Genomic DNA, 113,944 nt, shown 5'->3' with positions numbered 1-113,944 from the left:
CGCGTATCCGCGCACCTGGCGCGGTCGTACGGCGGGCTGGACCAGGGCGCGTTTACGGCGCCAGGCGGGCCCCTCCGAGGTGACGACGCCCTCGCCGAGAACGAGCTTGAACGCCCAGCCGAGTTCGGGGTGGCGGAACTCGGTCTCGATACCGGTGAGCAACTCCCCGATGTCCTCGGGGCGGGAGAGGAACAGGGCGCGCTGCGGCCCGAGCCGCCACTCGACGAGATCTCCGCGTTCACGCAGCCGGGTGAAGAAGGCGAGCGGATCACGGGAGAAGGCCGGCAGATTCCCCAGCAGCGGCAGCCGGCGGGGACCGGGTACGGGAACGGTCGTCATGGCGGGGCTCCTCGGCGGTCGGAGGCCGCCGGAGGGACACCGGCAGCGGGGGGAGAGAGACGAGCGGAGGGAGGAAACGCGGGAGGTCGGGAGCGAAAAACGCGGGAGTTCGGGAGCGAAAGGGGGACCCACCCAGGAAAGCGTCCGACGGCGGCTCGTGCCAGAGGGCCTCGGACCGGTGCGGGCGCTGTCCGCGAGGCCGGCCCCGGGCACGGCGGCCTCGGCCACCAGCCGCTCCCGCTTCTTCTCCCTCTCCCTCTCTCCGGCTCCGGCTCCGCATCCCGGTCCCGCATATCCCGGCCGTGGATTCTTCGCTTCACAACACACCCATCTCATTCACGGCAACTCCCGTCAGGCCGCCGAACGTCGGTGCCGCGGGTCATGAGCGACGGTGATGCGGTGCCATCGGGAGACCCAGCCCAAGCCAGCCAAAGAGCATCAATTCGCCTTGCGTATAAACCAGTTCACATGCGACCTCCAAGGGTTCATCATGTGACGCGCGGCACATCTCAGGATGAGAGTGCTGGGCTATTCTTCATCGGCACTGTGAACTGACTGACAATCAGCGGTGCGAGGGGGGCCGGGTTCCGGGGGAGACAAGGTCTGGGGCTTTGGTGTCTTCGCGCACCGCCCGGAAAGGACCCTCTCGGTGATATCTCGTGTTCGCCGGCGTCTGTTCGCCGGTCTCATCGGCACTCTCGTCTCCCTGGCGGGGGTGTCCACCCTCGCCTTCGCCGGGGGCGCCCCGTCCTCGGCTCCCACCAGCGGCGCAGCCGGGGACAGCCCCCCGTTCGCGGTCGAAGATTACAACTATCCGAACGCCGAGCGAATTCTCGCCGACAAGGGCATCCTTTTGAAGAAGGGTGACGGCCACATCGTGCTGGCCGAGTGCGGCCAGACGGCGAACCAGATCAAGGTGCTGACCGTCGAGGACGAATCGGCGGGCCGGGACGGCACATACTGTTTCCGGGCCACCACCACAACCGGTTTTCTCACGCTGGAACTTCCCCGGGTATTCGCCCTGGAGACCGCGGACCACCCCATCAGCGCGGACCTGACCGCCAATGGTGAGACCACCACGGTGGCGGTACCCAAGGACGGTTTCGAATCGGTCGGTGAAGGCACCGTCGGTGGCGCCCGGTCCGTCCTGGTCGAGATTCGTGTCACCGGCTGACGCAATGGCTCTCCGCATCCAAACGCAGCGCCCGAATTCGACCTCTCGTGGACCGGCGCTTCCTGGCCGCCAGGTCCACTCGATCGCGCCCCAAGGAAATGGTCATGCCCAGACCCCGTAACGCCCGCTTCTCCGCGATCGCCGCGTTCGCCGCGGCTCTGATCGCCGTCCCGATGATGGTGTCCGCCACCCCCGCCCAAGCCGTCGCTGGCACTTCCGCGTCCGACAACACCTACGCCTTCACCGCGCGGCTGGACATCGGTAACGGCCAACGGGCCTGCTCCGGCACACTGGTGTTCTCGGACTGGCTGCTCACCGCCGCGAGCTGCTTCGCCGACGACCCGGCCGTGAGCCTTGAGGTGCCCGCGGGCGCGCCCGCGCTCAGGACGACCGCCACCATCGGCCGCACCGATCTGACCACCACGACCGGACAGGTGCGCGACGTCGTCGACCTCGTTCCCCACCCCGACCAGGACCTGGTGCTCGCGAAGCTCGCCAGCCCTGTCACCGGCATCACCCCGGTCGCCCTCAGCGCGACCGCACCCGTAGCGGGGGAGGAGCTACGGGTCGCCGGATACGGCCGTACCAAGGACGAATGGGCCCCGCTGCGTCTGCACACCGGGACCTTCGCCGTGGACACGGCGAGCGCCACCGAGGTCGCCATCACCGGCAAGAACGGCGCCGCGGTCTGCAAGGGCGACACCGGAGGTCCCGCCTTCCGTGAGGCCGGCGGATCGGTGCAACTCGTCGGTATCAACAGCCGTTCCTGGCAGGGCGGTTGTCTTGGCGCCGAGGCCGAGACCCGCACCGGCGCCGTCAGCACCCGTATCGACAAGGCGCTCACCTGGATCAACGCCAACGTCGGGCCGACCTGCACCCCCAGCGGTGTCCTCTACTCCGTCACCACGGCCGGGAGCCTGCTGCGCCGCGATGTGATCGACCCGGCGGGCGGCACGTCCGCCGTTCCCGAGGCATCCACCATCGACACCGGCTGGAACCAGTATCCCCGGGTGCTGGCGGGCAACGCCGCGACGTTCTACGGGATCAAGACGGAGGGGATGTACGTCAGTCACCGCGTCAGCTCCACCGGTCAGTGGGACATCCACCATCGGCTGATCAACACCGGGCTGGCGTCGTACCGTCTGCCGGAGAACCGTAACAAGATCAGTGTCGACCGAGGCGGTCATATCTGGCACATCGACGGTGGCGGTGATGTGCGGTGGGTGCAGTACTCCACGGGCACGGACAGCTGGAACCCCGACGGCAACAAGAAGATCGACTCGGGTTGGGGCCGGTTCAGCCATATCGTCGCCACGGACGACGGGGTGGTCTACGGGATAGACACGGCGACCGGTCATCTGCTGCGTTCCCGTTACGACTTCGAGAGCCAGCGCTGGCTCCAGCGCCAGGTCACGGTGAGCACGGCCGACTGGCGGGACTCCAAGGCGATCACCTCCTTCGGCGGTGATGTGATCATGCGGGTCAAGGCCAACGGCGAGGTGCGTCACTACCGTTACCACGAGCCGGCCGGCACGTTCGTCAGCTACAACGCGCTCATCGGTTCCGGCAGTCACTGGGCCGGCTACACCAGTGTGTCCGGCGCCCCGGACTCCTGCCGTCTGCGGGCCGACTACACGCCCGAGTCGCCCAGGATCGGCGTCGACCCCTCCAGTCCGGGCAGCGTCATGCAGGCGTCCACCGGTGAGATCGAGTACGCCTACACCGACGGCAACGGCCGTCTCGTCAACGGCCGGCAGACCGACCCGGCCGACTTCGCCGGCGTCCAGTGGACGGTGAGCCCGGAGACCGAGACCTTCTCCGGGAGGCCGCAGCTCGCCGAGCAGCCCGACGGCAAGGTGGCGTTGACCGTCCAGAGCGTCAACGGCGAGACCTGGTGGCGCCGTCACAACGCGAGCACCGCCGGGTGGAGCGCGTGGATCGATCTGGCCGGTGCGATGAAGGAGCATCCGGTCACCGCCACCACGCCTGACGACGTGCTGGTCCAGTTCGCCGTCGATGCCGACGGAAAGCCGTGGTACCGCGCCCAGCAGCGGCCCAACGTCGACTTCATGGGCTGGATCCGGCTCGGCGGCGAGGGCTTCACGGGGCCGCTGACGGCGGTGACCGTCCGCGACGGCATTCAGCTCTTCGGCACCGACCCGTCCGGCCAGATACGTACCGCGACCTTCAGGGACGGCGCGGTCGGCTCCTGGACCGACCTCGGCGACCGGAAGATCACCCACACCCCGTCCGTGGTGGTCTACCCCGGCTACCGGCTCGGTGTCTTCGCCCGGAGCGCGAACGGCAAGATCGTCTCCCTGATCCAGTCAGCCGAAGGCGCGGCCTTCCCCGCGACATGGACCCAGGTCGGCGACCTCACGGCGGCCGGCGCCCCCTCCGCCGTCATCGACCCGGCCACCGGCTACACCGCGGTCGTCGCGCGGGGCGAGGACGGCACGGTCCACCACACCCGCGAGGAGGTCCAGGGCTCCTTCGGTACGTGGCGCGCCTGGCAGCAGGCCGGTACCGAGCCGTCGGCCACCGACCCCACGGCCTTCACCTACACCGGCTCGGCGGGCTCCACCTGGGCCTACTTCTACCGCACCGGCTCCGGTGAGGCGCGCGTCAGCCAGGTCCAGCCCGGCACCCTGAAGGGCGGGTTCACCGCACACGACCTGCCCGCACGACCGAAGGGCTAGGACCTTCCGTAGCGCACATCGGCACACGGCCGGGGCCCCGAGCGGGGTCCCGGCCGTGTGCGTGTGCCGTGGCACGGAGTCCTTCCGCCGGTGAACGGTGAACGGTGAACGGCGGGTGGTGTCACACGATCCACTCCGGGACGGTCTGTCTCGGGCGGTCCGGTGACCCTGGGGCCTGTTCTGATCCGGTCCTGCCCTGATCCGGTCCTGTCCTGATCCGGCCGGACAGGCCCTACTCGCTCGCCGGGGAGAGCGCGTCGAAGCTCAGCGACGTGAACCGGGCCGTGAAGCCCTTGCCGTCGGGAGAGGCGCACATCGGTCCCGCCTGCGCGGCCACATCCGGGGGAAAGTAGGCGAGCCGCAGCATGGTCGAGGGGGAACCGTCGATGCCGTAGTGGATCGTGACGGTGTCGCCCTCGCGCCGCATCTCGACCGTCACGGGCACCGGGCTGTCGGTGAGATGGGCGAGCGGTACGACGTTCCAGTCGGAGACCTCGCGGGTGACGACGGCGCTGAGCTGCTGCCGCCCGTCGACGTACTCGATACCCGTCTTGATCCAGTTCTTCTCGTCGGCCCGGAGCAACAGCCCCGCCTGGTCGTACTGTTCGCGGTAGTCCCCCGTGAACGTGGCACGCAGTACGAAGTTCCCGGGTACCGGCCGCAGCAGGGCGTGTCCCGTGTCCCGCACGAAGCCGTAGTGGGTGGTCACCCAGAAGTCCGTGTCCTGGGACGTGGTGACATCCAGGGCGTCGTCGTACGGGGCCCAGTGGGCGGGCGGGTTGAGCCAGCTCCAGTCGGTGAAGCCAAGGCACGACTCCGTACCGGTGGCGCGCTCGCCCATGTTCTCTCCTCGTGTCGGCGGTCGTCGGCGGACAGGAGACAGACTCGCACGACGTCACACCGGACGTCTTCCGGCCCCCGCGGACCGGGCGGCTCTCCCCCGCGCGCTCACGGTCGGCTCCTGTCCGGTGTGATCACCTGATGTGACGGTAGGAGAGGGGGGAGGGGCCGGCGGATGAGTACGGCTACTCAACTGCCGTCGGGCGTCCGAGATAGGTCAGGGGACCGGGGTCCGGTACGGCGATCTCATGGAAGCCGAGACGGTCGTAGAACGCGCGGGCACCCGTGTTGGCGGTGACCATCGAGAGATGGACCGCGGCCACTCCCTTCCGGTGCAGGGCGCGGAGGAACGTGTGCATCAGGGCGCGGCCGTGCCCCTGCCCCTGGTGGCTGGGCAGGAGATCGATATGCAGATGGGCGGGATAACCGGCCAGCTCGGGCAGGACCATCCGCTCGGGCCGGTGCAGCAGACCGGTCATCTCGTCGGTCGGAGTACGGACCGGACCGACTGGTTCCGGATAGCGGCCGGCCAGGGACGGGAGCCAGACGTCCCGGAACGCCTTCACGAAGGCGGGGGTGTCGGCGGTGCCGAGAACGTAGCCGACGGCCCGGCCCCGGCCGTCGTCGAGCACGAAGGTCAGCTCCGGCTCCAGGGCGGCGTAGGGCGCGGCGAAGATGCTCGGCAGCAGCTCCGGATCCGGATAGAGATGCCGGGAGTCCCCGCCCTCATGGGCGGTGCGTACGCAGATGTCGTACAGCGCGGGGGAGTCGTCGGGGCGGTATGCGCGGACGGCGGGGGGCGGCGGTGAGGCGGACAGCGATGACATACCAGACATGCTGCCCGTGGCGGGAGCGCTCCCACAAGCCTTTCCCCGGTACGGTCCCGGGGTCTGTCCGGCGTACGGTCCCGGGGTGCGCCCGGGACCGTACCGAAGAGACGCCGACGGGGCCGTACTGACGGGGCCCCGTCTGCCGCCGCTGCCTCAGGCGGCGGTGGGCAGCCGGTCCAGGAAGCCGTAGACGCCGGCGATCCGGCCGTCCTCGGCGAGGGTGATCACATCGGAGCCCGCGACGGGCGCCGAGCCGTCGGCGGCGGAGACCAGCTCCCAGCGGAACCGGGCGGTGTCGTGATGCCCGTCCACCTCGCCGGTCAGTGTGAAGGTGAACCCGGGGAACTGCTCCCGCGCTCCCGCGATGACGGCCGCGAGCGCCTCATGGCCGGTGACCTCCGCCAGCGGGTCGGTGTAGCCGCCGTTCTCGCTCCACGCGGCGGCGACGGCCTTGGCCCGCTCCTCGGCGGAGGTGGCGTTCCATGCCTCGAAGTAGCGGGTGACGGCGGTCTCGTAACGGTGTGCGGACATGGTGATCAGCCTCCATGGAGGGTTGTGTGCGGTGTCGTGTGTGGTGCCGTGCCCACCGGAGGTGGGGCCGGGACTCGGCCGGAGTGCGCCGCCCGAGTCCCGGTGACCACAACGATGCCGCGTGTCCGCGAAGGGGTCGATTACGTCGGAGGTAATGAGGACGGGCGTGATCCCGACTCGTGCCACGCGACCTGCGCGAACTGGGCGACCCGCGCGACCCGTCAGACGGGACGGAAGGCCCGGAGATGGTCCGCCGCCCAGGAACGGTACGTACCGGCGGGCCGGCCGAGGAGTGTCTCCACCGTCGGTTCCACCCGGGCCTTGGCGCCGGACCGCTGCCGTACGGCGCCCTCCATCAGCGCGTCCGCCACCGGGACCGGATACCGGGCGCGCAGTGCCTCGTACGCCTGGTCCCGTGTCACCTCCACAAACCTCAGTGGACGTTCGAGCACCTCGGACAGCACGGCGACCTGCTCTACGGGGCTGATCGCGGCCGGACCGGTCAGGGCGTAGGCCCGGCCCGTATGTCCGGAACCGCTGTCGCTGCCTGCGCCCGTGCCACTGCCGCTGCCTGCCCCCGTGCCGGTGAGGGACAGTACGGCCGCGTCCGCGATGTCCCGGGGATCGACGGTGGCGTTGGGCGAGGTGCCGTTCATCCCCCGCACCACACCCTCGTCCCGGACGGAGCGCGCCCAGCCGAGGGTGTTGGACATGAAGGCCCGGGGCCGCAGAAAGGTCCACCCGAGGCCCGAGGCGCGGATGAGGTCCTCGCTGTCCCGCTGCCACCGCGTGATCAGATCCGTCGCGTCCGGTTCCGCCACCGCCTGCGCGGAGAGCTTGACGAGATGCCGTACGCCCGCCGACCGGGCCGCCGCGACGAACTGCTCGTCATGGGCGGGGGAGAGCGGGTCGGCCGTCACCAGCAGCGCGGTCCTGACCCCTTTCAGCGCCACGGCCAGACTGCCCGGGTCGGCGAAGTCGCCGCCCACGACCTCCGTCCGGGGGCCGGCGAGCGCGGCGATACGGCGGGGGTCGCGCGACAGCAGCCGGACGGGTTCCTCGGAGGTGGCGGCGGGAGGAGTGCGAAAACGTTCCGCCACCAACCGCCCCACGGTGCCGGTGACTCCGGTGAGCAGGATCATCCGGTCAGCCCGCGAGGTCCGCCGCCGTCACACGCGCCCCTCGGTCGGGCGCGGTGTCGATACTGGGCATCAGTCCGGGTACCGCGATGCTCGGCAGTATATGACCCCACAACAGGGAGACCCGGCGTCCGAGATCCTCGCGCTGGGTGAGCGCACGGGACATCAGCTGGATCCCGGCGAAGGCGCCCACCAGCAGCTCCACCGTGTCCCGCGGCTGCACATTGGGGAGCAACTCGCCCTGGTCACGGGCCTGTTCCATCAGCACGATCAAGTGCTCCGGCCACTGGCGGAAGGGGCCGCTGTGATCGACACCGGGCGGGGCGCCCTGATCCACCGTCAGCCGGACACTCCCCCTGAGCAGAGCGTTCTCCAGGAGCCGGTGGGCGACGGCGAACGTGATGTCGATGACTTCCTGTAACTTGCAGGCCTGCGGCGGAACGGCCCCGAGCTGTACCTGCTCGTCCAGAACGGCTTGTGCGAGCGCCTCCTTGGACTGGAAGTGGAAATAGAGAGCGCCCTTGGTGACGCGGGCCCGCTGAAGAACCATCGTGAGCGTGGTCGACGCGTACCCGTACTCGTCGAAGACCGCTCCGGCCGCCTCCAGGATCGCCGTGCGCGTCCTGATGGCGCGCTCCTGTGTTGCCATGAAATGCCTCTCCACGGACCGGCAAGCGGACATCGGCGTCCGAAAACAAACCGCCCACCCCGTACTATAGTGCTCAACCGGATGTGGAATATATCCTGTACGCCATAACAATTGGGGACGGACACGGAGACTCGTGGACCCACGTCTCCGGAGATGGCCGATACCCACCCGTATTCCGGCAGCGACCGCCCTCGTTCCTGTCGAATACAGGGCAGTCGGTTTGCTTGTCCCGAAGTCGGCCCGGCCAACGGATGCCACCAGCCACGTCACCGACCGGCGAGCCCACCGGCGATACCTCCGCCGACGCCTCCCGCCGACGCCTCCCGTCGGCGGACCGGATCGGCCGGCCGGCCTTCCCCGCGACCCGGCGGCCGAGCTCCCTCACCTCCGGCGGCGGCCGACCGGTGGCCATGGAGCCGGAGCCCCCTGAATGGCCCAATCGGCCCGCTCCTTCCCTACGTTCCGTAGCCGGTACGCGCAACCCGGACGGTGCCTCGTATCCCGCGCCGGTCCTTCCTTCACGGCCGTCCCCGCACGCCCTCTCCCCTGCTTGTCCCGGGTTGCGTGGCGCTGGACCACCCGTGAGTGTGGGCCGCAGTTCACTGCGAACCCGAATGAAGGAGAGCGCTCGTGGCGACCCTGTGCAAACCCGCCGTCTCGGTTCCCGAGCACGTGATCACCATGGAAGACACACTCGCTCTCGCACGTTCCCTGCACTCGGACCATCCGCAACTGCCTCTGGCGCTGAGACTGATCCAGAACACCGGGGTGGCCAAACGCCATATCGTCCAGCCCATCGAGGAGACCATCCGGCACCCCGGCTTCGAGCACCGGAACATGCTGTACGAGACGGAGGCGAAGGCCCGTGTGCCCGCGGTGATCGATACCGCCCTCGACCACGCGCGGCTGCGCCCCGCCGACATCGACCTCATCGTCTATGTCTCGTGCACGGGGTTCATGATGCCGTCGCTCACGGCCTGGCTGATCAACACCATGGACTTCCCCCAGCACACCAGACAGCTCCCCATCGCCCAACTGGGCTGTGCGGCGGGCGGCGCGGCCATCAACCGGGCACATGACTTCTGCCGGGCGTACCCCGGAGCCAATGTGCTCATCGTCGCCTGCGAGTTCTGCTCGCTCTGCTACCAGCCCACCGACCTCGGCGTCGGCTCGCTGCTCTCCAACGGACTGTTCGGGGACGCGGTCGCCGCGGCCGTCGTACGGGGTGAGGGCGGCACCGGTATCGCGCTGGAGCGCAACGGCTCGCACCTGGTGCCCGACACCACCGACTGGATCGCCTACAGCGTCCGGGCCACCGGCTTCCACTTCCTGCTGGACAAACGTGTGCCCACCACCATGGAGCCGCTGGCCCCCGCCCTGCGGACGATCGCGGAACAGCACGGCTGGGACGCCACCGGCCTCGACTTCTACATCATCCACGCGGGCGGCCCGCGCATCCTGGACGACCTGAGCCACTTCCTGGACGTGGCGCCCGAGGCGTTCCGGTTCAGCCGGGGCACCCTCACCGAGTACGGGAACATCGCCAGCGCCGTCGTCCTCGACGCGGTGCGAAGACTCTTCGACGAGGGCGGACGGGCCTCCGGCGAGCGGGGCATCATCGCCGGCTTCGGGCCCGGTATCACCGCCGAGATGGCCCTGGGCCGGTGGACCACCGGCGGAGCCGGACCCGCGTCCGACATGAGGGAACGCCATGTCTTCGGAACCCGGGGCCGCAGCGCCCATCCCTCGCCCGCGACCGAACCGGTGAGCTGACGCCCGTGACCGGCTCCCCACCGCACCCCACCGTCCTGGAGCACCGCATGACCGAGCTGACGAAGGCCGAGGGGCTGATCGTCCCCCCGGGCGGGGGGACCGTCATCCACACCGCGGCCCAGCAGGTGACCTTCAAGGTCACCGGGGAGCACTCACGGGTCTCCTCCACCTTCGAGGTCGTCGTGCCGCCCGGCTTCGACGTCGGCGCCCATCGGCACACCCGCAGCGAGGAGCTCTTCTACATCCTCGACGGCGAGCTGGACGTGCTGGCCTTCGAGCCGCGCGTGCTGAGCGAGGACTGGCGGCACTGGGAGTCCGCGTCGGGGCTGCGGTCGGTACGGGCCACACCCGGCACGGTCGTCGTCGTACCGCCCGGCTGCCCCCACGCGTTCGCCAACCGGACCGGCCGGGACGCCAAGATGTTCTTCCAGTCGTCCCCGCCGTCCGACCACGAGCGGTACTTCGAGGAACTGCTCGACATCCTCAAGGAGGGCGGCACCCCCGACCCGGTGGCGATCGCCGAGCTCCGGGTCCGGTACGACATCGAGCAGCTCACCCCGCTGCGCCACGACGTCTAGGCCGCCCGACGTATGGATACCGCTGCGGTCACCCGGCGCCAGCCCCGCCGGCTGGCCCGCCCCCGCCACTGGGCCGTCCTCGCGGTCCTGCTCGTCATGGCCGCCCTTACGGCGGGCTGGCCGCTCATCGACCGTGCCATCGCCGACGGCGAGCCCGTGCCGGCCGGCGCGGTGCTGGAGCTGGGGCCGGACGGCAGCATGGCCCTGCTGCGGGTGGCGGGCGCGGGCTGGGAGCTGAGCAAGTCGCGCAGCGATCCGGGCTCCTCGTACGCGCTGTCCCGGGACGGCGTCGACCTGGTCGCCGGATATGTCGACCTCTCCTCGGGCCGCGGTGACGCCGGGCAGCTCTGGACGGGTCTGCGCAAGGTCGTGTCCGTCGCGGACGGCGCCGCCCGGCTGGGCGGCCCGCGGCCCGTCACCAGCGCGGCGGGCGCGCGCGGTCTGACCGGGCCGCTGACACGGCCGGGGCGCGTCGGTACCGCCACCGTCTGGGTGCCGCCGGGCGAGGACTACGCCGTGGAGATCACCGTACTGGCCCGGTCGGGCACCGCGCCGGGCACGGTGGCCGACGCCACGGCGGTGGCCCACAGCGTCGCCTTTCCACGGGAGGCATCATGACCACGGCCGCGCCGTCGTCGGCGTACGCCTCGGTGCGCGGATCACTGCGACGGCGGCCGGTGGGCTGGCTCTGCGCCGTTCTCTGTCTCCTCGGCGCCGCCCTGATCGTCCTCGACTTCGGCGCGGTCGTCCGGGTCTTCCCCGCCTCCGCGCTGCTCGCCTTCGTGCTGCTCGTGATCACGGTGGGGATCGGGGCGGCGGTCCTTCAGCGGGTACGGCCCTTCCGCGCGGCGCCGCGCGCCTGGGCCTGGAGCGGGGTCGTCTGGGGCGCCACCGCGGCGACCGGCTGTGCCATCGTGGCCAACACCGGTCTCCAGGGCATCTGGTTCAAGACCGCCGGCATCGACTTCGGCTCCCGGTGGGCCGCGGCCCTCACCGCGCCGCTCAACGAGGAACTGCTCAAACTCTCCGGTGTGGCGCTGATCGCCCTGGGAGCCCGGCAGTTGGTCCGCGGTCCGCTCGACGGATTCTTCCTCGGCGCGTTCACCGGTCTCGGCTTCCAGGTGGTGGAGAACTGGACGTACGCCATGAACTCCATCCTCAACAGCGGCGGGGTCAACGGCGGTGTCGACGTCGTCCAGTCCTTCGCCACCCGGGTCGTGCTGACGGGTCTCGGCTCGCACTGGGCGATGACCGGGGTGGCCGGGGCCGGGATCGGCTTCCTGCTCGCGCACGACGCCCGGCCGGCGCGCCGGCGGATCGTGCCGGCCGTTCTCTGTCTGCTGACCGCCATGGCCATGCACTGGTTCTTCGACGCGCCCCTGCTCAGCTCGGTCGGGGGCGTCGTCCTCAAGATGGCGGTCAACTTCCTGATCGCGGTGGGCTTCTATCTCACACTGCGGCACCGGTCGCGGCGGCGGGCACGCGCCTTTCTGCGCTCACCGCGCACCCCGCTCTCCGCCGATCTGCTCACCCGCGGCTCCCGGCGGCGGGCCCTGCGGAGGGTTCCGCCGGCCCTGCGTCCCGCCGCCGAGTCGCGGGCCTCCGCCTATCTCACCGTGGTCGAGGAACACGCCGCCAACAGCACCGGATCCGGGCCGGGTTCGGACATCGGCCCTGGACAGGCCTATTAATCGGTTGTTCAGCTTGGAAAAACCCCAAGAGTGCTCCACACCGGGCCGCCCCCTGGCACACTCCGGCCATGTCGACCAACTCACAGATGCTGACCGGCAAGTCCGCCCTCATCACGGGAGCGAGCAGTGGCGTGGGCGCGTGCGCCGCTCGTGTGTTCGCGCGTGAGGGGGCCTCGGTGGTGCTGATGGCACGCCGGGAGGAGCGGCTCGCCGCCGTCGCCGAGGATGTGCGCCGTGCGGGCGGAAGAGCCGAGTACGTGGTGGGCGATGTGGCCAGCGCCAGCGATATGGCCCGTGCGGTCGAGACGGCGGTGGAGTGCTTCGGCGGACTGGACGTGGCCTTCAACAACGCGGGTGTGGGGGCCCATCAGACACCGCTGCATCTCACGAGGCAGGACGAGTACGACGAGATCATGGACACCAATGTCCGAGGAGTGTGGAACGGACTGAGTCACCAGGTCCCGGCCATGCTCCGCAGCGGCGGGGGCTCCGTCGTCAACAACAGCAGTGTCGCCGGACTGGTGGCCACCCCCGTCTCCGCGGCCTTCATCGCGGCGAAGCACGCGGTGATCGGACTGACCAGGGCCGCCGCGGCGGAGTACGGGGCCCAGGGGATACGGATCAACGCCATCGCCCCCGGCATAGCGGGCAGCGAGGTCGTCCAGGAGTGGTTCAGCAGACACCCCGAGGCGGAGAAGCTGCTCCACCGGTCGACCCCGCAGCCGCGTACACCGGAGCCGGAGGAGGTGGCGGAGGCGGCGGCCTGGCTCTGCAGCGACCGGGCCTCCTTCGTCACCGGGGTGGTCCTGCCGGTGGACGGCGGCTTCACCGTGCTCTGAGCGGAAGCCGGGGGACAGGATCCCAGGGGACAGGAGACCTGGGGACAGAAGGCCTGGGGACAGAAGGCCCGGAGACCGGGGGACCCGGGGCCGGGCCGGGAACGTACCGGTGCGGGCCGGGGCCCGCCCCGGGCGTTCAGAGGCCGGATAGGTGCGGGCCTGACGTGTGCGGGCCCGGTGCCGGGGAGCCGGGCGGGGGAGCGCTCACCACACAGGTGAAGACCGGTTCGTCCTCCTGGCTCCCGGTCACCAGGACCGACGACATCCCGTGGAACCGCTCCGGCAGCGGGCGTATCTCGATCCGGCACTCCGCGTCCAGCTCCGCGAAGCGCGGGAACTCGGCGGTGAAGCCGGTCAGTACGCGGGCGCCGCCCGGCAGCACCGAGTTGGCCGCCTGACGGGCCGCTTCGAGCAGGACCATGCCCGGGATGTGATCGACCGGGTGGTCGAAGAGCACCGGATGCCCGGTGTCGACCCGCAGCAGCCAGACCCGCTCCTCGCCGGTCGGGGAGAGCACCACGTCGTACGCGGTGGACCGGCCGACGCTGCCCGGCGGTACGGGCGCGGTCAGGGGCGGCCGTCGAACGTCGGAGCGGGAGGCGCGTTCGCCGCGCAGCCGGCGGTAGACGGCGGGCGCGGCGCAGACGAAGGAGGCACCGCCGGTGGCGACGGTCCGTCCGTCGCGGCGGACGACCGCCTCGTAGCGCAGACCCGAGAGTTCACCGCCGCGTGTGCGGATCTGCGGACAGAAGACTTCGAGCTCCAGACAGGCCGGGACACCGCCGATCGCGAGATGCCGGGGCTCTACGGTGAGGGACAGATCCCGCAGCAGGAAGTGGTGTCCCAGCGGGGTACCGAACTCGGCGTGCGCCAGTAGAGAACCGACCTGGCGGATTGTTTCCGCGGCGAGCAGCGGATCGTGAAGCCCGTCGACCGCGCTGAAGAAGGGGTGCAGCCGTGGCCACTGTCCCGTCACCGAGAAGCGTGCCTCGTCGATCCTGCGCCAGCCGGTGAGCAGGACCTCCGCCAGCGCGGCACGGTGCACGTACTCTCTCGGCACCGTGGTGGTCAACTGGGGCGCCGACGGACCGGGGGCGCTGGTTCCGCTCGGCGCCACCGGTCTTTCCGTACGTGGGGCGCTGTCCATTCGGACGGTCATTTCTGACATGGAGTCTCCCGTGGAGCACGGACGCTGGACGGAAGCCGCGGAGCGCTCCCGGAGCCGGGGAATATACAGACCACCCGGTTTAGTCGGTAGGCTTGACCGGGACCGGCGGGGGAGCCACCTCAGGGCGTCACGAGGACCCCTGGAACTGCACGACGGGAGCCACCCGCATGGCGCAGCAACAGCGTGCGATCAAAACGCGCGCCGCCATTCTGGAGGCCGCGGCCTCGGTCTTCGACCAGTACGGCTACGACGCGGCCACGATCTCGGAGATTCTCGCACGCTCCGAGGTGACCAAGGGTGCCCTCTACTTCCATTTCCCGTCCAAGGAGGACCTGGCGCGGGGCGTGCTGAGCGATCAGACCAGGAATCTGGTCACCGGGCCGACGGACTCCAAGGTCCAGGAACTGATCGACGTCACGATGGTCGTCGCGCACCGCTCCCTGCACGACATGATCCTCAGGGCCGGCACCCGGCTGGCCGTGGAGCAGGGATCGGTCGACTTCTCCGATGTCAGCCCCTTTCCCGTGTGGTCGTTTCTCAGTGAGGACCTGCTGGTCCAGGCGAAGGAGCGGGGGGAGCTGCTCCCGTACGTCAAACCCAGGGAGACGGCCGAACTGGTCGTCGGCGCCTGGACGGGGATCCATGTCTACTCGCGTGTGGTGGCGGACCGCCGGGACGTGGAGCGCCGGGTCTCGGTGATGTGGGAGCACCTGCTGCCCAGCATGGTGATGCCGCGTCTGCTGCTCGGGCTCGATGTGGCACACGACCGCGGGGCCCGGGTGGAGGCGGCCCGCAGGCTCGCGGACGGGAAGGGATCCGAGCCGGACGCCGAGTGATGACGGACCGTGACCGAATGGTCTCCCCGGTCCCCCCGCCCGGCCGGCGCGGACACACGGACGTGCTCGTGTCCGGGTTCATTCGATCAAGCCGCTCTCCAGGCGCTCTCCATCCGTTCTCCAGGGCGGCTCAAGCGGTTCTTGAGCCATACCGAACGGTGGCGTTTCCGAACAGTTGGAGTGGCGTAAAGCTTGTACAAACCGCGCCGACGGTTTGTTAATGTCGCTACGCACACCGCGCATCGCTTCCGGTCCTCCCGACATCTGGAGCCGTTGATGGTCAAGCAGGAGCGCGCCGCCCGTACGCGACGATCGTTGATCCGGGCCGCCGCGGAGGTGTTCGCGGACGAGGGATACGTTCCTGCGTCGCTCACGATGATCAGTCGCAGGGCCGGGGTGAGCAACGGCGCGCTGCACTTCCACTTCGTCAGCAAGGAAGCCCTGGCCAGGGCGGTCGAGGAGGAGGCGGCGCAGAAGGTGCGGCTGATCACCGAGCGCTGCCGGCTCGCCGGCGCGGTGGGCCTCCAGCTCCTCGTCGACGCCACCCACACGCTGATGCGCAGCCTCGACGACGATGTCATCGTACGGGCGGGCTTCGAGCTGAGCGGGGACATCTCGCGCCCCCGCGGAATCAATCTGCGGCGCGAGTGGCGGCGCTGGGTCGAGGGCGAACTCGAGCGGGTGGCGTCCGACGGCGGGCTGGCGGACGGGGTGGCGCCGGACGATGTGGCGAGCGCCCTGATGGCGGCAACGGTCGGTTTCGAGGTGCTGGGTGCCAGGGACGACAGGGAGTGGATCTCGCGGCGTACGCTAACCCGGTTCTGGGAGCTGATGCTACCCGCGATGGCCCCGCGCCAGGCCATCGGTACCCTGGTGACCTGCGGTTCCTGCCTTTCTCACGGGACTGATGAGGTGGGTGTCGAGGAGCCCGTTTGACGGGAGTACGCTGCCCGTGTCCCGCCCGTATCCCGATCGTTCGGTGACCTGACGGTGACGCTGATGTACGGAGCGTTAACAAAAAACAGTCTGTACGGTTTGGTATTGACAAACCGTCTGTCCTGTTTTTGAATCCATCCGCAGTAATCACCCCGTGAGCGGCCTCGAACGGTACTGACTTCACCTGCAGGGATTGGGGAGACGCGTGGACATCGACGTACTGGGCGCATTGGCTGTGCGGGAGAACGGGAGATCGATCACGCCGACGGCCCCGAAGCCCCGGCAGGTGCTCGCTTTACTGTCGCTCCACGCCGACCAGGTGGTGCCGGTGACCGCGTTGATCGAGGAGCTGTGGGCGGGGGAGCCCCCGCGCAGCGCCAGGACCACCCTCCAGACCTATGTGCTCCAACTGCGGTCCCTGATCGCCGCCGCGCTCAAGCACGGAGCCCAGGAGGGCCAGGAGGGCACGGCGCGCACCGCCAAGGACGTACTGGTCACCCTCCCCGGCGGATACCGCCTCGACAGCGGTGGCGGCACCAGTGACGTCAGGGAGTTCGACCGGCTCGCCGGTCTCGGCTACCGGGCGATGGACGCGGGCGACTACGCGGGCGCGGCCCGCCAGTTGCGGGAGGCGCTCGCGCTGTGGAGCGGCCCCGCCTTCGCCGATGTGCACGGCGGCGCCCAGCTCGACATGGAGATCAAGCGGCTGGAGGAGAGCCGGCTCTGCGCGCTCGACCAGCGCATCGAGGCCGATCTCCGGCTGGGCCGCCACCGTGAGCTGCTCGCCGAGCTGACCGTGCTCGTCAGCCGCTACCGCACCCACGAGAATCTGCACGGCCAGTTCATGCTCGCGCTGCACCGCTCCGGCCGCCGCGGCGAGGCGCTGAACGTATACCACCGGCTGCGCGGCACGCTCGTACGGGAGCTGGGTCTCGAACCGTCCGCCGGGCTGCGCCGGCTCCAGCGCTCGATCCTGATGGCGGGGCCGGAGGCGGCGGCGCCCGTGGAGAATTCCCGCGAGCCCCTCGTCCGGGTGAGCTGACCGTACGGGCGCACCGCATTCCGTTCCGCTTCCGTTTCTGCTTCCGTTCTGGTTCGGGCCGTTCCGGGCCCGCCCGTACGGGCGTGATTTCATTCTCTTTTTCGCCCGTCGTTTCCGCGGATCCATTCCCGAACGCCCTTCTCCGTTCCGCCGATGCCATTCGGGACGGTGGAAATGGTATTCCGTTCGCCGGTCTTGGAGCCGTACTAGACGGGTACTCAAGAATTCAAGAACTAAAGGCTCGGCACGGCTACCGTACTTCGCGTCGGAGAGTTTCGGTTCGATGGGGATTCGACGAGGTACGGAGGGAAACCGTGGAGATTCAGGTTCGGGACCCGCTGAGTGCCGGGGAAATAGGATGAGGGCGCCGAGAAACCCGGTGGCACTGATCACGGGTGCGACGCGGGGAATCGGTCTGGGGGTCGCGCGGGAACTCGCCGGGCGCGGCCACCGTGTGTTCATCTGCGCGCGGACCGGCCAGGAGGTCAAGCAGACCGTCGAGGATCTGCGCGCGGAGGGGTTCGAGGTGGAGGGCACGGTGGCCGACGTACGGGACCGGGCGTCGGTCTCCGCACTGGTGGCCACCGTCGTCGCCCAGTTCGGCCCGGTCAACATCCTGGTGAACAACGCCGGCCGGGGCGGCGGAGGGCCCACGGCCGAGATCGCCGACGAGCTCTGGTACGACGTCATCGACACCAACCTCAACGGTGTGTTCCTGCTGACCCGTGAGGTCCTGCTGCACGGCGGTCTTGTGGAGGCCGGTCATGGCCGGATCATCAACATCGCCTCGACGGCGGGGAAGCAGGGCGTTCTGATGGGCGCCCCCTACTCCGCCTCCAAGCACGGTGTCGTCGGCTTCACCCGGGCGCTCGGCAAGGAACTGGCGCCCGTCGGAGTCACCGTGAACGCGGTCTGCCCCGGCTATGTGGAGACCCCGATGGCCGAGCAGGTCCGGCAGGGGTACGCGGCGGCCTGGAACACCACCGAGGACTTCGTCCAGGAGCAGTTCGAGTCGAAGATCCCGCTGGGCCGCTACTCCACGCCCGAGGAGGTCGCCGGTCTGGTCGGCTACCTCACCACGGAGAGCGCCGCGTCGATCACCGCCCAGGCGATCAACGTCTGCGGCGGTCTGGGCAGTTCCTGAGCCCGTCGGCGGGTTCCGGGAGCGGGGCGTAGACGCATACGTATGGAACTGAGCTTCACAGCTATGTCGCGTCTCAGGCGAATGGACTTGACTGTACTCATGACTCAGACCACGCAGAACGCCCAGACAGAGACGAAGACGACGCTCGTCATCGGCGGCACCGGCAAGACCGGACGCCGCGTCGCCGAACGCCTTGCCGCCCAGGGCCTCCCCGTGCGGATCGGTTCGCGCAACGCCGACCGTCCCTTCGTGTGGGAGGACCCGGCCACCTGGGAGGGCGCGCTGGAGGGCGTCGGAGCCGTCTATGTCACCTACTACCCCGACCTCGCCTTCCCCGGCGCCGCCGAGTCCGTCGGTGAGTTCTCCAAGGTCGCCGTCGCCAACGGCGCGAGCCGCCTGGTGCTGCTCTCCGGCCGTGGCGAGGAGAACGCGCAGGTCGCCGAGGAGAAGCTGAAGGAGTCCGGCGCCGACTGGACCGTCGTACGGTCGAGCTGGTTCGCCCAGAACTTCAACGAGAGCTTCTTCCTGGAGCCCGTCCTCGCCGGCGAGCTGGCGCTGCCGACCGGTCACGCCGTCGAGCCCTTCGTGGACGCCGACGACATCGCCGACGTGGTCGTCGCCGTGCTGGGCGACCCCCAGCACATCGGCAAGACCTACGAGCTGTCGGGTCCCCGTCTGCTCACCTACCAGGACGTGGCCGACGAGCTGTCCAAGGCCACCGGCCGCGAGATCAAGTACATCTCGGTCACCAGCGACGAGTACCGCGCCTTCCTGAAGGAGAACGACCTTCCGGAGGACTTCGTCGAGCTGTTCGCCCTGACCCTCGACGGCCGCAACGCCCACCTGGTGCACGGTGTGGAGGAGGTCCTGGGCCGTAAGCCCCGTGACTTCGCCGACTTCGCCAGGGACGCCGCCGCCACCGGCGTCTGGAACGTCTGATCCACCGCTCCGGCCGGCGGTGCCGGCCGCGGACGACCTCCGCGGCCGGCACCGCCGGGCGGGGGAGCGGCGTACCGACGATCCACGGCGGCGCCGCATTGAGCGACCCGGTACGACGGCGCGCGAGCGACGACGCGTCAGCCACGAGGAGGCGGCCATGAGTACCCCCATGTCGAGCGAGTTCGGACTCGCTTCCCTGCCCGCTCACTTCCACGGGTTCGCGCTGATGCACATCGCGATGCGCCGTGACGCCAGACGACTGCTCGCCGCCGCGCCCCGGCTCACCCAGGCCGGTCTCGGCGCGGCCGGTCTGTGGTGGCAGCAGCTGCGCGACATCATCGACTGGCACCACCGCAGCGAGGACAACGTCCTGTGGCCCGGACTGCTGCGCAGGGCACCCGAGTTCTCCGCCGAGGCCCGTCAGCTCGGTGACGACCATGTGGTGCTCGACCGGGCCATGGAGGCGGTCACGGCCGCGCTGCGGCCGGGCGGCGACCTGCCCGCCCTCGGTCTGGCGGCCACCCGCTTCGACTCCGTCCTGCGCGATCATCTGCGGGACGAGGAGGCGGTGTCCTTCCCCGTCTTCGCCCGGCTCGCGCCGGACGAGTATCTGGCGGTCGAACGCAAGGTGATCGCCAGCGCCCCGTTCAAGGTCATGACGCAGCTCCAGCCCTGGATGTTCGACGGCGCGGACAAGCGGTCGGTGGCACAGGTCGCCGCCACGATTCCGCCCCCCGTGCGGCTGATCGGCAGTACGGTGCTGCGCAGGCGGTACGAGAGGACCCTCGCCGGAGTGACCCGGCCCTTCTGACCGCCACCCCGGCCGGTAGCCGCCTTCGGCGTACCGCGCCCGTTCGCCCGTCGACAACCGGATGAGGAAGCCCGATGGAGACCCTTCCCGCAGCCGCCGGCCCCGTGCTCACCGCCGCCACCATCGGTACCGGGCTGATGGCGGGGCTGTACCTCACCTTCGACGTGGGGGTCATGCCCGCCCTCGCGCGCCGTGACGACCAGTCGTATGTGACCGTCATGCGGCGGATCAACGGAGTCCTCGACAACAGCGCGCTGTTCGGCCTGCTGTTCGTGGGGGTCTTCCTCGCCACGGGCGTCGCGGCGGCCCTCCAGCGCCGTCTGGGACGTCCGGACGCCGCGCGCTGGACCCGGACCGCCTTTGTGCTCTACGGCGTCTCCATCGCCGTCACGATGTGCGTCAACATCCCGCTCAACAGGATGCTGGCCCGCGCCGGTGCCCCGTCGGAGAGCCCCGACTTCGGCGTGCTGCGCGGCCGGTTCGAGCGGCCGTGGACCTCGGCCAACATCGCGCGCACGGTGGCCTGCACGGCGGCGCTCGCCGCTCTCGGCCGCGCGCTGGTCCTGCACAAGAGGGCGGCGACCGCACAGTCCTGATGTCCTGATCCCGCCCCCGGCCCTCTTCCCCGCCCCCGCGCGCGCCCACTTCCCTGCCCTGCCCTGCTCGCGCCCCCAACTCCGAACCGCTCCGAACCGCTCCGGGCCGTCCGGCCCGCCCCGAACTGCGCCCGTCCTCCCACTCGTTCCCCCGCGGGGAGGGCGGGCGCACCCACCTCGATCCCCCGCCCCGCCTGAGACGGATCCGTTGAAACCGGTGACCATTCATACGGGGTCGTCTAAGGTGAGATGTCATGGACACACTTACAGGTCTGCTCGAAGGTCCGAAGGCCCGCGGCGCGTTCCTGCTGAAGTCGGTCTTCAATCCTCCGTGGTCCCTCCGGGTCGAGGACCGGGCACCGATCTCCGTGGTCACCATGGTGCGCGGAGACGCCTGGGTACTCCCCGACAAGGGACATCCCGTACAGCTGCGCCCCGGTGATGTCGCCGTGGTGCGCGGCCCCGACGCGTACACCATCTCCGACCGGCCGGAGACGGACGTACAGATCGTCGTGGGGCCCGAACAGCGCTGCAACACCACCGAGGGCGAGGACGTCACCGAGACGATGGCGCTGGGCGTACGCACCTGGGGCGACGACAGCAGGGCCGGCGCCTCCGTGATGCTCAGCGGCACCTACCAGGCGCCCAGCGAGATCGGCCGGCGGCTGCTCGCGGCCCTGCCGGTGCTGCTGGTGCGGCCCGCCGAGGCGGGCGACAACCCGCTCGTCCAGATCCTCGCCCAGGAGATCAGCAAGGACGAGATCGGCCAGGAGCTGGTCCTCGACCGGCTGCTGGACCTGCTGCTGGTGAGCGTGCTGCGCACCTGGCTCGCGGTACCCGAGTCGGGCGCCCCCGCCTGGTACCGCGCCCAGAGCGACCCGGTGGTCGGCCCCGCGCTGCGGCTGCTCCACGAACAGCCGGGCAAGGCCTGGACGGTGGCCTCGCTCGCGGACACGGTGGGAGTCTCCCGCGCCGGACTGGCCCGCCACTTCACCACGCTCGTCGGTGAGCCGCCGATGGCGTATCTGACGGGCTGGCGTCTCACCCTCGCCGCGGACCTGCTGCGCGAGCCGGACGCGACGGTGGCCACGGTGGCCCGACGGGTCGGCTACAGCGGGGCGTTCGCGCTGAGCGCGGCGTTCAAGCGGGTACGGGGGGTGAGCCCGCAGGAGTTCCGCAAGGGGGGCCAGGGCGAGCCGCTACAGCGCCTGAGCGCGCCGACACAGACGGTGGTACTGGACAGGTAGTTCCTGAGGTGGACGCGCGGGGCCGGAGCGTTTACGCGTCCACAGGGCGGTCCAGGGCGCCTGGGAGCGGGGTGGGGTCCGTCGGCGGGAGGGGAGGCGCCGGCGTGCGTACCGTCGCGACCGATGTCAGCAGCAGGCCCTTCCTGACCAGCCAGCGGCCGTCGAAGCGGGCAGGGGCCCCCGGTGGGGGCTCCGCCGGGTGCAGGCGGGCTGTGAACGTGCCCTCCGGGCTGATCCGTACCGTCGCGTCCGCGAAGCCCAGCCAGCGCTCCACGGACGGGTACCACGCCTTGTAGACGGCCTCCTTGGCCGAGAACAGCAGCCGGTCCCAGCACAGCCCGGGGCGCTCGTCCGCCAGCCGCTCCAGGGCCGCTCGCTCACCGGCCGAGGCGACCAGACCCAGCACACCCCGCGGCAGCGGCTCCGCGGGCTCCGCGTCGATGCCGAGCGCGGCGACCTCGGCCGCCCTGGCCACCACAGCCGCCCGGTAGCCGTCGCAGTGGGTGATGCTGCCCACCACCCCCGCGGGCCACCGGGGGGCGCCTCCGGCGCCCGGCAGCAGGGGGGCCGGCGCCAGGCCCAGTTCGGCCAGGGAGTGCCGCGCGCAGGCGCGCGCGGTGGCGAACTGTGCCCGTCTGCGCGCCCGCCGCCCCGCCATCAGCGCGGCTTCTTCCGGGAACAGCGGAGCGGGCGCCAGATCGTCGAACGCTTCCGACGACCTGACGCCCGGGGGCAGGATCTCCTCGATCACGGCGGGGGCTATGCGCGCGGACGGGCGACGAGCCCCGCGACGGCCCGTACGATCTCGTCCGGCCGCTCCAGCGGGAGCATATGACCGGCGCCGGGAAGCTGCTCGAACCGGGCGTCCGGCAGCGCCTTGGCCACCGCGCTGCCCAGCTCCGGCTTGATGACCTTGTCGTTCTCGCCCGCGAGCACCACGGCCGGTACCTCCACCGTCGCCAGTCCCGCGCGCAGATCCATCCCGCGCGACGAGGCGAAGCAGTCGGCGCGCACCTGCGGCGAGGCCGCCGCGAACATCTGCCGGTTGACTTCCAGCAGGTACGGGTCGACGCCCTTGCCCATCGTCTGCGCCAGCAGCCGCCGGCCGAGCGCGGGACGGCGCAGCGCCCGCGAGAACAGCGCGCTGCCCATCATGCGCACCTCGCTGTCGGGTGTCTCCTGGTCGTGTGCGGCCGTGCCCAGCAGCACCAGACCGCGCAGCCGGCGCGCGGCGGCGGGATCCGACGTGACGTACGACATCGCGGCGAAACCGCCGCCGGAGTGCCCGACCAGCACCGCGTCCCGTGAGCCGGTCTCGCCCAGCACCGCGGCCAGGTCCGCGCCGAGCCGCCGGATGGCGATGGGCTCCTTGCCCAGGCTCGACGCGCCGTGCCCGCGCTGGTCGTACAGCACCACCCGGTACCCGGCGCGGATCAGCCGGTCCGTGACGGTGCCCCAGACCCGGCGGCCCGCGGCCCAGCCGTGCGCGAGGACGACCGTCGTACCGCTGCCGGCACCGGCCTCCAGCGGGGCGAGGACGGTGACCGCGAGCGTGGCGCCGTCGTCGGTGCGCACGGCGGTCTCGTCGGTGCGGGCGCCCGTGCCGGCCGCCGTGTCGGCGCCGCTCATCGCGCGCCTCCGGCCGGTACCGCGCTGAGCTGCCGGCCCAGCGACACGAAGGCCGCCTGCGCCGCCTTCGAGTGCTCGGCGCCGATGTCGGCGACCTTGGCGAGCAGCTTCAGCTTGCCGTGCGGACGCCCCTGGAAGTGCATGGTGATACGGGTGCGGCGCCCCTCGTCCAGCGGCTCCAGAATGAAGTCGGCCGGACCGCGGAAGACCCCGTCGACATACTCGACGGTCATCCTGCGGCCCGGGACGACGGACTCCGTACGGGCGGTGAAGCGGAGCTTGGGGCCCCCGTTGCCGACACCCTTCGTATGGACGGTCACCGCGACCAGACCGCCCACCGCGTCGGGTGCGCCGGAGACCGTCTCAAAGGTGTTGGCCGGGACCCACCAGCGGGCGGCACCTCGGAACTCGGCGACGAGCGCGTCCCAGACGACGTCCGCGGGGGCGTCGACCACCGCCTCGTCGATGATGTCGTAGCCGTTCATGCCAGTCTCCCTGTGTGGGACGGCGGATGGGATCGAAGGAGCGGGGCCCCTGGTACTGGCGGGCCCCGCTTCCGTGCCCGGCGCGCCGGTCCGGGCGGACCGGCACACCGGATCAGGCGAAGAAGCCCTGACCGGGGGTGAGGATGCCCGCCGGGTCGTAACGGCGCTTCGCGTTGCACAGGTCGTCGTAGCGGTTGCCGAAGTGCTTCTTCCAGTCCGCGGGGGTCATCCGCGGGATGGCACCCACCAGATAGCGCTTGGCGCCCAGCGCCACGGCCTTGTCGTACAGCCGCCGGTTCTGCTCCAGCATCCCCTGGATGCCCGGCTCACCGGGGTGGGGGAAGCGCAGCAGGTCGAAGAGGTAGCCGATCGAGTCGTTCGGCTGCACCGCCATCGGACGCTTGAGCTTCGACGTACGGTACGGGTACGTCAGCACGAAGCCGACACCCAGGTCGTTCGCGGTCAGGTCGGCCTCGGCGATCTGGAGGAACTGCTTCACCTTGGCGGCCGGGAGGAACAGGCTCAGCCAGGGCTTGGGCTGGTCCCAGTAGCCGCCCTCCTTGTAACCCTCGACATACGCGTCGAACCGGAAGATGTAGTCACGGAACGACATGTCGTCGACGGTGGCCTCGGAACGGACGTCCCGCAGCCCGGCGATCAGCGGGTCCCGGGCCGGGGCGGTGCCGGTGTAGGTGGCACCCAGCTCCATCCGGTAACGCCAGCCCGAGTCGTCGGGCTTGCGCGCGAGTTCGCCGGCCTGGACCTCGAACTTGCCCGCCGCCATGACCTTCTCGGCGTCGGCGAGATAGGTCGCCACGTCGTTGTAGACGAGGTTGAAGACGACGATCCGCTCCTTGGCGGGGACGATCTTCACCGTGAGGCGGACGATGATGCCCACCTGACCGCCGCCCGCCAGCGCCGCGTTGAACAGGTCGGGGCGGACACTGGGGGAGGCCGTCAGCAGCTGCCCGGCGCCCGTGACGATGTCGATCGACTCGATGGTGTCGACCGCCAGGCCGTACTTGCCGACCGTGCCGCCGATGCCGCCGACACTGACCGTGCCGCCGATCGACAGGTGCATGTAGTCGGGCATGGCCGGGGGCATCTTGCCCTTGACCGCGGCAGCGTCGGTGAGCTGGGCCCAGGTGACACCCGCCTCGACCACGGCGCTGTTCGTACCGACGCTGACGACCTTGCCCAGACCGCGGGAGTCGATCGAGATACCGCCCGGGACCGCCGCCTGGCCGTAGTTGGAGTGCGACTCGAGGTCGTCACCGGTGCCGCTGCGCCCGTTCGCGGCGATCTTCAGATCGTTGGTCCGCGCGAAGTTGACCATCTTGACGATGTCGTTGATCGAGCCGGGCACCAGCACGGCCCACGGGGTGATGTTCGAGACCAGGTTGCCGAAGTCCTTGCTGAACTGCACAAGGTCGGCCGCCGAGGTCTTGAGCGTGCCGTCCAGCGGCGGTACGGGCGTCACCTGACCCCAGCCGCCGCCGCCACCGCCATGGCCGCCACCGCCATGGCCGCCGTGGCCCTGGCCCGCCTCAGCGGCGGTGGCCCAGGTCTGCGTGGCCACGTTCCAGCCCACGACGGTCGCGGCGGTGGCGGCCATTCCGCCCAGGACTCTGCGCCGAGAAGGGGTGTTACTGCTCATCTGGTCCGTTCTCCCGTTCGTCATACGTGGTTGACCGCCGGCCGGCCGGCGCCCACAGTGGTGGCGAGCTGGTACTCGCCCAGGTCGAAGTTCTTGGTGCCGTTACGGAACCGCCAGGTGTACGTGGGCCAGATCGACGGGTTGCGCCCAGCGCTGTCCAGGTACCAGCTCTTGCAGCCGCCGGCGCTCCAGACCGCCCGTGCCTGACGCTTGTCGAGCGTGGCGTTGTACGCCTGCTGCGCCTCGGGACGCACCTCGACACTGGACAGGCCGCGCTTGTCCATCTGCTTGAGCGCGGCCATGACGTAGGCGATCTGGGACTCGATCATCACGGTCTGCGACGAGTGCCCCAGTGTGGTGTTGGGGCCGAGCATCATGAAGAGATTGGGGAACCCGGCGATGGTCGTGCCGCGGTGCGCGGACATCCCCTCGCTCCAGGCCTCCCGGAGCTGGACCCCGCCCTTGCCCCAGATCCGCCGTGCGACCGGACGGTCCGTGGCGAGGAAGCCGGTGCCCATGATGATGGTGTCGACCTCGCGCTCCCGGCCGTCCTTGGTGACGATGGACTTGGCCCGGACATGGTCGATGGAGTCGCTGACGATGTCCACGTTCGGCTGCTGGATCGCCGGGTACCAGGTGTTCGAGAACAGCAGCCGCTTGCACGCCACCACGTAGTCGGGCGTGAGCCGCTCCCGCAGCGCCGGGTCCTGGACGCTCTTCTTGAGATGGTCGGAGGCCATCTTCTGGACCTTCTCGGCGACCTTGGGCCGGGCGAAGGCGAAGGCGAGGACCTCACGGCCCCACATGTTGAAGTTGCGCCGGAAGCGCTGGTAGCCGGGGAAGCTGCGCAGCATCTTCGAGTGGAACGCGCTGTTGACCTTGTCGTTCTTGGGGCCCACCCACGGAGGCGTGCGCTGGTAGAGGTCGAGCTGCCCGACCTCGGGCTGGATCTTCGGCACGAACTGGATGGCCGAGGCGCCCGTACCGATCACGGCGACGCGCCTGCCGGTCAGATCGTGGTCGTGGTCCCAGCGGGCCGAGTGGAAGACCTTCCCCTCGAAGTCCGCCAGCCCCGGCAGCTCGGGGACGGCCGGCTCACTGAGATAGCCGGCGCCCGCGACCAGGACCTGGGCGGTGTACTCGCCACCGGAGGTCTCGATGTGCCAGCACCGGGTGTTCTCGTCCCAGCGGGCCGCGATCAGCTCGTGGTTGAAGCGGATGTGCGGGCGTACCCCGAAGCGGTCGGCGCAGTCCCGCAGATATCCGAACACCTCGTCACGCTTGGCGAAGGTGCTCTTCCACTCCGGGTTGCGGGCGAAGGAGAAGGAGTAGAGATGGGCCTGGACGTCACAGGCGCACCCCGGGTACGTGTTGTCACGCCAGGTGCCGCCCACCTCGTCGGCCCGTTCGAAGACCAGGAAGTCGTCGATCCCCTGCTGGAGCAGCCGGATGGCCGTCCCCAGACCGGAGAAGCCGGTGCCGATGACCGCGACCCGCAGATGACGGGTGGGGCCCCGGCCGGCCGGCTCCTCCGTCCCGTTGCTCACGCCGCCCCCGTGGGCGGGTTCGAGAATGCTCGTCACGGTGGCCTCCTCAGCCCCTGCGCTCGATGGTGACGCGGAAGTTGTTGAAGAACTTGTCCTCAAGGGTGTAGGCGAAGATGTCGAGGTAGCGCTCGAAGCGGGCCACGACCTCCTCACCCTCCAGGGCGACAGCGGTCTCACGGTCCGCGGCCAGCCGCTTCAGCCAGGCGCGGCACGCCATGGCGAAGGACTCCCGCTCGTTGGCGATCTCCACGATGTGGAAGACGCCCTCCGCGGCGGCCGTCAGCTCGTGGAGGTGCGGGATGTGCATCCCCTCGAACTCGGAGCGCTGGAGGAACTTCAGATCGGCGAGCAGCTCACGGTTCATGGGCTGCGCCTCGGCCGTCATCGTGTGCAGGACGAACTTCGCACCCGGGTTCAGGGCCTTGGCGACCTGGTTGAAGAAGAAGCGGTAGCGCTTGGTGCGCTCGCGCGGCGGCAGGTTGGAGGAGACGAAGTGCTCCAGCGCGTTGATGCAGAACGCCGCGTCGTACTTGTCGTCCGTCTCGTGGTCCGCCCAGCTCTCCACCCGCGTGGTGATGCGCGGGTTGTCCAGGCCGGCGATGAACGCCTCCTGCGTGCGGCTCAGCGTCAGACCGACGGCCTGCTCCACCCCGTGGACGGTGGTGAGGCGGTTGAGCATGGTGCCCCAGCCGCAGCCGATGTCCAGGACCCGGCGGGTGCCCGCGGCCCCGGCCAGCTCGGCGAAGGCGTCGAGCTTGCGCTCCTGCGCCTCGTCCAGTGTCGTGACGAGGTCCTCGCCCTGCTCCCAGTAGCCGCCGGAGTACATCATGGTCGGACCCAGCAGGAGCCGGTAGAAATCGTTGCTCACCTCGTAGTGGTGCCTTACCGCGTCGACCTCGGGGTCCACGGATCTGGGGGCGACCGTTGTCATGCTCGACCTCTTTCCTGTGTCGCTGCGCCGCTCGTTCCGACCGTTGATTCGGCCCCGAGCAAACCGTGTCGCTCGCAACAGATGTGCAAGACGCCCATGCTTCGGCGGTGTTGCGCCCGGGTTGCGCGGCCCGCGCTTCCATGCCTCTCGAAACCGGATGCACCGCGAGAGAGGACCGAAGCTCATGACGCTGCCCACCATCGAAGAACTGGCGAGCCAGCTCGAGGCCGTGTCGGGCGCCCAGGAGGTCAGCCCCGATGCACCGCTCCAGCACATCGCCGACGTGGACTCGCTGGACCTGATGGAGTGGCTGTACGGGTTCCAGAACCAGTACCCGGACATCCCGGCCGACGAGTCGCTCTTCGCCGACCTCGACGACACCACCACGCTGCGCCATGTGTACGAGCGGATCCTCGCGCTCGTCCCGCAGCCGGCGCAGGCGTAGCGAGCGCGCCTGTGAACGGCTTCGACATCACCGGGTGGGGCATGGCCGTACCCGAGCGCAAGGTCACCAGCGTGGAGTTGGCGGAGCGTTTCGGCGTCGACGAGAACTGGATCGTCAGCCGCTGCGGTATCCGGGAACGCCGGGCCGTCGGACCGGGCCAGACGACCGCCTCACTGGCTGTCGAGGCCGGCCGTCGCGCGCTGGAGAAGGCGGGCCTGACCGGTGGCGACATCGCACATCTGATCGTCGCCACCGCCACGCCCGAGCAGCCTTCCCCGGCGACGTCCGCCTTCGTCCACCACGATCTGGGGATCGCGGGCGGGGCGCACGACGTCAACTCCGAGTGCGCGGGCTTCATCTACGCGCTGGTATCGGCGATGGCGCTGATCGCCATCGACCCCCGGCCGATCCTGCTGATCGGCTCCGACACGCACACCCTGACGGCCAACCCCGCGGACCGTGATCTGTCCATCCTCGTCGGCGACGGCGCCGGCGCGGTGGTGCTCCAGCCGGGGCCCGAGAACCGGGTCAAGGCATGGAACCTCGGCGCGGACGGCTCCTGCGCCGGCAGTCTCAAGGTGCTGGCGGGCGGCAGCAGGATGCCGACCACCGAGGAGACGGTCCGCCAGGGTCTGCACTACGCGCAGATCAACGGCAACGAGATCTATCTCAACGCCGTGCGCTACACGGTCCGTACGGTCCGGGAGACGCTGGAGAGCGCCAAGGTCGACGCGGCCGACATCGACCATGTCATCCCGCACCAGGCCAATATCCGGATCATCAACTCGATCCTCAGCCACACCGGTCTGCGGAAAGAAGCGCTGATCACCAATCTGGAGCGGTACGGCAACACCGCCTCCGCGTCCGTCCCGATCGCTCTCACCGAGGCGCTCGACGAGGGGCGGATCAAGAACGGTGACAAGGTGCTCCTCGCGGGCTTCGGGGCGGGCATGACCTGGGGCTCGATCCTCATGGAGTGGGGCGGGGTGAGGAAATGAGCGGCAACAAGCCGCAGGGCAGCCGCCCCGAGAAGCCGGTCGCCCTGGTCACAGGGGCGTCCGGCGGACTGGGACAGGCCCTGGCCCTGGAGCTGGACGCGCTCGGCTGCCGGGTGGCGGTCCACTACAACAGCTCCGAGGCACAGGCACGGGCCGTTCAGGAGAAGCTCGCCAACGACTCGGTCGTGGTCACCGGTGATGTCGGCTCCTGGGACGCCGTCACCGAGATGTACGCCCGGATCAGCGACGAACTGGGTCCCGTCGACGTACTCGTCAACAACGGCGCGATCCGCAAGGACGCGCTGATGGCGATGCAGTCGCCGGCGGACTGGCAGCAGGTGATCCAGACCAATCTGGTCGGTTCGTTCCACACCGCCCGGGTGTCCGTGCCGTACATGCTCCGGCAGCGGTGGGGACGGATCATCAATATCGTGTCGCCCTCCGGCCTGATCGCGACCGCGGGCCAGACGGCGTACTCCGCCTCCAAGGCGGGTCTCATCGGCTTCACCCGCACCCTGGCCGCCGAGTGCGGCCGGCGCGGGGTGACCGTGAACGCCCTCTCGCCGGGCTTCATGATCACCGGAATGACGAAGGACCTGCCGGGCCGTGTCATCGAGGGGATGGAGGACAAGGCCCCCATTCCCCGGTTCGTCACGGTGGAGGAGGTGGCCCGCAGCGCCGGGCTCTTCCTGGACCAGGACTGTATGACGGGCCAGGTCATCAGTATCGACAGCGGAGTCTCGATCACCTGAGACCGGCCGGCCCCCGGGCCCCCGGCACGAGACGTCCGTCACCGCCCCGCACGGCCGGTGTGCCCCAGGGCGTGTTTCGAAAGTCCCGCCTGACCCGTGACGCCTGGCACGCACGCTCGCCGCGTTGTCGGAGTCGTCCAAGTACGTCCAGTACGAGGACGATCCTCCGCCTCGCGATCGCACGCACCGGACGCCGCGGGCCCCGCCCTCCGGGCGGACGGCGCTACTTTCGAAACACGCCCTGGACCCTGTCGTCGAAATCCCGCCTGCCCCACGGCGCCCGGCACGCAGCTCGCCGCGTTGTCGGAGTCACCCGCGTACGCCCAGTACGCGGGTGATCCTCCGCCTCGCGATCGCACGCACCGGACGCCGCGGACCCCGCCCTTCGGGCGAACGGCGCCATTTCGACGACAGGGCCTTGGCGCATCCGGCCGTCCGGCATGCCCCGGCCGCGCGGCAGGACACCGTGCCCCGACCGGCCGGCAGGCGAAAAACAGAGGCGGCCCGGCAACTGCCGGGCCGCCCGCGTATGTTCCCCCGCCGTCGGTTATGCCACACGCCGCGCCGGCGCGGACCGCGCCGGACGCACCGGATGTACCGGATGGGTGAGACAGCCGTCCGCCGTCAGTGAGCACGGCCGCGGCGCGGCCGGTCTCGGCGACGGGGCCTCGAACATACCCATCAGCAACGGGTCGAGCCGGGTGACGGCCTTGGGCTCCGGGGCCCGCCGCCGCTCCGGTGTACGGAGCAACTCCAGATACGCCGCCTCGCTCTCGGGCGCCGGATCTATCCCCAGCTCCTCCGCCAGAACCTCCCTGAGCTGCTGATACGTGCGCAGTGCCTCGGCACGGTTGCCCGCCGTACGGTGCGCGGCCATCCGGCAGCGGTAGGCACTCTCCCGGAACGGAGCGCGGCGTACGGCTTCCTCGGCGTACCGCAGCGCGTGATGCTCGTCGCCGAGCGCGGACGAGGCCAGACTCGCGGTCTCCAGCGCGGACAGACGCAGCTCGTCGAGCCGCTCCCGCACGCTGTTGACCCACTCGCCCTCGTGGGCGGGGAGAAATGACCCGCGTAGATTCGACACAGCAGCGGACGCGAGCTGCTGCGCGACGGCGTAGGAGCCCGTCGCGTACGCCTCGGCCGCCTCGGTCAGCGCCGACTCGGCACACTCGACGTCCACCGCCGCGTCGTCGGGCAGCCGCAGCAGATAGCGGCCTCCCTGGGCGACGAGCGGGGTGACACCGGGCTGCTGCCGGGGAAACGTGACGAAGGTACGGACCCGGCTGACGACACTGCGCAGGGCCGAGGCCCAGGTGTCGGGCAGGCCGTCGGGCCAGACGGTGTCCGCCAGTTGGTCGCGGCTGGTACCGCCGGACCGTTCGAGAATGAGCCGGGCGAACGCGACTTGGGCCTGAGCGCTGGACAAGTGCTGTGGAGGAACCCCTTCGGGTTCGATCGTGACGAGACCAGCAAGTCTGATGAGCAAGCTGTACTCCCCGGTGCGGTCGGCTGTCTGCCGGTTCCACCGGCGGCGGTTGCCGCCGGCGACATGGTCGGAATCTCGCCAGGGGGCCCGTCACGATGGTCCTCTTGTGAAGGAGATCGGGACAAGAGGTGCATGCCCCCTGCACAAGATTTGGACGATACCAATCGGCCTTCTCCCCGTGTCAACACTGGCTGGAGAACATTCCCCGGGAATTGGTCGGAGAGCAGGATTCCGCTTGTTGCGCCGTGTCGCGTTCTTGTTGCGTTGTCGGATTTCCGCATTTCACGGTCGTGTTGCGCCCGGCTTGCGCGGCTGTCGTTGAATTGCGTCGCACTTTGAGTCCAAGGTTGAGCGGACTCCGGTAATTGTCCGAAACGTGGATGAGGAGACGCACGTGAACACATCCGGAGGATGGGAACGTCTCGCGCCGAAACTGGACGCGACGCGTCGTCGTGTGCAGTCCCTCGAGTGGGAGCCCGCCCGCCGTAACAGCTTCGTGACGTACACGGTCGAGCGTGACTCCGCGTACGCCGACCTCGACGGCGAACGCCTCCTGATGATGTCGGGCTACAGCTATCTGGGCCTGGCGGGCGACGAGCGCGTGGTCGCGGCGGCCAAGGCCGCGGTGGATCTGTACGGCACCGGCAACCACGGGGTGCGGGCGCTGGCGGGCTCGATCCCGCTGCACGAGGAACTGGAGGCGGAGGTCGCCCGGTTCGCCGGCCGCCAGGAGGCGATGGTCTTCGGCTCCGGCTACGCCGCCAACGTCGGTACGGTCGGCGGTCTGGTCGGTGGCGGTGACACCGTCTTCATCGACAAGTACGACCACGCGAGCATCGTCGACGGCTGCCGGCTCAGCGGTGCCACCGTCACCCGCTTCCGGCACAACGACGTCGACCACCTCGACCGGCGGCTGGCCGCCGCGAGCTCCGACGGGATCAGGCTCGTCATCGTCGACAGCGTCTACTCCATGGACGGCGACATCGCCCCCCTGCCCGAGCTGCGCGCCGTCTGTGACGCGCACGACGCGCTGCTGATGGTCGACGAGGCCCACGCGCTCGGTGTCATCGGCGCCACCGGCAAGGGCATCGAGGAGCACTTCGACTACACGGCGAAGGTCGACATCAAGCTGGGCACCCTGTCCAAGGCCATCCCCTCGATGGGCGGCTGGGTGGCGGGTCCGAGCGAGCTGATCGGCCATCTCAAGTACGCGGCACGCCCGTTCCTCTTCTCCGCGGCCCTCGGCCCGGCCCAGTCCGCCGCGGCCCTGGAGTCGCTGCGCATCCTGGAGCGCGAGCCCGAGCGGGTCAGCCACATCCAGACGGAGTCCGCGCGGTTCCGCCGGATGCTGAACGAGGGCGGAATGCGCACCGGCGACAGCGAGACGGCGGTCGTCCCCGTCATCGCGGGCTCCGACGACGCGGCCTACGACTACGCCACCGCCTGCCGCGCGGCCGGTGTCATCGGACTGCCGGTGGTCACCCCTGCCGTCCCCAACGACCTGGCACGGCTGCGGATCGCCATCACCGCCCGGCACACCAAGGCGGACATCGACTTCGCCGCGGAGGCCTTCCTCAAGGCCGCCCACGAGTGCGGTCTGATCCCGGCCTGATCCGCCGGCCACGCGCTCGCCCACCTCACACGCACCCCGCGCGCCGGCGCCAGTCGGCCGCTGTCCGCCGTCCGCCGTCCGCACGGGATTCGGGATACGCGATGTCAACCTCACCGAGGCACGCACAGCTCAAGGCGCCTGTCGCGATCACCGGCATGGGCGTCGTCACACCGGCCGGCTGCACCCCCGACGATCTGTGGACCACACTGCGCGCGGGCCGGTCCACGGCCGCCACCCTCACCCATCTCGATCTGGAACGGCACCGGGTACGGATCGGCTGCCGGGTCCGCGGACTCGAGGAGACCGGACTGGTGCCCGCCAAGGACGCCCGCAGGATGGACCCGTTCGCGCTGTACGGGACGACCGCGGCCCTCGCCGCCCACCGGGACGCGGGCGCCCCGGCCGTCGACCCGGACCGTACCGCGATCGTCGTCGGCAACGCCGTCGGCGGCCGGGCCACCAGTGACGCGGAGTCGAAGAACTTCACCGAGTCGGGACCGCACCGGGTCAATCCGCTGATGCCGCTGATGACGATGCCCAACGCGGCGGCGGCCCAGATCGCGATGCGGCTCGGCTGGCAGGGGCCCGCCCTGACCATCGCCACCACCTGCGCCAGCGGGGCCGACGCCATCGGCCACGCGGTGATGCTGCTCCAGACCTACCGGGCCGATGTGGTGCTGGCCGGGGGATGTGAGTCGACACTGACGCCGGTCACCCTCGCGGGGTTCGGCAACCTCAACGCCGTATCGCTGCGCAACGACGAACCGGAGCGCGCGTCCAGGCCGTTCGACGTCGACCGGGACGGCTTCGTGATGGGCGAGGGCGCCGGCTTCGTCGTACTGGAACGTCTCGACGACGCGAAGGCGCGCGGCACACGCGCCTACGCGACCGTCGCCGGCTACGCCTCCACCGCCGACGCGTTCCATCTCTCGATGCCGCTGCCGGACGGCGGCGCCGCGATCGGGGCCATGGCGGGAGCCATCGCCGACGCGGGCCTGACCCCCTCCGACATCGTGCACATCAACGCGCACGGCACCTCGACCCCGTTCAACGACCGTGCCGAAGCGACCGCGCTGGCCAAGGTGTTCGGCCCCGACGGGCCGCCGGTCACCGCGAACAAGAGCGTCATCGGCCATCTCATCGGGGCGGCCGGCGCCGTCGAACTGATCGCCACCGTGCAGGCGATGCGCCAGTGCGAGGTCCCACCCACCGCCAACCACGAACGGCTGGAGCCAGGCATGGAAATCGACGTGGTCCACGGCGCGCCGCGCGCCGTCGCATCCGGTCCCGCGCTGTCCAACTCCTTCGGTTTCGGCGGCCACAACTCCACTCTGGTGGTGGCGCCGGTATGACGACCTCCTCCGCACCCGCCGGTGCCTCCGGCGGCGCCGCCGCCGATGTCCCCGCCCCGGTCGCGACCCGTACCGTCACCGCCGAGGAGATCGCCGCCTACCGCGGCGCGGTCCGTGCCGAGCTGCCCGTCACCAAGGACGAACTGGCCTCGCCCGTCCACGCGTTCGTCCTCGCCCACACCGTGGCCGAGCGGACCGTGGCCGCGCTGACCGCCGACGAGCCGGGACCCGTCTCGGTCGTCCATCTCTCCCAGGACATCCGCGGCCACCGGCTCGTACGCCCCGGTGAGCGGGTCACCGTACGGCTGGAGGTGCTCGGCGCCCGGCGCGAGGCGCGCGGAACACGGGTCGCCCTGCGCTCCCGGCTCACCGGGGACGGCGCGGGCGGCCCGGACGGCGCCCCGGACACGGCGCCGTTCGCCGAACTGATCACCAGCGCCCTGCTGGTCGGCGCCACCGCGCTCGAACCCTTCGGGGACATCGCCGCCGGAGCCGCCGCACCCGCGCCCGCCGGGGCCGGTGAGCCCGCCACCGTCGTCCATGAGCCGACCGTGGAGTGGATCCGCCGCTACGCCCACGCCTCCGGTGACGAGAATCCGATCCATCTCGACGAGCGGGCGGCGCGCGCGGCCGGATTCGACTCCGTCATCGCCCATGGCATGAGCGTGGTGGCGCTGGCCGTCGAGGAGATCGTCGACCGGTACGCCGACGGCGACGCCGCGCGCGTACTCGGCATCGGCGGGCGCTTCTCGGCGCCCGTCGCGCCCGGTGAGCCGCTCCGCTTCGACCTCCAGCCCGACGCCGCGGGACGGGTGGTGCGCTTCACCTGCCGTACCCCGGCGGGCCCCGCCGTCAAGAGCGGCTGGGTCGAACTGGCACAAGCACCCGCACAGAACCCGGAGACCCACGACACGAACAGGGACGGAGGCGGCGATGACGACTGACGGACTCGGCCTGGTGGGGGGATTCCTCTCGCAGGTCCGTGAGCGGCCCGATGCCACCGCCCTGCTGTGGAACGGCGAGGAGATCAGCTACCGCGGGCTCTACGAGCGGGCGGGACGCGAACGGGACCGGCTGGCCCAGCTCGGTCTGGCCCCGGGCGAGCCCGTGGGCGTGCTGGCCACCAAGTCGCCCGCGGCCATCGCCCTGGTGCTGGCCTGTCTGCTGGCACGGCGCCCCTTCCTGCTGCCCTCGCCCGCGCTCGCGCCCTCCCTGCTCGCCGATCTCTTCGCGCAGGCGGGCTGCCGCCAGGTCATCACCCCCGACGGCACGGACGCGGACGTGGTGCCCAACCCCGACGTCACCCCGCAGCCGCTGGCGCCCCGTGAGGCCGCCGAGGTGTCGTTCATGCTCACCACCTCCGGTTCCACCAGTCTGCCCAAGATCGTCCCGCTGGGCCGGGAAGCCGTGAACCGGTTCGTCGCCTGGGCCGGCCCCGCCTTCTCGATCGGCCCCGGCAGCACGGTGCTCAACTACGCGCCGCTCAACTTCGATCTCTGTCTGCTGGATGTCTGGACGACGCTGGCGCACGGCGGCCGGGTCGTCCTGGTCGACCCCGGACTCGCCGCCCGCGGCGGACACCTGCTCGACCTGCTCGAACGCCATGACGTACAGGTCGTCCAGGCGGTGCCGATGTTCTACGGGCTGCTGCTCGACGCGGCCCAGCGGCGCGGGGCGACCCTGCCCGGGGTCGAGCATGTGATGTTCAGCGGTGATGTCATCCCCGACCGCACCTTCGCCGCGCTGCCCGAGCTCTTCCCCAAGGCGCGCATCCACAACATCTACGGCTGCACCGAGACCAACGACAGCTTCATCCACGAGGTCGACACCAGCACCACGGCCTTCCCGCCGGTGCCGATCGGCGTCCCGCTGCCCGGGGTCGAGGCACTGATCCTCGACGAGCGGGGCGAGGCGGTCGAAGGCCCCGGTTCGGGCGAGCTGTATGTGTCCACGCCCTTCCAGGCGGCCGGCTATCTCGACCGGACCCGGCACGCCGACAAGTTCACCGGCCATCCGCTGGGACTCGACGACCGGCGCTGGTTCCGCACCGGCGACCTGGTACGGCGCGACGGCGACGGCCGGCTCCATCTGACCGGGCGCAGCGACCACCAGGTCAAGGTCCGCGGGGTCGCAGTGAACACGGCGGAGGTCGAACGGGTGCTGCTCGACCACCCCGCGGTACTCGAAGCGGGCGTGGCCGCCCTGCCGGACCCGATCGAGGGCCGCAGGCTCGTCGCCGCCGTCCAGGCGGCGCCCGGCAGCGGTCTGAGCACCCTGACGCTCCGTCAGCACTGTGCCAGGAGCCTGCCCAGGGCAGCGGTCCCCTCGAAGCTCCAGATCGTCGCGGAACCGCTGCCGAAGACCGCCACAGGAAAGGTCGACCGCAAGGCGCTCGACCGTCTCCACGAGTTGTCAACAGCCAAAGGAAGGACGTCATGAGCCACGTCGGCACCATCAAGCAGTTCGTCATCGAGGAGTTCCTGCCGGATGTCACGGCCCAGGAGCTGGCTGACGACCACGACCTGCTCTCGGACGGGGTCATCGACAGTCTCGGTGTGCTGAAGCTGATCGCCTGGGTGGAGGACCGCTTCGAGGTGGCGATCGGCGACGCCGACCTCGACCCCAACAATTTCCGCAGTGTCGCGGCGATCGACGCGTTCATCGCCGGTGCGCGCCGTCCCGAGGTGGCAGGTAGCTAGCGGTGCATGACGCACTCATCGGCCTGCTGGAGCGGCGCGCGCCGGTCGGGCGCGAGACCTGGCGTTCGTTCTGGGACGAGCTCGGCGACGGCGGCCTCGACAGAGCGCAGGCCCTCGCCCTGCTGGTCTCCCTGACGACCGCGCTGCCCGGCCCCGGCACACTGCGCGGGCTGCTCGACTCGCTCGCCGAACGGCGGCCCGCCGAACCGGCGGGCCGCTGGGCGGGCACGGTCAATGTGGTCGGCACCGGCGGGGGACCGAAGACCTTCAACATCTCCACCGCGTCGGCGTTCGTCGCCGCCGCGGCCGGGGTGCGGGTCGTCAAGACCGGCTCCCGCGCGTACACCAGCTCGCTCGGCTCCGTCGATCTGCTGGAACGGCTCGGCGTCCGGCTGACCTCCTCGTACGACCAGACCGCCGGGACACTGGACCGGTTCGGGATCGCCTTCGCGGGCCCGTTCGTCTATCCGGCCCAGCTCACCCGGCTGGCCAGGACCATCGCGCCGACGAGCATGAAGCCCTTCGGCCGGTTCCTGAACGCCCTCGGGCCCTTCCTCGCGGATCTGCCCGTCACCGCGCAGATCACCGGGGTCTCGGCGGCGGCGCCGCTGACGGAGCTGCGCGCCCTCGCCGCCACCGTCACCGGCCGCACCCTGTGGCTGACCACCAACGACCGCGGAGCCGACGAACTCCTCGGCTTCGCCGACAACACGATCCACACCAACGACGGCCGGGAACTGCGCTTCCCGGCGGGCGAACTGGTGCCGGCCGGCGGCGGCTTCGACGATCTGCTGCCGGTCACGGACCCCGCCGACGCGCCCGCCCACTTCCTGTCCGTTCTCGCCGGCACCGCCGGTGAGGTGGCCACCCGTACGGTCTGCCTCAACGCCGCGGCACTGTCCGTCGCGAGCGGCCACACCCCCGACTGGACCAAGGCCGTCGCCGTCGCGGAGGACGCCGTACGGAGCGGAGCCGCCCGCGATCTCGCCGAGCGGATCAGGGCGGCGGCGCCCGGTACGGCCGCCAGGACCCGGGCGGCGAGCCATGGCTGAGTTCTTCCCGCGCACCGTGCCCGGTGAGGGACCGGGGCTGGCGCTCTTCCTCAACGCGGGGGACCCGCCGCTCGATGTCCTCGCCGATCTGGTCCTCATGCTCGACGAGGAAGGCGTGGACTGTCTCGAACTGGCCGTGCCCTTCCCGGACTCGGTCACCGACGGACCGGTGATCCGCCGCTCGGCCCGCCGCGCGCTCGATCTGGGCGTCGGGCTCGACGAGGTGCTGGCCTTCATCGCCGAGGTACGGCCCCGGCTGCGCGGGCTGCGGATCGCGCTGCTCGCCGACTGGAGCCACTCGCTCAAGCACCGGGACCCGGAGCGCACCCTGCGTACCGTCGCGGACTCCGGCGCCGACGGACTGCTCGTCCACGCGCTGCCGCCCCGGCTGCGCACCGCCCACTACGCGGCGGCCCGCGAGGCCGGACTGCCCGTGGTCACCACCTGCTACCAGCAGAGCCCGCCCGCGACCATGGCCGAGGCCGCAGCCGAGGCCAGCGCGTATCTCTATCTCGTCGCCCACTACGGACGCAGCGGCACCGCCCCGGCCGCCGGCCACGCCGCACTGGCCGCCACGGTCACCGCGCTCCGGGCGCACACAGCGTCCCCGATAGCCATCGGCTTCGGGGTCAGGACCAGACAGGACGTGGAGACCGTCGGAGCCTGCGGAGCCGATGCCGTAATCATCGGCTCCGCAGGAGTCGCCCGGATCGAGCAGTCGCTCGACCAAGGGGGCGACGTCATCGACGGCTTCCGCACCTTCGTCAGGTCCGTATCGCCCAACCGTTCCATCACACCTGAGAGAACAGGGAGCTGAACATGTTCATCCGCGAACTGGAGAACGTGAAGACGGTCGAGTGGGGCAATGGCCTGAGCCGTCGCTTCATCGTGGCCGCCGACGGCCTCGACTACAGCATCACCGACACTACCGTGCGCGCGGGCACCAAGTCCCGTCTGGAGTACCGCAATCACATCGAATCCTGCTACTGCATCGAGGGTTCCGGTGAAGTGATCGAGCTGGACGGCACCTCGCACCCGATCACGCCCGGTGTTCTCTACTCGCTCAACGAGAACGACGCCCACTACCTCGTGGCCAGCCCGCACGAGGACCTGCGTCTGGTGTGCGTCTTCTCCCCGGCGCTCCAGGGCGACGAGGTGCACCAGCTCGACGAGCACGTCTCCTCCGCCTACTGATCCGCGCACACCCCGTACACCCAGGCACATCAAGCACACTCCGCACATACCGCTCGCCCGCCACTGATCCGTAACGGAAAGGCTCGCCGTGATCCGCTGGAACGCCGACCAGGCCGAACTGCGCGAAGGTCTGGCCCGGTGGGGTGAGGCGCTCAGCGCCGGCCACATAGAACAGGACGAACAGGCCACGTTCTCCTGGGACAAGTGGAAACTGATCCGGGAGACCGGCATTCTCGCGCTGCCCTTCGACGAGCGATGGGGAGGCCTCGGCCAGTCCCTGCTCACCACCATGTATCTCCTCGAAGGGCTGGGCGAGCACTGCCGTGACTCGGGGCTGAGCTTCTCGGTCACCACCACCATGGCCAGTACCGGCGTACCGGTGGACAAGTTCGGCACGGACGAGCAGAAGGAGCGGTATCTCACCCGGATCTGCTCCGGAGAACTGATCGGTGCCCACGCCATCACCGAGGCGGAGGGCGGCTCGGACGCCATGGCGATGACCACACGGGCGGTGAGGGACGGCGACCAGTTCGTCCTGAACGGCTCCAAGATCTTCGTCAGCAACGGCCCCGTCGCCGATGTGTTCGTCGTCTACGCGCGTACGCATCCGGACGGCGGAGCACTCGGGGTCACCGCGTTCCTCGTGGACCGGGACACCCCGGGACTCACGATCGGCAAGCCGACCAAGAAGATGGGACTGCGGACCTCGCCGCTCAGCGAGCTGTTCTTCGACGAGTGCCGTATCCCCAGGACCCAGGTGCTCGGCCGGGTCGGCGGAGGGTTCATCGTGCTCGACTACGTGATGAAGCGGGAGATCCTCTTCTCCTTCGTCGTCAACGTCGGGGAGATGCAGCACCGGCTCGACCGCTGCCTCGACTACGCGAAGACCCGACGTTCCTTCGGCAAACCGATCGGCTCGTACCAGTCCGTCGCCAACAAGATCGTCGATACGAAGATCCGGCTGGAGACGGCGAGGAAGTGGCTGTACGACACCGGTGAACGGCTCGCGGCCGGCGAGAACGTCACCACGGATCTGGCCATCGCCAAACTGGTCACGAGCGAGAGCAATCTGGCGACGAGTCTGATCGCCGTGCAGATCTTCGGCGGACACGGTTACATGACCGAGTACGGTCTGGAGAAGGACGTGCGCAACGCCGTGGCCGGCACGATCTACTCCGGCACCACGGAGATCCAGTACAACCGCATCGCCTCGATGCTGGGCCTGGGCAAATGACCCGGGAACCCGGCTCCAGGCTCCCGGCGGGACACTCGGCCGCACCCGAGACCCGCCGGGTTCTGAAAGTCTGCGGGGCCACCTCCCCCGACGACATCACCACGCTGGCGGCCGCGGGAGCGGACTGCGTCGGCGTGTGGCACGGCGTACCGGGCGGCCATGCCGAACTGCCCGAGGAGCGCCTCACCGAACTCGTCGCGGCGGCCCACGCCACCGGCCGGCTCGAACCGGTCCTCGTCACCTTCCTCGGTGACCCCCAAGCCCTTGCCGGCCTGGCGCGCCGTACCGGTCTGCGCTGGCTGCAGCTCCACGCGTACCAACCGCCCCCCGTCGTCGCGGCGCTGCGCGCCGCCCTGCCCGACGCGGTCCTCGTCAAGGTCCTCCACCTGCGCGGCGGAAGCTGTGTCGAACGCCCTCTGATCGGCGCGTACGAACGGGCGGGCACCGATCTCTTCCTGCTCGACACGGCCACCGAGGACGGCCGTATCGGCAGTACCGGACACCGGCTGTCGGAGCAGGACGTACTGGCGCTGCTGCCCCGGCTCACCCGCCCCTTCCTGCTCGCGGGCGGGATCTCCCCGCACAACCGCCCCGACTACGACGGCGTCGCCGCGCATCCCGGGTTCCGCGGTGTCGATGTGGACACCGGCGCCCGTGACGCCCAGGGACGCTTCTCGGCGCCCGCCGTCACCGCCCTGGCCCGCGCCTGGCGGACCGCCATGTCCCTTGAGGAGTCCCGATGACCGCCCGTTTCCTGGAAGCCCTGCTGGCCGCGGACCGCCCCCTGGTCATGGAGGTCAAACGGCGTGACGCGCACGGCTACGACCTCCTCGGCGGGCGGACCCCGGTCGCGATCGTCGAGTCGTACGAGGCCGCGGGCGCCCCGTGCATCTCGGTGGTGACCGGACGCTGGTTCGGCGGGACCCCCGCGCTGCTGCGCGATGTCGCCGCGCTCACCGATCTGCCGCTGCTCCAGAAGGACTTCATCACCCGCAGGGACCAGCTCAAGACCGCGGTGGAGCTGGGCGCCTCGGCGGTGCTGCTCACGGCCGCGCTGCTGCCCAGGTCCAGTATGCGCACCCTCATCACCGCCGCGCTCACCACCGGTCTCACCCCCTTCGTCGAGGTGACGGAGGAGTCCGAACTCGACGGACTGCCGCACACCGACGAGTGTGTGATCGCCGTCAACAACAAGGACATCAAGGTCAAGGAGAGCGACCGGGGCGATCTCGACCGCAGCCTCGCCCTGCTGCCCGCGCTCCAGGCCGCCGGTACGCCGTGTCCGGTCAGCGCCAGCGCCATCGACAGCCCGCTGGCCGCCGCCAGACTGCTCGACGCGGGCTTCGGCGGGCTGCTGGTCGGTACGTCGCTGCTGCGCACCGCGAGCGCGAGCGCCTGGCTCGACGAGCTGGACAGCGCCAGGAACCACACCGTGGCCGCCCGCAAGGGCTGACCGCGGACCGGTACGGGCCCGCACCCCGGACCGTACGCCCCGCACCCGGCCGCTCGGACCGCTCCCGACCGGCCCCCAGGGGTCTTTCGCCCCCCGTTCGCGAACCGCTCCTGTCACACGCTCCCCCAGGAGAGCCGCCCGCCATGACCGCACCTGTCGCACCTGCCGCAACCGCCGCACCCGCCGTCCCCACGGAACCGGCCGCACCCGCCGTCCCCGTAGAACCCGCCGTATCCGCCGTATCCGTCGTGCCCGTGGAGCCGGCCGCGGCCGCCGAAGCGCCGACGGCCGTACGCGCCGTGATCCTCGACGCCGACGGCGTAGAGGTGTCGGGTCTGCTCGCCGAGCCCGAGGGCGTCGCACCCCGTGCCGTGGTCGTCGCCATCCACGGGCGGGGCATGTGCGCCGACTACTTCAACGGGCTGACCGACCCGGCCGACTCGCTGCTCACGCTCGGCGCGCGGCTGGGCTACTCCGTACTGGCGCTCGACCGCCCCGGCTACGGCGCCTCCGTACGGCAGCTCCCGGAGGGCCAGCCCCTCGGGGAGCAGGCGACGACCCTGCACGCGGCGCTCGGCGACTTCGCCAGGAAGCACAGGACCGGGGCCGGATTCTTCGTGGTCGGCCACTCCGACGGCGGCAAGGTCAGTCTGCACATGGCGGCGCAGGACGCGGGCAGCGCGCTGATCGGCCTCGACATCAACGGCTGCGGCTGGCGCTACGCCCGCGAGGCCCGGCACTTCCCCGACACCCTCGGCGGTGGCGCCTCCCGGCTCAACTGGGGGCCCCTGAACCTCTACGCGCCCGGTACGTTCCGCGCGAGCCGCTCCCTGCTGCGGCCGGTACCGAGGCGTGAGGAGATCCAGACGGCCGTGTGGCCCGTCCAGTACCCGAGGCTGGCCGGCCGTATCACCAACCCGCTCCGGCTGACCTTCGCCGAGCACGAGCTCTGGTGGGAGCTGGACGACGCCTCGCTGGCCTCGATGACCGGCCGGCTGACGGCCGCGTCCCCCGTCACGGTGGAGCGGCTGCCCGCCGCCGGGCACAACATCAGCATCGGCCGCGCGGCCCGCACCTACCATCTGCGGGCACTGGCCTTTCTGGAGGAGTGTCTGCTGCTCGGCCGGGGCGGCGCCGCGCGCGTCTGAACTCCCTTCCCCGCACGGCCTGTTGCCGGGCACTGTCGTACCCGTGATCAGTCCGTGGTCTTCCCCGGGTGCGCGCGGCCCATCGCGGCTAGTGTGTGCGGACCGTATCCACCCACACACCGAGCGACCGAGGAAGGACCCCCGCCATGGCGGCACAGAACCCGGAACGTCCGCAGCACCCGAGGCCGGGCCCACGCCCCCTGCCGGCCGACGGAGGGCGCTCGTACTCCTTCGAGTTCTTCCCGCCGAAGACCGAGGCGGGCGAGCGCACGCTCTGGAACGCGATCCGCCGGATCGAGGCGCTCGGGCCCTCCTTCGTCTCGGTGACCTACGGGGCGGGGGGCTCCTCCCGCGACCGTACGATCGAGGTCACCAAGCGTATCGCCGCCGAGACCACACTGCGCCCGGTCGCCCATCTCACCGCCGTCGGCCACTCGGTGGCCGAACTGCGCCACATCATCGGCCAGTACGCGGACGCCGGCATCCGGGATGTACTCGCCCTGCGCGGCGACCCGCCGGGGGATCCGCGCGGCGAGTGGGTCCGCCATCCCGAGGGCTTCGCCCAGGCGAGCGAACTGGTCTCCCTCATCCGCGAGCTGGGCGACTTCACCGTCGGAGTGGCGGCCTTCCCCGAACGCCATCCGCGCTCGGCCGACTGGGAGAGCGACATCCGCCACTTCGTGGCCAAGTGCCGGGCGGGCGCCGACTACGCCATCACCCAGATGTTCTTCCATGTGGAGGACTATCTCCGGCTCCGTGACCGGCTCGGGGCCGCCGGATGCGCGACGCCGATCATCCCGGAGATCATGCCGGCCACCGATGTACGGCAGATCCGCCGGTTCGCGGAACTCAGCGACGCGCGCTTTCCCGACGATCTCGCCGCACGCCTCGAAGCCGTCCGCGACCAGCCCGGCGAGGGCCACCGGATCGGTGTCGAGTACGCGACGGCCATGGCCGAGCGGCTGCTCGCGGAAGGCGCCCCCGGCCTGCACTACATCACCCTGAACCGTTCGACGGCCACGATGGAGATCCATCAGAATCTGGGTCTCGGCACGGGGGCGCGGAACGCTCCCGTACCCGTCGCGGTACCCGCCGCGTAGCTCCTGTCCGGCCGGACAGGACCCAGGGCCCGGGACTCCGGACCCGGGCCGCTGGAGCCCCGGTCGAGGATGGCTCCAGCGGGTCTGGCGGGCCGCCATCCGCCCTGCCATGATCTTCGGGCCGGTCAACTCCGGCTTGGACGCAGAGATATGAACCTGAGCTTCGTGGCTATGTACCGTCTCACCGCACTGGACTTGACTGGTCTCATGACGCAGATCATGAGAATTGCCCAGGGAACCGGACCAAAGGCCGCGTGGACACTCTGAGATCAGCGGGCAGACCCATCGCCGTGTCACACGTCGGCGGCGGCGTCGACGACGACACCGTGGCGGCCGCCGGATCACCTCGCATCGGACGGCTTCGACCACCAGACAAGGACATCCCATGAGCTACAACGCGCCCGGTACCCCCAACCCCTACGCCGCCTACCCGCCCCAGGCCCCCGCCCCGGCGCCCGCGCCCCAGAGCAAGGCGGTCGGGCCCCTGCTGATGATCGCCACCATCATGATGGGGCTCATGGCGGGTCTCTTCTTCGCGTACGACATCTCCGTCATGCCCGGTCTGGCCAAGACGGACGACCGTACGTATGTCGACGCGATGCAGAACTTCAACGCGCTGATCGACGGCAACGGCCTGTTCGGCATGGCCTTCATCGGAGCCCTGCTGGCCGCCGCCGTCGCCGCGTTCCTGGAGTTCCGCCGGGGCCGGCGGGGAACCGCGTTGTGGATCGGGGCCGCGGCCGCGCTCTATCTGGTGGCCCTGATGATCACGTTCAGCGTCAACATCCCGCTCAACAACGAGCTGGCCGCGGCCGGCGACCCGGCCAAGATCACGGACTTCTCGATCGTGGACAAGTTCAAGGGCACCTGGGAGACGAGCAATATCGTCCGGACCCTGGTGTGCACGGCGGCGCTGGGCTTCCTCGCCCGTGCGCTGGTGCTGCACGGCCGGAACACCGGCTCCTCCGCCGCCGGTGTTCCCGCGATGCGCCCCTACGGCGTCTGAACGGTGTTCTCCCGGCATCCGAACGCCGCGCCGGGCGAGTAAAGGCGTGTGAAGAAGGGGGCGACGGGCCCGGAGCCCGCCGCCCCCTTCCCTGTCCGCAAGGGCGTACTCGAACCGGGCACGAGGACACTGGGACGGCCACTGAGCCGGACGCGTACGGCCCCGGCCGTACCCGTTCGGGCACGGCCGGGGCCGACAGCGGGGCGCCGGGGAGGTCGGCCGAGGCGATCAGCCCACCGGGGTGGGGGGAGTGGCCGAGGGGCTGTCCTCGGCCCGTCCGCGCTTGCCCTCCTCGGTCCTGCCTCCGTCGGCCTTGCCCTGCTCGGCCTTGCTCGCTTCGGCCTTGCTCTCCTCGGCGAGCCGCTCCATACCGCTCGTCGTCTTGAGCGGCTTCTCCTTGAGGAAGAGGACGGCGACCAGCGCGAGAGCGGCGAAGGGGGCGGCGACGAGGAAGAGTTCCGCCGTGGCCACTCCGTAGGCGTGCTGCACGATCTCCCGCATCGGCGCGGGCAGCGTGGAGATGTCGGGTACGGCACCGTCGCCGCCGGACGCCGACTGACCCGTTCCGGCCAGGCTCTTGGTCATCTCGGCCGTCACCCGGTTGGCCAGGATCGCGCCCAGCACACTCGTACCGATCGTTCCGCCCATGCTGCGGAAGAACGACAGCACGGAGGTGGCCGCGCCGAGTTCGGCCGCCGGCACATCGTTCTGCGCCGCGAGCACCAGGTTCTGCATCAGCATGCCGACGCCGATACCGAGGACGGCCATATAGACGCTGAGGAGCCCGAAGCCGGTGCCGGCGTCGATCGTGGCCAGCAGAGCGAGTCCGCCCGTCATGATCACGCCGCCCGCGATCAGATGGATCTTCCACTTGCCGGTGGCGCTGATGATCTGGCCGGCGACCGTGGAGGACACGAGCAGACCGAGGATCATCGGCAGGCTCATCAGTCCGGCCATGGTGGGCGACTTGCCGAGCGAGATCTGGAAGTACTGCGAGAGGAAGACGGTGCCGCCGAACATCGCCACACCGACCAGCAGGCTGGCCACCGTGGTCAGGGAGACGGTGCGGTTGCGGAAGATGTCCAGCGGGATGACCGGCTCGGGTACCCGGGCCTCCACGAAGACCGCCGCAGCCAGGAGCACGACCCCGGTACCGGTCAGCGCGGCCGTCTGCCAGGACGCCCAGTCGAACTGGTTGCCCGCCAGCGAGGTCCAGATGAGCAGGGCGCAGACGCCCGCGACGATCAGGAACGCGCCCAGATAGTCGATCTTCACATCACGGCGGACCGTGGGCAGCCGCAGCGTGCGCTGGAGGATCAGGATCGCGGCCAGCGCGAAGGGCACCCCGATGAAGAAGCACCAGCGCCAGCCCAGCCATGAGGTGTCCACCAGCACACCGCCGACCAGCGGCCCGGCGACCGTCCCGATGGCGAAGACGGCGCCGAAGATACCGGCGTACTTGCCCAGCCGCCGGGGCGGGATGACCGCCGCCATGACGACCTGCGCAAGCGCGGTCAGACCGCCCGCGCCGATGCCCTGGACGACCCGGCTGAAGATGAGCAGTCCGACGCCCTGGGAGAAACCGGCGAGCAGCGACCCGACCACGAACATGGCGAGCGAGAGCTGGAGCAGCAGCTTCTTGTTGTAGAGGTCGGAGAGCTTGCCCCACAGGGGCACGGTCGCCGTCATGGCGAGCAGCTCGGCGGTGACCACCCAGGTGTACGAGGACTGGCTGCCGTGGAGGTCGGCGATGATGCGGGGCAGCGCGTTGGCGACCACCGTGCCGGCCAGGATGGCGACGAACATACCGGCCATCAGGCCCGACATGGCCTGGAGTATCTGCCGGTTGGACATGGAGGTCGACGCCTGTTCGGGCGCCTCAATTGCACTCAAGGTGTCCTTCTTCGAATGGGTGAGGAGAACGGAAGACAGGGGAGGGAGGGACGGGGGGCGCGGGTTACGGGGTGATGCGAGGGCGGGTCATCCGGCGGGCGGCGGTTCGGCGAGTCCGTCCGCCAGAAGGGTGAAGACACGCCGGAACACCTCGGAGAAGTCGGCGTCCGGGCCTTGTGCGCACCAGTGTTCGACGGCCACCCGTACGGCCGTACCGGCGACGGCGGCCAGAAGCCGCGGGTAGAGGCCGGGAGCCGGGCTGCCGGGGCCGTTCCCGCTCCCGTTCCCGCAGGCTCCCTTCGCGGCGGCGCTCGTCTCGTCCTGGGCGCGTGAGCCGAGCCGTACGGCGATGGTCTCGGCCATTTCGAGCTCCTCGGCCATATGCGCGCCGAGGCCCCTGACCAGCAGCCGGGGCGAACGCTGGAGCACGGTGGCCCGCAGCCGCCAGATCTCCTGCCGCTCGGCCACATCGACGAGTTCGGTGGCGAGCGCCTCGCGCACCGCTTCGACCGGGGACAGGGCGGCCGGTGCCTCGCGCACCGCCTGGCGCACCCGTTCACCGGCGTCCCGGTCCATCATGACGAACGCGTCGTCGTGGCTGTCGAAGTAGTTGAAGAACGTACGCGGGGAGACCCCGGCGGCCTCGCTGATCGCCTCGACCGTCACATTCTCGGCGCCGTGCTCGGCGGCCAGCCGCACCGCCGCCTCCGCCAGGGCCGCCCGGGTGGCCCGCTTCTTGCGCTCACGGAGCCCCGGAGCCGCGCCTTCGTTCGTCACACCTTGCAGGGTATGCAAAAGTGCAGGCTCCGCAAAATTGATTACAGGCCGATCATCTTACGGGTCGGCTGAACGGGTTGGGCCGATCGCGGTCCGATACACGCCACGTGCGCAAGAGTTGGTCGTTTCTGTGGCTGTATCGCTTCGGGCCCTGTAGCGTCTTGATCAGCTGTCGTGGTTCCGAAGTACCGCTCGCCCGTGACGTGCCGTCACGGGCGTTTGTGCTGTTCAGCGTCTCTGCGGACCAGGGCGATCACCTCCGGTTCCCGCACCGTGCGGGAATCACGCGTCCCTTGAAACGGAGACTGGGCAATGGCCAGTGGCACAGTGAAGTGGTTCAACTCGGAAAAGGGCTTCGGCTTCATCGCGCAGGACGGCGGTGGCCCCGACGTGTTCGCGCACTACTCGAACATCGCGACCTCCGGCTTCCGTGAGCTCCAGGAGGGCCAGAAGGTCACGTTCGACGTCACGCAGGGCCAGAAGGGCCCCCAGGCGGAGAACATCCTCCCCTCGTAACACGGCGTCCCGGAAGGCCTGAGAGGGCTGGGACGACAGGGCGCCTGCCCGGTGGAACTCCTTCCACCGGGCAGGCGCCCGCCGCGTTTCCGGGCCCGGCGCGGCGCGTCGCGTCCATCCCGGCGGGGATGGCTGCTCATGCTGATGGGGGCCGCTTTCCGGGTCTCCGCGGGCCTCCGTAGGCCTCCGCGGGCCTTCGCGGGTGTTCGCCGGTGCTCCGCAGCGCTTACGTGCGCTCACGGGTGTTCACGACGGGAAGCGGCCGAGACGCCCCATCCCTGAGCGACAGACGGAGGAGATTCCGTGGCCCTGACCCGAGAAGAGCGCGAACAGTTCCTGGCCGAGCCGCATATCGGCGCGCTGGCGGTGAACTCGCCGGACGGCCGCGCTCCGCTCACCGTACCCATCTGGTACCAGTACCGGCCCGGCGGCGACCTCTGGATCCTTACCGGTCCGGCCTCCCGCAAGGGCCGGCTGATCGCGGCGGCGGGCCGGTTCTCCCTCATGGCCGACCGGGTCCGGCCCACGGCGCGTTATGTCTCGGTCGAAGGGCCTGTGACGGCCACGGACCCGGCCGGCGGCGACCATCTGCGGGAGATGGCGACCCGCTATGTCCCGGCCGAGAGGCTCGACGCCTATATCGAGATGGCCACGCGTGACTACGGTGACCAGGTCGTCATCCGGATGCGGCCCGAGCACTGGTACTCGTCCGACCTCGGCACGCTCTGAGGCCGGACGCCGCGGGCCGGACGCCGCGCCACCGCCCGTCAGGCCACGTTCTCCTTCTCCCGTGCCGTGGCACGCAGCAGACCCTCGGGAAGGGCCAGATTCCACGCGGTGATCACCGGCCGGCCGTGTTCCGTACCGAGCCGGCAGACGGTCCCGGTGGCGAGAAGGAAGAGCGATCCCGCGGCCGGTGCCAGTCCGAGATAGCGCGCGGTGAGCACCCGGAGGAAGTGGGCGTGCGAGACGAGGGCGACATCCTCGTCGCTGGAGTCGAGAGCCTCCAGGGCCTCGGTGAGCACACGGTCGGCTCGGTGCCCGACCTCCTCGGGACTCTCCCCGGGCTGGCTCGCCGAGCCGGGGACGACTCCGTCGGTCCACAGATCCCAGCCGGGCCGTGTGCGCTGGATCTCGGCGGTCGCGATGCCCTCGTAACCGCCGTAGTTCCACTCGCGCAGATCGGGTGTGACCCGGAAGGCGCCGAGCCCGGCCAGCTCGGCGGTGCGGCGCGCGCGGGTCATGGGACTGACGAGTGTGAGACCGATACGGCGCTCGCGCAGCAGCGGAGCCAGTGAGCGGGCCTGGCTCTCACCGCGCTCGGTCAGCGGCAGATCGGTGTAGCTGGTGTGCTGCCCGGACAGCGACCAGGTGGTCTCTCCGTGCCGTACGAGGATCAACTCGCCCATGAGTGCCGCCCACTTCCCGCTCTCCGCGCCCGATCGCACCACGGGCCGCCCCGGGCCCGCACACCCCAGTGTCCCCGCTTTCGGTGTCCGGTACCCGGCGGGAATGCCACCGGCGGGCGTCGCGTTACAAGGACGTACCACTTGATGGAAGCGAATTCCACCATCAGGAAGGATTTCCGTATGAAGCCCCGTATCCACCCCGCCTCCCGTCCGGTCGTCTTCCGGGACCGTGCCGCGGGAGCCGCCTTCCTGACCCGCTCCACCGCGGACTCGACCGAGCGCGTGGAGTGGGAGGACGGCAACAGCTACCCCGTCATCGACGTGGAGATCTCCTCCGCGAGTCACCCCTTCTACACCGGCAAGGGCCGTGTGGTGGACACCGCGGGCCGGGTGGAGCGCTTCGAGCGCCGCTACGGCACCGGACACAAGGAGCCGCGGAGCTGACCGCGCGACCGGCGTATCCGTGAGGGCCGGGCGGCGATCCCTGAAGAGGGTCGCCGCCCGGCCCCTCTCGCGTGTACGGCGTGCGCGGCGTGCGCGGCTTGTACGGCGTGTGCGGCGGGCGCCTGGGCGGGGCAGGCGCGCAGGTGCGGCGCGCCGGTCACAAGGCGCTGTCGAGGGACTCGATGGTCCTGACCAGGGGGGCCAGTTCGGGCTTCCCGGCGGCCTCGTCGAGGGCCTCCCGCAGCGCCTTGTCATTGGTGGGCCGCGCCTCCGCGACCAGCCGCAGCCCCGCCTCGCTGACATTGGTGTAGATCCCGCGGCGGTCGGTCGGGCAGAGATAGCGCGTCAGCAGACCACGGTCCTCCAGCCTGGTGACCAGACGTGTGGTGGCGCTCTGGCTCAGTACGACGGCGTCGGCGACCTGCTTCATCTGGAGATGACCGCCGTCGCCGTCGTGCTGCCGGCTCAGGACGTCGAGCAGTGAGTACTCCCGGAGGCTGAGGCCGTGCCCCGCCTGGAGCGCGCGCTCGATATGTCCCTCGATCCTGTCGTGCAGCACCGAAAGGGCACACCAGCCCTGGGCGAGACCCGTGAGCGCGGTGTCCGTGGCGGTCATGGCTTCCTCCTGTGGGCGACGTGAGGGCGTGCCGAGGCCCCTGTGCTCCCAGGGTAAGACATCGACGCAATAGCCCGCGCTTGCAAGTAATCGGCGCATGCAAGTATTGTGGTCGCACGTAAGCCGCATGTGCAATCGTCTGGAAAGGCCCGGAAATCCATGCCACTCGCGCTTCTCGCCCTGTCCATCGGGGCATTCGGGATCGGCACCACCGAATTCGTGATTATGGGACTGCTCCCCGAGGTGGCCGGGGAGTACGGCGTCTCGATCCCCACCGCGGGACTGCTGGTCACCGGCTACGCGCTCGGAGTCGTGCTGGGTGCCCCGCTGATGACCGTCCTCGGCACCCGGATCTCACGCAAGCGGATGCTGACGCTGCTGATGGGACTGTTCGTCGCGGGCAATGTGCTCTCCGCGCTCGCCCCCACCTTCGGTCTGATGCTGACCGGGCGCGTGGTCGCCTCGCTCGCCCATGGGGCGTTCTTCGGTATCGGCTCCGTCGTGGCCGCGAGCCTGGTTGCGCCGGAGCGGAAGGCCGGTGCCATCGCCATGATGTTCACCGGACTGACCGTCGCCAATGTCGTCGGCGTGCCGCTCGGCACCTTCATAGGGCAGAGCGTCGGCTGGCGGGCGACCTTCCTCGTCGTCGCCGGGCTCGGTGTCGTGGGGCTCGCGGGTATCGTCAGGCTGGTACCGGAGCAGCCCAGGCCGGAGGGGGTACGGCTGCGCCATGAACTCGCGGCCTTCCGCAATGCGCAGGTGCTGCTCGCCATGGCCATGACCGTGCTCGGCTTCGGCGGTGTCTTCGCCGCGATCACCTACATCACGCCGATGATGACCGAGACCGCCGGATTCGCGGACTCCTCGGTGACCTGGCTGCTGGTGCTCTTCGGCCTCGGTATGGTCGGCGGCAATCTGCTCGGCGGCCGGTTCGCCGACCGCCGGCTGATGCCGCTGCTGTATGTGTCCCTGGGCTCACTCGCCGTGGTCCTCGCGCTGTTCACGTTCACCGCCCACCACAAGGTCGCGGCGGCCATCACCCTCACACTGATCGGCGCCCTGGGTTTCGCGACCGTACCGCCGCTCCAGAAGAGGGTGCTCGACCAGGCGTCCGCCGCCCCCACGCTGGCGTCCGCCGTCAATATCGGGGCTTTCAACCTCGGCAACGCGCTCGCCGCCTGGCTCGGCGGCATCGTCATCGCCGCGGGGTTCGGATACACCGCGCCCAACTGGGCAGGCGCCGCACTGGCGGGCTCCGCGCTCGTCCTCGCGGTCGTCTCCGGCGCGCTGGAGCGCCGTACGCCGGCCGAGGGGCGGGTGGTCGCCACCGCGACACCCGCTCCGGAGCCCGGCCGGGCCGCCACCGCCCGCCACTGAGCGCGGCGGGGACGACGTCGTTACGTTGGTAATCGGTGTGTCCCCACGCTCATGCGCCGCCGCGCCGCCGTCTCTCCCTCCAAAGAGAGAGACCGCGCGGGAACTCGCGAAGAAAAGGAACACCATGACTTCCGTGACCTCCGTCCCCGACATCGTCCTCAACAACGGCGTCAAGATCCCCCAGCTCGGCTTCGGCGTCTTCCAGGTCGACGACGCGCAGACCACCGACGCCGTCCTGGCCGCCCTCGACGCGGGCTACCGCAGCATCGACACGGCGGCCGTGTACGGCAACGAGGAGGGCGTCGGCCGTGCCATCGCCTCGTCCGGGGTGCCCCGTGACGAGCTGTTCGTCACCACCAAGCTCTGGAACGACCGGCAAGGGTACGACTCGGCCCTCGCCGCGTTCGACACCAGTCTGGCCAAGCTCGGCCTGGACCGGGTGGACCTGTATCTCATCCACTGGCCCGCGCCGGCGCGCGACCGCTATCTCGACACCTGGCGCGCGCTGGAGAAGCTGCTCGCCGACGGGCGGACCCGCGCCATCGGCGTGTCCAACTTCCAGCCCGCCCATCTCCAGCGGCTGCTGGACGAGACCGGGGTGGCCCCGGTGCTGAACCAGATCGAGCTGCACCCCGGACTCCAGCAGGCGGAGCTACGGGATTTCCACGCCCAGCACGACATCGCGACCGAGGCCTGGAGTCCGCTGGCGAAGGGCGAGCTGCTCCAGGTGGAGGCGATCACCGAGATCGCGGGACGGCACGAGAAGTCGCCCGCGCAGGTGATGCTGCGCTGGCACATCCAGCTCGGAAACATCGTGATCCCCAAGTCCGTCACCCCCGCGCGCATCCGCGAGAACATCGATGTCTTCGACTTCGAGCTCTCCTCCGGTGACATGGCCGCGATCGCCACCCTCGACCGTGGACTGCGCACGGGCCCGAACCCGGACACCTTCAACTGAGAGGGGACGCGACTGAGTACGGACGGGGCGGGCCCGGACGGGGCGGGCCCGGCGATCCGCCCGGCGAACGTGCGCGCGAACTCCGTGCTGTCGGAGTCGACCGTGGTGTTTCTTCCGTCAGTTGATGGTGTACGGAGGGATCGTGGTGGCGGTGGTAACCGCCACCGTTCGTCGACAGCAAGGAGAACGACGCGTGTCCCCTCTCTTCCCGGCTCTCGTGGCGCGCGCGGAGCGGCCCGCCCTGCGGTTCGGCGACCGTACCCTCACCCATGCCGAACTGGCCGACGCGGCGGGCTCCCTGGCCGCGCGTATCGCCGGTGCGCGGCGGATCGCGGTCTGGGCCACGCCCACCCTCGGGACGGCCGTCGCTGTGGTGGCCGCGCTGCTGGCCGGGGTGCCGGTCGTACCGGTCAACCCGAGGAGCGGTGAGCGCGAACTGGCCCATGTCGTCGCGGACAGCGCCCCCGAGCTGGTCGTCACGGAACCGGGCGTGGTCCTGCCGCCGGCCCTCGCCGCGCTCGACCGGGTGGACGTCGTGGACATCGTGGACGTCGAAGCGGGCGGTGCGCCGGCGGCGGTGGCCTCGGGGGCGTCGGGACCGTCGGTCCTGTTCCCCGAGCACGCCCCGGAATCTCCCGCGCTGATCGTCTACACCTCCGGAACCACCGGGCCGCCGAAAGGTGCCGTCCTGCCGCGCCGCGCGCTCACCGCCACCCTGGACGCGCTGGAGGACGCCTGGCGGTGGACCGCCGACGACGTCCTCGTCCACGCCCTGCCCCTCTTCCATGTGCACGGGCTGATCCTCGGCATTCTCGGACCGCTGCGGCGCGGTGGATCGGTGCGCCATCTCGGCCGGTTCGACATCGAGGGCGTCACCCGTGAACTGTCCTCGGGCGCCACGATGCTGTTCGGCGTACCGACGATGTACCACCGCATCGCCGAGGCGCTCCCCGGCGATCCCGCGCTCGCCGAGGCGCTGTCCGGGGCGCGGCTGCTGGTGTCCGGATCCGCCGCGCTGCCCGTCCACGACCACCGGCGGATCGCCGCGGCGACCGGACGTCGTGTCATCGAGCGGTACGGCATGACGGAGACCCTGATGAACACCAGTGTGCGCGCGGACGGCGAGCCGCGCGCCGGTACGGTCGGAGTGCCGCTGCGCGGTGTCGGACTGCGGCTGGTCGACGAGTCGGGAGACACGATCGAGGCGTACGACGGCGAGACGGTCGGCGAGATCCAGGTCCGTGGCGCGAATCTGTTCACGGAGTATCTGAACCGGCCCGACGCGACCGAGGCCGCCTTCACCGACGGCTGGTTCCGTACGGGCGACATGGCGATCCGCGACCCCGACGGCTATGTCCGTATCGTCGGCCGCAAGGCCACCGATCTGATCAAGAGCGGTGGTTACAAGATCGGCGCGGGTGAGATCGAGAACGTCCTGCTGGAGCATCCGGGGGTGCGGGAGGCCGCCGTGACCGGAGAGCCCGACGCGGACCTCGGTGAGCGTATCGTCGCCTGGATCGTTCCGGCGCGCGTCGAAGCACCGCCGTCCGCCGAGGAACTGGCGGACCATGTGGCGGCGCAGCTCGCCGCGCACAAGCGACCGCGCACCGTGCGCTATCTGGACGCCCTGCCCCGCAACGACATGGGGAAGATCATGAAGCGGGCGCTCCATGGCTGAGCGGCTGAGCGCGCGCGAGGCGATCGCCGCCGTCACCGACGAGGGCGCGTTTCTCGAACTGCCCGTGCCGCGGGGCGTGTCCGTGCCGGACGGACCACTCGCCTGGGAGGGGTACGACGCGGCCCGCGCCCGTGCCGAGGAGCGCACCGGCGAGAAGGAGTCCGTCGTCTGCGGCACCGGACGGATCGGCGCCACCGAAGCGGTGCTGATCTCCTTCGAATTCGGCTTTCTGGGCGGATCGCTCGGTGAGCGCACGGGCGACCGGCTGGAGGCCGCGTACACCCGTGCGCGGGAGCGGCGGCTGCCGGTCGTCTCGCTGATCGCCACCGGCGGCAGCAGGATGCAGGAGGGGATGCGCGCGCTGCTCCAACTCCAGCGGGTGGCCCGGCAGTCCGCGCTCACCCGCGCGGCCGGACTGGCGCAGCTCGCGGTCGTACGTGACCCGACCACCGGGGGTGGCTGGGCCACTCTCGGCGCGGGAGCCGATGTCGTACTGGCACTGCCCGGTGCCCAGATCGGTTTCGCCGGATCACGTGTGCGCCCCGCCGACGCCGATCCGTACGCCTATACGGCGGAGGCGCAGCTGGCCGCGGGCCATATCGACGCGGTGGTGCGCCAAGGCGAGCTGCGCGCCACCGTCGGCCGCTGGCTGCGGCTGCTGACGGGAGGAGACCGCGCCGGGGAAGCCGCGCCGCCTCCCGCCGGTCTGGGCGGCGGCGAGCCGCCCGCCTCCGGATGGGACGCGGTGATACGGGCCCGCGCTCCCGAACGCCCCCGTGCGCGAGCCTATGTGGACGCCTACTTCACCGAGCGGGAGGCGATCGTCGGGGACCGCTGCGGCGGCAGGGACCCGGGGATGCTGTGCGGGTTCGGCCGGCACGCGGGACGGACCGTCGCGTACGCCGCGCAGTGCGGCACCCCCACCCTCCCGGCCGGTTACCGGACCGCGGCCCGGCTGATCCGGCTGGCCGACCGGCTGGGCATCCCCGTACTGACGCTGGTGGACACCCCAGGGGCGGCCAATGACGCCGAGGCGGAGCGGGCCGGAGCGGGCGGCGCCATCGCGGATCTCTTCGCGGCCATGGCCACCGCCCGGGTGCCCCTCACCACCCTGCTGATCGGCGAGGGCGGCTCCGGTGGGGCGCTGGCGCTGTCGGCGCCGGACAACACCTGGGCCACGCCCGACAGTTACTTCTCCGTCATAGCGCCCGAACTGGCCACGGCGATTCTCAAGCGGCCCCCGGGCGAGACGAGGGCGACGGCCGGCCAACTCCGGTTGCGACCGGAGGATCTGGTGTCGCTCGGTGCCGTACGCGGGATCGTGCCGACGGAGTAGCCGGGTCTCGCGGGGAGCCGGTGCGCGGTCCTGTGCGTACGGTCCGGGCACGCGGGCCGGGCGTGCGGGCCCGGTGTACGGGTTGGGCGCGCGGGCCCGGTGTACGGGCCCGGTGTACGGGCCCGGTGTCCCGCCCGGGAGGACGGGACACCGGGCTCATGCCGGCGGGACACCGGGTGCGGCAGCGTGAGCCGTGCACGGGGATCCGGCCCAGGACCGGGTGGTCGCCCCTCCCCGGGGGAGAACGGGGGCGGGGCACGAGCCGCGGGGGGAGAACGGGGGTGGCGGGATCCCCGTGCGCCGACATGGCGCACGGCGTACGGGAGGGCCCGTACGCCCGGACGAGGGGGAAGCATGGCTGTTCCACAGACGGAACCGATGGCGGGCGGGCGGCGCGGGCCCGGTCCCGCGCGGGCGCCGGCCGAGGGCCGGGGCTGGGCCTGGGGCGGTGTGCTCACCGCGCTCGCCGGACTGCTCGTGATCGTGACGGCCGGGCCGCTCTGGCCCTATGACGAGGCGGACATCAGGGACAGCGCCCGTATGGTGGGCCGATTCGACGGCGCCACCGCGTGGTGGGTCTTCGCCACCCAGATCGCCTTCACCGCGGCCGCGCTGGGCGCGGTCGTCTTCGCGGCGGGGCTGCGCCGCCGACTGGACCGGCAGTGTCCGGCGGGGAGTCTCGTGCCGGCACTCGCCGCCTCCGGACTGCTGCTGGTCGCGGTGATGAACCTGGTCGGCGCGGGCATGGGCACCGAGATGTTCCACGACATCACCAACCGCGACGCCACGGACCCCGACATGATCATTTCCGGGATGACCCAACTGGGCACCTACGGCTGGCTGTGGTCCGGACTGCTGCTCACCGCCGGCGCGCTGGTCGTGGCCGCTTTCCGGCAGGGGGCGGTGAGCCGGTGGATCGGAGTGATCAGCGCTCTGTTCGGATTCCTATTGCTGATCACACAAGTGACGCCCTTTCAGTACATGGCGCTGTTCGTGGGATTCCCCTATCTGCTGGTGCTGGGTGCCGCGTTCGCGTTCGGCCGGACCCGTACCACGGAGTGAGACCGTACGACGGGAGACCGTTCGGCACGGTGGGTCCGTATGGCGCGGTGGGGCTGTACGGGGAAGCGGGCCCGGATCAGCGGGAGTGCGGGGAACGGACTGACACCGGGACGGCGGACTGGGACCCTTGGCCGGTGGGGGACACGGGGGACCGGGGCGCGCGTGCTCGGTGGAGGATCGACGGCGGGGGCCATCGCGCCGCCGCCGTCGGCGTGCTCGTCGCGGCCTGGGGGCCGGCCGTGACCGCCCTGGTCCTGATGGGGGTGGCGAGCGCCCCATGGACGCAGGACCAGTGGTTCTTCGTCGTCGACACGGTCGACGCGCTGGTCTACGGACTTGTCGCCGCCGTCGTCCTGTCCCGCCGGCGGCATCCGGTCGCCTGGCTGGTCGCGCTGACCGCGATCGGCGGCGGGGTCGCGGCGGTCACCGCCCAGGCCGTGGCGCTGTGGGCGCGCGATGCCGGGGAGGGGGCCGTGCCGCCTCAGTGGACGATCCTCCAGTCCACCGCGTGGGTGCCCGGCACGCTCTCCCTGATCCTCGTCGTCCCCTATCTGGTGTCGGGACGGCGGCTGTCGCCGGTGGCCCGCTGGGCGATCGGCGCCGGGACCGCGGTGATCGTCGCCGTACTGGCGCTCCGGCTGACCGACCCCTGGCCCTGGCCGGCGTACGGCGAGCCGTACGCGCCGCTCGCCGTGCGCAGTACGGCCTGGGCCCGGCTGGCCGAGCCACTGAACCAGATCCTGCTCGGGCTGATCGTGCTCCTCGGTCTCGGTGCCGCGGCCCACACGGGGTGGCGCCGGATGCGCGACCCGGGCGCACGGGGGCTGGGCTGGCTGGCGATCGGTACGGCTCTGATCGCGGTCACGTTCCTGCCTCTGGTGCTGTGGCCGACCTCGGACAGCACGGCGGTGCTGCTGTTCACCCCGTTCACCCATATCGCCTCGCAGGCGTTCTTCCCGGCCGCCGTGCTGGTCGCGGTCCTGCGGCAGCGGCTCTGGGGGATCGATCTTGCGGTCAGCAGGACACTGGTGTGGTCACTGCTCACCGGCATGCTGGTGGCCGGGTACTTCGTGACGGTGGCGGTGCTGGGACTCGTCCTTCCCGGGGAGGGCGCCCTCGGCAGGGTGCTGGCGACCGCCGTGCCGGCCGTCGGGATCCAGCCCGCGAGAAGCTGGTTGCAGCGTCGTGTGGACCGGCTGGTGCACGGGGAGGCGGCGGCCCCCGCGCTCAGCCGGGTGGGACGCCATCTCGGCAGCGCGGCCGGCCTGGAAGAGGCGCTGACCGGTATGGCCGAGAGCGTCGCGGTCTCGTTCAACCTCGGCTCGGTAAGGGTGCTGGACGCCGACGGCGAGGTGCTGGTCTCGATCCCGCCGGAGGGACTGCGGGACAGACTGCCGGAGGGACCGCCGGACGGACCGTGGGACGGACTGCCGGGCGGACCGCGGGCGGAGTCCCGGGACGGACCGCCCCAGGACCTCGCCCCAGCGGCACACGGGACACCTCTCGCCGTACCCCTGGTGGTACGTCAGGAGAGCGCCGGAACGCTGCTGGTGACCGCGCGGCCCGGCGAACGCCTCGACCGCCGAGCCCGTTCGGCGCTGGAGGAGGTGGCGCCCATCGTCGCCACGGCCGTCCATCTCGCCGCCGTCACCCGGGCGCTGCGCGAGTCGCGCGGCCGGCTGGCCGCCGCCAGGGACGACGAACGACGGGCGCTGCGGCGGGAGTTGCACGACCAGCTCGGCCCGGCTCTGGCCGGTATCGGGCTCGGTCTCGCGGCGGTGCGCAATCTTCTGCCCGATCGCGCGGACGCGGCCGACGCCTTGCTCGGCAGGCTCCGTGCCGAGGTCGACGTGCGGGTGGACGAGGTCCGCACGCTGGCCCGGGGACTGGTCCCGCCGGTGCTGGCCGAGCTGGGACTGGTGGCGGCCCTGCGGGAGTTGGTGATGCGGTACGAGGCGGACGGCCTCGCGGTGGTCGTACGGGACGGGGCCGGCGGTGGGGACAGCGGTGGGGACAGCGGGGACGGAGACCGGGAGAACGTCCGGGGAGGGGACGGGGACCGGGGGCGGCCGGCGTACGGCGACCTGCCCGCGAAGGCCGCGGGAGCGGTCTACGCGATCGTGGCCGAGGCGCTGCGGAATGTGTCGCGGCATTCGGGGGCCAGGACCTGCGCGGTGGTTCTGGCCGGGACCGGCTCGGGCGCGGACCGGGTGCTGACCGTGGTGGTCGAGGACGACGGGCACGGTATCGCGGCGGGCGCCAGGTCCGGTGTCGGCAGGCAGTCCGTACAGGAGCGGGCCGAGGAGGTCGGCGGAACGGTCGTATGGGAGCCGGGCGCCGGCGGCCGGGGCACCCGGCTGATCCTGCGTGTTCCCCTCCGGGAGGAGCTGACCGACGGGGTGGTCGACCGCGCGCGGTGAAAGCGATGAAGGCGATGACGCGATGAAGGCGGGGTCCGCCATGGTGAGGGCGGGTAGGCGGGCCGGGCGTGTTTGGAGGAGCGGGTGGATACGACGGCTGACCGGGAGGACGGAGCGGGCGGGCGGGGCGGAACCGGCGGCGGCCTGCGGATCGTCGTCGTGGACGACCATCCCGTCTTCCGTATGGGGATGGCCGCACTGCTCGGATCACTGCCCGGTATGAGCGTGGTCGGTGAGGCGGAGACATATGACGGGGCCGTCGCCGCCGTCGCCGCGCACCGGCCCGATGTCGTCGTCATGGATCTGCACCTCGGCGACGGAGCGCCCTCGGGTGTCGAGGCCACCCGGGAGATCCTGCGGCTGCGGCCCACGACGGCCGTCCTCGTGGTGACGATGCTGGACGACGACGACTCGGTCTTCGCCTCGATACGGGCGGGCGCGCGCGGCTATCTCCTCAAGGGCGCGACGCCCGCCGAGATCGAGCGCGGGATACGCGCGGTCGCCCATGGCGAGGTGCTGCTCGGCCCCGCGGTGGCCTCACGGGCGATGGCCTATCTCACCGGGCTGCGGGTGCCGGGCACCGCTCCGGTCGTCCTGCCCGAACTGACCGGACGGGAGCGGGAGGTGCTGGATCTGGTGGCCAGGGGTCTGGACAATCTCGCCATCTCGCGACGGCTGGTGCTCAGTCCGAAGACCGTGCGCAACCATCTGTCCAACATCCTCACGAAGCTTCAGGCGGCCAGCAGGGCGGAGGCGATCGTCCGGGCCCGGCAGGCGGGCCTCGGCGGAGAGTGAGCCGAAGCGGACGGCTCCGGCGGGTGGACGACTCCCGTGAGTGGACGGCTCCGGCGGGTGGACGACTCCGGTGGGTGGGGCGGCCGGGGGCGGGTGCGGGTGCGGGGGATTCTCATGGGCCTCTCACCAGTCGTTCAGACAATGTGCTTAGGCTGAGGACCGTGACGTACACAACTCCGCCGGGCTGGTATCCGGATCCTGGGCACTCGGGCGACGGCCCCCAGCAGGAACGCTGGTGGGACGGTTCCGCCTGGACCGACGAACTGCGCGCCACCTCCACCGCGGAGTGGGCGCCGCCGACCGCGTCTCCCTACCCCGGGTCGCCTCCTTACCCCGCGGCGCCGCCGCCCGGCCGGGCGAGCCGTGGCCGCCGGATCGCCGTCGGTGTCACCGCCGTGGTCGTGGCGATGGCCATCGCGGGAGGCTTCTATCTGCTCGGCCGTGACGGTGACAGCGCGCCGGTGGGTGCCGGCGGCGTACCTTCCACGGCCCCTTCACAGCCCGGACAGCGGACTCCGAACCCGGATGGGCCCGGCGGTCCGGGCGGTCCGGAGGGTCCCGGTGGGGGCGAGAGCGGTGCGCCCCAGGTGCCGAGCGAGGACGGCTACGCCACCGACGCGGCCAGCGGGATCAGCATCCCGGTACCGGACGGCTGGACCGGTGAGTCCGGGGTGGTCGGTGCCGGGGTGACGACCGGGAAGTACTCCTGTCCCGGGGACACGTCCCAGAGCTGTGTACGGGGCGGGGTGTTCTCCGCTCCCGCGGCCGCGATGAAGATCGAGGCCACCACGGCCAAGGCGGCGGCGGAGAAGGACATCCAGACCAACGCCGAGGAGTCCTACGGCGGGGAGATCTACGGAAAGATCTCCTCCCACGAGGAGCTGAGGTCGGAGGCGGTCACCGTCGCCGGGCAGAAGGGCTATCTCGTGCGGTGGAAGGTCGTCACGAGCAAGGGTGACGACGGTTATGTGCAGTCGCTCGCCTTCACCTCGCCCTCCGCCTCGGGACTCATGGTCGTCGTGCGTTCGGGCTTCGACATCAATGACAAGGCGCCCAAGCTGTCCGTGATGGACGAGATCACCCAGGGCATCAAGGCCGCGGCGGGTGGAGGAAGCGGCAGCGGGCAGGGAGTCTGACCCCGGAGCCCCGGTCGACGCCCGCTCCCCTCGGGCCGATGGCCGGGGCCGGGAGTGCCACTCCCCGGTGACCGGTGGCCGGTGACCGGTGGTGGCGGGCAGTGGTCGGCGGCGGCCCGTCGGGTCGGTCGCTCGTGTGTGATGTTGTTCCAGGGCGGGTCGCCGTGTGCGGCCCGCCCTGTGGTGTGCGGTGAGGCGGCGAGGTGGTACGGCGGTCCCGAGCGGCGTCCGTACCGGTCCGTCGGCCGTACACTCGCCTCATGGTGTGTACACGTGCGGTGAGGGAGTGCCTGCGACAGGCTCCCTGCGCGCTGTGCTCGGCCGCCGCGGCCGCGCTGATCGCGGGAGCGGGTCCGGTGTCCCCACCGGAAGCCGCCTGCCGGGCGCTGCACGGCCACGGCTAGCGCTCTTCCGCCGTCCGGATCGTCCCCCGGGCCGCGCCGCTCCGGCCGAACCCTCTGAACCGGCCGCGTCGGGGGCCGTTGGGACCTGGGCCCTGTCCTGCGGATCTTCGTGGGCCAGGAACGCCTGGCACGGCACCTCACCGCGTTGTCGGAGTCGTCCAAGTACGTCCGGTCCATCGACGACGCCGGTCCTCCGCCTTGCGATGTACCGCACCAGACGCCCCGGGCTGATCCACGAAGATCCGCCGGACAGGACCCAGCTGCCCGTGAGCCCGGCCGTCCGCCGGAGCCGGACCTCCCGGCCGGCCCCAACCCGTAACGCCGTGGCGGACCGTCCGCCGGGCCGGTCGACGGCGACCCCATCCGTCGTCTGAGCCCTCATCCCCACCGTCACCGCTGACCTCACCTCCGCCCTCACCCATGTCGCGTCGCCTCGTCGTGCTGTCGAGCCACAGCCCTCCAGCCACAGCGCCGAGACGCGATTCCGAGCCGCACCTCCGAGAGGATCCCTGTGAAGTTGAGCGAGTTGCTCGCCGGGTACGACCACGAGACTCTGCGGGGGGATCCGGAGACGGCGATCACCGCGGGCACCTGCTTCGACGCCCACCGGGTGGTGCCGGGTTCGCTGTACATCGCCGTGCCGGGCCACCGCGAAGGCGGTCCCGGGGCCATCGGCCCGGCCCTCGCGCGCGGCGCGGTGGCGGTGCTGCTGGACGCGAAGGCACCGGAGCCCGACGAGTCGGTGTGGGCGCACACGGACGTGTGCGTGGTACGGGTGGGGGACACCCGTACGGCCGCGTCGGCCGTCGCCTCCCGCTACTACGGGGAGCCCGGACGGGGGATGGACATGGTGGCCGTCACCGGCACCAACGGGAAGACCTCGGTGTCGTACATGGTCGAGTCCGTGCTGCGGCTCGCCGAGGGCGCGAGGGTCGGTGTCATCGGGACCGCGGGCAGCCGGATCGGCGACGAGGTGATCCCCATGCCGAGATCGGTCCTGACCACGCCCGAATCGCCGGACTTCCAGTATCTGCTGGGGTACATGCGTGACCGGGAGGTCGGCACGGTGGTTCTGGAGGCCACCTCCATGGGCCTGTTGACGCACCGCGTGGACCACGCCTTCGCCGATGTCGGTGTCTTCACCAATCTGACGCAGGACCATCTGGACGACCACGGCACGATGGAGAACTACCGGGACGCCAAACTCCGGCTGTTCCAGGGGCTCTGCCGGCGTGCCGTGGTCAATGCCGACGATCCGGTGGGCGCCGGGATCGGTGCCCTGATGCCCGGGGCCGTGACGACATATGCCCTGGACACCGAGGCGGACTACCGGGCGACCGATCTCACCATGGACGCGTTCGGCACGCGCTTCACCCTCCATCACGAAGGGCGCAAGTATCCGGCGGCGATCACGGTGCCGGGCCGGTTCTCGGTGGCCAACGCCCTTGCCACCGTGGCCGCTTGCCATCTGCTCGGACACGATCTGCGCGGACTGGTCGGCGCGCTGGACCGGATGCCCCCGGTACCCGGGCGGTTCGAGCGCTTCGAGACCCCGGGAGGCACCGCCGTCATCGTCGACTACGCGCACTCCCCGGACTCGCTGGAGAAGGTGCTCACCGCCATCCGGGACTTCGCCCGGGGCCGGGTCGTCACCGTCTTCGGCTGCGGCGGCGACCGTGACAGCACCAAGCGCGCCAGGATGGGGGAGATCGCCGGTACGTACTCCGATCTGGCCGTGCTCACCTCGGACAATCCGAGGAACGAGGACCCCGGGGCGATCATGGACCAGATCACCCCGGGTCTGCTGGCCACCGGCTGCCGCTTCGAGCGGTTCGCGGACCGCCGCTCGGCCATCGCCTTCGCGCTGGCCGACGCGGGCCGGGACGACATCGTCCTGCTCGCCGGGAAGGGCAGCGAGCCGTATCAGATCGTCGGAGACCGGCTGCTGCCGTTCAGCGACATGGCGACGGTCCGCGAACTCGCCGGGTAGGCGTGGAAAGGCGGCCGGCGTCTGGCGGTCGGCGTCCGACGGCCGCCAGGCGGCGGTGTCAGCCGGCGTCCGGCTCGGCGTCCGGCTCTTTCCCGAGGACGTACAGCTCGGGCAGGTTGACCACGATCGCCTCCTGGGTGCTGCGGGCGATCACCACCACGGCCTCCTCGTCGGAGCTGGGGTTCTCCTCGCGGTGCGGGACATACGGCGGTACGAAGATGTAGTCGCCCGGCGAGGTGCGGATCCGGATCTCCTCGGGCGTACCGCCGGAGTCGTCGAGGAAGACGAACTCCGGGTGCCCCTCGACCACATGGATGGCCGTCTCGGAGGCGCCGTGATGGTGGTTGGAGGACGCCGTGTCGGGCGCGACATGCGTCTGGCCCATCCAGATGCGCTCGGAGCCGACACTGCTGCCGCTGATCGCCGCGAAGCGCCGCATTCCCCCGGTCTGCGCGGTGTCGCCGTCGAGCGCGTCGGCCCGGATGTGGTGCAGCCGGGCGCGCAGGGGCAGTGCGCTCCCCGCCTCGCCGTGCTCGTGGTCACGGTCGTGGTCCGGCAGATCGGGGTGGAACGCGTCGTGTCCGGTGGGCGGGGTGTGCGAGGCCATGGAGATCCTGCTCGTCGGGGGGCGGACGCGAGGCCCCGGCCGGGGTCGGGGTCCGGCGAGGGCTCGGCGCCGACGGTAGAGAGCGCGGCGAATGGATGTCAAGATGTGTCCATTACCGCCGAGCAGGCCGTTCCCGGTTCTCGGACGGTTCGTCAGGTACGCAGACCCGCGGGGAGACGGTGCAGATGCAGATATCGGCGAAGGCGGACTACGCGGTGCGGGCGCTCGTCGAACTCGCCGCCGACAGCGCACGGCCCCTGACCTGCGAGGGCATCGCGTCCGCCCAGGACATCCCGTTCCGGTTCCTCAAATCGGTCTTCCGGGATCTGCGGCAGGCCGGTCTGGTCCGCAGCCAGCGCGGCTGTGAGGGCGGCTACTGGATAGGCCGCGATCCGGCCGCGATCAGTGTGGCCGAGGTGATGACCGCGGTCGACGGGGAGTTCCTCACCCTGCGCGGCGCCCGGCCCGACACCCTCGCCTACCCCGGCGCGGCGCGGCGGCTGCCGGATCTGTGGCGCGCGGTCGAGGCCGCCGCGCAGTCGGTGCTCGGCCGTACGACCATCGCCCAACTCGCCGCCGAGGGCGCGGGAGGCGCCGGGGGCGCGGAGCCGCGGAGCACCGGTCAGGGATCCTCCGCCCGTGATGTCTCCCCGGCGGTTCCGGCATGACCGTGGAGCCCGGGGGAGCGGCGGCGGGTACGGAGCCGGGGGAAGCGGCCCGGCCGCTGGTCCGGATCACCGAGTACACCGACCCCGCCTGCCCGTGGGCCTGGGGGTCCGAGCCGGTCTTCCGGTCGCTGAGACAGACGCTCGGGCCGCGTGCGCGGTGGCGGCAGGTCTTCGGGATCCTCTTCGACGAGGACGACGATCCGGCCCCCGACCCGGATGCAGAGGCCCGTTGGTACGAGCGGTTCATCCGCGAGGTCACCGCCCATACGCACGCGCCGTACGCGCGCCGGCTGCACTGGCTCACCCGTACGAGCTGGCCCGCGTCCCTCGCCGCCACGGCCGCCGGATCGCAGGGGGCCGAAACCGCCGAGCGGGTCCTGCGGCGGCTGCGCGAGAGCACGTTCGTCGTCGGCCGGCCCGCGGACACACCGGACGGGATCCGCGGGGCCGTACGGGGCGTCCCCGGCCTCGACGCCGACCGGCTGCTGCGTGACCTGGCCGCTCCACGGACCCGGGAGGCCGTCCGCTCCGACTGGGCGGAGACCCGTGCGCCGCTCCCCGAGGTGCTCGGTCTCGACGGGCCGGGACCGCACCCGGGCCGGGCGAAGGAGGTCGGGGAGCACCGCCGTTACGCGTTGCCGACGCTGCTTTTCGAGGGACCCGGCGGCCGCGTGTGCGTACCGGGGTGGCGGCCCGTCGAGACCTATCTCGAAGCCGCCCGTACGGCCGCCGCCGCGCCGCTGCCCCGTACCCCGGTGCTGCGGTCGCCCGGCGAGGCGCTGGAGCGCTGGCGCAGTCTGACCGGTCCCGAACTCGCCCTGCTCACCGGCGGGTCGGAGCCTCCGCCGGACGCCGTACGGATCGAGACGGGCCATGGCCCGCTGTGGCTGCACCCCGGTGAGACCCGTCCCGAAGCGGTCTGAACAGGGCTGCGGAAGAGGCCGGTTCGGCCCGTGCCGAAGGGGTCCGGCGGTAACCGTCGTACCCGCGTGGGCAGATGAAAGCGCAGGTCGTCAGGGTCTCGGACAATGAGACACCAAGAGGTGTCCATTGACAGCGTGCCGCGCGGCGGTGAGGATACGGGGCATGCATTCGATGCACCCTGGTGTGGTCTGCCGCTACGTGGACTATCGGCGCACGTCCAGCGCCCTCTGTCGCTGACCCGACCGCCGACGCGGCCCTTGAGGCCCTGAGGCCCTGAGGCTTTTCCAGGCCCTCGGCGCTCCGGCCCTGCCCCGGATTCCCGCGCCGCGACAGCGGTGGCTCGGGGACGTACACCCGTACACCGGACCTCCGCCGACGACCGGCACGCCGCGAGAACTCCCGCGCGACACTTCCCGCCGTAGCCGTAGCCGTAGCCGTAGCCGTACGCGTCAAGCCGTGTCGGAGCCCCTGCCGGCCCGAGAGGCGGCTGCTTCTCCTCATCCGTGTCCGCCGTCGGCGGTTCCGGTGCTGTCACGCCCCGATGCCGCGGCGACGGACGGTACCGCGCTCCGCCACGGGCTCGTCCCGCCGCACCGGTCCCGCCGCACCGGTCCCGCCCTCCTCGCCTCACCGTCCTGCCCGTCTCGTCCGGACCGCCCGGCCGGGCGTCCCCCGGCCCCGCCCGCGTACCCGAGTGCACCGGCACGGCCCAGAAAGGTGGCGTACTCATGCCGATCTTCCGCACCTCATCCACCACCGCCGGCGCGGACCGCCCGGCCATCACCCCGTCGCCCGTCCCGCTCTCCCTCCCCGGTCCGGGACGGCGCTCCTTCCTCGGACTCGCCCTCGGCGCGGGCGCCGCGCTCGCCCTCAGCGCCTGCGGAGGCGGGTCCACCTCGTCCGCCGGCGGCCGGGGCGGCACCCTCAAATGGGGCTGGGCGCTGCCGACCTCATGGGATCCGGTCACCTCGTCCGCCGGCTGGGACGTGCACTCCCTCTCCCTCGTCTATGCCGCGCTCACCACGCTCGACCAGCGCGGCAACGCCGTCCCCGCCCTCGCCGCGTCCTGGAAGTACAACGAGGACGGCACGGTCGTCACCTTCACCCTCCGCCAGGGGCTGAAGTTCAGCGACGGGACCCCGATCGACGCCACCGCCGTGAAGAAGAGCATCGAACGGGGCCGCGACTACGAGAAGTCACTGATCGCCGCTCAGCTCATCGGCGTCGAGGAGGTCACGGCCGTCGACGCCCGCACCGTCGAACTGCGGCTCGCCGAACCCGACTTCCAGGTTCCTCTGCTTCTCGCGGGCAAGACCGGCATGGTCGTCAACCCCAAGGTCTTCGAGAGCGACGCCGCGAGCCTCGCCACCGAGCCCGCGGGATCCGGCCCGTACACCCTGGTCTCCTACGTCCAGAACTCCAAGGCCGTGCTGCGCCGCAACCCCGGCTACTGGGACGCGGACCGTGTCAAGATCGAGAACTTCGAGCTGTATCCGCTCCCCGAGGCCTCGACGGTCGTCGCCGCCCTCACCTCCGGGCAGTACAACGTCGCCCAGATACCGGGCAGTCAGGTCGAGGCGGCCAGGGCCGCCGGGCTGGAGGTCCAGGTCATCCCCTCCATGGTGGTGGCCGTCCTCGATGTCCACAACGGCAAGGAGCCCTTCACCGACCCGGACGTGGCGCTCGCGCTCAAGTACGCGATCGACCGCGAGGAACTCCTCAAGACCGCGTCCTTCGGCCATGGCGAGGTGACCCGCCAGCCCTTCCCCGAGGGGTACGCGGGCCATGACGACGCCCTGGACACGCTCTTCCCGTACGACCCGGAGAAGGCGAAGGAACTGCTGGCGAAGGCCGGTCACGCGAACGGTCTGAAGATCACGCTCTCCACCTCGAAGGCCGAAGGCGTACCCGAACTGATTCAGGCGCAGCTCAAGAAGGTCGGCATCACGGCCACCATCGAGACCATCCCGGCCGCCCGCGCGTCCCAGTTGGTCTACGTCCAGCGCGCCAAGGCCCTCTTCGTCGACCAGTTCGCCGGACGTGAGGCCGCCACCCAGGGCTTCCAGGTGCTCTTCGGCAAGGAAGGCCTGATGAATCCGGGCCGCACCGTCTCGCCGGAGCTGGAGAAGGCGCTCGATGTGGTCCGCCGTACCGCGCTGGACTCGCCCGACTACCCGGCCGTTCTCCAGAAGGCCACCGGGATCGCCGTACGGACCATGCCGAACGTCTTCCTCTACACCGTCCCGCGGATCCTCGCCCGTAATCCCAAGGTCTCCGAGATCCCCGCGTACACCGTCGTCCAGCGGTTCGAGGGGGTCACCGTCTCATGACCGCGCCGGTACTGACGAAGGCGGGAACGGAGAGGACGACGGCGGGGACGGAGAAGGGGACGGGGAAGGAGACGGAGGCGGGGACGGGGTTCGGGCGCTCATGGTCCGTGGGGTCCGCCTCCGTGCGGCGACGGCTCGCGGGAGCACCGCGCCCGCTGGGCCGGCTGCTCGTCATCACCGCCACGGTCTTCCTCCTGGCCTCGCTGCTGACCTTCGCGCTCGGCGCCCTGTCGGAGGCCAACCCGGCGGCGGCCGTCCTCGGCGACCAGGCCACACCGGCCGACATCGCCCGTATGGAAGCCCAGTTCGGATTGGACCGGCCGCTGTACGCGCAGTATCTGAGCTGGCTCGGCCACGCGCTCACCGGCGATCTCGGGGTCTCCTGGTTCACCAGTGTGCCCGTCGCCGACAGTATCGCCGGGGCGCTGCCGGTCGATCTGTCCATCGCCGGTCTCGCCCTGCTGCTCGCCGTGGTCATCGGCGGTGGTGCCGGGATCGTGGCCGCGCTGAACAACGGCGGTCGCTTCGACCGGGCCGTCACCCTCGTCTCCTCGGCACTGGCGACCCTTCCGCCGTTTCTCATCGGCATCGTGCTGATCGTCGTCTTCGCGGTGCAGCTCGGCGCGCTTCCCACCGGCGGTTATGTACCGCTGGGGGAGAGCCCGGGGGAGTGGCTCCGGTACGCGATCCTGCCCGCGTTCGCCCTCAGTCTGGACGCGGCCGCCTCCATCGCCCGGCAGTTGCGCACCTCGCTCGTCGGGGCTCTGCGCGAGAACTATGTGACCGGCGCCGAGATGCGCGGCTTCTCCGCCCGGCGGGTGCTGTTCGGACATGTACTGCGCAACGCCGCGGGACCCGCGCTCTCCGTCCTCGGTGTGAGTGTGCCGGTGATCCTGGGCGGCGCGGTCGTCACCGAGAAGATCTTCAATCTGCCCGGGATCGCCCAGCTCTCGCTCCAGTCGGCGGAACAGCACGACATCCCGGTCATCCAGGGAACGCTGCTGGTCACCGTCGCCGTGGTGCTCATCGCCAATATCGGCGTCAACGCGGCGCTGACGGCGCTCAGTCCGGCCGCGCGCAGACAGCCGGACGGCGGTCGCGGCGGGGCGGCGGAAGGGAGCTCCTCATGAGGACGCTCCGGCGTACCTGGCGGCTGCCGTCGGCCCGGATCGCGCTGGCCGTGCTCGCGCTCGTCGCGCTGGTGGCGGTCGCCGGCGGTGTTCTCGCGCCGTACGATCCGCTGGCCCAGCGGCCGGCGGACATGCTGCACGGACCCAGCGCGGGACATCCGCTCGGCACCGACTATCTGGGGCGTGATGTCCTCAGCAGACTGCTCGCGGGCACAGGACGGTCGGTCGTCGGCGCCCTGGAGGCGGTGGGCGCGGCGATGCTGCTGGGCATCGTGCCGGGGATCGCGTCCGTCTGGCTCGGCAGGACCGTCGAATGGACGGCCCAGCGGGCCGCGGACACCTTGATGATCATGCCGTTCACGGTCTTCGCCATCGCGGTGGTCGGAGCGCTGGGCAACGGGATGCACCAGGCGATGCTTGCGCTGGGCGTGCTCTTCGCACCGCTGTACTTCCGGGTGACCCGCGCCGCCGCGCTGGGGCTGAAGCAGGCGCAGTACGTGGAGGCGGCCGAACTCATGGGCGCGTCCCGGTGGTGGATCCTGCGGGTCCATGTCTGGGGCAAGATCCTGCCGACGATCGCCGTCACCACGGCGCAGGCCGTCGGGCAGGCGCTCCTGGTGGTCGCGTCCCTGACCTTCCTCGGGCTGGGTGTCCAGCCGCCCGCGCCGACCTGGGGCGGAATGCTCGCCTCGGATCTGGGTTATCTGGCCCAGCAGCCCTGGGCACCGCTGATCCCGGGCGCCGCGATCATGATCACGGTCGGTGCCCTGAACATCCTCGCGGACGCGGTACGCGACAGCGGGGCGATGGCCGACGCCGTATCGACCGCCGTACCCGCCGCCGCGCCCGTGAACGACAGTGCGGCCGGCCGGGACCGGAAGACGGACACCGCGCCGCACACCCCCGTGACCCCCCGTCCAGAGGAGGCCGAGCACCGTGTCACAACTGGCTGAACCAACAGACCGGTCGCCCGTCGTACCGGCCCCCGTCGTACCGGCACCCGCCGCACCGGCACCCGACGTACTGACCGTCGAGGGACTCGATGTCACCGTCTCCGGCGGGGTACGCGCCGTCCGCGGGGTCTCGTTCACACTCGGGCGCGGTGAGGCCGTCGGCCTCGTGGGGGAGTCGGGCAGCGGGAAGAGCCTGACCTGCCGGTCCGCTCTGGGGGTGCTGCCCGCCGGATGCGAGGTGTCGGGCGGCCGGATCACCCTCGGCGCCCCCGGCGCCGAGCTGACCGCGTTCACCCGCAAGCAGTGGGACGCCGTACGGGGACGCCGTATCGGGGCCGTGTTCCAGGATCCCGCCTCGTATCTCAACCCCTCGCTCACCGTGGGCCGTCAGCTCACCGAGCAGCTACGGGTGGGAGCCGCGCTCTCCAGGGCCGAGGCGCGCACCCGCGCCGTCGAACTCTTCACGGCCGTCGGACTGCACCGCCCCGAGGAGGTCTTCCACCAGTACCCGCACGAACTCTCCGGCGGGATGCTCCAGCGGGTCCTCATCGCCATCGCCGTCTCCTGCTCACCCGAACTGCTCATCGCGGACGAGGCCACCACCGCCCTCGATGTCGTCATCCAGGCGGAGATCCTCGAACTCCTCCAGCGGCTCAGGACCGAACGGGGTCTCGCCCTGCTCCTGGTCACCCACGACCTCGCCGTCGTCGCCGAGAGCTGCGACCGCGTTCTCGTCATGTACGCGGGGGAGATCGTCGAGGACGGCCCCACCGCCGAGGTGCTCGCGTCGCCCGCGCACCCCTATACGGAGGCGCTGCTGCGGGTGGCGTCGATCGGCGCCTGGGGACGGCGCGAGCTGGACATCATCCCCGGCCGGCCGCCCGAGACCGGCGCCGAACTGCCCGGCTGCCGGTTCGCCGACCGCTGCGCCCACGCCGTCGCGCGGTGCACCGAGGCACCCGTCGCCCTGCGTTCCCTGGAGGGCGGACGCCGGGCGCGCTGCCTGCGCCCGGCCGGACCGCTGCTGGACGGGGCGCCGGAGGAAGCGTCCGCGCCCGTCACGGAAGGAGCCGCCGTATGACCACCCTCCAAGGGCCCGTCCTCGCACCCCGGCAGGGGGAGGCGGCGGACACCGCACCGGACCGGGAAGCGCTGCTGGAGATCGGCGGACTGACCGTCTCGTACGGCCGGCGGGCCACCTCGCTGCGCCGCGCCGGACGCACCCGGGTGCTCTCGGACGTCGATCTCACCGTACGGGCGGGCGAGATCGTCGGCATCATCGGCGAAACCGGTTCGGGCAAGACCACCCTCGCCCGTGCCACGGTCGGGCTGGTACGGCCCGACACCGGCGCCATCGGTTTCGAGGGCCGGGATCTCACCCGGCTGAACCGCCGCGAACTGCGGGACTTCCGGGCCTCGGGGCGTGTGCAGTACATGTTCCAGGACCCGTTGCGCTCACAGGACCCCGAACTGACGGCACGTCAGACGGTGGCCGAGCCGCTCGCCGCCGTCGGCGCGGCGACACGGCGGGAGCGCGCGGAGCGGGCCGACGAGGCGCTGACCCTGGTGGGTCTGGACGCCGACGCGCTCGGATCCCGTACGTCCGGACAGCTCTCCGGCGGCCAGCGCCAGCGTGTGTCGCTGGCCCGTGCCATCGTCACCCGGCCCCGGCTGCTGCTCAGCGACGAACCGGTCAGCGCTCTCGACGCCTCCAACCGCAATCTCGTACTGAGCCTGCTCGACCGGCTCCGCCGTGAACTCGGCCTCGCTGTCGTCGTCATCTCCCACGACCTCAGCTCGCTGGCCGGTATCGCCGACCGGGTCGCCGTCCTCTACCGGGGCCGGCTGGTCGAGCAAGGGCCGATCGGCGAGGTCCTGGAGCACCCCCGGCACCCGTACACCGCGCTGCTCACCGCCTCCGCGCCGAGCGTACGCCGTGAACACCGGCTGCCGCCCGTGCGGTTGCGCCCGGACGCGGAACGTCCGCCGTGGCCCGACGACGAGGGCTGTGTCTTCGCGCCCCGCTGCCGGTTCGCGGGACCCGAATGCCGGGACGAGCCGCGTCGTACCGCTCTGTCCGACGGCACCGGACCGTCCCACACCGTCGCCTGCCACCACACGGCCACCTGGCGCGACCGGATCGGCTGACGACACCGGACCGGCCGACGACCTCCCTTTCCCTTCTCCTCCCCGTCACCCACAGGCTCACCCACAGGCTCCTCTGCCCCCAGGAGAACCACCGCCATGCCCATCGAGTTCATCGGTATCGCCGCCACCCAGGAAATCAGTGAGAGCGGCTCGGCCACTCCCGTGTCCGGCCGCGACGGCATCTCCACCCAGACCGAGACCGGACACGCGAGCGGACCGGTCGTCCAGCCCGCCTATCTGCGGGAACTGGCCCGTGCCCACGAGGAGTCGGGCTTCGACCGCGTACTGGTCGCGCACTCCTCCGCGAGCCCCGACGGCTTCACCGTCGCCGACCAGATCCTGACCCACACCGAGCGGCTGGGCGTCCTGCTCGCCCACCGGCCCGGCTTTGTCTCACCGACGCTCGCCGCCCGGAAGTACGCGACGCTGGACGCCTTCCATCCCGGCCGGATCGCACTGCATGTCATCACCGGGGGCGATGACGCGGACCAGGCCCGTGACGGCGACTTCAGCGACAAGCCGACCCGCTACCGGCGCACGGACGACTTCCTCGACGTGCTCCGCAAGGAGTGGAACTCCACCCGGCCCTTCGACCACGACGGCGAGTTCTACCGGGTGCGCGGGGGCTTCTCCGCCGTACGGCCCGCCGCCCCCATCCCCGTCTACTTCGGCGGCGCCTCCGAGGACGCCGTACGGGTCGGCGGCAGGCACGCCGATGTCTACGCCTTCTGGGGCGAACCGCTCGCCGGGATCGCCGAGCGCATCCGTGAGGTACGGGCCGCCGCCGCGCCGTACGGCCGCGACCCCCGGTTCAGCGTCAGTCTGCGTCCCATCCCCGCCGCCACCGAGGCCGAGGCATGGGAGCGGGCCAAGGAGATTCTGCGGCTGACCAAGGAGCGGGTGGGCGAGGTGCGCAGGGCGTTCAATCTCGACCACGCCGAACAGCGCGGCTCCCAGCGGCTGCTGGAGTACGCGGCCCAGGGCGAGGTCCATGACAAACGGCTCTGGACCGAGATCGCCAGGACCACCGGGGCCGCGGGCAACTCCACCGCGCTGGTGGGCAGTTACGAGCAGGTCGCCGAATCCCTGCTCGACTATGTCGCCCTCGGTGTGAGCACTCTGCTGATCCGCGGCTTCGCCCCGCTGGCCGACGCCCGCGACTACGGCACACTGATCGGTCTCGTACGCGCCGAGGCCGAGCGGACGGGAGCCGTGGAGCCCGCCGGGACCGCGGCCCCCGCCAGGACCGCGGACCCCGCGGGAGAGGCCGTGGTCCCCGTATGAGTTCCCCTCCCGCGACCGCCCGGGACGCGCTGCCACCGGCCCCGGACCTCACCCGGCTGCCCGCCGTCACCGAGGCACTCGCCGCCCGCGCGGCCGAGCACGACCGCGACGCCTCCTTCCCCACCGAGGGCTTCGTGCTCGCCCACGAGGCCGGGCTGCTCACCGCCACCGTCGCCACCCGCCACGGCGGCCCCGGCGCCGGACTCGCCGACACCGTCCGTATCCTGCGCGCCCTCGGCGCCGGAGATCCCGCCGTGGCGCTCGTCACCGCCATGACGCTGTTCACCCACGCGGCCGAGGCCCGTACCCCCGGCTGGCCCCCCGCCGCGTACGCCGCGCTCCTCGACGCGTCGGCCACCGGCCCCGCCCTGGTCAACGCCCTGCGGGTGGAACCCGAACTGGGCAGCCCGGTCCGCGGTGGACTCCCCGCCACCACCGCGCGGCGCGACGGCGACCGCTGGCTGCTGACCGGGCGCAAGATCTACTCCACCGGCGCGGTGGGGCTCAGCCGCATGCTGGTCTTCGCGCGGACCGACGAGGACCCGGTACGGGCCGGCTCCTTCATCGTCCGCGCGGGCAGCCCGGGACTGACCGTCGAACCCACCTGGGACCATGTCGGGCTGCGGGCCAGCCGCAGCGACGATGTCGTCCTGGACTCCGTCCCGGTACCGGCCGGCGATGTCATCGGGCTGGACGAGGCCGGAGACATCCCCGGTGCCCGGCCCGACCCGGAGACCGGCGCCTGGAACGCCCTCGGTCTGACCGCCCTCTATCTGGGCGTGGCGGGCGCGGCCCGCGACTGGCTCGCCGGCTTTCTGCACGAACGGGTCCCGACCGCCCTCGGCGCGCCCCTGGCGACCCTGCCCCGGTTCCGGACCGCCGTCGGTGAGATCGAGACGGCCCTCTTCGGGGCGGACACGCTCATCGACACCCTGGCCGCCCGGATCGACACCGGCGACCGGGAGGCCGCGGAGCGGGCCGGCGCCGCCAAGGTGCTCGGCACCCGCGCGGCCGTCACGGCCGTCGAACAGGCCGTCGCCCTGATCGGCAATCACGGACTCACCCGGGCCAATCCCCTCCAGCGGCACTACCGCGATGTGCTGTGCGCCCGCGTGCACACCCCGCAGGACGACTCCGTACTCCTCACCACCGGCCGCGCCGCCCTCGACCGCGCGCTCGACCGCAGGTCCGTACCGAAAGGCAACTGACTCATGAGCGTCGAATTCATCGGCATGATCGGCACCCAGGACGCCTCGGAGACCAGGCCGCCCAGCGGTCCGGCCGTCGACCCCGCGTACACGGCCCGCTTCGCCCGTGCCCACGAGGACGCGGGATTCGACCGGATCCTCATCGGTTACAGCTCCAGCAGGCCGGACGGGGTCCAAGTGGCCGCGTACGTCGCCGGGCACACCGAACGGCTCGGTCTGCTCGTCGCCCACCGCCCCGGCTTCATCGCGCCCACGCTCGCGGCCCGTTCCTTCGCGACCCTCGACCAGTTCAGCGGGGGCCGTGTCGCCGTCCACACCATCACCGGCGGCCATGACGCCGAGCAGCGCAGGGACGGCGACTACCTGGACAAGGAAGGGCGTTACGACCGCACGGACGAGTATCTGTCCATCCTGCGCCGTGCCTGGTCCTCCGCGGAACCCTTCAGCCACGAGGGCCGTCACTACCGCTTCGAGGAGTACGCCTCCGGGGTTCTGCCGGTGCGTGAATCCGGCATTCCGCTCTACTTCGGCGGCTCCTCCGAGGCCGCGTACCGGGTGGGCGGACGGCACGCCGACACCTTCGCGCTCTGGGGCGAGCCGCTCGCGGAGACCGCCGAGCAGATCGCCTCCGTACGCGCCGCCGCCACGGCGGCGGGACGTGCCGAACCGCCCGGTATCAGCGTCTCCTTCCGCCCGATCCTCGGCGCGACGGAAGAACTCGCCTGGGAACGGGCCCATCGCGTTCTGGACACCATCAAGTCCGGTGCGGGACGGGCCTTCTTCGACCAGGCACGCCACCAGCGGGGGGAGAACGGACCGCAGAACACCGGTTCGCGGCGGCTGCTCGCGGCAGCCGCCAAGGGCGATCTGCACGACCGCGCCCTGTGGACCCCCACCGCCACGGCCACCGGCGCGGGTGGCAACACGACCGCGCTGGTCGGGACGCCGGAGACCGTCGCGCGGGCGCTGCTCGACTATGTCGACATCGGCGTGACCACCCTGCTCATCCGGGGATACGACCCGCTCGACGACGCCATCGACTACGGGCGCGAGCTGATCCCGCTCGTCCGCCAGGAACTCGCCCACCGCGCCGCGACGGCCGCCGCCACCCCCACCGAACCGGCCACCTCCACCGATTCGGCCAGGCCCACCCTCGACTCCATCGGAAGCACGCGATGACCGACCTGTTCAGCGCCACGGCCCCCGCCACCGCCCCCGTATCCGGCCCGGTCCGCGTCACCGCCACCGGCACGGATACGGCTTCCGTTCCGGCCCCCGCCGACGCGGGGGGAACGCGCGGTTGGCAGCCGCCCGCGGGGATCGCCCCGCGCGGCACTCTGCTTTTGCTGCCGGGCCGTGGCGAACACCCCTTGGTCTATGAGCGTTTCGGGCGTCGGCTGTCCGCCGATGGATATGTCGTGCACGCGCTCGACACCACCCCGGACGACAACGCCGAAGAGATCCTGGAGCGAGCGGCCGACGCCGCCGGTCCCGAACCCGTCGGGCCCGTTGTCCTCGTCGGCAGCGATACGGGAGCCCTTCAGGCCCTGCACACGGCCGTGGCGGCCGGTCCACGGCTGCCGGTCGGGGGCGTCGTCGTCGCAGGGGCCGCCCCGGCCACGGAAGTGGCTGAGCCACGGCCTGGCCCGGCCACCGGCACCGACCCGGCCGTCGGTATCGACCCGGCTGTCGGCACCGGCGCCCGTACGGGCGCCGACTCGTCCACCGCGTGGGACGACGAACTGGCGGCGCGCACCGCGTGCCCGGCCCACCGCAAGCGGCTCACCGAGGACGAGGGTTTCGTACGGGGACGGCTCACCGCCCCCGTGCCCGCCCGACTGCTCGCCGACGCCCGGCCCGACGTGCCCGTCCTGGTCCTGCACGGCGGAACAGACCCGGTCACCCCGCCCGAGCGGGCACGCGAGCTGGCGGCCAGGCTGCCGCGCGCCACCCTCGGTGTGGTGCGCGAAGGACGGCACGACGTACTCAACGACGCGTCGCACCGGACCACGGCCGCGGTGCTCGTGCTGTGGCTGGAAAGGCTCCGTGCCGACCCGGAGCTGACCCCGATCCTCACCGTCGAACAGGGCGCCGCCCTGTGACCATCACCCTCACCCAGTGGAAGGGAAGCGGTATGACCGTGTCCACCGAACGCACCGCGGCCGGCACCTCGACCGGCCCCACCGCCGCCCCGGCCGGCGAGATACTGCGCCGCACCCTGCGCCGGCACGCGGCGGGGGTCACCGTGATCACCGTGCCCGGACCCGCCGGATTCACCGCGACCTCGTTCACCTCGGTTTCGCTGGAACCCGCGCTGGTCTCCTTCTGCCTCGGTGTCACGGCCTCGACGCTTCCCGCGGTGCAGGCCGCCGACCGCTTCGCCGTTCATGTGCTGGGCTCCGGAAACGCCACGCTGGCCGGGCAGTTCGCGCGCAGCGGCACGGACCGGTTCGCGGGGCTGTCGTGGACCGAGAGCCATGACGGTCTGCCCCTGCTGGACGGCGTACCGGCGTGGCTCACCGCCCGGGTGACGCTGCGTCAGCGGATCGGCGACCATGTCCTGGTCGTCGGCGAGGTCGAGGCGGGCGGTGGCCATGGGGAGGGTCCCGCCCTGGTCCATCACGACGGTGCCTTCGCCACGCCCGTACGTCTTCCCCCGCACACCGGCGACTGATCTCCCTGGGATCCGCACCCGAGCCACTCCGAGCGCACCCCCGAGCCCCCGCCGCCCGCGGGGGCTCGGTCGTTCCATGTCTCCTTCGCCCTGATTCGTTTGTCGAAGGTATGGTCCAAAGCGGTGGCCTGAAACGTTCATCAACTGAAGGAGCGGGCACGGTGGGTCGCCGGCCCGCGGTGTACTGATCACGGCGGCCCACCAGGCCCGACGGTTCGGGCCACCTGGTACGACCGGTCTCCGGCCGGCCCGTCACCGGATCGCCGGGGGGCGTCAACCTCCCCGGCATGCTTCTTTTCTGACGAAGTATCAGTTCCGGAACTTGACGCAACACCTTGACGGCGCCCGGGGCCGACTCTAGCGTCCGGCAATCGAGGGGAGCTCCAGTTCGGAGTTCCCCGCCCCCCACCCTCGGACGTCCGCACCGCCAGCGCACCGGTCTCCGGCCAGTGCGAACAGTGTGCGGAATCCTCAACTCCGTTTGGAGTACTCATGAGAACACCGCGGTCCGAGAACGGCCGCCGCGTCAGCAGGGGACGCGTGCGGGCGCTTCTCGCCGGTCTGGTGGCGGTGTGTGCCGTCGCCGCTCAGCTCGTCTTCGGTTCCACCGGGGCGGTCGCCCAGGTGGAGAGTGCAGCCACCCGGCAAGCCGCTCCGGCCAAGGCCGCCGCGGCACCCGATGTCGTGCGCGTGGCCGAGTTCCTCGCCGAGTGCAAGTTCAGCCACCGGCTGCCGGACGACCCGATCGTGGTCCCCGGTCTGCCCGGCGGCTCCCACATGCACAGCTTCTTCGGCAGCCACGCGACCGACGCGTACACGAACCTCGGCGATCTGAAGGGAGCCGAGACCACGTGTGACCCGGTCGTCGACCTTTCCGCGTACTGGGTGCCGACCCTCTTCGTGAACGACCAGCCCGTCGAACCGACCGGCACCACCTTCTACTACCTCGGTGAGGGCGTGTCGGACGACATCATCGCCCGTACCCAGCCCATACCCGAGGGTCTGAAGATCGTGGCGGGCAACGCCAAGGCGACGGGGCCGAACGACGGGGACACCCGCGCGCGCTGGTCGTGTCTGCACGCCGGCCAGGTCAACCCGTCGAAGGACTTCGTCAACTGTCCGGCCGGCACGATGCTGGAGTCGTACCTCGACTTCCCGCAGTGCTGGAACGGCAGGGACCTCGACTCGGCGGACCACAAGAGCCACATGTCCTACCCGGTGAACAACGCGTGCCCGGCGACCCACCCGGTCCCGGTGCCCAAGCTGCGCCAGGTCCTGCGGTACCCGGTGAACGGGAACCCGGCTGGATTCCGGCTCGCCTCGGGACCCGGTTACACGATGCACGGTGACTTCTTCAACGCCTGGCCGGCGGGGGAGATGGAGCGGCGCGTCCGTAACTGCATCAACCCGATCATCAAGTGCGGCGCCAACGGGAATCCGTGATGGTGCGGGGCGGCGGCCGGCCGCGCGAGGGCGGGCCGCCGCCCCGTCCGGTCCGCGAGATCCTGGCCGGTGCGCTGCCGGCCACGCTGCTGGTACTGGCCCTGCTCGGCGCGGCGGGCTGTGGCAGCGGTGGCGGCGGTGGCGGCGACGGTCGTGAGAGCGACCGGGGCGGCGCCGGTGCCGTTCCCGCGGCGAGGAGCGGTACGCCGTCCCTCTCCGCCCCCGGCACCGAACCCGGCGGCTACAACGCCACCGACCGTGGCTGGGCCCAGCTCATGACACCCATGAACGAACGGACCCTGCTCCTTCTCGACCTGGTCGCGGACCGCGCGGCCGACCCCGGTCTGTCGGATCTCGCACGGAGTACGCGAGTGACGCACCGGGACGAGCTGACCCGCTTGCGCGGGCTGCTCCGGGACACGGGAGCGGCGGGAACCAACCCGCACGAGGGTCACGACATGAAAGGAATGATCACCGAGGAGGAGCTGCGGAGTGTCTCCGAGAGCCGGGGCAAGGCCTTCGACGCCCTCGCCAAGACCTATCTCCGCGAACATCTGGAACAGGGAATCCTGGTCTCACGCGGGGAGCGGGATTCGGGTGCCGCGCCCGCCGCGACAGACCTCGCCAGGGAAGTGGGCGAGCGTCGCGCCGGGCAGCTGAAGGCGCTGCGCCAGCTGGGCGGCTGACGGTATCCGCCGGCCGCGCCGCCGGACCTGCCACCGTGCCGGGCGCGCGTCCCCGTGCCCGGCACGGTCACACTCCCGGCGCCCTCCGTCCGGTCGGCTCGTGGCGCCGGCCGGCTGGCGCCCGTCCGCCGTTCGGAGCGCCGTACGTCCGGAGCGCCGTACGACCTCCGTGCGTTCCCGCCGTCGGCCCCCTCGGGGGCCGGCGGCTCCGGTGCCCGGTGCCCGGTGCCCGGTGCCCGGTGCCCGGTGCCCGGCCGGGGTCAGACCGAGGCGGCGACGGTCGTGCCCAGTGTCTCGGGCCTGCTGCAGTAGGACAGGCCGTCCAGCGACCGGTCGGTGCAGAAACGTGCCACGAGATCCGCGAAGTCCGCGATCCGCTCCACCGGGGCGAGATGGTCGGTCTCGTCGATGGTCATGAACCGCGCCCGCGGCAGCCGCGCGGCCACCTCGCGCCCCATCACGGGTGTGCACAGCGTGTCGTACTCGCCGGTGACGACCAGACTCGGCACGGCGGGCACCGGCTCGGGCCGGTACCACTCGTGCCGCATCAGCCGGGTGTTGTGCTCCGCGGACTTCCGGAGCTGCTCGGGGTCCTGCCCGGCGATCTGCTGGTAGACGAGCCGGGACACGGCCGCGTGCTTACGGACCCGGCCGGTGCCGGGCGGCGACATGAAGCGGTCGGCCAGTTCACGGGCGATGGACTCGGTCTCGCCCCGGTCGATCATGACGGACCAGCGCTCCATCGCCGCCGCGTAGTCCGGCGGGATCCGGGTGGTCATACCGACCAGCAGGAGCCGCGCGAGCATACCCGGGTAGTGCTGGGCGAAGCGCAGCCCGACGGCGCCGCCGTAACACGCGGCGACCAGGTTGACGCGCGGCACGCCGAGTTCGTCGAGCAGCCGCCGGACGGCGGCGGCGAGGAAGTCCACACCGTACGACGCGGGCAGGAAGTCCGCGGTGCCGTACCCCGGCAGATCCACCGTGATGACCTGTCCCAGGGGGCTGAGCCACTTCTCGTGCCGTACCCAGGAGTTGCGGTCCTGGGACGACCCGCCCAGCACCAGCAGGGGCTCGGTCAGCCGCCGGCCGTGGCGCACCACGCGGCAGGTGTAGCGGAACCCGTCGAACATGAGGTCCCGTTCCTCCACCTGCCCGGCCGTCGCCTCTCCCGTGCCCGCTCCCTCGTCGGCCTCCTGTCCCGGGATCAGCGGGCGAGCACTGGGTGATTCCTGGTCCTGGGCGAGGACGGCGTCGATGGACATGGGTGACTCCAGAGCTCCGGAAGGGACAACAACGTCCCTGCCTAGCAGTTGATCCGTCCGGATCACGTATCGCTTACCCGATCGTGGGCGGTTCGCGCTCCGTGGCCCGCTGGTGGATTCGAACCTCGCTCGCCAGTATTTGACTTCGAGCGCGCTCCAATTCGTAGCCTTCGGGACATGACCACGCCTCAGCACAAGATCGGATCAGGGTTCGGAGCCCGGAGCACCGCGGCGGACGTTCTGCGCGGTATCGACCTCACAGGAAAGCTCGCCGTCGTCACCGGCGGTTACTCCGGCCTGGGACTGGAGACCACCCGCGCGCTCGTCGGAGCCGGTGCACAGGTCGTCGTGCCCGCCCGGCGGTGGGCGACCGCCGAGGAGGCGCTCGGCGGTATCGACGGTGTCGGGATCGACGAACTCGACCTCGCCGATCTCGACAGCGTCCGCGCGTTCGCCGAGCGCTTCCTCGCCTCGGGCCGCACCATCGACATCGTCATCAACAACGCCGCCGTCATGGCCTGTCCCGAGACCCGGGTCGGCCCCGGCTGGGAGGCGCAGTTCGCGACCAATCACCTCGGCCACTTCGCGCTCGTCAACCGGCTCTGGCCGGCGATCGAGCCCGGCGGGGCGCGGGTGATCTCCGTGTCCTCGTCCGGACACCGCAACTCGCCCATCCGCTGGGACGACCTGTGGTTCGAGACCGGTTACGACAAGTGGAAGGCGTACGGCCAGGCGAAGACGGCCAACGCGCTCTTCGCCGTGCATCTCGACGCACTCGGCCGTGACGCGGGCGTGCGGGCGTTCTCGCTGCACCCCGGCGGCATCCTCACACCGCTCCAGCGCCATCTGCCCAAGGAGGAGATGGTCGCGGCGGGCTGGATCGACGAGGACGGCAACGCCGTGCACCCCTCCTTCAAGTCCCCGGAGCAGGGTGCGGCCACCCAGGTGTGGGCGGCGACCTCGCCCCGGCTGGCGGACGCGGGCGGGGTCTTCTGCGAGGACTGTGACATCGCGGAGCCGGCGTCGGCCGACCCCTCGGTGCCCGGCGGTGTACGCGACTGGGCGACCGACCCCGAGCAGGCGGCGCGGCTGTGGCGGCTCTCGGCCGAGCTGACCGGGGTCGACGCGTTCGCGGCCACCGCCTGACCGTCCGGTGGCCGGACCACCGGACCGGTGGACCGGCCACCGGACCGGTGAGTGGATCGGCCGGGGACCTTATGATCGAGCGCGGCCCGCCGGGCCTCCGGAGGTGACCCGATGCCAGAACGACCACTCATGACGCTCACCGGTGCGGTGCTCGACGCGCCCAGCGCGGGCGAGCTGGCCGCGTTCTACCGGCGGCTGCTCGGCTGGACGGTGGCGGCGGACGAGCCCGACTGGGTCAAGCTCGTCCCACCGGGCGGAGGCGCGGGCCTGGCCTTCCAGACCGAGCCCGGGTACACCCCGCCCGTCTGGCCGTCGGAGTCCGGCCGCCAGCAGATGATGATCCACCTCGACATCGAGGTGGACGACCTGGAGCGCGCCGTCGCCTACGCCGTGGAGCTGGGCGCGACCCTCCACGGCTTTCAGCCCCAGGACGACGTACGGGTCTGTCTCGACCCGGCAGGACACCCCTTCTGTCTCTGGATCCGTACCTGACACCATCGGCTCCCGGCCGTCCGCGTCCGGCGCCGCCCATCGGCACGCGACGCCGCCCCACCTGTTTGCGCGGCCTCTCAGGTGCTCCGGCGCTCGACGAGGGTCGTGGGCAGCGTGAGCTGATGGCGCGGTCCCGCGGGATCGTTGATCTCGTCGAGGAGCAGCCGGGTGATGGCGCGCCCCATCTCCTCGGTCGGCTGGCTGACACTGGTCAGGGGCGGCACCGTATGGCGGGCGACGATCGAGTCGTCGAACCCGATCACCGCCACATCCTCCGGGACCCGCCGCCCCCGCTCGCGCAGCTCGGTCAGCGCGCCCGCGGCCATGACGTCGGACGCGGCGAACACGGCGTCGATGTCCGGGCGCCGGTCGAGCAGTTCCCCCATGGCGGCGCGACCGCCCTCCTCGGTGAAGTCGGCGGGCGCGATCAGTGACGCGTCCGGCTCCACCCCCCGCTCGGTATGGGCGTCACGCCACCCCTGGAGACGGCTGTGGCCGACATCCATGTCGAGCGGTCCCGCGATGGTGGCGACGGTGGTACGTCCCCGGCCGAGGAGATGTCCCACGGCCTGCGCCGCCCCGCCCACATTGTCGGAGTGCACATGGCTCAGTGGCTCGTCCGGTGAGCGCCGCCCCACCAGGACCGTCGGTATCCGGGTCTTCTCCAGGAACGCCGGCAGCGGGTCGTCGCGATGGACCGACACCAGCAGCACCCCGTCGACCCTGCGTGCCTCCACGAACCGGATCAGCCGGTCCAGCTCGCGCTGGTCGCGTACCAGGATCAGCAGCAACTGCATCTCGGTGTCGGCGAGTTCGGTGCTCACACCACGGATGACGGCGGAGAAGTAGGGCTCCGCCGCCAGCCGGCTCTCCGACTCGGGGATCACCAGCGCGATGCTGTCGGTCCTGCTGGTGACCAGACTGCGGGCGGCGGGATTCGGTACGTAGTTGAGCTCCGCGATGGCCGCCTCGACGGCGGTGCGGGCCTTCACGCTGACGCCCGGGAGGCCGTTGACGACCCTTGAGACCGTACCCCTGCCGACGCCCGCGAGCCGGGCCACGGCTTCCAGGGTCGGCCTGCGGGCCGCCCGTTCGGCGCTGCTCATCACGTCTCCTGACTCGTGCTCTCCTGGGGCCGCAGCACGGCGCCCACCAGGAAATTGTGCGGGGTCGCCGGAGAACCGGCGGCCCGGGGGCGGCGCCGCGCCCGTTCGGGCACCGGAACCGCGTCCGGCTCTTGACAGAGCCGGGTGTCAGCGGAGAGTCTTCCACAATCCATGGGAGCGCTCCCAGGGGCGTTCGAACCACTCTGCGGAAGGACCTCTGTGGCCACCTCAGCACCCATCCCCGGGCGCGCCCTGGACCCCGCGGCACCCCTGAGCTTCCCGCCCGGCTTCCTGTGGGGCACCGCGACCGCCGCGTACCAGATCGAGGGCGCCGCCCAGGAGGACGGCCGTACCCCCTCCATCTGGGACGTCTACTCCCGTACCCCGGGCCGGGTACGCAACGGCGACACCGGCGATGTCGCCACCGATCACTACCACCGCTGGCCCGAGGACATCGAGATCATGTCCGGTCTGGGTGTCGGGGCGTACCGCTTCTCGGTCTCCTGGCCCCGTGTCCAGCCCACCGGCAGCGGACCCGCGTCCGAGAAGGGCCTCGACTTCTACCGCCGTCTCGCCGACGGACTGCTGGAGAAGGGCATCGAGCCGGTCGTCACGCTCTACCACTGGGATCTGCCGCAGCATCTGGAGGAGGCCGGAGGCTGGCCCGAACGCGACACCGCCCACCGTTTCGCCGAGTACGCGGGGATCGTCGCCGACGCCCTGGGCGACCGGGTGCGGACCTGGACCACGCTCAACGAGCCGTGGTGCAGCGCCTTCCTCGGCTACGGTTCCGGAGTCCACGCCCCGGGCCGTACGGACGCCGCCGACGCCCTGCGGGCGGCGCACCATCTCAATCTCGGCCATGGGCTCGCGGTGCGCGAGCTGCGTGAGCGGCTGCCGGAAGGCGCCAAGGTGTCCGTCACCCTCAATCTGCACCATGTACGGCCGCTGACCGGGAGCGAGCAGGACAGGGACGCGGTCCGCCGGATCGACGGCGTGGCGAACCGGGTCTTCACCGGCCCCATGCTGACCGGGGCCTATCCGGCCGATGTCATGGCCGACACCGAGGGGATCACCGACTGGTCGTTCGTCCGGGACGGCGACACCGCGCTGATCCATCAGCCGCTCGACTTCCTCGGTGTCAACTACTACTCACCGACCCTGGTCTCCCACCACACAGGTCCCGCCGCACACGGGTCCGACGGACATGGCGCGAGCAACCACAGCCCCTGGCCCGGCGCCGACCAGGTGGCCTTCCACCAGACTCCCGGCGACCGGACCGCCATGGGCTGGACGATCGACCCCAGCGGTCTGTACGAACTGCTGACGCGGGTCCGGCAGGACCACCCGGAGCTGCCCGTCATGATCACCGAGAACGGAGCGGCCTTCGACGACTACGCCGCCCCCGACGGCGAGGTCCGTGACCCCGAGCGGATCGCCTATCTCCGGGACCATCTCGCGGCGGTCCACCGGGCCATCGCCTCCGGCGCCGACGTCCGCGGCTACTTCCTCTGGTCGCTGCTCGACAACTTCGAATGGGCGTACGGCTACGGCAAACGCTTCGGCACGGTCCATGTCGACTACCCGACCCAGCGGCGCACGCTCAAGTCCAGCGCCCACTGGTATGCCCGGGTGACCCGTACGAACACGGTCCCGCCACCGGAGTAGCACCCGCGCCGACGGCCGGGCCCGGCGCACCCGGGGGCCACGCCCCCGGCCGCCGGGCCCGCCGCCGGCCCGCCGTACCGTCCAGCTCCGCGCCCGCACCTCAGCAGATACGTGGCAGCTGCTCACCCAGCGGCATGTCCACCACCCGGGTCCCGCCCAGCCCGGTGGACGCCACCACCATGCCGGGATGGTCCGTCGTACACGTACCGATCACCACCGCGCCCGCGCCCCGCGGATGCGCGCGCATCGCCGCGAGCACCTTCTCGGCGTGCGCGGGCGGCACGAACGCCACGAGCTTGCCCTCGTTGGCCACATACAGCGGATCGAGGCCGAGGAAGGCACACGCGTTGGCGACCGCGTCCGGTACCGGAAGCGCGCGTTCCCTGAGAGTGACACCCACCCCGGCCGCCGACGCGATCTCGTTGAGCGAGGTGGCCAGACCGCCACGGGTCGGATCCCGCAGTACGTGCAGATCGGGGCAGACGTCCAGCATGGCCCGGACGAGCGAGGCCAGCGGCGCGGTGTCGCTCTCGATCTCCACACCGAACTCCAGGCCCTCGCGGACACTCATGACGGCCACGCCGTGCTCACCGATCGGACCGCTCACGATGACCACATCGCCCGGCGCGGCACGCCGGGGCCGGATGTCGACGCCGTCGGGGATCAGCCCGATCCCGGCCGTGTTGATGAACACGCCGTCGCCGTGCCCGGCGTCCACCACCTTGGTGTCGCCCGTGACGACCGTCACCCCCGCCGCGCGGGCGGCGGCGCCCAGCGCCTCGGCCACCCTTCCCACCGTGGCGAGTTCGACCCCCTCCTCCAGAATGAAACCGCAGGAGAGATAGGCGGGCGCCGCGCCCATCATGGCCAGGTCGTTGACCGTTCCGTTGACCGCTAGATCGCCGATGCTGCCACCCGGGAAGAACAGCGGGCGCACGACATACGAGTCGGTGGAGAACGCCAGCCGCACCCCGCCGAGGGTGACCGTCGCGGAGTCGCCCAGTTCCGCGAGGACCTCGCCGCCGAACGCCGGGGCGAAGAGATGCTCGACGAGTTCGGCGGAGAGCTGACCGCCGCCGCCGTGTCCCATGACGACCTTCCGGTGGTCACGGAGCGGGGCGGGACAGGTCCATGAGGAGAGGTCCGCCGTGGTGGCGGGCCGTACCCGGGGCCGGACTCCGTCCACCTCACGGATCCCGGCCGATGTCGGCTCAGCCAACGGAGGTCACCTCTTCCTGGGGTCCGGCGGTGCCCGCCGGGTCCGGTGCCGCCAGCCTGCGGTACAGGTAGTACGCGGCGCAGGCGCCCTCGCTGGAGACCATGGTGGCGCCGAGCGGATTGCGCGGTGTGCAGACCGTGCCGAAGGCCGCGCACTCATGCGGTTTGATCAGCCCCTGGAGCACCTCGCCGCTGCGGCAGGCCGTGGACTCCTGGGTCCGGATGCCGGTCACCGAGAAGCGGTGCTCCGCGTCGTACGCCCGGTAGGCGGGAGACAGCCGCCAGCCGCTGGCCGGGATCATGCCGATACCGCGCCAGGCCCGGTCGGTGACCTCGAAGACGTCCTCCAGCATGGCCCGCGCGGCCGGGCTGCCCTCGGGCCGCACGGCCCGAGGGTAGGCGTTCTCGACGGTGTGCTCGCCGGCCTCCAGCTGGCGTACGGCGCGGCGGATGCCCTCCAGGATGTCCAGCGGTTCGAAGCCGGTGACGACGATGGGGACCCGGTGCCGCTCGGCGAGTTCGGGATACTCGCCGGTCCCCATGACCGTACAGACATGGCCCGCGGCCAGGAACGCCTGGACCCGGCAGTCGGGCGCGTTCATGATGGCGTCGATCGCCGGGGGGACCCGGACATGGGAGACCAGCAGACTGAAGTTCTCGATACCGAGTCTTCTGGCCTGATGGACGGTCATCGCGTTCGGCGGGGCCGTCGTCTCGAATCCGATCCCGAAGAAGACCACCTGACGGCCCGGATTCTCCCGGGCGGTCCTGAGCGCGTCGAGCGGTGAGTAGACCACCCGTACGTCCGCTCCCTCGCTCTTGACCTTGAACAGATCCCGGCCGCTGCCCGGCACCCGGAGCATGTCGCCGAAGGAGCAGAAGATCACATCGGGCCGGGAGGCGATCTCCAGCGCCTGGTCGATGGTCTCCAGCGGTGTCACACAGACCGGACAGCCGGGACCGTGGATGAGTTCGATCTCGTCCGGGAGGAGCTGGTCGATGCCATGGCGGATGATCGAGTGGGTCTGGCCGCCGCAGACCTCCATCAGGGCCCAGGGCCGGGTGACGGTGGTCCGGATGTCGTCGAACAGCCGGGCGGCGAGCTCGGGATCGCTGAACTCGTCGAGATACTTCATCGTCGGTCCTCCTGTGGGGGGTGCGGGGTGCGGCGGACGGATTCCCCCGTGCCACCTGGCCGTTCGGTCCCGGCCTCCTTCGCGGCCCGCCCCCACGCGTCCCCGAACTCCTCCTCCAGCACGCCGAGATTCTCGAACAGCCTCAGCGTCTGCTTCGCGGACTCCTCGTCGAGCCGCTGGAGCGCGAAGCCGACGTGCACGATCGCGTAGTCGCCGACGTTCATCTCCGGCACGTACTCCAGACAGACGTCCTTGACCACACCGCCGAAGTCGACGTGTGCCATCCGGGTTCCGTCGCGCTCCTCGATGTCCAGCACTCTGCCGGGCACAGCAAGGCACATTGCTTCTCCTCACACTTCGGTCGTTCCGCCGGCCGTTCAGCCCGTCGTGAGCCGGGCGGCGACCATCAACTGGCCCAGCGCCAGCCCGCCGTCGTTCGGTGGCACCCCGCGGTGCCGCAGTACGGTGAATCCGTCACGCTCCAGCCGCTTCGTACAGCCGGCCGTCAGCAGGGCGTTGCAGAACACTCCGCCGCTCAGCGCGACGGTGGTCAGGCCCGTACGGTCACGGGCCGCGCGGCACAGATCGCGCACCAGGCCGATCACCGCGCCGTGGAAGCGTGCCGCCACGGCCGGTCCGTCCGCGCCCGCCCGTATGTCGTGCGCCGCCGCCGCCAGGACCGGAGCCGGGTCGGCCACCATCTCCGCGCCGTCGGCCGGACGGCCGGGGACCAGCGCGAACCGGTAGCCGTCGGCCGGTCCCCCGGCCGCCACCGCCGCGTTCTCCAGCTCCATCGCCGCCTGGGCCTCGTACTCCACGCGGTGGCAGAGCCCGGCGAGCGACGCGACGGCGTCGAAGAGCCGTCCCATGCTGGACGTGGGCACACAGGCGACGCTCCGCTCCAGCAGCCGTTCCAGCAGCCGCCGTTCACCGGGAGCGCACGCGGCGACGCACGGCAGCCCCTCGGACCAGCGCACCCCCGCCGCCCGAAGATGGGAGAGCGCCATGCGGTACGGGTTGCGTACGGCGGCGTCGCCGCCCGGCAGCGGTACGTACGCCAGCCGGCCGAAGCGCCGGAAGCCGTCGTAGTCCGCGAGCAGCACCTCGCCGCCCCAGACCGCGCCGTCGTCCCCGTACCCCGTGCCGTCGAAGGCCACCCCGATCACCGGAGCCGAGCCGTCCAGACCGTGTTCGGCCATCGCGGCGGCGATATGCGCGTGATGGTGCTGTACGCGTCGCACCGGACGGCCCCGGGCGTTCCGCTCGGCCCACTGTCCCGAGCGGTAGCCGGGGTGCCGGTCCGCGATCAGCACCCCGGGCGCCACCGAGGTCAGCTCCGTCAGATGGCCGACGGCCGTTCCGAAGGCGTTGAGGGTGGCGAGGTCGTCCATGTCGCCGACATGGGCCGACAGCCACGCGTAACCGCCCTCCGCGACACAGAACGTGTTCTTGAGGTCCCCGCCGACGGCGAGCGCCGGCTCCACGGGCACCGGCAGCGCGATCGGCAGCGGAGCGTAGCCACGGGACCGGCGTACGGGCAGCTCCTGGCCCGCGCAGATCCGTACCACCGAGTCGTCGCACGGCACACGCACCGGCCGGTCGTGCGTCAGCCACGCGTCCGCCAGCGCGCCGAGCCGGGTCAGGGCCTCCTTGTCGTCGGTCACGATGGGCTCGCCCGACCGGTTGCCACTGGTCATCACCAGGACGGGCGGGCCCGCCGGATCGCCGGGCAGACCCAGCAGCAGATGGTGCAGCGGCGTGTACGGCAGCAGCACCCCGAGGTCGGGACTGCCGGGCGCCACACCGTCCGCGACGAGGGAGCCACCGCCCTCACGGCGCCGCAGCAGTACGACGGGCCGGCGCCGGCCCGCCAGCAGCGCGCGTTCGCCGGGACCGACGAACGCGAGCCGCTCGGCCGTCCCGAGGGAAGCGGCCATCACGGCGAACGGTTTCGTGCCCCGGTTCTTGCGGGCACGCAGCAGCCGTACGGCGGTGGCGTCCGAGGCGTCACAGGCGAGGTGATAGCCGCCGAGTCCCTTCACCGCGACGACCGCTCCGGCGGCCAGCAGCCGGCGGGCCCTGGCCAGCGCCTCCTCGCCGGACAGCCGGGGAGCGGCGGCCGCGCCGGGCCCTCCCATGACCAGCGAGAGCCGGGGGCCGCAGGCATGACAGGCGACCGGCTGGGCGTGGAAGCGCCGGTCGGCGGGGTCCTCGTACTCACGCGCGCAGTCGGCGCAGAGCGGGAAGCCGGCCATGGTGGTCCGGCTCCGGTCGTACGGCAGTCCGGTGACGACCGTGAAACGGGGGCCGCAGTGGGTGCAGCAGATGAAGGGATGCCGGTAGCGGCGGTCGGCGGGATCGGCCAGCTCGGCGAGACAGTCCTCACAGGTCGCGATGTCGGGGGAGACCAGGGTGCGCCCCGGTCCGCCGGACGAGGGACGGATGGTGAACCCGCTGCCGCCGACGGCCGGTACGGGCCTGTGCCGTACGGACTCGACGACCGCGAGCGGCGGTGCGCCGGTGGCCAGCCGCTCACAGAACGCCGCCACGTCCTGGCCCGGTCCCTCGATCTCCGTGCTGACGCCCTCGGCGCTGTTGGTGACCCAGCCCGTCAGCCCCAGCTCGGTGGCGAGCGTATAGACGAACGGGCGGAAGCCGACGCCCTGCACCACCCCGCGCACCAGGACATGGCGGCGCTCGCGGGGGGCGGGGGACGTGGTCGGGCCGGTGGTGCGGGTGGTGACGGATCCGCTCATGGCGCCTCTGCCGTGCCGCGTACGGCGGACGGTGCCGGATGGTCGTGGTCGTGCTCGTGGCCGTGGTGGTGGTCGTGGCCGTCGGCGTGCGCGCCGTGAGCGTCCTCGCCGTCGTGACGGTGGTGCGCGTACCGCTCGTACTGACGGGCCAGCACCGGCCGGTGCCCGGGGGCACCGTCCGCGCGGCCGAGGATGAAGGCGAGCAGCTCGTCGACCCCGGCGCCGGTACGGGCCGAGGTCTCCAGCACCGGCACCCCCGGGTTCACCTGCCGCACATTCCGGTGGAACGCCGGCCCGTCGAACTCCACGGCCTCCGCGATGTCCGTCTTGGTGACGACCACGAGATGGGCGAGGCCGAACGCCGTGGGGTACTTGAGCGGTTTGTCCTCGCCCTCGGTGACCGAGGCCAGCGCGATCCGCAGCGTCTCCCCGATGTCGTACGAGGCGGGACAGACCAGATTGCCGACGTTCTCCACGAAGAGCACCCGGGTGTCGCGCGGCAGCCATCCGTCGAGATGCCCGCGGAGCATCCCCGCCTCCAGATGGCAGAGTCCGTCGGTGAGTACCTGCTTGACGGGAGCCCCCGCCCGCGCCAGCCGCCGGGCGTCGTTCTCGGTGGCCAGATCGGCGGTGATCGCGGCCACCGCGGTACCCGCCGCGACGGCCCGGGAGAGCAGTCCTTCCAGCAGGGCCGTCTTGCCGCTGCCGGGACTGGACAGCAGATTCACCTCGACGGTGCCCTGGGCGGCGAGATACTCGCGCAGCTCCTGGGCATTGGCGTCGTTCTCGGCCAGTACGGCCTGGCGCAGATCAACGACTCGGCACATGGGGGGCCTCCTCGGGCGTACCTCGATCGTCACCGCTGTCCGGGCGGCGCGCATCCGAGGAATCCACGAGGACGACCTCGGCGATCTCCAGCTCCCGGCCCGAGAGCAGCTCGCCCAGGGGCCGCGCGCAGTCGTCGCACCAGAGCAGGGGCGGCATCCCCACCTCGCTCTCCCGGCCGCAGCCGGCGCAGCGGGCCACACCGGGAACGGTGTCCATCTCCAGCCGGGCACCGGCGAGTACGGTGCCCTCGCTCGCCAGACCGAACGAGAACCGCAGGGCCTCCGGCACCACACCCGCCAGTTCACCGATCCGCAGCCGCAGCGACGCGACCTGTCCGCCGCCATTGGTACGGACGGCTTCCTCCACCTGGGCGACCACGGCGGTCGCGATGGACAGTTCGTGCACGGCTCTCACCTAAGGCCTCTCGTCCGGGTCCTGCTGGGCTCGCGCGCGCTAGCACCGCGCCTCGCGGCGTTGGCGTCGGATCACGGCTGGCCGGTGCCGGCGGGCGTGGTTAGCGTGGGACGGGAGTGAGCCGCACCGTCGCACGGCCACCTGTCGCCAGGCCACCTGTCGCACGGTCACATCAGGAGATCGCAGCCATGACGACGCATGACACCGAACGACGGGCGCTGATGAACCCCGTCATCCTGCTGCTGCTCACCGAGCGGCCCGGACACGGATACGAGCTGACCCAGCGCCTGGGTGCCTTCGGCTGGGCCGAGGCCGAGTCCGCGCATGTGTACCGGCTGCTGCGCGGTATGGAGAAGGGCGGTCAGATCTCCTCCCAGTGGCGGGCGTCCGTCTCCGGGCCCGCCCGCCGTGAGTACGAGATCACCCCGGCGGGCTCGATGAGCCTGTCGCTCTGGTTCGTCCGTCTGGGCGAACTGCACGGCACGCTCCATCTGTTCCTGGAGCGCTATGCGCAACTGAGCGGTCCCGATCTCGCGGGCGGTGGGGCACGGCCGCTCTCCGGGCACCCGCTCTCCGGACGTCCACCGACGACCGGCACGACGGGCTCCGTCTGAACGCCCGACGCGGCACCGGCTCAGCGGTCCGCTCACTGGCCCGCTCATCGGTCCGTTCACCGGTCCGCGTCCCCGCTCCTGTCGCCCGTACGGCTCACATCCGGCGTATCCGCAGATAGCGGCGCAGGTCCGGGACGGACTTCGCCGTCTCGTACGCCACCCCGGCCACGACCGCCCCGGCGCAGACCCACAGCCAGGTCAGATCCTGCCCCTGGGAGTGGTCCATCCCTTTTCTCGCCCGTATCTCGTGCATCGCGTGGATCACGTTCATCTCCTCCTTCGCCGGGTGTGCCGGTGCCGCCGCCGGGGACTGTGCCCGGTGGCCGCTGTACCAGATCGAGGACCAGGTCCGCCGCGGGTCCCACGGCCGCGGCCACCGGCTCGCTGAGCCCGATGCCCTCCTCGGCGGTGAGCGGCTGGCAGCCGACCACCACGATCCGCTCGGGGAGGCTGCCGCCGGCCCCCGCGCGCAGCTCATGGACCAGCCGCAGGACCGACGCCGGGTCCATGCCGTGTCCGTCCAGCCGGGCGGCGGCCGGTTCCGGTGCCGATCCCGGGTCGGCGGGGTCCACTTCGAGTACGTGCACGGTGCCCGGGGGAGCCCCGCGGTCGACCGTGTCGACCAGGACGAGCCTGCGGTAGCCGTCGAGGAGCCGGTAGGCGAGATGGACGCCCCGGATGCCCGTGTCCATCAGATCGACGTCCGGGGGCAGCCGGCGTCCGGCCAGCCGGCGCAGGGTCTCGACGCCGAAGCCGTCGTCACCGAGGAAGATATTGCCGACCCCGGCGACCAGGGTCCGGCCGTACGAGGCGCGGGCGTCGTCCGGGCCGTCCGAGCCGTCCGAGCTGTCGGGCAGCGGTGCGGACTCCGTGGACTCCATGTCAGTCGCCTCCTTCCGGGGGCGCTTCGTCGCAGGTGGGGTCGGGATCGATCTCGTCCGGGCGGAAGTACAGGAACCGGCCCTGCTGCCGGCGCAGGTCGGCACCGGGATCGCCGTCGACGGTGACCGCGATATGCGTCTCGCCGTCGAGGTCCTGGAGCACCGCCTCGACCGTCGCGCCACGGCCCGCCAGAAAGATGTCCTGGGCGTCGGATCTGCGCAGCCCCGGCCGCAGTACGACCCTGCTGCCCGTCCCGACCAGCCGGCCGGCGACCGTCACGGTGTCCTGCCCCGGCAGGTCGTACGTGTCCTGGGCCGGGTCCCACCAGGGCAGCCCGGGGCCGATCGGCAGCTCAAGTCCCGTCGGGGGCACGGCCGGTGTTCCCGGACGGGGCGTCCCCGGGGCAGACGTCCCCGGGGCAGGCGTCACCGGGGGCGGCGTCTCTGTGTCAGGTGGTGTACCCGTGTCAGGTGTGCCCGGGGCAGGTGCCACGGGGCCGGGTGGCGCCGGAGCGGGCCGCTCGCCGGTCACCTCGCGCAGACCGCGGATCGCGCCGTGCAGACGCTCCATCACCTCGGCCGGCATGCTGTCCACCAGGTCGATCACCCCGGCCGCCCGCGGATCCGTCCCGCGTGCCTCCCGCTTCTCCTGCTCGGTGAGCGCGGCGGTCCGCAGCGAGAGGATCTCGTCGATCTCGGTGGCGTCGTAGAGCAGTCCCGGGCTCTCCGCGGCGACCTCGGGATGGTCTTCCAGGATGATGGGCGAGGAGAGCAGGACGTCGTCGTGCCCGGCGCCGCCGGCCAGTACGGGCCAGGTGTGCTCATTGCGGCAGATCCGCGCCGCGGGCCGGGCCCACTCCGGCGGGTCCGTCATCGACAGGAACCGCCCGCCGGGCAGCCCCAGCAGCAGATGTGCCCCGATCAGGCTGTGCGGCAGGGCGGCTTCGCGGTCGCCGCTCCCCTGTCCTTCCGGTGTCCACTCCGACACATTGCGTACGGTCGCGGTCAGCCGCAGCGCGCCGTACGGGCCCGGCAGCGGCTCGGTGGCCAGCCGGATCTCGCCCGCCAGTGCCCGGCTGCGCCGTACCAGCCGTCCGACGGTCCGTCCCGTGCAGCCGTGGACGTGCACCGGCTCGCGCGTCACCCCGCAGGGACAGCCGAAGCGCAGCGTCCGCCCCTCTCCGCTGAGCTGGCCGAGCGGTACCCGCAGTTCGACCCGTTCCTCCTTCCCCTCGTCCCAGGGGACCAGTACCCGGTCGGCCAGATCGAGTCGCGCCACCTCGGTCCAGCCGGCGCCGTCCGGCACACGGCGCTCCACCGTGCGGCGGTGCACCTGGAGGAAACGCAGCTCGACATCGAGACGGTCGGCCCCGCGGGGTTCGAGAAGACACTCCGTACGCTGCTCCGCGTGCTCGCCGTGCGCCTCGGCCCAGGAGGGCGGCACCAGCACGCCGAACTGCCAGCGCAGCTGGTTCTTCCTGGCCGACGCCCGGTACGGGTAGAGCACGTACCCCTCGAACAGCAGCGCGTCCGCGACCCGGCGGGCCTCCTCGAAGCCCGCCGTCATGACCGGTCTCCCGGGCCGGCGCCGTCGGCGGTGCGCAGCAGCTCCTCGAAGGTCCGCTCCCAGGACGGCAGAGCGCGCTCCGAGCGGAAGCGGCGCAGCGCGTCGAGGCAGTCGTCACGGACGCGGAGCCAGCCGGAGCCGGGGAAGTACTGCTCGATCATGTTCTGCCAGACCTTGACCGGCATCCGGAACGAGGTCTCCTTGTGCCAGGGGACCGGCTCCGCCACAAAGCCCCGGTCACCGGAGAAGACGGTGCCCGAGAACAGCAGGAGCAGCGGTATCTCGCCGTCCGCGAGCGCGCGGAAGTACTTGGCGGAGGCCACCTCCATGTCGTACGTGCAGGCCACCGGCAGTTCGATCTCGGTGGCGCCGGTGAAGCCGGGCACCGTCGTGGAGGCATGGGCGAACTGGAGCGGCTTCAGGGTGGTGCTCCAGCGCTCCGGCTCACCGAAGAGATCGCCCAGCATCTCCATCTCGGCCGGTGTGTACCGCCGTTGGACGGGCTCGATCCGCATCTGGCAGCGCAGGGCGACCGCGTGGATCCGCGTCGCGGGGTCGTCCGCCTCGATCCGCAGCCGGAACAGCAGCGTCGGACCCGTGCCGTACGGTTCCGGCCGTACGTCCGTACAGGTGAACGTGAGATCGGTCATCGGCCCTCCTCCCGTCCGGACGGTGGCCGGGCCTTCGCCCTGACCCGGGTGAAGAAGTCCGTGAGATCCGCGCGGGCCTCGGCGCCGCCGTCGAATCCCTGCCAGTGCAGCCGCATCCGGCCCACCAGCTCGTAACAGGCGTCCACGGGCACCAGATAGCACTCGCCCGCGCCGGTTCCGTCCGCGCCGCGCTCCCGCCGGACCAGCAGCGCCTCCGTGTCGGGCTGGAGCAGAGCCGCCAGCCGGCCGGACCCGAGGACCTCCCGCCAGGTGGCCGGGTCCAGTTCGCTCTCCGTGGCGCCGGCGGGGCTCGGGTAGAACGCGGCCAGCCGGTCCAGTTCCGAGTTGCGGAAGAAGAACGCCAGCCCCACCGGGATCTGGAGCCGGTTCCAGCTCTCCTCGTCCAGGGTGAAGTCCGGGTCGGAGAGATACCGGTCGGGCACCGCGCGGAAGCGGCCCGCGCCCGCGCCCGGCCGGGTGAAGAGCAGATAGCAGCCCGTGCAGGCGCACATCAGCGAACGTTTCCCGCTGTCCACGAGATGCCGGTGCTCCCCGGTCAGAGGCTCGGCGCACAGCTCGCACCGCTCCTCGGCGCGTGGCGGCCGACGGGTGAATCCACGCAGCCCCGGCGGTATGGAGACCGGTGGGGAGGCAGGCGTGGCGGTCGCGGCGGGTGCGGCGGAGGTCCCGCTGCCGGAGGCGCCCGGGGCACGGGCGGGGCGGGCGTTCACGGTCCCGCCGCCAGCAGCGTGCCGGGCAGGGCGACCCGTACGGAGCCGTTCTCCTCCAGCAGGGGTACGGGCTCCAGCCGGCCCCGCTCGCCCTGCCCCGCGCCCCGGATGTCGTACTCCGCGGCGCACACCGCACAGCGCAGTCGCTCGCCGTCCACCACCACCGCGCCGTCCAGCCCGCCCCCGCAGACCGGGCAGCGGTCGCGGTAGGCGTAGAGATTGCCGGGCAGCCGGACCAGCAGCAGCGCCGTGCCCGCCACCTCGCACACCCCGGTCCCGCCGTCGGCGGCGGGCGGATCCGGCAGCGGATACCACGCGGCCGGAGCGTTCCCGGCGGCGGTTCCGCCGGACGGCAGGTCGGCGCCCTTGGCCGCGTCCGGCGTCATGTCCGTCGCGTCCGGCGGTCGGGACATGATCTGGAGGAGCTTCGGCTGCGGCTTCTCCTCGGCCACGCCCTCGACCTCCACACACCCGATCTCCGGTGCGCGGCGCGCCACCGCCTCCTCGATCGTCCAGCGCACGGTCTGGGCGGACGAGGGACAGCCGTCGCAGCTTCCGCGCAGCCGCAGCCACAGGGTCCGCCCGTCGGTCCCGCCGTCCCCCTCCGGGCCGATCCCGGCGATCTCCACATCACCGGCGTGGGAGCCGAGATACGGACGGACCTCGTCCAGCGCCCGCTCCACCCGGGTCAGTGTGTCGTCGGGGTGCAGATCGTGCAGGATCAGCAGCCCGCCGACGAGTTCGTCCCCGCCGAGCAGCGCCAGCGGATCGGCGCCGTCCGGCCGATCGCCCAGCAGCTCGACGATACGGGCCAGACCCGAACCGTAGAACTCGACGATGCCGCGCACGAGTTCGTCCGCGAGATCGCGGCCCGACGGGCCCACCGATCTGCCCAGCTCGTCGAGGAGCGCGTCGATGTGCTCCCCGGTCCGCTGCTCCTTGGCCGTTGCCGCCATGTCACGGTGCCTTTCTCCGGTGGGGGACCTCGATCGGGACCGAGGACCGGGACCAGGGCCAGGACCGGTGTCAGCCGCCCAGCCCGCTGAGCCCGGTGGGCAGATGGGTCTTCCGGACGGTCCTGCCGCCGCCGACGTACATATGCACGCCACAGGGCAGACAGGGGTCGAAGCTCCGCACCGCCCGCATGATGTCGATGCCCTTGAAGGTGTCCGGCGGGTTCTCCTCGAAGATCGGCGTGTTCTGCACCGCGTCCTCGTACGGTCCCGGTGTGCCGTACGAGTCGCGCACGCTGGCGTTCCACGGAGTGGGCGGGTACGGATGGTAGTTGGCGATCTTGCCGTCCCTGATCACCATGTGGTGCGAGAGCACACCGCGTACCGCCTCGGTGAAGCCGACGCCGATGGACTCGTCCGGGACCTCGAAGCTCTCCCAGGTCCGGGTGCGGCCGGAGCGGACCTCCTCCATCGCCTGCTCGGCGAAGTGCAGGGCGCAGGCCGCCGCGTACGCCTGGAAGTAGGTCCGCGCGCGGTTGCGCTCCAGGGCGTTGCTCCACCGGGGGATCCGCCATTCGAAGCTGGTCTCCGGCTTGGTCATGGTGCGCGGCAGATTGATCTGGACGCTGTGCCCGGTGGCCCGGACATAGCCGAAGTCGACCAGTCCGGACAGGGCCGTGGACCACAGCCGGGCGAGGGGACCGCCACCGGTGTCCAGCGCGAGATGCTCCGTGCCGTCGAACCAGCGCGGGGACATCACCCAGCTGTACTTGTCCGCGAAGTCCCGCTTCTGCGGGGCCGGGAGGGTGTGCTGGTTCCATGGATGGCGCGGGTCCACGGGGTTGCCCAGCGGATCGCGGTCGACGAAGGTCTCCTGGCCCGCCCAGTCGTCGTAGTACGAACTGCCGAGCAGGATCCGGATGCCGAGATTGATGTCGACGAGATCGTTGGTGACCAGTCTGCCGTCGACGATCACCCCCGGCGTGACAAACATCCGCCGGCCCCAGTCGGACATGTTCCGGTAGGTGAAGTCGCAGTACACCGGGTCGTTGAGCGCGCCCCAGCAGCCGAGCAGCACCCGGCGCCGGCCGACCTCCTCGTACCCGGGCAGCGCCTCGTAGAAGAAGTCGAACAGGTCGTCGTGGAGCGGGACGACCCGCTTCATGAACTCCACGTACCGCGTCAGCCGCGTCAGATAGTCCGTGAAGAGCTGGATGGTCGCCACGGTGCCGACGCCGCCCGGGTAGAGCGTGGAGGGGTGCACATGGCGGCCCTCCATCAGACAGAACATCTCCCGTGTGTAGCGGCTGACATGCAGCGCCTCACGGTAGAACTCGCCCTCCAGCGGATTGAGCGAGCGCATGATGTCGGCGATGGTGCGGTAGCCGTGGTCGCCCGCGTGGGGAGCCTCGGTGCGTTCGGCCAGCTCCAGGACACCGGGGTTGGTCTCGCGGACCATCTTCTCGCAGTAGTCCACCCCCACCAGGTTCTCCTGGAAGATGTTGTGGTCGAACATGTACTCCGCGGCTTCGCCGAGATTCATGATCCACTCGCCGAGGTGCGGGGGCTTCACGCCGTACGCCATGTTCTGCGCGTACACCGAACAGGTGGCGTGGTTGTCGCCGCAGATACCGCAGATACGGCTGGTGATGAAGTGCGCGTCCCGCGGGTCCTTGCCGCGCATGAAGACGCTGTAGCCGCGGAAGACGGACGAGGTGCTGTAGCACTCGGCCACCCGCTTGCTCCGGAAGTCGATCTTCGTGTGGATACCGAGGCTGCCCACGATCCGGGTGATCGGATCCCAGGACATCTCCATCAGGCCGCTGCCGTCCTCGGCTTGCTTGCTCGTCGGCGCCATGGGCTGCGCACCTTTCTGGGCGGTGGGGAGGGGACTCGCTCCGCCGTCCTGACGGACGGATACCGGACGCGGATGCCGGACCTCGGACGGATCACCACGGGGGGTGGTAGCCGGTCAGGACCTTCTCGCCCTTGCGGCGCCACTTCGGCTCCTTGTCCACGGTTCTGGCCGTGACACCGCGCAGCCGGCGGATGACCTTGCCGTACGCGCCGCTCGCCGCCGCGGAGACATGACTGCCCGGAGGTTCGTCCATGAAGGGCATGAACTTGTCCGGGAAGCCGGGCATCGTGCAGGCGATACAGATACCGCCGACATTGGGACAGCCGCCGACCCCGTTGATCCAGCCCCGTTTGGGGACGTTGCACTTGACCACCGGACCCCAGCAGCCCAGTTTCACCAGACACTGCGGGGAGTCGTACGTGGTGGCGAACTGGCCCTGCTCGTAGTAGCCCGCCCGGTCGCACCCCTCGTGGACGGTCGCGCCGAACAGCCAGGTCGGGCGGAGGTGTTCGTCGAGCGGGATCATGGGCGCGGATCCGGCGGCCTGGTAGAGCAGATAGAGCAGTGTCTCCGAGGCGTTGTCCGGGTGCACCGGGCAGCCGGGGATACAGACGATCGGGATGCCCGCCCCCGACTTCCAGTCCCAGCCCAGATAGTCCGGCACCCCCATCGCTCCGGTGGGATTGCCCTCCATGGCGTGGATACCGCCGTAGGTGGCGCAGGTGCCGATCGCCACGACGGCCAGTGCCTTGGGCGCGAGCCGGTCGATCCACTCACTCGTGGTGATCGGCTGGCCGGTCTCGGGATCGTCCCCGAATCCGCACCAGTAGCCCTCGCTCTTGACCGCCTCGTTCGGAATGGATCCCTCGATCACCAGGACAAAGGGCTCGATCTCGCCGCGCTCCGCCTTGAAGAACCATTCGATGAAATTGTCGGCGCCCTGGACGGGCCCGCATTCGAAATCGATGAGAGGCCAGTGAACGGCCACCTTCGGCAGTCCGGGCAGTGCGCCGAGAGCGATTTCCTCGATACTCGGCTGGGTGGCCGCGGTGAGCGACACGGAGTCCCCGTCGCAGCTCAGACCCGCGTTGATCCAGAGAATATGGACGGTGGGGAGTTCTTCCCCATTCGCTCCGACGGGCGTTGTGCCGCCCTCGGCGACTGATGCGGCGGTATCCATCGTCCCCTCCTCATCGGTGGAAGAGCGTCCCTCCCTGGATAACCGAATCGGGCGGGTTCGGTAAGTGCGGAACGGTCCTATGAACTCCCATGAACCTTCGGCGAACAACAGCACACCGGACGGCGAAGTAGGCGGTTCACCGCCAAGGGCGACCGTACGGTGACCGGACGATTCTTCGTCGGTCGCATGTTCGAGCTCCGGGTTCGAAGGGGGGCGCTCCGCCATGGAATGGCTCAGCGCGGAGAATGTCATCGCCGTGGTCACCGCGGCCCTGGGCATCGTGGCCTCACTGGCCGTGCTCTGGTACGAGCGCCGTGTGCCGCGCCGTACCCGTATCGGGTACCGGGTCCAGCTCGACACACCGGTGAGCAGCGCGGAGCGCACCGGCAGGGCCGGGGTACGGCTGGGCTTCTTCCAGGACAATCCGCAGCTCTCCGACGCGACCCTCGTGCTGCTGCGGATCGAGAACGACGGCTCCCAGAGCATCGCCGACGCCGACTACACGGGGCGCGAACTCCACGGTCTGATGGCGGAGTTCACCTCCCGCGCGGTCCAGGGCATCGCGGTCACCGCGCCGCTGGACGCCGACCATCTGCTGGACCACTTCACCCCGGCGGCCGGGCTGCGCTACGCCGGCGACACGGTGTATCTGCCGCGTGTGCCGCTCAACCGCGGACAGCACTTCAAGCTGCTCGTCCTGCTCACCGGGGGAGCGGTCGGTGACGCGATCCGGGTCGGCGGAGGGATCAGGGACGGCGGGGTCTATCCGAACCGCAGCACGACGCCCGACGACACCCCGCCCGTGTTCAGCAGGGCCACCCGGATGATCACCGTGCTGCTCACGGTCTGTGTGGTCGTGCTGGCCTCGATCATCGTCGTACGGGACGACGTCCGGCCGCCGATGGGGTGCGCGAAGGGCGAGCTGACCATCACCGGCTCCACCGCGTTCGAGCCGGTCGCGAAGGATCTGGCGGCCAAGTACATGAGGGACTGCGCCGGCTCCACCGTCACCGTCGACGCGCGCGCCAGCCGGGAGGGCCTCCAGGAGCTGAACGAGCGCGGCGCCGCGGCGAAGGGCGGCGCACCCGCGCTGATCGCGCTGTCCGACGTACCCAGGCGCGACAGCTTTCCCGAGCTGATCGAGAGCCAGGTCGCGGTGTCCGTCTACACCCTCGTCGTCAATGACGAGGTGACGCTCGGCGACCTGACGACCGAGCAGGTCCGTGCCATCTACCGGGGAGACCTCCAGGCCTGGGACGAGCTGCCCGACGGCCCGGAGAACCTGCCCATCGTCCTCGCCAGCAGGAAAACGGGCTCCGGTACCCGCGACATCTTCCGTGACCGCGTGCTCGGCGGTGTCTACGAGCTCGCGTACTCCTCGGACGACTGCGGGACCAAGGACGACAGATCCGCGAAGGTCTTCCGCTGTGAACTCGACAGCACCGACCGGGTCCTCGCCACCGTCGCCGGCACCCCCGGGGCCATCGGATACACCGAGCTGCGCGCCGGCGCCATGCCGGAGGGAGTGCACACGCTGACCCTGAACGGAGAGGCCGCGTCCCCGGACACCATCGCCGACAGTGACTACCCGTTCCGGGAGGTCGAGTACGCGTACACCTACGGCAACCCGCCGGCCAGCTCGCTCGTGGCCAGCTTTCTCAACTACCTGCTGCGCGGCGGCGGTCAGGACGTGGTCCGTACGCATGGCCATCTGCCGTGCTCGTCACCGAAGGGACGGACCATCTGCGCCGGTGACGCGGCTCAGTGAAACTGCGGAACGATCAGATACAGACCGTACGCGACGGCCGCGGCGCAGGCGAGGAAACACAGTCCGGCGACGGTCCTCGCCAGCACCGAAGCCCGGCGGCCCGCACCGCCGGGGCCCGAACCGCCGGGCTCGTGCCGCCGCGACAGCAGGCGCACACCCAGCGCGAACACGAAGACGACCCCCACGGTGGCACCGACGCTGATGACGGCGACCTCTCCCAGACCGCTCCAGTCCAGAGCCATACGGTTCCGCGCGGCCATACGGTCCTCTTCCATCAGACATTCGCCTTGGCCGCCCGGGAGCGGACCTTGACCGTGTGCTCGTCGTTGACATTGCCCGAATGCACCGGATTGCGGCGGGAGACGATCACGATGAAGGCCGCCGCGCCGGAGGCGGCCAGGGCGACGACGATCGTGCCGGCGGTGCCGCCGTATACGACCATGGCGGCGGCGAGCGCGCCCACGGCCGCGGCGGCGGGGAGGGTGACACACCAGCCGATGACCATGCGTCCCGCGATTCCCCAGCGCACCTCCGCCAGCCTTCTGCCGAGCCCCGCGCCGAGGATGGCGCCGGAGCAGACCTGGGTGGTGGAGAGGGCGAAGCCGAGGTGCGCGGAGGTCAGGATCACGGTCGTGGCGGAGGACTCGGCGGTGAAGCCCTGCGGGGCGCGGATATCGGTGAGCCCCCTGCCCATGGTTCTGATGATCCGCCAGCCGCCGAGATAGGTACCGAGGGCGATCGCCACACCGGCCGAGGCGATGACCCACAGCGGCGGTCCCGCGTCCGGCGCGAGCGCCCCCGCGGAGATCAGGGTGAGGGTGATGACGCCCATGGTCTTCTGGGCGTCATTGGTGCCGTGCGCGATGGAGACCAGCGAGGCGGAGACGATCTGGCCGAGCCGGAATCCGCGGTTGACGGAGGACTCCCGGCCCCGGGCGGTGATCCGGTAGGCGAGATAGGTCGCCAGCAGCGCGGCGAGACCGGCGACCAGCGGGGACGCGACGGCCGGGAGGATGATCTTTTCGAGCACCACGTCGAAGTGCACACCGTGGCGTCCCGCCCCCACCCACACGGCGCCGATCAGCCCCCCGAACAGGGCGTGCGAGGAACTGGACGGCAGACCCACGAGCCAGGTCAGCAGATTCCACAGGGTCGCGCCGATCAGACCGGCGAAGACCATGCCCGGGGTGACCAGATGGTCGTTCACGATGCCGCCGGAGATCGTCCTGGCGACCTGGGTGGAGAGGAAGGCCCCCACGAGATTGAGTACGCCGCTGATGAGGACCGCGACCTTGGGACGCAACGCCCCGGTGGCGATCGAGGTCGCCATGGCGTTCGCGGTGTCGTGGAACCCGTTGGTGAAGTCGAACGCGAGGGCGGTCAGGATCACCACGCCCACAAGAAAGGTGATGTGGTCCATTCGCCTCATCCAAGCGGAGCGGCCGGTACCCCGCCGCCAGGCGCTGTGGGAACACCGGACGCTTCCTCCCAAAGGATGAGTGGATCAGCCTCTTGATGCCCGTGTGCGCGCTGTGAACCGTGATGCCCCGAACCGTACCGACGGACCGTCAGCCGCCCTCGTGCGCACGGTGATCACCGAGGTGGCGCCCGACGGGGCGCCGCGGTCCGCATGTGTGCGGTGGAGCCGGTTCCGGAATTTTGACATTGCCTTGACAAATTAAGATCCCGTTGCCAGGCTGCAAAACTCTAGCGAGATTTCGCAATTACGTTGACGCCGCATCTAATCCACTCCGCCAGAACGGTATGGCTGTTGCACGGGTGACGGGACATCACCCGAGCGCAGGCTCTTCCCCCAGTGACACGGCAGCGCGATGTCGCGCGCCCATGCCTTGTCACACCCCCCGCAAGGTCAGGAAGGATGCTCCATGTCAGGACCGTCACGACTGTCAGGACAGAGGCCGAGACGCCTCTGGTCACGATGGCTCACCGCGTTGGCGCTGATCGTCGGCGGTGGCGCCGTCGCGGTGCCGGCGGCCGGTGCGCCGGCGGCCGTAGCGGCGCCCGCAGCGCCCGCCGTCATTCCGCCCGGCGACTATCAGCAGGTACAACTTGCGCTGGGTGCAGCCGAGTTGGGTGAGGCAATGTCTCTCGCGGTCCTGCCGGACCGCGCCGTCGTCCACACCGCCCGCGATGGCACGGTCCGCTTCACGGACGCCGCGGGCAACACGAAGACGGCCGGCAAGCTGGACGTCTACACGCATGACGAGGAAGGGCTCCAGGGCATAGCGGCCGACCCCGGCTTCGCCTCGAACCGCTATCTCTACCTCTACTACTCGCCCAAGCTGTCGACTCCGGGCGGCGACGCCCCCGTCACCGGCAGCGCCGCGTCCTTCGAGCCGTGGAAGGGTCATCTCAACCTCTCCCGGTTCACGCTGAAGACCGACGGCACGCTCGACATGGCGAGCGAGAAGGTCGTCCTCGAGGTGCCCAACGACCGAGGACAGTGCTGCCACGTCGGCGGTGACATCGACTTCGACGCCGCCGGGAACCTGTATCTGACCACGGGTGACGACACCAACCCGTTCGAGTCGAGCGGCTACGCGCCGATCGACGAGCGGACCGACCGCAACCCGCAGTTCGACGCCCAGCGCTCCTCCGGCAACACCAACGACCTGCGCGGCAAGGTCCTGCGGATCAAGCCGACGGCGGCGGGCGGCTACACCGTCCCGACCGGCAACCTCTTCGCTCCCGGTACGGCCAACACCCGGCCCGAGATCTACGCGATGGGCTTCCGCAACCCCTTCCGGATGTCCGTCGACAAGGCCACCGGGATCGTCTACCTCGGCGACTACGGCCCCGACGCCGGAGGCACCGACGGCGGCGGACGCGGCCCGAGCGGCCAGGTCGAGTTCAACCGCATCGCCGCACCGGGCAACTACGGCTGGCCGTACTGCACCGGTACGAACACCGCCGCCGAGACCTACGGTGAGTACACCTTCCCGAACGGTCCCTCCGGGGCGAAGTACAACTGCGCCGCCGGCCCGGCGAACAACTCCTTCCGCAACACCGGTCAGGCCACGCTGCCCCCGGTCAAGGCGGCCTGGATCAAGTACGGCGGCGACGCCGGCTCCCCGCCCGAGTTCGGCGGCGGCTCCGAATCGCCCATGGGCGGACCGGTCTACCGCTACGACCCGAACCTGAACTCCAATGTGAAGTTCCCGCAGTCGCTCAACGGCTACTTCTTCGCCGCCGAGTACGGCCGGAAGTGGATCAAGCCCATCGAGGTGAAGGCCGACGGCACCCCCGGTGTCATCGAGAGCTTCCCGTGGACGGGCACCCAGGTCATGGACCAGGCCTTCGGTCCGGACGGCGCGCTGTACGTCCTCGACTACGGCACCGGTGCCAACAACCAGGCGCTGTACCGGATCGAGTACGTAGGCGGCAGCAACCGCAACCCGATCGCCGCCGCGGCGGCGGACAAGACCTCGGGACCGACCCCGCTGACCGTCGCGTTCTCCTCGGCGGGCAGTTCCGACCCCGAGGGCAAGGCCCTGACCTACTCCTGGAACTTCGGGGACGGCGGCACGTCCACCGCGGCCAACCCGTCGCACACCTACACCACCACGGGCACCTTCCGTCCCACCCTGACGGTCCGGGACCCGGAGGGACTCACCGGTACGGCGAGTCTGGTGGTGACGGCGGGCAACACGGCGCCGACCGTCAATCTCACCGCTCCCAAGGACGGTGAACTGTTCTCCTTCGGTGACACCGTGCCCTTCTCGGTCACCGTCAGCGACCCCGAGGACGGGGCCATCGACTGTGCCAAGGTCAAGGTGACCTATCTCCTCGGCCATGACGAGCACCGTCACGCGATCACCTCGAAGAACGGCTGCACCGGCACGATCGCCGTGCCGACCGACGGTGAGCACGACACCGCCGCCAACATCTACGGGGTCTTCGACGCCGAGTACACCGACGGCGCCGGGCTGACCACGCACAGCGCCCGTGTCCTCCAGCCCCGTCACCGGCAGGCCGAGCACTTCTCCGCCCAGTCCGGTATCCAGGTGGCCGCGCACGGCACCGCCGAGGGCGGCAACACGGTCGGCTTCACCGACAACAACGACTGGATCTCCTTCAAGCCGTACGCCCTGGGCAACGCCAACCGCATCACCGCCCGGGTCTCGTCCGGCGGCACCGGCGGCACCATCGAGGTACGGGCGGGCTCCGCCACCGGCACCCTGCTCGGCACGGTGACCGTACCGGTGACCGGTGGCTGGGAGACCTTCACCGATGTCTCGGCCAATCTGACCAACGCCCCGGCGGCCTCCACGGAGCTGTTCCTCGTCTTCAAGGGACCGACGGGCCAGGGCAACCTGTTCGACCTCGACGCCTTCACCTTCGCCACCGGCAGCACCCCGTCGAGCCAGATCGTGGAAGGGGAGTCGTTCTCCTCGTCCCAGGGTGTCCAGGCCGCGGACCACGCCGCGGCCAGCGGTGGCAAGACGCTCGGCTACATCGAGAACGGTGACTGGGCCGGATACGCCTCCGCCCCCACCGCCGGGACCAAGACCTTCAGCGCGAAGGTCTCCTCGGCCGGGGCCGGCGGCACCATCCAGATCCGCTCCGGATCCGCCACCGGCGCGGTGCTCGGCTCCGTCGCCGTACCGGTGACCGGCGGCTGGGAGACCTTCACCAATGTCACCACCGCCCTGACCGGCACGGCCAGTTCGGGAGCACTGTTCCTGACCTTCACCGGCGGCGCGGGCTCCTTGTTCGATATCGACACCCTCACCCTCACCAAGTGACCTACGGGAAAGGGAAAGTGATGCTCCGTCAGCTTCGCCGACTCCCGTCGGCCGCTGCCTCGGCCTTTGTCGTCGCGCTCGCACTCGTGGGGGCGTTCCTGACACCGGCCACTATCGCCCAGGCGGCCGACCCGGCCTACAAGGTGCTCGTCTTCTCCAAGACGGCGGGCTTCCGCCACGACTCCATCCCGGCCGGTACCCAGGCCATCCGTGATCTCGGTGCGGCCAACAACTTCACCGTCACGGCCACCGAGGACAGCGCGGCCTTCACCACGGCCAATCTGGCCCAGTTCAAGACGGTGGTGTTCCTCAGCACCACCGGCGATGTGCTCAACGACACCCAGCAGTCGGCCCTCCAGTCGTACCTCGACGGCGGCGGCGGCTATGTCGGTGTGCACGCGGCGGCGGACACCGAGTACGGCTGGCCGCAGTACGAGGGGATCGTCGGCGCCTGGTTCAAGAGCCACCCGGCGATCCAGCAGGCCACGCTGAAGACCGAGGACCGCTCCCACGCGGCCACCTCGCATCTCGGCCAGACCTGGTCGCGCACCGATGAGTGGTACAACTACCGCGCCAACCCCCGCGGGAACGTCCGGGTGCTCCAGAGCCTGGACGAGTCCACCTACAGCGGTGGCGAGATGAGCGGTGACCACCCCATCACCTGGTGCCACCCGCAGGGCAACGGGCGGTCCTTCTACACCGGGCTCGGCCACACCGCCGAGTCCTACGCCGACCCCGCCTTCCGTACCTTGCTGCTCGGCGGAATCCGCTACGCGGCGGGCTTCGCCAAGGCCGACTGCCGTGCGGAGACGGGCTACACCCCGATCTACAACGGCTCGACCACCGGCTGGGCACAGGCGGGCCCCGGCAACTTCACCAACACCGACGCCACCCTCACCTCCACGGGCGGCATGGGCCTGTACTGGTACCAGGCGAAGCAGTACAACGCGTACTCGCTGAAGCTGGACTGGCGGATGCCCGGGGACGACAACTCCGGTGTGTTCGTGGGCTTCCCCTCCTCCACCGACCCCAACTCGGCGGTGAACCAGGGGTACGAGATCCAGATCGACGCCACCGACACCGCCGACAAGACCACCGGCTCCATCTACGGCTTCAAGTCGGCCGACATCGCCGCGCGCGACGGTGCTCTCAACCCGCCGGGGGCGTGGAACACCTACGAGATCCGGGTGGAGGGGGAGCGGCTCCAGGTCTTCCTCAACGGTGTGAAGATCAACGACTTCACCAACACCGACCCGGTACGGTCCCTCCAGCAGGGCTACATCGGCATCCAGAACCACGGCACCGGCGACGACGTGTCCTTCCGGAACATCCGGATCAAGGAACTGGGGACCACACCTCCCCCCGCGTCGACGTCGACCTACGAGGGCGAGTCCTACACGTCCTCCGCGGGTGTCCAGCCCGCCGACCACGGCTCCGCCAGCGGGGGCAGGACGCTCGGCTACATCGAGAACGGTGACTGGGCCGGCTACTCCCAGGCCTCGCTCACGGGGGCCACGACCTTCAGCGCGAAGGTCTCCTCGGGCGGTTCGGGAGGCACCCTCCAGGTGCGCTCCGGATCGGCCACCGGAGCGGTGCTCGGCTCGGTCGCCGTACCCAACACCGGCGGCTGGGAGAACTTCCGTACCGTCACCACCACGCTGAGCGGCACCCCGACCGGACCGGTCTTCCTGACCTTCACCGGCGGGGCGGGCTCCCTCTTCGACATCGACACCTTCACGCTGGAGAGGCCGGCGGCGTTACAGGCCACGTCGGCGAATGTCCACCTCTTCTACTACCCGTGGTACGGCAGCCCCGCCAAGTACGGCAGCTACCGCCACTGGCAGCAGGGCGGCCGTACGCCGCCGCAGGACATTGGCGCCGATCTCTACCCGAAGCTCGGGGCGTACGACTCCGGTGACTACACCGGAGCCGTCGCGCAGCACATGAAGTGGGTCAAGCAGTCGGGTGCCGGAGTCATCGTCTACAGCTGGTGGGGCAAGGGCGGCTACGAGGACACCCTCGCCAAGGGTGTCCTGGACGCGGCCGCGCGCGAGGGCGTCAAGGTGGCCTGGCACATCGAGCCCTACTCGGGCCGTACCGCGGCCTCGGTGGTGTCCGACATCCAGTACATCAACACCACCTACGGCAGCCACCCCGCCTTCTACCGTGACGCCGAGCACAACAACCGCGCGGCCTTCTACATCTTCGAGAGCCTCAGGACCACCGACTGGGCCGCCCTCGACCAGGTCACGCAGAACAACACCGTCCTGGCGCAGACCACCGACACCAGCAAGATCGCGCACTTCTCGGGGCTCTACACCTATGACGGGATCGCGGGCGCCACGGCCCCCGGCTGGAAGCAGGCCGGAGACTACGCGCGCGCGAACGGACTGATCTGGGCACCCTCGGTCGCCCCCGGCTACATCGACGACCGCGCGGTACCCGGCAACACCACGCCCACCCTCGGCAGGGACAACGGCGCGACGTACGACAAGGAGTGGAACAACGCGCTCGACCCCGCCATCGGCGGATCGCCCACCTGGGTCTCCGTCACCTCGTTCAACGAGTGGCACGAAGGCAGCTCGATAGAACCGGCCTCGTCCGCACCGCCCGGTGGCTTCGGCTACCAGACATTCTCGGGCGCGTACGGCAAGACCGGTGCGGCCGCCGAGACCGCCTATCTCGACCGGACGAAGTACTGGGCGGGCCAGTTCGACGCGCGGCGCGTGCGCTGACGCGAGGAACGACACAACGGCCACACGCGAGGACGGGCCCCGGGGAAACCCGGGGCCCGTTCCCGTTCCCGTTCCCGTGTCCGTTCCCGTTCCCGTATCCGGATCCGTACACGGCCTCGTACCCGTCCGGGCTTAACGCGGTGGATATGCGTATGCCACCGGCCCGTGGTGGGGGCGTCGCCTTCCGGCCACCACCTCCTGGGAGCCTCCACAGATGCTCGCCCTGAACGCGGATGTGGACCCGAACCGATGCCGGACCCTGGGGCTCGCGGGTTCCGTCGCGCTCACCGCGGGCGGTCTGACCGCCGGCGCGCTGCCGGTACGCGAGGAACTTCTGCCCACCTCCGGCCGCGCCGCGCTGGGCGTGCTCTGCGCGTACTTCGGACTCGTCCTGCTGATCGCGGCCTGGTGGTGGCTGGGCCGCGCCGTGCGCGGGCCCCGGCCGCCCACACCACGTGCGCTGCTGACGACCCTCGGCACCTGGGCGGCGCCGCTGCTGCTCGGACCGCCGCTGTTCAGCCGGGACGTGTACAGCTATCTGGCACAGGGCGCCATGGTCGACGCGCGGATCGACGTCTACACCTACGGACCCGCGCAGTTGGGCGGGCCGCTCGCCACCGAGGTACCGCCCGTCTGGCAGCACACCCCGGCGCCTTACGGTCCCGTGTTCCTCGCCGCCGCGGCCAAGGCCGCCGATCTCGCCCATGTCGACATGTCCGCCGGAATCCTCGGGATGCGGCTGGTCGCGCTGCTCGGCGTCGGGCTGATGATCGCCTTTCTGCCGCTGCTCGCCGACCGCTGCGGGGTGGAGCGCTCCGCCGCGCTCTGGCTCGGCGCGCTCAATCCCCTGGTGCTGCTGCATCTTGTCGCGGGCGCCCACAACGACGCCCTCATGCTGGGACTGCTCGGGGCCGGACTCGTGGCGGCGCTGGGCGGATGGCCCGCCAGAGCGGCCTTGCTCGTATCGCTCGCCGCGCTGGTCAAGGCGCCCGCGGCGCTCGGCCTGCTCGCGGTCGCCGCGCTCTGGTCCGGCCATTTCACCGGACGGGCCCGTACGCTCAGAGCCGCCGCGCTGACCTGCGCCATCGCCCTCGCCACCACGGTGGGCGTCACGGCCGTGACCGGCACGGGCTATGGCTGGCTCGGCGCGCTGAGCACCCCAGTCTCGCCCGACAACTGGTCGCTCACCAGCGGACTCGGCCGGCTCTGCGGCGCCCTGCTGGACTCCGTGGGCAGCGGGTTCGCCGATCTGGCCGTACCGGCGTGGCGGTGGCTGGGCCTCTTGGCCACCGCCGTGGCCGTGGTGGTCCTGTGGCTGCGCCGGGTGCGGCTGGGCCCGGTGTACGCGCTGGCGCTGAGCCTGCTCGCGGTCTTCGCGCTGGGCCCGGCCTTCCGGCCGTGGTACGCGCTGTGGGGCCTGTTCCTGATCGCCGCCGCCGCGCCCGACGGCCGGGTACGGCGCTGGGCCGCGGCCGGCAGCGGGGTGCTCGCCCTCGGCCTGCTGCCCAGCGGCTATCCGCCGGACGGCATGCAGTTGACGCTCGCCGTGGGCGGGGGCGCGCTCGCGCTGCTCGCGCTCTGGTGGATGTTCGAGATGTCGGCTCCGAGCGGTGTTCCCTCGCGGACCCGGACCGTGTCATGAGGCGCCCGTACCCCGTCCTGGCGAGACCCGCCGGGCGGATCACCGCCGCGGTCTGCCTGGTCGTGGCCACCGCCGTCTTCCTCGCGACCGTCCCCCTGCACCGGGACTTCTTCGACGTCGGCGTCTACTACGGCACGGTCGACGACTGGATCCACGGCGACGGCCGGATCTACGACTACCTCAGCCCCGGCACCCACTACGGCTTCACCTACCCGCCCTTCGCCGCAGTCTCCATGCTGCCGATGGCGCTGGTCTCCTGGCCGGTGGCCGTGGGCGTCAGTGTCGCGCTGAGCGTCGCCGCGTCGGCCCTGCTGCTGCACTGGCTGGTGGGCCCGGTCATCCGGCGCACCTGCCGGAACAGGTGGTTCGCCTTCACCGTGGCCGGCTGTCTGTTCGCGCTGCTCGAACCGGTCCGTGACACCTTCAGCTTCGGCCAGGTGAATCTGCTTCTCGTCGCGCTGGTCTTCACCGACGCCCGGCTGCTGGCGACCGGACGCGGCCGGTACGCCGGCATCGGTATCGGTCTCGCCTCGGCGATCAAGCTCACGCCCGCGCTCTTCATCCTCTATCTGCTGATCACCGGGCGCCGGCGGCAGGCGGGCGTGGCGGCGGGCACGGCGTGCGCCGCCACCCTGCTCGCCGCTCTGATCGCCCCCGGGGCCAGCCGTACCTTCTGGACCGACGCCCTGTGGAACACCGACCGTGTCGGCTCGCTCAGCTATGTTTCCAACCAGTCGCTCCAGGGCGTACTGGCCCGCCTCCAGCCGGATCACCCCAGCCGCGCGGTATGGCTGGTGTGCGTTCTCGCCGTCCTCGCGCTCTGGGCGTACCGGGCCCGCGCGGCCGTCCGTGACGGGGACGACCGGACCGGGTTCGCACTGACCGCGCTGGCCGCCTGTCTGGTCAGCCCCGTGACCTGGGTCCACCATCTCGTCTGGGTGATTCCCGCCCTCGTCGTACTGACGGACACCGCCCTGCGCGGCGAACGCCGGGAACGCCGGGCGCTGTTGGCGGTGTGCGCAGCGCTGTATGTGATCCTGTGCAGCAGCGTGGTCTGGCTCTGGCGCTGGAACTCGACCGGTCTCGACGCCTTCCTCGGCGCGAACACCTATGTGTGGATCACCCTCGGCCTGCTGTTCGTACCTCTGGCGCCGCGGAGCGGGCCGCTGCCCGAGGCGACCGCGGTGGCAGGTGAGAAGACCGGGGGAGAGGTCACCGGCGGACTCACGGGCGGGGCGGGCGCCATTCGATGAGCAGCGGCGTGGCGTCGCCGCCGCAGCGCCTCCGGTGCCGGCTCGCCCGTCGCGGCTCCCCCTGATGATCGAGTCGGTGTCCGGGCGTCGGTCAGAGCTGACCGAAGAGCTGGGTCCAGTACGTACCGGCGGGGCCGCCACCCGCGAAGCCGATACCGAGATGGGTGAAATCCCGCTTGAGGATATTGGCCCGGTGGCCCGGACTGTTCATCCATCCCCGGACCACCTCGCGCGGGCCGCGCTGGCCGCAGGCGATGTTCTCGCCGATGCCCCGGTGCGCGGCGCCCGCGGCGGCGGCGCGGTCCCAGGGTTCGAGCCCCTCGGGCGAGGTGTGCGAGTAGAAGGCGCGCGCCGCCATGTCGGCGCTGTAGGCCTGCGCCGCCGCGGCCAGCCGCGGATCGTCGGCCAGGGGCCGCAGTCCGGCCGCCGTCCGCTCCGCGTTGGTGAGGGCGAGGACCTCGGCGGCGGTCCGTATCAGTCCGTCGGAGGTGAAGGGGCGGGCCCACAGAGCCGTCCAGTAGACCTCGCCCGAGCGGGCGTCGGCGGCGCGGCCGAGTCCCGTGTCGGTCAGCGCCGGGTCGAACAGCGGCCCGCGGGTCGCCTCACCGCCGAGGCAGTACTCCACGAACGCGCGGGGCGTACGGGGCCCGGAGACGAGATGCTGGTCGATACGGAGATAGCGGTAGCCGCCCGCGGTGATCCGCTGGAAGACGGAGACCCCGTCGGCGCTCTCCGCGCCGAGCCGCCGCTGTCCCGCCATCGCCGTCGCGTGGGCCTGGGCCGCGGCCGAGAGCCTGCTGTCCAGGGCGACGGCGGGGACACCCGCCCTCTGCCGTTCGGCCCGGACGAGCCCCATGAACTCCGTCGCCCCGG

Annotated in this window: 105 protein-coding genes and 1 pseudogene (2 of these 106 running past the window's edge); 68 read left to right on the top strand and 38 right to left on the bottom strand. The window is 71.0% G+C overall.

Annotated features, from left to right (window positions below):
• Positions 1-339: the start of a cytochrome P450 gene (locus OG214_RS01580; protein ID WP_405983467.1), read on the bottom strand. The gene continues 996 nt to the left of window position 1, outside the view; 339 of the gene's 1,335 nt are visible here — the first part of the coding sequence; it begins with the start codon at positions 337-339; the stop codon falls past the left edge of the window.
• 649 nt (positions 340-988) lie between these two features.
• On the opposite strand from OG214_RS01580, the gene OG214_RS01575 reads away from it, so the two are divergent.
• Entirely contained in the window at positions 989-1,513 is a 525-nt protein-coding gene (locus OG214_RS01575) for a hypothetical protein (protein ID WP_363083902.1), read from the top strand.
• Positions 1,514-1,617: 104 nt separating this feature from the next.
• Positions 1,618-4,212 carry a tachylectin-related carbohydrate-binding protein gene (locus tag OG214_RS01570; RefSeq protein ID WP_405983466.1) on the top strand — a complete coding sequence of 865 codons (2,595 nt, stop codon included), beginning with the start codon at positions 1,618-1,620 and terminating at the stop codon, positions 4,210-4,212.
• A 232-nt stretch (positions 4,213-4,444) separates the two neighbouring features.
• On the opposite strand, the gene OG214_RS01565 is transcribed toward OG214_RS01570, so the two are convergent.
• The 5 genes from OG214_RS01565 to OG214_RS01545 form a co-directional block, all read right to left on the bottom strand.
• Entirely contained in the window at positions 4,445-5,053 is a 609-nt protein-coding gene (locus tag OG214_RS01565; protein ID WP_405983465.1) for a DUF1349 domain-containing protein, read from the bottom strand.
• 184 nt (positions 5,054-5,237) lie between these two features.
• A complete protein-coding gene (locus OG214_RS01560) occupies positions 5,238-5,879 on the bottom strand; it encodes a GNAT family N-acetyltransferase (protein ID WP_363083899.1) in 642 nt (213 codons plus the stop codon).
• Between the two features lie 156 nt (positions 5,880-6,035).
• Positions 6,036-6,413, bottom strand: a complete 378-nt coding sequence (locus OG214_RS01555; protein ID WP_363083898.1) for a nuclear transport factor 2 family protein — start codon at positions 6,411-6,413, stop codon at positions 6,036-6,038.
• A gap of 221 nt (positions 6,414-6,634) precedes the next feature.
• On the bottom strand, positions 6,635-7,555 hold the full coding sequence (locus OG214_RS01550) for an NAD(P)H-binding protein (RefSeq protein WP_405983464.1): 921 nt from the start codon (positions 7,553-7,555) through the stop codon (positions 6,635-6,637).
• Between the two features lie 4 nt (positions 7,556-7,559).
• On the bottom strand, positions 7,560-8,201 hold the full coding sequence (locus tag OG214_RS01545; RefSeq protein ID WP_405983463.1) for a ScbR family autoregulator-binding transcription factor: 642 nt from the start codon (positions 8,199-8,201) through the stop codon (positions 7,560-7,562).
• A gap of 630 nt (positions 8,202-8,831) precedes the next feature.
• Between OG214_RS01545 and OG214_RS01540 the strand changes: the two genes are divergently transcribed.
• From OG214_RS01540 to OG214_RS01520, 5 genes are all read left to right on the top strand, one after another.
• Positions 8,832-9,974 (top strand): type III polyketide synthase, encoded by a 1,143-nt coding sequence (locus tag OG214_RS01540; RefSeq protein ID WP_363083895.1) that lies wholly within the window; start codon positions 8,832-8,834, stop codon positions 9,972-9,974.
• A gap of 47 nt (positions 9,975-10,021) precedes the next feature.
• The gene (locus OG214_RS01535) at positions 10,022-10,552 is read left to right on the top strand and encodes a cupin domain-containing protein (RefSeq protein WP_363083894.1); all 531 of its coding nucleotides are present in this window, start codon (positions 10,022-10,024) and stop codon (positions 10,550-10,552) included.
• A gap of 12 nt (positions 10,553-10,564) precedes the next feature.
• Positions 10,565-11,170 (top strand): hypothetical protein, encoded by a 606-nt coding sequence (locus OG214_RS01530; protein WP_405983462.1) that lies wholly within the window; start codon positions 10,565-10,567, stop codon positions 11,168-11,170.
• Positions 11,167-12,243 carry a PrsW family intramembrane metalloprotease gene (locus tag OG214_RS01525; protein ID WP_405983461.1) on the top strand — a complete coding sequence of 359 codons (1,077 nt, stop codon included), beginning with the start codon at positions 11,167-11,169 and terminating at the stop codon, positions 12,241-12,243. Before OG214_RS01530 ends, OG214_RS01525 begins: the two co-directional genes overlap by 4 nt.
• Positions 12,244-12,311: 68 nt before the next feature.
• Entirely contained in the window at positions 12,312-13,082 is a 771-nt protein-coding gene (locus OG214_RS01520; protein ID WP_405983460.1) for an SDR family NAD(P)-dependent oxidoreductase, read from the top strand.
• 136 nt (positions 13,083-13,218) lie between these two features.
• Here the strand turns inward: OG214_RS01520 and OG214_RS01515 are convergent, their stop codons facing one another.
• Positions 13,219-14,199 carry a ScbA/BarX family gamma-butyrolactone biosynthesis protein gene (locus tag OG214_RS01515; RefSeq protein WP_405983459.1) on the bottom strand — a complete coding sequence of 327 codons (981 nt, stop codon included), beginning with the start codon at positions 14,197-14,199 and terminating at the stop codon, positions 13,219-13,221.
• A 218-nt stretch (positions 14,200-14,417) separates the two neighbouring features.
• Between OG214_RS01515 and OG214_RS01510 the strand changes: the two genes are divergently transcribed.
• From OG214_RS01510 to OG214_RS01475, 8 genes are all read left to right on the top strand, one after another.
• The gene (locus tag OG214_RS01510; RefSeq protein ID WP_363085596.1) at positions 14,418-15,086 is read left to right on the top strand and encodes a ScbR family autoregulator-binding transcription factor; all 669 of its coding nucleotides are present in this window, start codon (positions 14,418-14,420) and stop codon (positions 15,084-15,086) included.
• Positions 15,087-15,362: 276 nt separating this feature from the next.
• Positions 15,363-16,022, top strand: coding sequence for a ScbR family autoregulator-binding transcription factor (locus OG214_RS01505; protein ID WP_405983458.1), 660 nt, complete (start codon positions 15,363-15,365; stop codon positions 16,020-16,022).
• Positions 16,023-16,227: 205 nt separating this feature from the next.
• Positions 16,228-17,064 carry an AfsR/SARP family transcriptional regulator gene (locus OG214_RS01500; RefSeq protein ID WP_363085598.1) on the top strand — a complete coding sequence of 279 codons (837 nt, stop codon included), beginning with the start codon at positions 16,228-16,230 and terminating at the stop codon, positions 17,062-17,064.
• Positions 17,065-17,422: 358 nt separating this feature from the next.
• The gene (gene fabG, locus OG214_RS01495; RefSeq protein WP_363085599.1) at positions 17,423-18,208 is read left to right on the top strand and encodes a 3-oxoacyl-ACP reductase FabG; all 786 of its coding nucleotides are present in this window, start codon (positions 17,423-17,425) and stop codon (positions 18,206-18,208) included.
• Between the two features lie 99 nt (positions 18,209-18,307).
• On the top strand, positions 18,308-19,147 hold the full coding sequence (locus OG214_RS01490) for an NAD(P)H-binding protein (protein WP_405983457.1): 840 nt from the start codon (positions 18,308-18,310) through the stop codon (positions 19,145-19,147).
• Positions 19,148-19,304: 157 nt separating this feature from the next.
• Positions 19,305-19,958 (top strand): hemerythrin domain-containing protein, encoded by a 654-nt coding sequence (locus tag OG214_RS01485; RefSeq protein ID WP_382853882.1) that lies wholly within the window; start codon positions 19,305-19,307, stop codon positions 19,956-19,958.
• A gap of 74 nt (positions 19,959-20,032) precedes the next feature.
• A complete protein-coding gene (locus tag OG214_RS01480; protein WP_405983456.1) occupies positions 20,033-20,554 on the top strand; it encodes a DUF1772 domain-containing protein in 522 nt (173 codons plus the stop codon).
• A gap of 254 nt (positions 20,555-20,808) precedes the next feature.
• On the top strand, positions 20,809-21,801 hold the full coding sequence (locus tag OG214_RS01475; protein ID WP_093604599.1) for an AraC family transcriptional regulator: 993 nt from the start codon (positions 20,809-20,811) through the stop codon (positions 21,799-21,801).
• Between the two features lie 31 nt (positions 21,802-21,832).
• Here the strand turns inward: OG214_RS01475 and OG214_RS01470 are convergent, their stop codons facing one another.
• From OG214_RS01470 to OG214_RS01445, 6 genes are all read right to left on the bottom strand, one after another.
• Entirely contained in the window at positions 21,833-22,552 is a 720-nt protein-coding gene (locus tag OG214_RS01470; RefSeq protein ID WP_405983455.1) for a 4'-phosphopantetheinyl transferase, read from the bottom strand.
• 8 nt (positions 22,553-22,560) lie between these two features.
• The gene (locus OG214_RS01465) at positions 22,561-23,430 is read right to left on the bottom strand and encodes an alpha/beta fold hydrolase (protein WP_405983454.1); all 870 of its coding nucleotides are present in this window, start codon (positions 23,428-23,430) and stop codon (positions 22,561-22,563) included.
• A complete protein-coding gene (locus OG214_RS01460) occupies positions 23,427-23,915 on the bottom strand; it encodes an SRPBCC family protein (protein ID WP_363084990.1) in 489 nt (162 codons plus the stop codon). Before OG214_RS01460 ends, OG214_RS01465 begins: the two co-directional genes overlap by 4 nt.
• 112 nt (positions 23,916-24,027) lie before the next feature.
• Positions 24,028-25,572 (bottom strand): FAD-binding protein, encoded by a 1,545-nt coding sequence (locus OG214_RS01455; RefSeq protein ID WP_405983453.1) that lies wholly within the window; start codon positions 25,570-25,572, stop codon positions 24,028-24,030.
• A 20-nt stretch (positions 25,573-25,592) separates the two neighbouring features.
• Complete coding sequence (locus tag OG214_RS01450) at positions 25,593-27,155, bottom strand: flavin-containing monooxygenase (protein ID WP_405983452.1); 1,563 nt, start codon at positions 27,153-27,155, stop codon at positions 25,593-25,595.
• A gap of 10 nt (positions 27,156-27,165) precedes the next feature.
• Positions 27,166-28,050 (bottom strand): class I SAM-dependent methyltransferase, encoded by an 885-nt coding sequence (locus OG214_RS01445; protein ID WP_363084987.1) that lies wholly within the window; start codon positions 28,048-28,050, stop codon positions 27,166-27,168.
• Positions 28,051-28,234: 184 nt separating this feature from the next.
• Here OG214_RS01445 and OG214_RS01440 point away from each other — a divergent pair, with 184 nt between their 5' ends.
• Genes OG214_RS01440 through OG214_RS01430 form a run of 3 tightly spaced genes read left to right on the top strand, consistent with a single transcriptional unit; the run spans position 28,235 to position 30,245 of the window.
• Positions 28,235-28,495 (top strand): hypothetical protein, encoded by a 261-nt coding sequence (locus OG214_RS01440; protein ID WP_046502425.1) that lies wholly within the window; start codon positions 28,235-28,237, stop codon positions 28,493-28,495.
• Between the two features lie 11 nt (positions 28,496-28,506).
• The gene (locus OG214_RS01435; RefSeq protein WP_363084986.1) at positions 28,507-29,493 is read left to right on the top strand and encodes a ketoacyl-ACP synthase III; all 987 of its coding nucleotides are present in this window, start codon (positions 28,507-28,509) and stop codon (positions 29,491-29,493) included.
• Positions 29,490-30,245: an SDR family NAD(P)-dependent oxidoreductase gene (locus OG214_RS01430; protein WP_363084985.1), complete on the top strand. Its 756-nt coding sequence runs from the start codon at positions 29,490-29,492 to the stop codon at positions 30,243-30,245. Before OG214_RS01435 ends, OG214_RS01430 begins: the two co-directional genes overlap by 4 nt.
• A 547-nt stretch (positions 30,246-30,792) precedes the next feature.
• Here OG214_RS01430 and OG214_RS01425 read toward each other — a convergent pair.
• The gene (locus OG214_RS01425) at positions 30,793-31,671 is read right to left on the bottom strand and encodes a bacterial transcriptional activator domain-containing protein (protein ID WP_363085247.1); all 879 of its coding nucleotides are present in this window, start codon (positions 31,669-31,671) and stop codon (positions 30,793-30,795) included.
• 454 nt (positions 31,672-32,125) lie between these two features.
• Between OG214_RS01425 and OG214_RS01420 the strand changes: the two genes are divergently transcribed.
• From OG214_RS01420 to OG214_RS01355, 14 genes are all read left to right on the top strand, one after another.
• A complete protein-coding gene (locus OG214_RS01420; protein WP_363085246.1) occupies positions 32,126-33,343 on the top strand; it encodes a pyridoxal phosphate-dependent aminotransferase family protein in 1,218 nt (405 codons plus the stop codon).
• Positions 33,344-33,444: 101 nt separating this feature from the next.
• Positions 33,445-34,695, top strand: a complete 1,251-nt coding sequence (locus tag OG214_RS01415) for a beta-ketoacyl-[acyl-carrier-protein] synthase family protein (protein ID WP_365904864.1) — start codon at positions 33,445-33,447, stop codon at positions 34,693-34,695.
• Positions 34,692-35,639: a MaoC/PaaZ C-terminal domain-containing protein gene (locus OG214_RS01410; RefSeq protein WP_405983451.1), complete on the top strand. Its 948-nt coding sequence runs from the start codon at positions 34,692-34,694 to the stop codon at positions 35,637-35,639. Before OG214_RS01415 ends, OG214_RS01410 begins: the two co-directional genes overlap by 4 nt.
• The gene (locus OG214_RS01405; protein WP_363085243.1) at positions 35,629-37,134 is read left to right on the top strand and encodes an AMP-binding protein; all 1,506 of its coding nucleotides are present in this window, start codon (positions 35,629-35,631) and stop codon (positions 37,132-37,134) included. The genes OG214_RS01410 and OG214_RS01405 overlap by 11 nt, the downstream gene beginning before the upstream one ends.
• Positions 37,131-37,394, top strand: a complete 264-nt coding sequence (locus tag OG214_RS01400) for an acyl carrier protein (RefSeq protein ID WP_046502413.1) — start codon at positions 37,131-37,133, stop codon at positions 37,392-37,394. Before OG214_RS01405 ends, OG214_RS01400 begins: the two co-directional genes overlap by 4 nt.
• A 2-nt stretch (positions 37,395-37,396) precedes the next feature.
• Entirely contained in the window at positions 37,397-38,446 is a 1,050-nt protein-coding gene (locus OG214_RS01395) for a hypothetical protein (RefSeq protein WP_405983450.1), read from the top strand.
• Positions 38,439-39,263: a tryptophan synthase subunit alpha gene (gene trpA, locus OG214_RS01390; RefSeq protein ID WP_405983449.1), complete on the top strand. Its 825-nt coding sequence runs from the start codon at positions 38,439-38,441 to the stop codon at positions 39,261-39,263. Before OG214_RS01395 ends, trpA begins: the two co-directional genes overlap by 8 nt.
• A 2-nt stretch (positions 39,264-39,265) precedes the next feature.
• Positions 39,266-39,640, top strand: a complete 375-nt coding sequence (locus OG214_RS01385) for an ectoine synthase (protein WP_363085393.1) — start codon at positions 39,266-39,268, stop codon at positions 39,638-39,640.
• A gap of 88 nt (positions 39,641-39,728) precedes the next feature.
• Positions 39,729-40,874 (top strand): acyl-CoA dehydrogenase family protein, encoded by a 1,146-nt coding sequence (locus tag OG214_RS01380; RefSeq protein ID WP_405983448.1) that lies wholly within the window; start codon positions 39,729-39,731, stop codon positions 40,872-40,874.
• Positions 40,871-41,617 carry an N-(5'-phosphoribosyl)anthranilate isomerase gene (locus OG214_RS01375; RefSeq protein WP_382853912.1) on the top strand — a complete coding sequence of 249 codons (747 nt, stop codon included), beginning with the start codon at positions 40,871-40,873 and terminating at the stop codon, positions 41,615-41,617. The genes OG214_RS01380 and OG214_RS01375 overlap by 4 nt, the downstream gene beginning before the upstream one ends.
• The gene (locus tag OG214_RS01370) at positions 41,614-42,327 is read left to right on the top strand and encodes an indole-3-glycerol-phosphate synthase (protein WP_363085396.1); all 714 of its coding nucleotides are present in this window, start codon (positions 41,614-41,616) and stop codon (positions 42,325-42,327) included. Before OG214_RS01375 ends, OG214_RS01370 begins: the two co-directional genes overlap by 4 nt.
• 143 nt (positions 42,328-42,470) lie before the next feature.
• A complete protein-coding gene (locus OG214_RS01365) occupies positions 42,471-43,475 on the top strand; it encodes an alpha/beta hydrolase (protein ID WP_405983447.1) in 1,005 nt (334 codons plus the stop codon).
• Positions 43,476-43,621: 146 nt separating this feature from the next.
• Positions 43,622-44,575 carry a methylenetetrahydrofolate reductase [NAD(P)H] gene (gene metF, locus OG214_RS01360; protein ID WP_363085398.1) on the top strand — a complete coding sequence of 318 codons (954 nt, stop codon included), beginning with the start codon at positions 43,622-43,624 and terminating at the stop codon, positions 44,573-44,575.
• 385 nt (positions 44,576-44,960) lie between these two features.
• Positions 44,961-45,581 (top strand): DUF1772 domain-containing protein, encoded by a 621-nt coding sequence (locus OG214_RS01355; protein ID WP_365904853.1) that lies wholly within the window; start codon positions 44,961-44,963, stop codon positions 45,579-45,581.
• A gap of 228 nt (positions 45,582-45,809) precedes the next feature.
• Here OG214_RS01355 and OG214_RS01350 read toward each other — a convergent pair whose 3' ends face one another.
• Complete coding sequence (locus OG214_RS01350) at positions 45,810-47,435, bottom strand: MDR family MFS transporter (RefSeq protein ID WP_405987407.1); 1,626 nt, start codon at positions 47,433-47,435, stop codon at positions 45,810-45,812.
• A gap of 126 nt (positions 47,436-47,561) precedes the next feature.
• Positions 47,562-48,260 (bottom strand): TetR/AcrR family transcriptional regulator, encoded by a 699-nt coding sequence (locus tag OG214_RS01345; protein WP_405987406.1) that lies wholly within the window; start codon positions 48,258-48,260, stop codon positions 47,562-47,564.
• Between the two features lie 303 nt (positions 48,261-48,563).
• On the opposite strand from OG214_RS01345, the gene OG214_RS01340 reads away from it, so the two are divergent.
• Both OG214_RS01340 and OG214_RS01335 read left to right on the top strand, forming a co-directional pair.
• Positions 48,564-48,767 (top strand): cold-shock protein, encoded by a 204-nt coding sequence (locus tag OG214_RS01340; RefSeq protein ID WP_041994569.1) that lies wholly within the window; start codon positions 48,564-48,566, stop codon positions 48,765-48,767.
• Positions 48,768-49,070: 303 nt separating this feature from the next.
• Positions 49,071-49,496 (top strand): pyridoxamine 5'-phosphate oxidase family protein, encoded by a 426-nt coding sequence (locus tag OG214_RS01335; RefSeq protein ID WP_382853919.1) that lies wholly within the window; start codon positions 49,071-49,073, stop codon positions 49,494-49,496.
• Positions 49,497-49,534: 38 nt separating this feature from the next.
• Here OG214_RS01335 and OG214_RS01330 read toward each other — a convergent pair whose 3' ends face one another.
• A complete protein-coding gene (locus tag OG214_RS01330) occupies positions 49,535-50,176 on the bottom strand; it encodes a histidine phosphatase family protein (RefSeq protein ID WP_405983446.1) in 642 nt (213 codons plus the stop codon).
• A 180-nt stretch (positions 50,177-50,356) separates the two neighbouring features.
• Here OG214_RS01330 and OG214_RS01325 point away from each other — a divergent pair, with 180 nt between their 5' ends.
• Positions 50,357-50,620 carry a type B 50S ribosomal protein L31 gene (locus OG214_RS01325; protein WP_363086371.1) on the top strand — a complete coding sequence of 88 codons (264 nt, stop codon included), beginning with the start codon at positions 50,357-50,359 and terminating at the stop codon, positions 50,618-50,620.
• 157 nt (positions 50,621-50,777) lie between these two features.
• Here the strand turns inward: OG214_RS01325 and OG214_RS01320 are convergent, their stop codons facing one another.
• Complete coding sequence (locus tag OG214_RS01320) at positions 50,778-51,236, bottom strand: MarR family transcriptional regulator (protein ID WP_363085959.1); 459 nt, start codon at positions 51,234-51,236, stop codon at positions 50,778-50,780.
• A gap of 159 nt (positions 51,237-51,395) precedes the next feature.
• Here OG214_RS01320 and OG214_RS01315 point away from each other — a divergent pair, with 159 nt between their 5' ends.
• The 10 genes from OG214_RS01315 (at position 51,396) to OG214_RS01270 (ending at position 64,392) form a co-directional block, all read left to right on the top strand.
• Positions 51,396-52,613, top strand: coding sequence for an MFS transporter (locus OG214_RS01315; RefSeq protein ID WP_405983445.1), 1,218 nt, complete (start codon positions 51,396-51,398; stop codon positions 52,611-52,613).
• Between the two features lie 124 nt (positions 52,614-52,737).
• Positions 52,738-53,571 (top strand): aldo/keto reductase, encoded by an 834-nt coding sequence (locus OG214_RS01310; RefSeq protein ID WP_405983444.1) that lies wholly within the window; start codon positions 52,738-52,740, stop codon positions 53,569-53,571.
• Positions 53,572-53,764: 193 nt separating this feature from the next.
• Positions 53,765-55,249 carry an acyl-CoA synthetase gene (locus OG214_RS01305; protein WP_405983443.1) on the top strand — a complete coding sequence of 495 codons (1,485 nt, stop codon included), beginning with the start codon at positions 53,765-53,767 and terminating at the stop codon, positions 55,247-55,249.
• A complete protein-coding gene (locus OG214_RS01300) occupies positions 55,242-56,585 on the top strand; it encodes a carboxyl transferase domain-containing protein (RefSeq protein WP_405983442.1) in 1,344 nt (447 codons plus the stop codon). The genes OG214_RS01305 and OG214_RS01300 overlap by 8 nt, the downstream gene beginning before the upstream one ends.
• A gap of 354 nt (positions 56,586-56,939) precedes the next feature.
• On the top strand, positions 56,940-57,647 hold the full coding sequence (locus OG214_RS01295) for a hypothetical protein (protein ID WP_405983441.1): 708 nt from the start codon (positions 56,940-56,942) through the stop codon (positions 57,645-57,647).
• A 134-nt stretch (positions 57,648-57,781) separates the two neighbouring features.
• Complete coding sequence (locus tag OG214_RS01290) at positions 57,782-60,067, top strand: histidine kinase (protein WP_405983440.1); 2,286 nt, start codon at positions 57,782-57,784, stop codon at positions 60,065-60,067.
• A gap of 84 nt (positions 60,068-60,151) precedes the next feature.
• Positions 60,152-60,862, top strand: coding sequence for a response regulator (locus OG214_RS01285; protein ID WP_405983439.1), 711 nt, complete (start codon positions 60,152-60,154; stop codon positions 60,860-60,862).
• A gap of 161 nt (positions 60,863-61,023) precedes the next feature.
• Positions 61,024-61,998 (top strand): DUF2510 domain-containing protein, encoded by a 975-nt coding sequence (locus OG214_RS01280; protein ID WP_405983438.1) that lies wholly within the window; start codon positions 61,024-61,026, stop codon positions 61,996-61,998.
• Between the two features lie 260 nt (positions 61,999-62,258).
• On the top strand, positions 62,259-62,402 hold the full coding sequence (locus OG214_RS01275; RefSeq protein WP_405983437.1) for a hypothetical protein: 144 nt from the start codon (positions 62,259-62,261) through the stop codon (positions 62,400-62,402).
• Positions 62,403-62,913: 511 nt separating this feature from the next.
• Positions 62,914-64,392: a UDP-N-acetylmuramoyl-L-alanyl-D-glutamate--2,6-diaminopimelate ligase gene (locus tag OG214_RS01270; RefSeq protein ID WP_363084452.1), complete on the top strand. Its 1,479-nt coding sequence runs from the start codon at positions 62,914-62,916 to the stop codon at positions 64,390-64,392.
• A gap of 58 nt (positions 64,393-64,450) precedes the next feature.
• Here the strand turns inward: OG214_RS01270 and OG214_RS01265 are convergent, their stop codons facing one another.
• The gene (locus OG214_RS01265) at positions 64,451-64,999 is read right to left on the bottom strand and encodes a cupin domain-containing protein (protein WP_363084453.1); all 549 of its coding nucleotides are present in this window, start codon (positions 64,997-64,999) and stop codon (positions 64,451-64,453) included.
• A 185-nt stretch (positions 65,000-65,184) separates the two neighbouring features.
• Between OG214_RS01265 and OG214_RS01260 the strand changes: the two genes are divergently transcribed.
• From OG214_RS01260 to OG214_RS01195, 14 genes are all read left to right on the top strand, one after another.
• Complete coding sequence (locus OG214_RS01260; protein WP_363084454.1) at positions 65,185-65,667, top strand: Rrf2 family transcriptional regulator; 483 nt, start codon at positions 65,185-65,187, stop codon at positions 65,665-65,667.
• Positions 65,664-66,590 carry a DsbA family protein gene (locus OG214_RS01255; RefSeq protein ID WP_363084455.1) on the top strand — a complete coding sequence of 309 codons (927 nt, stop codon included), beginning with the start codon at positions 65,664-65,666 and terminating at the stop codon, positions 66,588-66,590. The genes OG214_RS01260 and OG214_RS01255 overlap by 4 nt, the downstream gene beginning before the upstream one ends.
• A gap of 729 nt (positions 66,591-67,319) precedes the next feature.
• A complete protein-coding gene (locus OG214_RS01250; RefSeq protein ID WP_363084456.1) occupies positions 67,320-68,921 on the top strand; it encodes an ABC transporter substrate-binding protein in 1,602 nt (533 codons plus the stop codon).
• The gene (locus tag OG214_RS01245) at positions 68,918-70,051 is read left to right on the top strand and encodes an ABC transporter permease (protein ID WP_363084457.1); all 1,134 of its coding nucleotides are present in this window, start codon (positions 68,918-68,920) and stop codon (positions 70,049-70,051) included. Before OG214_RS01250 ends, OG214_RS01245 begins: the two co-directional genes overlap by 4 nt.
• Positions 70,048-71,004: an ABC transporter permease gene (locus tag OG214_RS01240; RefSeq protein ID WP_405983436.1), complete on the top strand. Its 957-nt coding sequence runs from the start codon at positions 70,048-70,050 to the stop codon at positions 71,002-71,004. Before OG214_RS01245 ends, OG214_RS01240 begins: the two co-directional genes overlap by 4 nt.
• Positions 70,988-72,085 carry an ABC transporter ATP-binding protein gene (locus OG214_RS01235; protein ID WP_405983435.1) on the top strand — a complete coding sequence of 366 codons (1,098 nt, stop codon included), beginning with the start codon at positions 70,988-70,990 and terminating at the stop codon, positions 72,083-72,085. The genes OG214_RS01240 and OG214_RS01235 overlap by 17 nt, the downstream gene beginning before the upstream one ends.
• A complete protein-coding gene (locus tag OG214_RS01230) occupies positions 72,082-73,152 on the top strand; it encodes an ABC transporter ATP-binding protein (protein ID WP_405983434.1) in 1,071 nt (356 codons plus the stop codon). Before OG214_RS01235 ends, OG214_RS01230 begins: the two co-directional genes overlap by 4 nt.
• Before the next feature lie 96 nt (positions 73,153-73,248).
• Entirely contained in the window at positions 73,249-74,436 is a 1,188-nt protein-coding gene (locus OG214_RS01225; protein ID WP_363085511.1) for an LLM class flavin-dependent oxidoreductase, read from the top strand.
• Entirely contained in the window at positions 74,433-75,644 is a 1,212-nt protein-coding gene (locus tag OG214_RS01220; protein WP_363085510.1) for an acyl-CoA dehydrogenase family protein, read from the top strand. Before OG214_RS01225 ends, OG214_RS01220 begins: the two co-directional genes overlap by 4 nt.
• A 3-nt stretch (positions 75,645-75,647) precedes the next feature.
• Complete coding sequence (locus OG214_RS01215) at positions 75,648-76,823, top strand: LLM class flavin-dependent oxidoreductase (RefSeq protein ID WP_363085509.1); 1,176 nt, start codon at positions 75,648-75,650, stop codon at positions 76,821-76,823.
• The gene (locus tag OG214_RS01210; protein ID WP_363085508.1) at positions 76,820-77,746 is read left to right on the top strand and encodes an alpha/beta fold hydrolase; all 927 of its coding nucleotides are present in this window, start codon (positions 76,820-76,822) and stop codon (positions 77,744-77,746) included. Before OG214_RS01215 ends, OG214_RS01210 begins: the two co-directional genes overlap by 4 nt.
• 32 nt (positions 77,747-77,778) lie before the next feature.
• The gene (locus OG214_RS01205) at positions 77,779-78,318 is read left to right on the top strand and encodes a flavin reductase family protein (protein WP_363085513.1); all 540 of its coding nucleotides are present in this window, start codon (positions 77,779-77,781) and stop codon (positions 78,316-78,318) included.
• A 492-nt stretch (positions 78,319-78,810) separates the two neighbouring features.
• On the top strand, positions 78,811-79,761 hold the full coding sequence (locus OG214_RS01200; RefSeq protein ID WP_363086272.1) for a DUF1996 domain-containing protein: 951 nt from the start codon (positions 78,811-78,813) through the stop codon (positions 79,759-79,761).
• Complete coding sequence (locus OG214_RS01195; RefSeq protein ID WP_405983433.1) at positions 79,737-80,447, top strand: DUF305 domain-containing protein; 711 nt, start codon at positions 79,737-79,739, stop codon at positions 80,445-80,447. The genes OG214_RS01200 and OG214_RS01195 overlap by 25 nt, the downstream gene beginning before the upstream one ends.
• Before the next feature lie 260 nt (positions 80,448-80,707).
• Here OG214_RS01195 and OG214_RS01190 read toward each other — a convergent pair whose 3' ends face one another.
• Positions 80,708-81,709, bottom strand: a complete 1,002-nt coding sequence (locus OG214_RS01190) for an alpha/beta hydrolase (protein WP_363086373.1) — start codon at positions 81,707-81,709, stop codon at positions 80,708-80,710.
• Positions 81,710-81,886: 177 nt separating this feature from the next.
• Between OG214_RS01190 and OG214_RS01185 the strand changes: the two genes are divergently transcribed.
• Both OG214_RS01185 and OG214_RS01180 read left to right on the top strand, forming a co-directional pair.
• Entirely contained in the window at positions 81,887-82,855 is a 969-nt protein-coding gene (locus OG214_RS01185; protein WP_405983432.1) for an SDR family NAD(P)-dependent oxidoreductase, read from the top strand.
• Positions 82,856-82,966: 111 nt separating this feature from the next.
• Positions 82,967-83,347 (top strand): VOC family protein, encoded by a 381-nt coding sequence (locus tag OG214_RS01180; RefSeq protein ID WP_405983431.1) that lies wholly within the window; start codon positions 82,967-82,969, stop codon positions 83,345-83,347.
• 77 nt (positions 83,348-83,424) lie between these two features.
• Here the strand turns inward: OG214_RS01180 and OG214_RS01175 are convergent, their stop codons facing one another.
• Entirely contained in the window at positions 83,425-84,453 is a 1,029-nt protein-coding gene (locus OG214_RS01175) for a LacI family DNA-binding transcriptional regulator (protein ID WP_405983430.1), read from the bottom strand.
• Positions 84,454-84,624: 171 nt separating this feature from the next.
• Here OG214_RS01175 and OG214_RS01170 point away from each other — a divergent pair, with 171 nt between their 5' ends.
• The gene (locus OG214_RS01170) at positions 84,625-86,121 is read left to right on the top strand and encodes a GH1 family beta-glucosidase (RefSeq protein WP_405983429.1); all 1,497 of its coding nucleotides are present in this window, start codon (positions 84,625-84,627) and stop codon (positions 86,119-86,121) included.
• A 100-nt stretch (positions 86,122-86,221) separates the two neighbouring features.
• On the opposite strand, the gene hypE is transcribed toward OG214_RS01170, so the two are convergent.
• The 6 genes from hypE to OG214_RS01140 all read right to left on the bottom strand — a co-directional run bounded on the left by hypE (position 86,222) and on the right by OG214_RS01140 (position 92,464).
• A complete protein-coding gene (gene hypE / locus OG214_RS01165; protein ID WP_405987405.1) occupies positions 86,222-87,211 on the bottom strand; it encodes a hydrogenase expression/formation protein HypE in 990 nt (329 codons plus the stop codon).
• Positions 87,212-87,332: 121 nt separating this feature from the next.
• Positions 87,333-88,475: a hydrogenase formation protein HypD gene (hypD, locus tag OG214_RS01160; protein ID WP_365904062.1), complete on the bottom strand. Its 1,143-nt coding sequence runs from the start codon at positions 88,473-88,475 to the stop codon at positions 87,333-87,335.
• A complete protein-coding gene (locus OG214_RS01155) occupies positions 88,472-88,816 on the bottom strand; it encodes a HypC/HybG/HupF family hydrogenase formation chaperone (protein WP_363085868.1) in 345 nt (114 codons plus the stop codon). The genes hypD and OG214_RS01155 overlap by 4 nt, the downstream gene beginning before the upstream one ends.
• A 36-nt stretch (positions 88,817-88,852) precedes the next feature.
• Positions 88,853-91,231, bottom strand: a complete 2,379-nt coding sequence (gene hypF / locus OG214_RS01150) for a carbamoyltransferase HypF (protein WP_405983428.1) — start codon at positions 91,229-91,231, stop codon at positions 88,853-88,855.
• Complete coding sequence (hypB, locus tag OG214_RS01145) at positions 91,228-92,058, bottom strand: hydrogenase nickel incorporation protein HypB (RefSeq protein ID WP_363085942.1); 831 nt, start codon at positions 92,056-92,058, stop codon at positions 91,228-91,230. Before hypB ends, hypF begins: the two co-directional genes overlap by 4 nt.
• Positions 92,042-92,464 (bottom strand): hydrogenase maturation nickel metallochaperone HypA, encoded by a 423-nt coding sequence (locus OG214_RS01140; protein ID WP_363085941.1) that lies wholly within the window; start codon positions 92,462-92,464, stop codon positions 92,042-92,044. The genes hypB and OG214_RS01140 overlap by 17 nt, the downstream gene beginning before the upstream one ends.
• 197 nt (positions 92,465-92,661) lie before the next feature.
• On the opposite strand from OG214_RS01140, the gene OG214_RS01135 reads away from it, so the two are divergent.
• The gene (locus OG214_RS01135) at positions 92,662-93,087 is read left to right on the top strand and encodes a helix-turn-helix transcriptional regulator (protein ID WP_405983427.1); all 426 of its coding nucleotides are present in this window, start codon (positions 92,662-92,664) and stop codon (positions 93,085-93,087) included.
• A gap of 94 nt (positions 93,088-93,181) precedes the next feature.
• On the opposite strand, the gene OG214_RS01130 is transcribed toward OG214_RS01135, so the two are convergent.
• From OG214_RS01130 to OG214_RS01095, 8 genes and pseudogenes are all read right to left on the bottom strand, one after another.
• The gene (locus OG214_RS01130; protein WP_383032820.1) at positions 93,182-93,313 is read right to left on the bottom strand and encodes a DUF6893 family small protein; all 132 of its coding nucleotides are present in this window, start codon (positions 93,311-93,313) and stop codon (positions 93,182-93,184) included.
• 118 nt (positions 93,314-93,431) lie between these two features.
• Positions 93,432-93,968: pseudogene (locus tag OG214_RS01125) on the bottom strand (hydrogenase maturation protease); the annotation flags it as partial.
• A gap of 1 nt (position 93,969) precedes the next feature.
• Positions 93,970-95,535: a hypothetical protein gene (locus OG214_RS01120; protein ID WP_405983426.1), complete on the bottom strand. Its 1,566-nt coding sequence runs from the start codon at positions 95,533-95,535 to the stop codon at positions 93,970-93,972.
• Complete coding sequence (locus OG214_RS01115; RefSeq protein ID WP_405983425.1) at positions 95,532-96,185, bottom strand: DUF6084 family protein; 654 nt, start codon at positions 96,183-96,185, stop codon at positions 95,532-95,534. The genes OG214_RS01120 and OG214_RS01115 overlap by 4 nt, the downstream gene beginning before the upstream one ends.
• Positions 96,182-96,820, bottom strand: coding sequence for a DUF5947 family protein (locus tag OG214_RS01110; RefSeq protein ID WP_405987404.1), 639 nt, complete (start codon positions 96,818-96,820; stop codon positions 96,182-96,184). The genes OG214_RS01115 and OG214_RS01110 overlap by 4 nt, the downstream gene beginning before the upstream one ends.
• Before the next feature lie 92 nt (positions 96,821-96,912).
• Positions 96,913-97,872, bottom strand: coding sequence for a NifU family protein (locus tag OG214_RS01105; protein WP_405983424.1), 960 nt, complete (start codon positions 97,870-97,872; stop codon positions 96,913-96,915).
• A gap of 70 nt (positions 97,873-97,942) precedes the next feature.
• Positions 97,943-99,727, bottom strand: a complete 1,785-nt coding sequence (locus OG214_RS01100; protein WP_405983423.1) for a nickel-dependent hydrogenase large subunit — start codon at positions 99,725-99,727, stop codon at positions 97,943-97,945.
• A gap of 91 nt (positions 99,728-99,818) precedes the next feature.
• Positions 99,819-100,907, bottom strand: coding sequence for a hydrogenase expression protein HypE (locus OG214_RS01095; RefSeq protein WP_363083108.1), 1,089 nt, complete (start codon positions 100,905-100,907; stop codon positions 99,819-99,821).
• Between the two features lie 223 nt (positions 100,908-101,130).
• On the opposite strand from OG214_RS01095, the gene OG214_RS01090 reads away from it, so the two are divergent.
• Positions 101,131-102,675: a PstS family phosphate ABC transporter substrate-binding protein gene (locus tag OG214_RS01090; RefSeq protein ID WP_405983422.1), complete on the top strand. Its 1,545-nt coding sequence runs from the start codon at positions 101,131-101,133 to the stop codon at positions 102,673-102,675.
• Here OG214_RS01090 and OG214_RS01085 read toward each other — a convergent pair.
• Positions 102,669-102,917 (bottom strand): hypothetical protein, encoded by a 249-nt coding sequence (locus tag OG214_RS01085; RefSeq protein WP_405987403.1) that lies wholly within the window; start codon positions 102,915-102,917, stop codon positions 102,669-102,671. The two genes, OG214_RS01090 and OG214_RS01085, sit on opposite strands and share 7 nt — an antisense overlap.
• A gap of 32 nt (positions 102,918-102,949) precedes the next feature.
• Positions 102,950-104,095 carry an anion permease gene (locus tag OG214_RS01080; RefSeq protein WP_405983421.1) on the bottom strand — a complete coding sequence of 382 codons (1,146 nt, stop codon included), beginning with the start codon at positions 104,093-104,095 and terminating at the stop codon, positions 102,950-102,952.
• A 466-nt stretch (positions 104,096-104,561) separates the two neighbouring features.
• Between OG214_RS01080 and OG214_RS01075 the strand changes: the two genes are divergently transcribed.
• The 4 genes from OG214_RS01075 (at position 104,562) to OG214_RS01060 (ending at position 113,071) form a co-directional block, all read left to right on the top strand.
• Complete coding sequence (locus OG214_RS01075; RefSeq protein WP_405983420.1) at positions 104,562-107,441, top strand: carbohydrate-binding protein; 2,880 nt, start codon at positions 104,562-104,564, stop codon at positions 107,439-107,441.
• A gap of 20 nt (positions 107,442-107,461) precedes the next feature.
• Entirely contained in the window at positions 107,462-110,176 is a 2,715-nt protein-coding gene (locus OG214_RS01070) for a ThuA domain-containing protein (protein ID WP_405983419.1), read from the top strand.
• 214 nt (positions 110,177-110,390) lie between these two features.
• The gene (gene mptB, locus OG214_RS01065) at positions 110,391-111,818 is read left to right on the top strand and encodes a polyprenol phosphomannose-dependent alpha 1,6 mannosyltransferase MptB (RefSeq protein WP_405983418.1); all 1,428 of its coding nucleotides are present in this window, start codon (positions 110,391-110,393) and stop codon (positions 111,816-111,818) included.
• Entirely contained in the window at positions 111,815-113,071 is a 1,257-nt protein-coding gene (locus tag OG214_RS01060) for a glycosyltransferase 87 family protein (protein WP_405983417.1), read from the top strand. Before mptB ends, OG214_RS01060 begins: the two co-directional genes overlap by 4 nt.
• A gap of 91 nt (positions 113,072-113,162) precedes the next feature.
• On the opposite strand, the gene OG214_RS01055 is transcribed toward OG214_RS01060, so the two are convergent.
• A protein-coding gene (locus OG214_RS01055; RefSeq protein WP_405987402.1) for a CAP domain-containing protein crosses the window boundary here: on the bottom strand, positions 113,163-113,944 show its 3' portion. It continues 685 nt past the right edge of the window; the window shows 782 of its 1,467 coding nt (coding positions 686-1,467); the start codon falls outside the window, past its right edge; its stop codon occupies positions 113,163-113,165.

The organism is Streptomyces sp. NBC_00872, assembly GCF_045161915.1.
Taxonomy (GTDB): Bacteria; Actinomycetota; Actinomycetes; order Streptomycetales; family Streptomycetaceae; genus Streptomyces.
This window is presented reverse-complemented; position numbering and strand designations above follow the sequence as displayed.

Coding starts and splice junctions, on each gene's coding strand:
- OG214_RS01570 (WP_405983466.1), top strand. CDS start 1,618: ATGCCCAGACCCCGTAACGCCCGCTTCTCCGCGATCGCCGCGTTCGCC.
- OG214_RS01565 (WP_405983465.1), bottom strand. CDS start 5,053: ATGGGCGAGCGCGCCACCGGTACGGAGTCGTGCCTTGGCTTCACCGAC.
- OG214_RS01560 (WP_363083899.1), bottom strand. CDS start 5,879: ATGTCATCGCTGTCCGCCTCACCGCCGCCCCCCGCCGTCCGCGCATAC.
- OG214_RS01555 (WP_363083898.1), bottom strand. CDS start 6,413: ATGTCCGCACACCGTTACGAGACCGCCGTCACCCGCTACTTCGAGGCA.
- OG214_RS01550 (WP_405983464.1), bottom strand. CDS start 7,555: ATGATCCTGCTCACCGGAGTCACCGGCACCGTGGGGCGGTTGGTGGCG.
- OG214_RS01545 (WP_405983463.1), bottom strand. CDS start 8,201: ATGGCAACACAGGAGCGCGCCATCAGGACGCGCACGGCGATCCTGGAG.
- OG214_RS01535 (WP_363083894.1), top strand. CDS start 10,022: ATGACCGAGCTGACGAAGGCCGAGGGGCTGATCGTCCCCCCGGGCGGG.
- OG214_RS01530 (WP_405983462.1), top strand. CDS start 10,565: ATGGATACCGCTGCGGTCACCCGGCGCCAGCCCCGCCGGCTGGCCCGC.
- OG214_RS01525 (WP_405983461.1), top strand. CDS start 11,167: ATGACCACGGCCGCGCCGTCGTCGGCGTACGCCTCGGTGCGCGGATCA.
- OG214_RS01520 (WP_405983460.1), top strand. CDS start 12,312: ATGTCGACCAACTCACAGATGCTGACCGGCAAGTCCGCCCTCATCACG.
- OG214_RS01510 (WP_363085596.1), top strand. CDS start 14,418: ATGGCGCAGCAACAGCGTGCGATCAAAACGCGCGCCGCCATTCTGGAG.
- OG214_RS01505 (WP_405983458.1), top strand. CDS start 15,363: ATGGTCAAGCAGGAGCGCGCCGCCCGTACGCGACGATCGTTGATCCGG.
- fabG (WP_363085599.1), top strand. CDS start 17,423: ATGAGGGCGCCGAGAAACCCGGTGGCACTGATCACGGGTGCGACGCGG.
- OG214_RS01490 (WP_405983457.1), top strand. CDS start 18,308: ATGACTCAGACCACGCAGAACGCCCAGACAGAGACGAAGACGACGCTC.
- OG214_RS01485 (WP_382853882.1), top strand. CDS start 19,305: ATGAGTACCCCCATGTCGAGCGAGTTCGGACTCGCTTCCCTGCCCGCT.
- OG214_RS01480 (WP_405983456.1), top strand. CDS start 20,033: ATGGAGACCCTTCCCGCAGCCGCCGGCCCCGTGCTCACCGCCGCCACC.
- OG214_RS01475 (WP_093604599.1), top strand. CDS start 20,809: ATGGACACACTTACAGGTCTGCTCGAAGGTCCGAAGGCCCGCGGCGCG.
- OG214_RS01465 (WP_405983454.1), bottom strand. CDS start 23,430: ATGAGCGGCGCCGACACGGCGGCCGGCACGGGCGCCCGCACCGACGAG.
- OG214_RS01460 (WP_363084990.1), bottom strand. CDS start 23,915: ATGAACGGCTACGACATCATCGACGAGGCGGTGGTCGACGCCCCCGCG.
- OG214_RS01455 (WP_405983453.1), bottom strand. CDS start 25,572: ATGAGCAGTAACACCCCTTCTCGGCGCAGAGTCCTGGGCGGAATGGCC.
- OG214_RS01445 (WP_363084987.1), bottom strand. CDS start 28,050: ATGACAACGGTCGCCCCCAGATCCGTGGACCCCGAGGTCGACGCGGTA.
- OG214_RS01440 (WP_046502425.1), top strand. CDS start 28,235: ATGACGCTGCCCACCATCGAAGAACTGGCGAGCCAGCTCGAGGCCGTG.
- OG214_RS01430 (WP_363084985.1), top strand. CDS start 29,490: ATGAGCGGCAACAAGCCGCAGGGCAGCCGCCCCGAGAAGCCGGTCGCC.
- OG214_RS01415 (WP_365904864.1), top strand. CDS start 33,445: ATGTCAACCTCACCGAGGCACGCACAGCTCAAGGCGCCTGTCGCGATC.
- OG214_RS01410 (WP_405983451.1), top strand. CDS start 34,692: ATGACGACCTCCTCCGCACCCGCCGGTGCCTCCGGCGGCGCCGCCGCC.
- OG214_RS01405 (WP_363085243.1), top strand. CDS start 35,629: ATGACGACTGACGGACTCGGCCTGGTGGGGGGATTCCTCTCGCAGGTC.
- OG214_RS01400 (WP_046502413.1), top strand. CDS start 37,131: ATGAGCCACGTCGGCACCATCAAGCAGTTCGTCATCGAGGAGTTCCTG.
- trpA (WP_405983449.1), top strand. CDS start 38,439: ATGGCTGAGTTCTTCCCGCGCACCGTGCCCGGTGAGGGACCGGGGCTG.
- OG214_RS01385 (WP_363085393.1), top strand. CDS start 39,266: ATGTTCATCCGCGAACTGGAGAACGTGAAGACGGTCGAGTGGGGCAAT.
- OG214_RS01375 (WP_382853912.1), top strand. CDS start 40,871: ATGACCCGGGAACCCGGCTCCAGGCTCCCGGCGGGACACTCGGCCGCA.
- OG214_RS01370 (WP_363085396.1), top strand. CDS start 41,614: ATGACCGCCCGTTTCCTGGAAGCCCTGCTGGCCGCGGACCGCCCCCTG.
- OG214_RS01365 (WP_405983447.1), top strand. CDS start 42,471: ATGACCGCACCTGTCGCACCTGCCGCAACCGCCGCACCCGCCGTCCCC.
- metF (WP_363085398.1), top strand. CDS start 43,622: ATGGCGGCACAGAACCCGGAACGTCCGCAGCACCCGAGGCCGGGCCCA.
- OG214_RS01355 (WP_365904853.1), top strand. CDS start 44,961: ATGAGCTACAACGCGCCCGGTACCCCCAACCCCTACGCCGCCTACCCG.
- OG214_RS01350 (WP_405987407.1), bottom strand. CDS start 47,435: ATGTCCAACCGGCAGATACTCCAGGCCATGTCGGGCCTGATGGCCGGT.
- OG214_RS01340 (WP_041994569.1), top strand. CDS start 48,564: ATGGCCAGTGGCACAGTGAAGTGGTTCAACTCGGAAAAGGGCTTCGGC.
- OG214_RS01330 (WP_405983446.1), bottom strand. CDS start 50,176: ATGGGCGAGTTGATCCTCGTACGGCACGGAGAGACCACCTGGTCGCTG.
- OG214_RS01325 (WP_363086371.1), top strand. CDS start 50,357: ATGAAGCCCCGTATCCACCCCGCCTCCCGTCCGGTCGTCTTCCGGGAC.
- OG214_RS01320 (WP_363085959.1), bottom strand. CDS start 51,236: ATGACCGCCACGGACACCGCGCTCACGGGTCTCGCCCAGGGCTGGTGT.
- OG214_RS01315 (WP_405983445.1), top strand. CDS start 51,396: ATGCCACTCGCGCTTCTCGCCCTGTCCATCGGGGCATTCGGGATCGGC.
- OG214_RS01310 (WP_405983444.1), top strand. CDS start 52,738: ATGACTTCCGTGACCTCCGTCCCCGACATCGTCCTCAACAACGGCGTC.
- OG214_RS01300 (WP_405983442.1), top strand. CDS start 55,242: ATGGCTGAGCGGCTGAGCGCGCGCGAGGCGATCGCCGCCGTCACCGAC.
- OG214_RS01295 (WP_405983441.1), top strand. CDS start 56,940: ATGGCTGTTCCACAGACGGAACCGATGGCGGGCGGGCGGCGCGGGCCC.
- OG214_RS01275 (WP_405983437.1), top strand. CDS start 62,259: ATGGTGTGTACACGTGCGGTGAGGGAGTGCCTGCGACAGGCTCCCTGC.
- OG214_RS01265 (WP_363084453.1), bottom strand. CDS start 64,999: ATGGCCTCGCACACCCCGCCCACCGGACACGACGCGTTCCACCCCGAT.
- OG214_RS01260 (WP_363084454.1), top strand. CDS start 65,185: ATGCAGATATCGGCGAAGGCGGACTACGCGGTGCGGGCGCTCGTCGAA.
- OG214_RS01255 (WP_363084455.1), top strand. CDS start 65,664: ATGACCGTGGAGCCCGGGGGAGCGGCGGCGGGTACGGAGCCGGGGGAA.
- OG214_RS01250 (WP_363084456.1), top strand. CDS start 67,320: ATGCCGATCTTCCGCACCTCATCCACCACCGCCGGCGCGGACCGCCCG.
- OG214_RS01245 (WP_363084457.1), top strand. CDS start 68,918: ATGACCGCGCCGGTACTGACGAAGGCGGGAACGGAGAGGACGACGGCG.
- OG214_RS01240 (WP_405983436.1), top strand. CDS start 70,048: ATGAGGACGCTCCGGCGTACCTGGCGGCTGCCGTCGGCCCGGATCGCG.
- OG214_RS01230 (WP_405983434.1), top strand. CDS start 72,082: ATGACCACCCTCCAAGGGCCCGTCCTCGCACCCCGGCAGGGGGAGGCG.
- OG214_RS01225 (WP_363085511.1), top strand. CDS start 73,249: ATGCCCATCGAGTTCATCGGTATCGCCGCCACCCAGGAAATCAGTGAG.
- OG214_RS01220 (WP_363085510.1), top strand. CDS start 74,433: ATGAGTTCCCCTCCCGCGACCGCCCGGGACGCGCTGCCACCGGCCCCG.
- OG214_RS01215 (WP_363085509.1), top strand. CDS start 75,648: ATGAGCGTCGAATTCATCGGCATGATCGGCACCCAGGACGCCTCGGAG.
- OG214_RS01210 (WP_363085508.1), top strand. CDS start 76,820: ATGACCGACCTGTTCAGCGCCACGGCCCCCGCCACCGCCCCCGTATCC.
- OG214_RS01205 (WP_363085513.1), top strand. CDS start 77,779: ATGACCGTGTCCACCGAACGCACCGCGGCCGGCACCTCGACCGGCCCC.
- OG214_RS01200 (WP_363086272.1), top strand. CDS start 78,811: ATGAGAACACCGCGGTCCGAGAACGGCCGCCGCGTCAGCAGGGGACGC.
- OG214_RS01190 (WP_363086373.1), bottom strand. CDS start 81,709: ATGTCCATCGACGCCGTCCTCGCCCAGGACCAGGAATCACCCAGTGCT.
- OG214_RS01185 (WP_405983432.1), top strand. CDS start 81,887: ATGACCACGCCTCAGCACAAGATCGGATCAGGGTTCGGAGCCCGGAGC.
- OG214_RS01180 (WP_405983431.1), top strand. CDS start 82,967: ATGCCAGAACGACCACTCATGACGCTCACCGGTGCGGTGCTCGACGCG.
- OG214_RS01175 (WP_405983430.1), bottom strand. CDS start 84,453: ATGAGCAGCGCCGAACGGGCGGCCCGCAGGCCGACCCTGGAAGCCGTG.
- OG214_RS01170 (WP_405983429.1), top strand. CDS start 84,625: ATGGGAGCGCTCCCAGGGGCGTTCGAACCACTCTGCGGAAGGACCTCT.
- hypE (WP_405987405.1), bottom strand. CDS start 87,211: ATGGGACACGGCGGCGGCGGTCAGCTCTCCGCCGAACTCGTCGAGCAT.
- hypD (WP_365904062.1), bottom strand. CDS start 88,475: ATGAAGTATCTCGACGAGTTCAGCGATCCCGAGCTCGCCGCCCGGCTG.
- OG214_RS01155 (WP_363085868.1), bottom strand. CDS start 88,816: ATGTGCCTTGCTGTGCCCGGCAGAGTGCTGGACATCGAGGAGCGCGAC.
- hypF (WP_405983428.1), bottom strand. CDS start 91,231: ATGAGCGGATCCGTCACCACCCGCACCACCGGCCCGACCACGTCCCCC.
- hypB (WP_363085942.1), bottom strand. CDS start 92,058: ATGTGCCGAGTCGTTGATCTGCGCCAGGCCGTACTGGCCGAGAACGAC.
- OG214_RS01135 (WP_405983427.1), top strand. CDS start 92,662: ATGACGACGCATGACACCGAACGACGGGCGCTGATGAACCCCGTCATC.
- OG214_RS01130 (WP_383032820.1), bottom strand. CDS start 93,313: ATGGACCACTCCCAGGGGCAGGATCTGACCTGGCTGTGGGTCTGCGCC.
- OG214_RS01120 (WP_405983426.1), bottom strand. CDS start 95,535: ATGACGGCGGGCTTCGAGGAGGCCCGCCGGGTCGCGGACGCGCTGCTG.
- OG214_RS01115 (WP_405983425.1), bottom strand. CDS start 96,185: ATGACCGATCTCACGTTCACCTGTACGGACGTACGGCCGGAACCGTAC.
- OG214_RS01105 (WP_405983424.1), bottom strand. CDS start 97,872: ATGGCGGCAACGGCCAAGGAGCAGCGGACCGGGGAGCACATCGACGCG.
- OG214_RS01100 (WP_405983423.1), bottom strand. CDS start 99,727: ATGGCGCCGACGAGCAAGCAAGCCGAGGACGGCAGCGGCCTGATGGAG.
- OG214_RS01095 (WP_363083108.1), bottom strand. CDS start 100,907: ATGGATACCGCCGCATCAGTCGCCGAGGGCGGCACAACGCCCGTCGGA.
- OG214_RS01090 (WP_405983422.1), top strand. CDS start 101,131: ATGGAATGGCTCAGCGCGGAGAATGTCATCGCCGTGGTCACCGCGGCC.
- OG214_RS01085 (WP_405987403.1), bottom strand. CDS start 102,917: ATGGCTCTGGACTGGAGCGGTCTGGGAGAGGTCGCCGTCATCAGCGTC.
- OG214_RS01080 (WP_405983421.1), bottom strand. CDS start 104,095: ATGGACCACATCACCTTTCTTGTGGGCGTGGTGATCCTGACCGCCCTC.
- OG214_RS01075 (WP_405983420.1), top strand. CDS start 104,562: ATGTCAGGACCGTCACGACTGTCAGGACAGAGGCCGAGACGCCTCTGG.
- OG214_RS01070 (WP_405983419.1), top strand. CDS start 107,462: ATGCTCCGTCAGCTTCGCCGACTCCCGTCGGCCGCTGCCTCGGCCTTT.
- mptB (WP_405983418.1), top strand. CDS start 110,391: ATGCTCGCCCTGAACGCGGATGTGGACCCGAACCGATGCCGGACCCTG.
- OG214_RS01060 (WP_405983417.1), top strand. CDS start 111,815: ATGAGGCGCCCGTACCCCGTCCTGGCGAGACCCGCCGGGCGGATCACC.